This is a genomic window from Kitasatospora paranensis (assembly GCF_039544005.1).
Taxonomy (GTDB): domain Bacteria; phylum Actinomycetota; class Actinomycetes; order Streptomycetales; family Streptomycetaceae; genus Kitasatospora; species Kitasatospora paranensis.
In genome coordinates this window covers 7,170,188-7,281,250 of record NZ_BAABKV010000001.1, presented here as the reverse complement: position 1 = coordinate 7,281,250, position 111,063 = coordinate 7,170,188, and the positions used below count along the sequence as shown (strand labels likewise).

Here is a 111,063-nt window from a genome sequence, read left to right as displayed (position 1 = left end):
TCCTCGGACAGTCCGTGAGCCGGGCCCAGTGGGTCGCCGCGAAGCTCGTCGCCGCCGCTCTGCCCGCGGCGCTGGGTTCCGCCGCCCTGATGGCGCTGTACCGCTGGATGTGGCAGCCCTCGGCGAACTTCGTGTCGGGCGTCGCCTGGTCCAGCCGGCAGTTCGCGGTCGCCGGTGGGCCGCTGCTGATCGCCACCATCCTGCTGGCCGTGGCGGTCGGCGCCCTCGTCGGCGGCCTCACCCGGCGGGTGGTCCCGGCGATGGCGGCGACCGGCGGCGCGGTGCTGGCGCTCCAGTACGTGCTGGCCACCGTCCGCCCGTACCTGTGGCCGTGGCGTACCGAGGTGGTCTCCCGCTCGGAACTCCCCAACGACGTCTGGGGGTTCGGGCAGGGCTTCCTCACCGGCGACGGGCGGCGACTGCCGTACGACTACTGCTCCGGGGCGAGCGACGTGACGGCGTGCACGCAGGACGCCGGGGTGACCCGCGAGTTCACCGACCTCCACCGGATGGCCGACTACTGGCCGCTGCAGGGTGTCGAGTCCGGCATCTGTCTGGCTCTGGCGGCCGCACTGGCCGGGTTCCTGCTGTGGCGGGCCCGCCGCGGCGCCTGAGGACGACCGGCCGAGCCCCCGGTGGATCCGCGCCCGGCACTGACACCCGCCGGGGCGGCTCCCCCGGCGGGTGTCAGTCCGTGACGACCTCCAGGAACGGCTGGAACGAGCCCGCCTGACGGCTGCTCAGGACGACGGCGAGCCCCTTCGCCGGCTGCCACAGCGCCAGTGCGAAGCCCGGCGTCCCGGCGGCGGCTGCCGCAGCCACGGCCGAGGTGACGTCGAGCCCCGTCCAGTCGGCCCGGGCGGTCGCCTGGCCGGTGCCGAGGGCGGCCCCGAGGGCCGGGCGGTTCGCCCAGGTGACGGCGGTCTCCGTCCAGGTGCCGTCCACGGCACAGGCCTGGAGCGAGGTCTGGACGCCGCCGCTGTCGGCGACCGCGCCGTGCACCCACAGGACGGCGCGGCGGACGGCCGGCAGGGCGCTCGGGTCGAAGCCCAGCAGGGCGATCCGGGCGTAGCCGGTCGCGTCGTTCTTCACGGTGAGGGTGGTGTCCGAGCCGTAGTTGGTGCCGGCGTAGCTGCCGTCCCGGACGTAGCTGTCGGCGGTGGGCGCCAGGGCCCGTGCGGTGCCCGGCGACACCGGGTGGGCGGCGTCGGCCGTCAGCGTCGCGCGCAGGCTCGCGCCCTGGGTGCCGCCGGTCTCGGCGAGCAGGGTGACGGCACCGGAGACCCCCAGCACGGTGAGGCCGGGGTCGGACTGCGCCGAGGCGCAGCCCGTCCGGGCGATGGTGACCCGCACGGTGGCGGCCGTCCTGGACGGGTCGGCGACGCAGACGGTCAGTGTGCCGGACTGCTCGCGCAGCAGGACGGAACACGGCCCGTCCACGGTGATCGGGCCGGCCGTCCCGGCGGCGAAGAAGTTGGCGGCGGTCGTCCCGGAGGCGCTGTCCGTGACCGCCTGCACGGTGGCGGTGTTGGCGAGCACGACGGCCCGCGGGGCGGCGGCGCGGGCGGCGGCGGTCGCGGCGTCGGCGCCGGGCATCAGCAGGTACTCGTAGGACGCCCCTCCGGGGTCGGTGCCGTGGTCGAGCCAGAGCGTCAGGTAGCGGCGGGTGATCGCCGCGGTGTCCCCGCCCGCATTGATGTCGGACCAGGCCCCGGTGCGCGCCTCCCGCAGGGCGTGCACCTGCGCCCCGGCGGGCACCACGCAGGCGCCGAAGCCGGCGAGGGCGAACGCCCGTGCCCCGCTGAACTGCTGGGTCCAGCCGAGGGTGGAGGGCTGCACGGTGCCGTCGACGGTGAGGGCGTGGGTGCCGGTGGCGCCGAGGTTGCGGTTGTCGAGCACGGTCTCCACGGGCACGCCGTCGGTGCAGGTGATGCCGGCGCCGAGGCAGAGCACGGAGTCGTCGAGGAAGAACCAGGACTTGCGGCCGGTGAGGGTCGAGGTCAGGCCGCGCAGGTCCTGGCCGACGGCGGCGATGCTGCCGTCGGTGGCGCCTCCGGCCCAGACGGCGTCCGGGCGGGCGGCGCCCCAGGTGCCGCCGGCGCCGTCGGCGAGCCGCTTGGTCGAGACCGTCGTGCCGGGCAGCCGGTACGGGTCGACGGTGGGCCAGAAGGCGTCCGAGTACTGGCCGTTGCCGAATCCGGCGCCCCACCAGTACGTCATGCCGTTGTTGGTGTGCCAGCCGCGGACGTTCTCGCCGTTGCCGTTCTCGTAGAAGGTGGTGCGGGCCGAGCACATGCTCACCGAGGCGGCCCAGCCGGCGCGGCGGTGCACCGCGCGGTCCATGGCAAAGATCCGGTGGCCGGCGGGCTCGGCGGTCGCGGTGACCGCGGTGTCGGCCAGCAGGGCCTGGGCCCTGGCGAGTTCGGGCACCGCGACGGTGCGGTCCGCGAGGTAGGGGCTGTAGAGGTCGCGCTGCAGCCAGCCCTTGGCGGCGGCCCGCCAGGCGGCCGCCTGCGCGGCCGGCGCGACGCCGGAATTCGCGAGCCGGAGGATGTCCCCGATCACGGCGTGCCCGCGCCGGTGGTCGTCGCCCTGGAGCTTCAGCGGGTCGGCGAGCTGGACGCCGCGGCTGATCGCCCGGCCGCTGACGCCGTCCATCACCAGGCCGTTGTAGAGGAACGGGGCCCAGGCGGTGGCCACCGAGTCGAAGAGGTTCTGCGCGGCAGCGGGGTCGACCGCCCAGGCCGAGTCGGCCAGCAGCCAGAGCATCCGGCTCAGTCCGTCGAGCAGCACCGCGCCGTAGCTGCCGGTGTAGGGCAGGTAGCTGTGCTGGACGAACGACCCGTCGGCGTACAGGCCGTCGCCGTAGCGGACATAGGGGAAGACCGGGCCGAGGGCGGCCGATGCGGTGGTGATCTTGGCACTGTCCCGGCCGACCACGCCGCGCAGGCCGATCACCCGGCACAGGTCGACCCGGTTGGCCCCGGTGCTGGTGCCGGTGTAGGACGCCACGGCGGAGTCCGGCACGAAGTGGTCCACGGCGGCGCAGCAGGTCGCGAGCAGGGCGGCGTCGAGCTGTCCGGCCATCAGCACGCAGACGTCGAGCAGCGCCTCCGGGGCGCCGATCTGCCAGTCCCACCAGTTGCCGTAGCCGGTGGTGGCCGGGGTGTAGGCGTGCGTGGTCAGGTGGTCGAGGCCGGTCGCGACGGCGGCGGCAAGACCGGTGTCGCCGGTGAGGGAGGTACCGGGCTGGGCGTACGCGAGGGCCATGGTGCGCAGCCGGGTGAGGCTGCCGGTGACGTTGGCCGAGACGCTGCCGAGGGGGAGGTCCGGCCAGAGCGAGGCGGCGGCCGGGGTCATCGCGGCTCGGTACCCGGCGGCCTGGTCGGCGGTGGTGGCGAGGGCGGTGACGAAGGGTTCGGCGGCCGGGTCGTAGCCGGTGCCGACGAGGAGTTGGCGCCACCGGTCGGCCAGGGTGGCGTACGGGTCCGCGGCCGCGTGGGCCCCGCGGCCGCGGCCGTCCAGTCGGTACCGGTCGCGAGGGCGGTCGCCGCGGCGGCGAGCAGCAGGCGCCGGCGGGTGAGCGGCCGGGCCGCGATCCGGGCGGGGCGAGGGTGGGGGACGTCGTTCATGGGACCTCCGAGCGCCGGTACCGGAGCCTGTCTCTCCGGAGCGATCGAAAGGTATGGACGATCGGATGATCGAGTCAATAATTGGAACACTTCTGATCGATATTCGATCATTCGACCTGATCCGATCGTCGACCCGGTGCCCTATCCTGCGGCCATGATCGACACCACCACGCGGATCCGGATCGCCCGCCCCTCCCGGGATCTCGCCGCCGCCGAGCGCTTCTACGTCCGGGGCCTCGGCCTGGACGTCCTGTGGCGCACCACCGAGCGCGTGCCCGGCGAACACGACCTGCTGATGGTGGGCCCGCCCGGCGGGACCTGGCACTTCGAGCTCACACACGACCCGGAGCGGCCGCTCGAACCGACCCCGACCGTGGACGACCTGTTCGTGGTCTACCTCGGCGCCCCCGCCGACGACGCCCTGATCGCCCGGCTGGTGGAGACCGGGGGCACCCGCGTCCCGGCCCACAACCCCTACTGGGACGAGCACGGTACGACCGTCGCCGACCCGGACGGCTACCGGCTGGTGCTCTGCTCGCGGACCTGGACGGCCTGATCCGCGTCCGGGGCCGCGCGGTGCCTACCATGGTCCGGTGGCGGCGGCACCCGGCCGGCCGCCCCCGCAGACAGGAGCAGGACCGGATGCCCACGGCACAGCCCCCGCACCCGCTGGACAACCCGGTGCGGGCCGCCCTGACCGGTCCGCACGCCCACTTCGCGGAACGCCGCGGCCGGCTGCTGCGCTACCCCGCGGACGTGACCACCTTCCTCGGCCTGCCGGACGATCCCGGCGCCGAGGACTGGGCCGACGTGGCGGCCCTCCTCGGCCCCGGCGCGGACGTCCTCACCGCCGCCCTCACCGCCCCGCACCCCGCGCACTGGCCGGTCACCTTCGACGTCGACGGGGTCCAGCTGGTCGGCGAGGACGTGACCGCGGCCGCCGATCCGGAGGCGGTGCGGCTGGGGCCCGCCGACGTGCCCGAGATGCTCGACCTCGTCCGGCGGACCAGGCCCGGCCCGTTCTTCGCCCGCACCGTCGAGCTCGGCACCTACCTCGGGATCCGGCGCGGCGGCACCCTGGTAGCGATGGCCGGCGAGCGCTTCCACCCGCCCGGCTTCACCGAGATCAGCGCCGTCTGCACCGATGACGCCCACCGCGGCCAGGGCCTCGCCGGCCGGCTCGTCCGCGCGGTCGCCGTCGGCATCCGGGAGCGCGGCGAGACGCCGTTCCTGCACGCGGCCGCCGACAACACCGGTGCGATCCGGCTGTACGAGTCCCTCGGATTCCGCCACCGCCGCGCCGTCAGCTTCCGGGGCAGCCGGATCCCCGAGCAGGTACCGGCCGGCTGCCCCTGACCCTCACTCGGGCCCGCCCCCGACCCGCGCCCGGGTCGGCGGGTCAGCCCGCCGCCGCGGCCTCACGGGCGCCGGTCCGTTCGGCCCAGCGGACCGCGAACGGGACCGCCGACCCCACCGCCACGAACACACCGCCCGCCGCCAGCCAGCCGAGCTCGCCCCCGCTCAGGCAGAGCAGGCCCAGCAGGGACGGCGCCACCACGCCGGCCAGACCACTGCCGAGCCGGAAGACACCCGAGTACTGGCCCTGGGCATGGGCCGGGGCCAGCCGGTAGCGCAGCTCGAACGAGCCTGCGGCCTGCCAGAGTTCACCGAGCGTGTGGACGGCGGTCGCGGACAGCAGCAGCGCCGCGGCGGCCCATCCCGGCATCCCGCCGCTCACCCCGGCCAGGGCCATCGCGGCCAGGAAGGCCCACCCGGAACGGCGCCAGACCACGGCCGCAGCGGCACCCGTGTCGACGCCCCGGCCCGCCCGGACCTGGAACGCCACCACCAGGGCCGTGTTCAGCAGGACGGTCGCCCCGACGAGCCACCGCGGCGCGTGGGTGTGGCCGACGATCCACAGCGGCATCACGAAGACCAGCACCGTGCCCTGCATCGACATGACACCGTCGAGCGCCGTGACCAGCAGATAGGGGCCGTCCTTCAGCGCCGTCCACCGGCCCGTCCCCGACGGCACCGCCACCGGCGCGAGCCGCGGCAGCCGCCGGACGACCGCCGCGGCCGCCAGGAAGCTGAGCGCGTTGCCCAGCACCAGGCACAGGTAGGCCGCACGGCTGTCCAGTTGGACGACCAGCGCGGCGAACACGGCGCCGCTCGCCGCGGCCAGGTTGACCGTCGCCCGCAGATGCGCCCGGAAGCGCGCCGGGCGCGGCCCCGCGAAGCCGCGGACCAGCGGCCCGCGCGCCGCCTGGCTCGCCGAACCGGCCAGCTGCATCAGCGAGACCGCCACCACGAACAGCCAGAACGAGCGCACGAGGACCAGCGTCGCCATCACGGCGCCCTGCACGGTGAGCGTCGCCAGGTAGACCTCGCGCGGCCCCCTGCGGTCGGCGAGGTGTCCGACCGGGATCCCGGAGAGCAGCCCCACCAGACCGCCGACACCCATCCCGAGGCCCACCTGTGCCACCGACAACCCGACCGACCGGGTGTAGAACAGCCCCGCGCTCACCATGAAGACGCCACTGCCCGTCATGTTGACGAAGCTCGCGACCGCCAATGTCCGCCGCGGGCCGCGTTCGAGCAGGACCCCCGCCCGACCAACCACTCCTCGGCGCGCCGCGAGCCGCCACCGGCCCTGTGCGTCTCCCTCTGTTCCGTCACCGTCACCGTCGAACCAGCACCTCTCACCGAACAGGGGAAGGACGCCCGCACCCGGAACGGCGGGAGCACCGCCGTCGGCGGGCGCGGACGCCGCAGTATGGCGCGGTGACCACGGTGACCGACAGTCACGGCAGGTGCCGGAAGAATCACACCCTGGAGCGGAACTCCGGTGCGCCCCCTGGCCGTTGGAACTGGTGTCGGGCAGCGCGCAGCGCGGGCACCGGTGGACGGGCGGGCGCCGGATCCCGCTGCCACCGCCCCGACCGCGAACCGGCCCTCGCCGCAGCCGTGTTCGGCCGTCGCGATGGCGAGCCGCCGGCCGTTCGGTCCGGCCGGTGGGCGTCTGCCGCGTGCCGGATCGCGTCGGGACCACCGCATTGAGCTGCGCGTCAATCGGCTGCCGATCCGGTGGCGATCGGCCGGGCCCACTCTGACATCAGGACGCCGCTCCCCCGAGCAACCGCGACGGACTCCTCCGCCCCTCCCAGGGGCTCCCCACGACCGTCGCAAGGAGAGCAGCGATGCAGGCGTTCCTGCCGAGCACCACCGCACGGGGCATCAGCCCGTGAACATCCACGGATGGGACACCGTGACAGCCGTGTCCGTCGCCGCGGTGAACCGCGCCCTGGCGGCCGACCGACCGGGCCTCGTCGCGGAGTTCACGGCGACGGGGACCGCGCTCGGGGGCTCCTACGCGATGCGGGGCACCTTCGGGGACTGGCAGGTGGTCGGCGGCGGTTCGGGCGACCTGCTGCGGATCTCGGTGCCCATCACCGCCGGCACCGTCCGGACGAACGGCGGGACGGCGATCGACCTGGCCGGGACCAGGGCCGTGCTGGAGGTCTCCCTGGACCTGCTGCCGGCCGCCGACGGCACCGTCCAGAACCTGGTCTTCGCCCTCCACGGGGCGGCGCGGCCCGGCGACACGCCGAAGCCGGGGGTGGTCACCCCGATCCGGCTGACGGCGCCCGCCGCCGTGACGGCACACCTGGGCGAACTCGGCGCCGATTCGGTCCTGGCCGGCGTCGCCCAGGCGCTGGCCGCCGACGCGGCCTCGGTCTCCCACGTCCTCGCCTCGGTGAACCTCGTCCCCCCGGGAGCCGGCGGCTGGCCGAGCCCGACCCACAGCACCTACGCCTACCAGGAACTCCCCGACGGCGCCGGGTACCTGTCGGTCCTCAGCACGACCGGCGGACGCGACGCGACCGGGCTGCCCGCCGTGGTGGACCCCGAACTGTTCGCCGCGGGCGGGGACACCGCCTTCGCGATCAGCCAGGACCTCTTCCTCGTCCACGTCCTCACCCCGGTGCTGCCGCGGCTGTTCGACGGCGCCGACGCGACGTGCTTCGACTGGGACCCGGCGACCCACGAGGTCACCGCGGCACGCACGTTCGCGATCGCGCCGGTCAGGAGCGGGGCCCTCGACTACGTCCCGCTGGTCGAGTCGGTCTCCGTCACCGTGAGCGGCGGGCTGATCGACCTCACCGCCCGCGGCACCTGCGACCTCGGCGCGCGGATCTCCATGGACTTCCGGTTCAGCAGTCGCCACCCGGTGACCGCCCGTCCGGGCTCCGAGGAGATCGGCTTCGCCGCCGATCCGAACCCGCTGTCCGAACACGCGGCCCACATCCCGTGGTGGGCCTGGCTGATCTCGCCGATCGGCGCGGGCGTCGCGGCTGCCGCGGCCTCGGCGGTCGCCGACGGCATCGCCGACCAACTCGGCAGCCGGTTTGGGACGGTGGGACTGCACGCGCTGCCGCCGCTGCCCGTCCGATCGCCGGGCATGCGGGCGGTCACCGTCACCTCCGTCAGGCTCGACAGCGCCCTGATGATCAGCGGCACCGCGGCCTGACCCGCCCTCCGGACCCGCACCTCGCCCACGCGCGCACGCACCTCGGCGCGCCCTCGCACGCACGTCCCCGGCCGGGCGCCGGAGCGCACGCCACGCGTCCGTCTCCGCACCGGCTGCGCCCACCCGCACGTACCCGTCGTACCCGCAACGTTCCCGTCCACCTCGTGCCGGCCAGGAGGCCACCATGAGCACCGTCCACGAGCTCTTCCCGCATCTGACCGAGGACCAGGTCGTCCGTCTCGCCGTCGAACTCGCCGAGCCCGGCGGGACCGCGGGGACGGTCCGCCCGCACTCCGCGCCGGGCGCCCTCGGCCACGACGCCCACCGCGCCCAGCCCACGCACCGCACCCACTCCACCCACCGCTCCCACCCGACCCACCGCGCGGGTTCCGTGGGTGACCCGGGCCAGGTGTACAGCACCAACGGCTGGGACACCGTCTACGTCGTCCCGCTGCCGCAGGTGAACGCGGCGATCGCCGCCGCCGGCTCGTCGCCCGCGGCATGGCAGAGCTCGATCCCGGCCACCGACTTCGGCCCGGCGATCGAGTCCACCGGCGCCTTCGGCACCTGGTCCCTGACCAGCGGCGGGTCCGGCTCCATCATCCGGATGAGGGTCCCGTTCACGGCGGACGTCACGATCGAGAACACGCCCCCGCACGAGATCAAAGTCGGCGGCGGCGTCGCCCACATCGAGGTGAAGCTGCACTACATCCCGCAGCCGCCGAGCGACGGCGCCCTCCCGCACCAGTTGAAGGTCCGCACGGTCGGCGGCCCGGACGACCCGGCCGTCACCGTGACCGACGTGAGCTACACCTCCCCCGCGTCCGAGGTCGGGCTCACCACCGCGCTGAAGACCCTGCTGCAGTCGTGGTTCAACGCCCACCTCGACGAGTTCGCGCATGTCTTCGCGACGGTGAACCTGAGCGACAAGGAGGACACGGCGGACGCCTTCGCCTGGCTGAAGCCGACCACGACCAGCTACGCCTACATCGACGGCACCACCCTCCAGGACTGCCTGCTCGGCGTGCTGTGCATGACCGAGCACCGGCCCGCGACGAAGGCCACCCAGCAGTTGGCACCGGGAGCCGTACCCGCGGGGGCGCAGGCGAGCTTCAACCTGTCGGTGGAGCGCTTCCTGACAAAGATGGCGCTGCCCGCCCTCCCGGTGGCGTTCGCGAAGGCCACCGCGGGCACCTTCGTCCTGGACGACAACAACGCCGAGATCTCGGCGAAGCAGCCGTTCGACCTGGACCCGGTGCGCATCGCGGGCCTGAACTACACCCCGCAGGTCGAGCGCCTCCAGATCACCGTGGAGGGCGACCGGATCAAGACCTACATGCTCGTGCGCACCCACATCTCGCCCGGCATCGACGCCTACTACGAGATGTGGCGCTACAACACCGTCGCCCTGGCCACCAAGGACGACGGCACGCAGTCGCTCACCTGGCTCGACGCGAAGCGCTCCGGTGACCAGGAGCCCAACCACTGGGTCGAGGTGGCCACCTGGGTGACCGTCACGGAGGCGATCGCGGCGATCATCGTCGCCGTGATCGGCGCGGCGGCCGCCGCGTCGGCCGAGGCGGTCGAGGGGACGATCCAGGTCATCCTCCTGGCGTCCCTGGTGGCGGGTATCGCGGCAGCGGTGGCGGTCATCATGGCGGAGACGCCGAAGTGGATCGCCGGGACAGTGCCGGACGCCATCCCCGCCATCGACCCGCTGGTCACCGGCGCGACCGAGCCGATCCGGTGGACCGACTCGACCGCCTTCAAGATCACCGCGGCCGGCATCAACGGCGGCCTCCAGCTGGGTGGTACGCCCTTCGCCGGCTGACCCCGGGCCCGGCCGCGAGTCGCCGGTGCCGCACCCTCTCCAGGGGTGTGACACCGGCACCGGGGCACGGCCTCAGTGGAGGTGGTCGACGAGTCCGGCGGGCTTCAGCCCTGCCGCGTCGGCGGCCGCCAGGGCACGCCGCAGGTCGTCGGCGAGGGTGTCGGTGAAGTGCATGATCACCACGTCGCCCGGCTGGAGCAGGCCGCCGTGGTAGATGTTCGCCGCGCCGAAGCTGAAGTCCGCGGTGGCGGTCACCACGGTGCGGATCCCGCAGTTCGCGGCGGCCTGCAGGGTGTCGGCGTCGTCACTGAAGTAGGGCGGCCGGAAGACGGTCGGCGCGGTGCCGTAGAGCCGCTGCTCGGTGTCCCGGGCGCTGCAGATCTCGGCCTGCTGCTCGGCGGCGGACAGCGTGGTCAGGTCGCGGTGCGAGACGGTGTGGTCCTGGATCGAGGAGCCGGGGACGGCGGTGACCTGCCGGAAGTAGTCCGGGTCCGTCCCGGCCGGCATCGGCAGCGGGAAGGCGGTGATCGGCAGTCGGTGGTCCGCGACGAACCGGGCCGCGGCCGGGTCCTCGTCCAGCCGTCGTCGATGGTGAAGAACACCACCTTGTCGTCGGTCGGCACGTTCCAGGTCGCCCGGGCCGGGTCGACGGGCGGCCCGTCGAGGGTGACGTCGTCCGCGGCGAACCCGCCCTGGCCGTACCAGCCGTGCAGGTAGAGGTGGACCGAGGTGACGTCGGCGCCGGTCGTGAAGCTGGTCGTCAACAGGTGCCAACTGCCGCCGGTGGAGGCCGTCCAGGCGGGCGGAACGTCGTGGCCGGTGCCGGTGGCGCCGAGGAAGACGTATGAGCCGCGCACCCAGGCGGAGAGCGTGTAGGTGGTGGCCGGACGGACGGACAGGGTCTGCCCGCACTCACCGGTACTGGAATCCCCCGCCGGGGTCACCGCCAGGGCGGAGCCGCCGCTGTGGGCCGCGGTGGTGACGGTGGCCTCGCCCGCGCCGCAGTTCCATCCCGGGATCGAGCCCCAGTCGGCCAGCGGCAGGGTGGGGATCTCGAACCCCGGGTTGGTGGCGAGGTTCACGGCGGGCGGCGCGTCCGCGTGGGCGGACGCGACCACCGGGCCCAGCAGGCCGATGGCGGTGCTCGCGGCAACGGCCGCGAATCTGCGCAGCATTGAGGACACGAAGGTGCTCCTGGGTGTGGGGGTGACCGACGTGAGGGTGCAGACGTGCCCTGGGACGTGCTGGTGGGGGCGGTGCTGTCCCGGCTTGCCGCACGCAGGCCGAGGCACACAATGGACTGGACCAGACTGCCCGTCAAGGGAATCCCCGGTGAACGACGGCACATCTGATGCATCGTCACCTTGGCGCTGGGCGGCCGACTGCCACGGCCACGCCACGGCCTGTCGGGGCCGCGCGGTACCGTGGGGCGCATGACCGAGACGGAGAGCAGGATCCGGCCGCAGCAGTTCCACGGGACCGCGGGCCTGGCGGACTGGCGGGTGCTGGGCGAGGGCGCGTGCGCGTACTTCCGCACCGGGTCGCTGGCGGTCGGCGCCCGGTTCGCGCAGGCCGTCGCCGAACTGCCGGAGGCGGGGAGCGGCCACCCGGACATCGATCTGCGGCAGGACGGCGTGACCGTCCGCCTGATCACGGTCACGGACGACTTCTACGGACTGAGCACGCGGACGGTCCGGCTGGCCCGGGAGATCTCGGCGGTGGCGCGGTCGCTGGGCGTGCCCGCCGACCCGTCGGCCGTGCAGACCGTCCAGGTCACCGTCGACGTGCTCGACGGCGCGGCGGTGGTGCCGTTCTGGCGCGCCCTGCTCGGCTACCGGGACCGGGCGAACAGCCCGGAGGACCTGATCGACCCGCAGCGCCGCGGGGCGCCGTTCTACTTTCAGCAGATGGACACGCCGCGCCCGCAGCGCAACCGGGTGCACGTGGACGTCTGGGTGCCGTACGACCGGGCCGAGGAGCGGATCGCGGCGGCGATCGCCGCCGGGGGCCGCCTGGTGAGCGACGCGTACGCGCCGTCGCACTGGGTACTGGCCGATCCCGAGGGCAACGAGGCCTGCGTCGGCGTGGCGGGCCCGCCGGCGTCGGAGCCGGATCACGCGTGACGGGCACGCCGGGCCCGGACACGGCACCGGCGGATGCCCGCTGCGGGGCGTCCGCCGGTGCCGTGGCGGCTACTTCAGGTACGGGCCGTCGGTGCCGATCTTGCCCGGCGCGGGGTTGCCGGGCAGATCGAGGACGTAGACCCGGAGGTTGCCCTTGCCGGGGGCGGCGATCGCGAGGGTGCCGTTGGTGACGACCTTGACGTCACCGGTGACGGCGTCCTTGTAGGTGCCGTTCGGGATGCCGGTGAAGGTCGCACCGTCGGTGACGGAGACCAGCGCGAAGCTGTCCACCCCCGTGGCGGCGTCGGTGTAGCGGCGCTTGAAGCTCATCCCGCCGCCCTGGACGCCGTCGGTGGAGTACTGGCCCATCTGCAGCGCCGGGATCGCCCGGCGGATCTGGTTGAGCCGCTGGACCTGCTTGACCAGCGGCTGCTGCAGCGTGGTGGCGACCGCACCGCTCGCGCCGGAGACAACGGAGAAGTCGGACGCGGTCACCGTGCCGTCGATCTTGTCGCCGTAGTACGCACGGCCGGTGGTCGCCAGCGGGCAGGTCGGCCCGCAGTCGATCGTCTTGCCGGCCTGGAACTCGATCTCCGAGCCGTAGTACAGGGTCGGGATGCCGCGGAACGTCCACATCAGCGCCATGTTCTCGGCCCAGGCGTCGGTGCCGCCGGTGTAGCGCACCGAGGACTTGTTCGGACCGTAGTCGTGGCTGTCGACGTACACCACGTTGTAGGTGGCGTCATTGGTGGAGTCGTCGGAGTCCTTGCCGTTGTTGAACGCGTTGTGCGCATCACCGAAGTTCATGTGCATGCGCATGTCGATGATGTTCATGCCGGAGAACATCGAGTGGTCCGGCGCGTGGTACGTGTTGCCGTTCAGGAAGGCGTTGGTGGACGTCGGCTGGTTCCCGGTGCCCAGCTGCTCCTCGTAGTTGTACTGGTCGAGGGCGGCCTGGGTGTCGTCCGCGGTGTACTCCTTGCGCTCCTTCCAGGTGTAGAACTGCGCGGAGTGGTTGACCGAGCCGCGGTTCCACTTGTCGTTGACGAACGCCGCGACCTCGCCCAACACGAAGAAGTTCTGGCCCTTCGCCGGCCCCCAGTCCTGCGCGACCCGCTGCTGGATCGCGGGCAGGAAGCGGCGGTTCCAGGTGACCCGGGGGATGTGCACGGCGGTGTCGACGCGGAAGCCGTCCACCCCCATGTCGATGTACTTGTTGTAGGCGCCGATCAGGTAGTTCTGCACCTCGGGGTTCTCGGTGTTGAAGTCCGCCAGGTCGTCCGCCAGCCAGCAGGAGCGCGAGTCCTCGCCCTCCCAGTTCCCGATCCAGCACTGGTGGTAGTACTTGGCCGGGAACATCCCCGATGTCGGGGACGGCCACTGGCAGTTGTAGATGGTGTAGCCCTCGGGGCTCTTGCTGCCGGTCGGCGTGCCCCAGCCGACGCAGGTGGAGTCGGCCGGCTTCGCGGTCGACCAGAGGTCGCCGTTGTAGTACGACTTGCCGCTCTTCGGGTCGACCGTCAGGCCGTCGTACTCGAAGCCGTCGTTCTTCTCGTCGTAGTACCAGGACCACTGCGAGTCCCGGACGCCGTAGACGGTCGGCACGTACAGGCCCTTGGCCCCCAGCGCGAGCTGTGGTTGTAGACCACGTCCTGGTAGATCTTGATGTTCTTGGCGTGCGCGGCGTTGATCAGGTCCTGGTACGAGGCGCCGGCCGACTCGAGCCGCGGATCGACCTTGTAGAAGTCCCAGCCGTGGTAGCCGTGGTAGTCGTAGTCGGAGCGGTTCAGCACCACCGGGGTGATCCAGATCGCCGAGAACCCGAGGCCCTTGATGTAGTCGAGCTTCTGGACGAGACCCTTGAAGTCACCGCGGAACATCGGGTCGTTGTTGGCCGCGTTCCCGGACTTCACGTCCTGGCTGCCGCCCCGGTTGTTCGAGCTGTCACCGTCGTAGAACCGCGCCGTCAGCACGAAGTAGATCGGGTCCTTGCGCGGGTCCGTCCCCAGGATCTGCCCCTGGGTGGCCGGCGGCGGCGCGCTGCCGGTCGTGGCGGTGGCGGCCGCGGAGGCCGCCGAGACGTTCCCGGCCGCGTCCAGCGCCTTCACCGTGTAGGTGTAGGCGGTGTTGGGCTCCAGGCCCGCGTCGGAGTAGACCGTCGAGCCGAGGTTGTAGACCATCGAGCCCTTGGTGCCGCCGCTGCGCGAGACCTGGTACCCCGTCACACCCGTGTCGTCGGTGGACGGGTTCCAGGTGAGCACGATCGAGGTGTCGGTGGCCGAGGCCGCGACGCCGCCGGGCACGCTGGGCGCCGTGGTGTCCGGCACGACCGCCGCGCAGGGGTCGGCGGCGTTCGCCGTCACCTTGCCGTTCTGCACGGTGCTGGTGCCCGCCGCCACCACGTAGTTGGCGCCGTTGTTGTTGTCCCAGGTGCCGTTGCCGTTGTTGAAGGTGGCCGCCATCGTCGAGGCCGTCCCCAGCGACACGGTCTTCTTGAACCAGCCCGGACAGGCCGCGTCCATCCCGATGCCGGGGACGGCCGTCCACGCCGCCCCCGCAGGCGCGTAGTGCAGGTTGACGATGCTCCAGTTCACCACCGCGGTCGAGTAGAAGACCGTCGCGCTGTTGCCGCTCGCCGTCGGCGAGGCGCTTGCGCTCGGCGTCACCGACGCGGAGGCCGAGGCGGAGGCGGACGGCGAGGCCGACGGGGTGGGCGAGGCCGAGGCGGAAGGGGAGGGCGACGGGCTCGCGGTGGCCCCGGCGCAGGGGTCGGCACTGCCGATCACACCGTCCTTGACGGTGACCGTCCCCGTCCCCAGCGCGTAGTTCTTCCCGCCGTTGTTGTCCCAGGTGCCGGTGCCGTTGTTGAAGGTGGCCTGGAGGCCGGCGGCGGTGCCCAGGTCGACGGTCTTCTTCACCCAGTCGGTGCAGGCGGCCTCCATCGCGACACCCGGCACCGTCGTCCAGCTGCCGCCGTCGGGCGCGTAATGCAGGTCGTAGGCCGACCAGTTGCGGGTCTTGGTGTAGTAGTAGACGGTCGCCGTGGTGCTGCTCGGCGTCGGGGTCGGGCTCGGTGACGACGTCCCGGTGCCGTTGTCGGTGCCGCAGGGGTCGCTGTGGGCGATCACGCCGTCCTTGACGACGACCGTGCCGGTGCCGAGGTCGTAGTTCTTCCCGCCGTTGTTGTCCCAGGTGCCGGTGCCGTTGTTGAAGGTGGCCTGGAGGCCGGCGGCGGTGCCCAGGTCGACGGTCTTCTTCACCCAGTCGGTGCAGGCGGCCTCCATCGCGACACCCGGCACCGTCGTCCAGCTGCCGCCGTCGGGCGCGTAATGCAGGTTGTACGACGACCAGTTGCGGGTCTTGGTGTAGTAGAACACCGTCGCGGTATTGCTGGTGGTGGCGGTGGTGGCGGCCGAGGCCGTGACGCCGCCCAGGTTGGCGGTCGACAGCAGTGTGGTGACCAGTCCGGCCACGGAGGCGAGGACGACGGCTGTGGGCCGTCGTCGGCGACGTGATAGCGGTGTCAAAGGGACCCCTCGGATCGGTGCCGCAGGCAGGGGGAGCCCGGCTCCACCGTGCCCGGACACCGGGGCAGCGTGGGGCGAGGAGCACGGGATCGGCCGGAACGGCGAGGACGGAGACGTGTGGGCAGGAGGGCCTGAGGCCGCGCTCCCTGCCCCGCAGCTCCCGAGCCGGCCTGTGGACCGGCTGCCCGGACGGGCGGCTGCGAACGCGGTCCCCACCGTGACCGCCACCCCTTGCGCAAGTCACTGCAAGAAGCATCACGAGATTACTGAGCCCCGCTCCCCCGTGTAAAGAGTGCGTTACCGGGTGGATACCCGACGCCTCGCGATCGGGCGACCACGGGCCACTCCCGCCGAATCGTGCATGCCGGCCCGCCACCGGAGTCCGGTTCGAAACTTTTTGCAGAAACTTTCAGATATCCCGGCCGAAGTCTTGACGTACCGATCCGATCCCGGGCATCGTCCTCAGCGGCCGACACCATCCCAGCCGGCCACCCGCCCGCGGCCCCCTCCGCGGGCTCGCTCGGGCACCCCACCGCCCGAACGCGCACCACCCGCTGCTCCCCCACCCCACCCTCGCACCTGCAGTGAACTCCCCACCGGGCCGGCCCTGTTCACTCCCCCACCCATCCATCCCCGTCCTCGTCCGCGCTCCGGGCGCAGGACCGGACGGCGCCCGCCGGGCGCCCCGCACCACGCCCCCGCCACCCCAAGGAGTCACCATGCGCCGTGGCATCGCCCCCTCGCCCTCGCCGCCGCGCTCACCGTCCTGCTGAGCGCCTGCGGGTCGGCCGTCGGCGGCACCACCGGTTCCGCCGCGAACGCCACCGGGCCGGTCACCATCACCTGGTGGGACACGTCCGACGCCGTCAACGAGTCACCGGCCTTCAAGGTCCTGGTCGCCGACTTCGAGAAGGCCAATCCGGATGTCAAGGTCAGCTATGTGAGCACGCCCTTCGACGGCGCGCGGGACCGCTTCCAGGCCGCCTCGGACGGCAAGGGCGCCCCCGACGTGCTGCGGGCCGACGTCGGCTGGACGGCCGGCTTCGCCAAGGCGGGCTACCTCGCCCCGCTCGACGGCACCCCCGCCGCGGCCGACAGCGCCAAGTTCCAGCCCCAGCTGATCGAGCAGGCCACCTACCACGGCCGGCTGTACGGCATGCCGCAGGTGACCGACACCCTGGCACTGATGTACAACAAGGAGCTGTTCGCCAAGGCCGGCATCACCAAGGCCCCCGCCACCTGGGACGACCTGCGGACGGACGCCGCCCGGATCAAGCAGCGCACGGGGGTGGACGGCTTCGCCTTCCACCCCCAGGACTACTACGCCATGCCGTTCCTGTACGGCGAGGGCACCGACCTGGTCGACGTCGCGGACAAGCGGATCACCGTCAACTCGGCGGCTGCGGTCCGGGCCGTCGACACCATCAAGGACCTGGTGTCCTCCCCCGGCGTCATGGAGATCGACACCAGCGACAAGGGCTACGCCAACGTCATGACGGCCTTCAACGGCGGGCAGGTGGCTGCGATCATCCAGGGGCCGTGGGAGAACGCCAACGTCTTCCAGGGATCGGCGTTCCAGGCCAACGGCAACCTCGGCATCGCGCCCGTCCCGGCGGGCGGCGCCGGCCGGCCCGGAGCCCCGCTCGGCGGTCACAACCTCGTCGCCTCCGCCCGCAGCGACGCCGCGCACCTGGCCGCCGCGGAGCGCTTCATCGCCTTCATGACCTCCGCCAACTCGCAGACCTTCACGGCGGTCAAGAACGCCACGCTGCCCACCCGTGCGGACGCCTACACCGCGGACGTGACGTCCAACCTCGGCATCGCCGGCTACCAGAAGGTGCTCCCCGCCGGGCGTCCCCGCCCGGCACTCGCGGAGTACAGCCTGCTGTACGGTCCGTTCGGCACCGAGCTCATCAAGATCCTCAGCGGCCAGGAGTCCACCCGGCAGGGCCTGGACAAGGCAGCCGCCGAGGCCCGCAAGCTCCTCCCGGACTACGCCGCCCAGTGACCGGGTGGCGCGGCGGGCCGGCGGCGGTGTGGACGCGGCGGGCCGGCGGCGGTGTGGACGCGGCGGGCGGGCCGCGGTTAGGGTCCGGGCCATGTCAGCCGTCGATCCGGCCCGTCGCGCCCCCGCACCGCACCCCGCCGACGCGCACCGCGAGGAACCACCCCTCGCGGTGCGCGTCGAGCGGGACGGCCCGGTGTTCACCGTGGTGCTGAGCCGCCCGGCGGCCCGCAACGCGGTGGACGGGCCGACCGCAGCCCTGCTGGCCGACGCCTTCCGGGAGTTCGACGCCGACCCGGACGCCGCCGTCGCGGTGCTCTGGGGCGAGGGCGGCACGTTCTGCGCCGGTGCCGACCTCAAGGCGGTCGGGACGGAGCGCGGCAACCGGGTGGCCGCCGATGGGGACGGGCCGATGGGCCCCACCCGGCTGCGGCTCGGCAAACCGGTCATTGCGGCCGTCGCCGGTCACGCCGTGGCCGGGGGTCTGGAACTCGCGCTCTGGTGCGACCTGCGGGTGGCCGAACAGGACGCCGTGTTCGGGGTGTTCTGCCGCCGCTGGGGCGTCCCGCTGATCGACGGCGGCACCGTCCGGCTGCCCCGCCTGATCGGTGAGAGCCGGGCGATGGACCTGATCCTGACGGGCCGCCCCGTGCCGGCCGAGGAGGCGTACGCGATCGGCCTCGTCAACCGGCTGGTGCCGCCCGGCGAGGCGCGCCGGGCGGCGGAGCAACTGGCCCGGGAGATCGCCGCTTTCCCCCAGCTGTGCCTGCGGCACGACCGGCTGTCGGCCCGCGAGCAGCACGGACTGTCCGAGCCGGCGGCGCTGGCCGCGGAGTACCTGCACGGCGTCGTGCCGCTGACGGCCGGTGAGACCGCGGCCGGTGCCGCCAGGTTCGCGGCGGGGGCGGGGCGGCACGGCTCCTTCGGCGGCCCGGGGCCCGCCGCCGGCTGAGCGCGGCCGGCGGCGGACCCGGACGGGTCAGAACGCCTCGACCCAGTACGGCTCGACGGTCATCCAGCCGTTGCCGCGGGCACCGTCACGACGCCCGGAGTCGCCGCGCGCCAGGGTGTACCAGGACTCCACGTAGTCCGGGTCGTCCGTCCACCAGGAGGTGGGCATCGCCGCGAGGATCGCGTTCACCAGCGGGATGTACGCGCCCTGGTCGGTGATCGTGAGCAGGGCGGCCGCCAAGGCCTGCGCGAGTGCCAGGTAGTTGGTGTCGCCGTCGTCCTCCATGAGCACCGCGTCGGCCAGGTTGTACTTGTAGTTCGACCAGTTGACCAGGATCTGGTTGGGGCGGTAGACGGTGCCGTCGTAGTCGAGGTACGGCATGTCGACGGTGTCGACCCGGGCCTTGCCGTCCTGGCCGAAGCCGGTCACCAGGGCGAACATCTCGGCGGCGCCCTTGAACCAGGGCTCCTCGTCGTCGTTCACCTCGATCCCGGTGATCTTCGTGGCCCACCAGCCGCCCGCAGCCGTGGCGGCCGGGGCGGCGGACGCGGGCCGCGCCGCGGGGGCGAGCGTGCGCCGGAGCAGCTCGCTGCCGCGGGCCAGCGCCCTGCTGACGTCGATGTCGACCAGGTAGACGGGCTGTTCTGGCACCCGGGTGGCGTCGAGGGTGTGGGCGGCGCCGTGGCTGTCGTACGCGACGAGGGTGGCGGCCCGGTCGCTCGCGGGTGCGGCGGCGACCCAGGGGGCGGCGCCGGCGTCGAGCCGGGCGCGCATCGCCGGGGCGCCGAGCCGTACGCGCAGCAGGGAGCCGGTGGCGGTGTCGAGGCCCTTGGCGGCGAGGATCCGGGCGTCGGCGGCGGCGACCTCGGCGGCGAGCCGCCGCCCGGCGGCATCGGGCCGCTGCGCCGTGAGCGCGGCGAGGTCGAGGTCGTCGCCGGTGCGGGCGGCGGCTGCCAGCCGGTCGCGCCAGGCGGCGTCGCCGAGCGAGGCCGCGAGGGCGCGGGCGGTGCCGTCCTCGGCGGCGCGGACGGCCGTTCCGGCCGGCCGGGCGGTCTCGGCGGTGGCGGGTCGGGCGGCCGCGGACGGGGCCGCGACCCCGAGCAGGACGGCCAGGACGGCGCCGACGGCGGCGCCTCGCAGGGTCGTGGGCATGGTCGGCTGGTCCTCCGGTGCAGGGGGCGACGGCCGCGACCGCGGGGCAGCGGTCGCGGCCGTCCGAGGGGCCTTGCGCGGGACGGGCCGGACCAGCGAAGCAACAGCGCCGTGTGCGCGTCAAGAAGGCGGGCGAATATTCCGACGGATCGTCAGGTCGGCTTAACCGCAGCGTCGTTCACGACCGGGAGCGGTTCACCACGGCGACTGTCGGGGTCCAGGGTTGCCCACCGCCCGCGGGCCGCCACCAGGTGCGGCCCCTCCCGCCAGGCCGACGGCACCCGGATCAGCGCGGCGCGCACCGCCCGCGCCTCCAGGGTCGCGACGTGGTCGGTGAGCCGCCAGCCCGGCAGTCCGTACATCCGGCGCGCCCACGCGGGCAGCATCGCCACCGCCAGGCCGACCAGCCCGCCCCAGGCCGGCATGGCCGGGGCCGCCAGCAGCGCCCGGCCGCGCAGCGGGGGCAGGAAGGCGAACCGGACCGCCTCCCGGGCCGCCGGGGTGACCAGCAGATCCGGCCGCACCCGGGCGTTGTAGGCGTCGAGTTCGCGGACGGAGGCGGGTACGGGGACGTCGTCCGGGACACCGACCAGCCGTGCCACGGCGACCTGCTCGCGCAGATAGGCGTCGGCCGCCGCCTCGTCGATCCCGAGTCCGGCGCGCCGTGCCACGTCCAGGAACGAGCCGACCTCGCTGCAGTGCACCCAGAGCAGCAGCTCCGGGTCGTCCGCCCGGTAGGACCGACCGGTCACCGGATCCGTGCCGCGGACGTGCTCGTGCACCCGCCGCACGCGCTCGACCGCCTCCCGGACCTCCGCGCCGTCGCCGTAGGTGACCGCGCCGATGAAGAACGCCGTCCGGTACAGGCGGCCCCACGGGTCCTCGCGGAACGCCGAGTGCCGTGCGACGCCGGCCATCGCCAGCGGGTGCAGGGCCTGGAGCATCAGTGCCCGCAGGCCGCCCAGCAGCATCGACGGATCCGCATGGACCCGCCAGGAGACCGAGTCGGGGCCGAAGAGCCCCTCGGCCGGGATCCGGAGGTCATCCGCCGCTCCGTCGCCGCCCATCCACCGCCTCCGATCGGTCGGGGCCGGTCGGCCCCGCGGGGGCGGACCGACCGTGCCTCCGGCGGGTCGCCGTCCGCCGGGCCTCGGGCCTCACCGCCCGGCGGCGAGCACCTCGGGCAGCCGGACGGCGACCCGGTCGGCGAGCCGTTCGAACTCGGTGCGCAGCAACGGTGCGACGAGCCGGGCGAGGCCCTTGAACTCCAGCGTCGCACGGTAGTCGACGACCGTGGAGTCCCCGGCCGCACCGAACACGAGATCGTCGGTGGCGGTCACCGTGCGGTTCGTGCCGACGAACACCAGCCGGGCCGCCTCCCGCCGGTCGAGGCGGTAGTCGAGTTCGGTCGTCCGGCCGCGGAAGCGCGAGACGTTGCGCCAGCGCGCCCCGACGGCCACCGGCCCGTCGTCGACCCGGGCGCAGCTCACCGTGCCCGGGTCCCAGCTCTCGGTGTTGCCGAAGTCGGCGAGGTAGGCGACCACCTCGTCGAGCGGCCGTTCCACCGTGATGGTCCTGTGCACCGCGACCATGGCACCGTCCTCTCCCGCGGCCCCTCGGCGGGGCGCTCTCCGGGCGTGCCCGTGCGGCCCGCCGTCACCGGTGCTTCGGAGCCGTGGCGGCGCCGGATCGGTCCGGGTGTCCGGCGGGAGGGAGGCGCGGCGCGTGCGCGGCGGCGGTCTGCGCCGAAACCTCCGGGGCGATCACGGACCGTGCAGGTGTACGGGCGCTCCGTGCGGGCAGCCGGGAGTCGGGGCGGCCGCCTGTCGCCCCGGTGGTCCGGGGCCGTTCCGGCCGGGGCCGCCACCGCCGTGCCGAGGGAGCCACCGTCATGAACCGTCCCGTGCCGCCGCACCTGTCGGCCGCGGAGCTGACCGCCGAGGCCGCCGAGCTGATCCGGGCCGCCGGGCTCGGCACCCGGGAGGGCGGCCGTCCCGGCCTGCTGCACCCGGCCGACGCCGCCGAGGCGGTCGGCGCGCTGGCCGGCCTGGCCGGCCACCTTCCCGAGCTGCTGGACCAGCTCGCCACGTTCCTGAGCAGTGAGCAGGCGGCCGGGCGGATCGGCCCGGCCTCGGGCGGGACGGAGTTCGATGCCATCCGGGCCGCCCGGGACGCCCGGGAGCAGCTGTACGAGGCCGGCCGGACGGCGGCGCTGCTGGCGGCCTCCGTCTCGGCGGCGGCGGCCGTGCTGGCACCGCTCGGCGCGGTCGGGACGCCCGTCGGCCCGGCGGCCTCCCCGCACGCGTGACCGCGACGGCGGCCCGCCCCCGCACGGTCCGGGGGCGGGCCGCCGGAGGTCAGCGCGCCGGGACGATCTGCCAGCGCTGGTTGGGGTGGATGAACTCGCCGCAGTCCCGGACGAAGACCGCGTCCCCGTCGGTGTCCAGACAGTTCAGCGTCTGCTTGTTCTGCAGGGTCACCACCGGACCGGCCTTGTTCTTCTCCCACCAGTGCTGGAAGTCGCCGCTGTTGCAGGCGTGCGAGTACGCCCAGGTGCCGTCGTTGTCGACGCACTGCCCGGAGGCCACGCCCTTGTAGACGACCGACCCGTCGCCGAGCACCTCGCGGGTGAAGAGCTGGTGCAGTTCGTCGCCGTCGCACGTCCGCAGGCGGTAGTTGTGGCCGCCACCGGGGGTGTCGAAGATGCACAGGCCGAACGAGGCGCTGCGGAACTGCACCAGCTGGAACGGCGCGGGGGCGGGGCCGGGCTCGGCCAGGGCCGGGGCCGCGCCGGCCAGCGGGAGGGCGAGGGCCGCGCAGAGGGCCGGCAGCAGGGATCGGACGGAAGGCGATGCGCGCACGCGCGTGATCCTTTCGGGGACGGGGCGGGGACGACCGGGGGCGCACAGCAGGATCCCGGGCCGGTCTGCGGCGAGCGTAAGGGCCGATCAGCCGATCATCGGTGAGGCCTTGCGGCGCAGGTCCGGCGCACCGGCGCACGTCACCCGACCGGCGCACGTCACCCCACCGACGCAGGGCAGCCGGACGATGCGGCACAGGCGGACGCCCCGGGGACCCAACCGCACCGCCGGCCGCTCCGAACCCCGGGTGGGGAGCCGACCGCTCGGCCTGCCCGGACACGCCGGGCCCCGACCCGAGGAGTGACGATGAAGGACACGAGCCGCCCGGTCGAGTCGGTGTGGGACTACCCGCGCCCGCCGCGCGTCGAGGCGGCGGACGGCCGGCGGGTGACGGTCCGGTTCGGCGGCCGCACCGTCGCGGAGAGCACCGAGTCCCTGCGGGTCCTGGAGACCAGCCATCCGCCGGTGTACTACCTGCCTCCCACCGCCGTCGCCCCGGGCCTGCTCGTCCCGTCCCGCCACCGCACCTGGTGCGAGTGGAAGGGCCACGCGGTCCACTGGGACCTGGTCGTCGACGGTGTGCGCAGCGCCGACGCCGCCTGGAGCTACCCGGAGCCGTCCCCGGGCTTCGAGCCGATCCGCGGCCACCTGGCCTTCTACCCGTCCCGCGTGGAGCGCTGCACCGTGGACGGCGAGGTGGTGGAGGCGCAGCCGGGCGACTTCTACGGCGGCTGGATCACCCCGGAGATCCGCGGCCCCTTCAAGGGCGGGCCCGGCACGGCTGGCTGGTGAGCGCACGGGGCCGGCCGCCGCCACCGCGGTTCAGCCCGCGAGTGCGGAGGCGAGCAGGCCCCGCGCCAGGCCGTCCCGGCCGCCGTCGGCGTACCAGGCTCGCTGTCGCCGGGCGCCGTTGCCGTCGGCTTCGAACCGCTTCAGCCCGTCCCGGACGTCGGGCCCGTCGCCGGCGGCCGCCAGGCCCGGTTCGGCGAACTCCAGCAGCGCGGCCACCGCGTCCGCCGCGGTACGGGAGGTGCCGTCGGAGGGGAGGATGAGCGGACCGGCCAGACCGGTGCGGGCGGCGTGCCAGGTGGCCGCGCGGAGCAGTTCGCCCGGCGGGTCCTCGCGGGGAAGGCCCTGCCGCTCGGCGAGCACCGCGGCCGTGACCAGGGCCCGGACCAGCCCGGCCACGCACCGGGCGTCGGCGACGGTGAGCTGCACGTCCGCCGCCCGCACCTCGACGGTCGGGTAGCTGTCGGACAGCCGGGCCTGCCAGTAGAGCTGCCCGCCGTCCGTGATCGCGCCGGCCCGCAGCAGGGCGTCCACCCTGGCGCGGTGGTCGGCGGCGTCCCGGAAGGCGGGCGGGGGCCCGCCGACCGCCCAGCGGTCGAAGGTGACCGTCCGCCAGCTGGCGAAGCGGCTGTCCTCGCCCTGCCAGATCGGGGAGTTCGCGGCCACCGCCACCAGCACCGGCAGCCACGGCCGGATCCGGTTCAGGGCCGCCACCCGCTCCTCCTCGTCGGGCACGCCGACGTGCACGTGCATGCCGTTCAGCATCAAGTCCCCGACGAGCAGCGGCGCCTGCCGGTGCGCGGCCCGGTAGCGCTCCTTGCGGGTCACCGGAACGGGCTCCCCGGCGCCGAACGGCGCCGCGCCGACCGGCAGGATCCGGCAGCCGTGCTGCGCGGCGGCCCCTGCAGGGCGGCCCGCATCCGGGCCAGGTGCCGGGAGACCGCGTCGAGGTCCTCGCAGACCGGCGTGGCGACCTCGACCTGCACCTGGAGCAGTTCGTGCTGCGCCTCGCTCGGGCGCAGCGCGGGCCTCAGGTCGGCGGCGGCCAGCACCGCCTCGGCACGCGGGACGGGCTCGCAGGTCGACGGATCGACCAGCAGGTACTCTTCCTCGACTCCCAGCGTCAGCATGCCGCCCCGGCTACCCGTCCTGGACGTGCCCAACCGTGCCCGCCGGCGGCGCCCCGCGCCGGGGCCGTGGGGAGGCCGCGCGGTCAGTCCGAGGCCGGGCGGACGGCGGTCTCGCGGTAGAAGGACTCGATGCTGCGCACCGCCCGGGTGAAGTCGTCGAGGTTCACCGGCTTGGTCACGTAAGCGTTGGCGTGCCGGCGGTAGGCGGAGGAGACGTCGTCCGGGGCGGCCGACGTGGTCAGGACCACGACCGGGATGGTCTTGAGGTCCTCGTCGTTCTTCAGGACGGACAGCAGTTCCGTCCCGCTCATCCGCGGCATGTTGAGGTCGAGCACGATGAGGTCGGGGCGGATCTCGTCCTGCGAGCGGAGGTGGTCGAGGGCGGCGATGCCGTCCGGGACCTGGCTGATCGAGCGGACGGCGCCGCCGTCGAGCAGCGCGTCCTCGATCAGCATCGCGTCGGCCGCGTCGTCCTCCACGAGCAGGACGCGGTAGGGGCCGGCGGGAACGGATGTGGTCATGTCACTACTCCGGGTTTCGGGGGCTGCGGGCACGGAACTGCCGCTTGGTGCGGGGCCACACCGTCCGGGTGGTGCCGCCGGGACGTTCACAGGTGAGAACGGGATCGATCGGGGTACCCGGCATACTCGCAACCTTATTGATCCGCTGCCGGGCACGACAAGCGGCCCCCGCCACACGCTAACGTGGCGTCCGCCGTGCACACCGGCGTTAGGCGACCTCCCGCCACGCCAGGGGCGGAAGACGACGGAAGGCACACAGCGTGGCACAGTCCCCGGCGGCAGGCGCCGCCGCGCCCGACGGCGCCCGGCCCCGTCCCGCCCCACCGGGCCGACGGGCCCCGTGGACGACCCGGCGGTGGCTGCGGGTCGGGGTCGCCGGCGCCCTCGCCGTGCTGACCTCGCTCAGCGTGCTCGGCTGGGCCGTCCTCGTCCACGCCGGCACGGTCAACAACCGCCTGGTCGACCGGACGTCCCCCGCGCTGATCGCGGCCGGGCGCATGGAGACCGCCCTGGTCGACCAGGAGTCCGGTGTCCGCGGCTACGGGCTCACCGGGCGCACCGAGTTCCTGGAGCCGTACACCCGCGGACTCGCGCTCCAGCAGGAGAGCGAGTCCGAGCTGTCCGGCCTGCTGACCGGTGACGACCCGTCGGCGGCGGACCTCGCCACGCTGACCGCGGCCGCCGACTCCTGGCAGCGGACGGCCGCGCGGCCCGTGGCCGCCGCCCCGGCGGGCGCACCGGTCGCCGAGGCGGAACGGAACGCCACCGACGCCAAACGCTCCTTCGACGCCGTCCGGGCCGCCTCCACCCGCCTCCAGGACGGACTGCGGCACGAGCGGGCGGTCGACCGGGCCGCCCTGGAGACCGTCCGGGTGCAGCGCAACGTGGTCTTCGGCTGCATCATGGCCGTGATCGTGGCGCTCGCCGCCCTGATCTTCGAGGCGCTGCGGCGCGGGGTGACCACGCCGCTCGGCCGACTCGCCGAGGACACCGACGCGGTGGCCGGCGGCGTCTTCGACCGGCAGATCGGCGAGAGCGGGCCGGCGGACCTGCGCAGCCTGGCCGCCAGCGTGGAGGCCATGCGCCGGCGCCTGGTCGACGAGGTGGCCTCCGCCGACCACGCGCGGGCGCTGCTCGCCGACCAGACGGCCGACCTCCAGCGGTCCAACGCGGAGCTGGAACAGTTCGCCTACGTGGCCTCCCATGACCTCCAGGAGCCGCTGCGCAAGGTCGCCAGCTTCTGCCAGCTGCTGGAGCGCCGCTACGCCGAGCAGCTCGACGACCGGGCCCGGCAGTACATCGCCTTCGCGGTGGACGGCGCGAACCGGATGCAGACGCTGATCAACGACCTGCTGGAGTTCTCCCGGGTCGGGCGCGTCCACAGCGGACAGGCGCCGGTCGACCTGGAGGCGCTGCTGCGCGCCACCGAGGACGGCCTCGGCGTCCAGATCGAGGAGACCGGTGCGACGGTCACCCACGACCCGCTGCCGACCGTCGAGGGCGACGCCACCCAGCTCGGCATCCTGCTGCAGAACCTGGTCAGCAACGCGGTGAAGTTCCACTCCCCGACCGGCCGGCACAGGTCCACCTGTCCGCCGAGCGCTCCGCGGCGGGCTGGACGTTCGCCGTCGCGGACAACGGCATCGGGATCGCCCCCGAGTTCGCGGACAAGGTGTTCGTCATCTTCCAGCGACTGCACACCCGCGACGCCTACCCGGGCAACGGGATCGGGCTGGCGATGTGCAAGAAGATCGTCGAGTTCCACGGCGGCACGATCGGCATCGACCGCGCCCACTCCCCCGGGACCCGCCTGGTGTTCACGCTGCCCGCCACCGAGGAAGCCGGTCCGGACGCGCCGGCTGCCGTGCCGGCCGCACGGGCGGAGTCCGCCGGGCAGGGCGGCGAGCACGGTGCCGGGCCGCAGGAGGCCCTGCGATGACCCGGACCGACCCGGCGCCGCCGCTCCCGCGGCCCCGGCCCACCTCCGCACCGCCGGTGCCCGCCCCGGTGGACGAGCACTACCGCATCCTGCTCATCGAGGACGATCCCGGCGACGCGCTGCTCGTCGAGGAGATGCTCACCGACACCGACCTGCGGTACACGCTCCGGCACCGGACGACCATGGCGCAGGCGCTCGCCCACCTGGCACGGGAGGCGGCCGACTGCGTCCTGCTGGACCTCCACCTCACCGACGCCTCCGGCGTGGAGGGCGTCGACTCGGTGCTGCGCGCCGCGCCCGACACCGCCGTCATCGTCCTGACCGGGCTGGTGGACGCGGGCGCCGGCTCCCGTGCGGTGGCCACCGGCGCCCAGGACTACCTCGTCAAGGGCCTGGTCGACGCCCAGCTGCTGCAGCGCGCCGTCCGGTACGCCGTGCACCGCAAGGAGGCCGGCCGGGCCGCCGCCGAGCTGCGGGAGAACCAGATCCGCGCCCAGGAGAACGCCCGCCTGGAACGCGGCCTGCTGCCGGCACCACTGCTCACCTCCGCCGACGTCACCGTCGCCAGCCGCTACCTTCCCGGGCGCGAACGCGCCCTGCTGGGCGGCGACTTCCTCGACGTCGTGCAGACCTCGGACGGCTGCCTGCACGCCCTCATCGGCGACGTCAGCGGGCACGGCCCGGACGAGGCCGCACTCGGCGTCTGCCTGCGCATCACCTGGCGCGCCCTGACCCTGGCCGGGCACCGCGACACCGAGCTGCTCGCCCTGCTGGAACAGGTGCTGGTCGCCGAACGCACCCGGCCGGACGTCTTCGCCACCTGTGCCACGCTCACCCTCTCCCCGGACCGCGGGCGGGCCGTCGTCCACCTCGCGGGCCACCACGCCCCGCTGCTGCGGAGCGAACAGGGGTGGCGCGACGCGGACGCCCCGAACGGCATCGCGCTGGGCATGCTGCCCGGGCACGGCGGCTGGGAGGCGGCCGAGTTCCGGCTGCCGCCGAGCGGCGCCCTGCTGCTGTTCACCGACGGCCTGATCGAGGGCCACGTCGGGGACGGCCCCGACCGGCTCGGCACCGAGGGGCTGGTCGCGCTCGTCCGCGACGCCGGCCCGCTGGCGCCCGACCGCCTGCTGGACCACCTGGTCACCACCGCCGACGCGCTCAACCGCGGCCGGCACTCCGACGACCTGGCGATCCTGCACCTCGCCTGGGGGACCTGACCGCCCCGGGCGGCAGGCGGCAGGTGTGCCGTCGGCGAACGCGGCAAGCAGACAGGAGAGGGCCGCGAACACGAGAGGGAAGGTGCGGGCGATGACGACGGAGCACAGGACGGCACGGCGGACGGTGGCCGTGCCGATGGCGGAGCCGGCCCCGCGGGCGGCCCGCGAACTCGTCCGGCGGACCCTCCACGAGGTGCTGCGGGACGACGGCCGCGGCATGCCGGCCGCGGTCGTGGACGACGCCGAGCTCGCCGTCTCCGAGCTGGTCACCAACGCCGTCCGGCACGGCGGCCCGCCGATCGCCCTGCGGCTGGTGGTGACCGACGACCGGGTGAGCATCGAGGTGCGCGACGGCGGGAACGGGCACCCGGTGCTGCGCCGGCCGGACGCCGACGCGGTGTCCGGCCGCGGGCTCGCCCTCGTCCGGGCGGTGGCCGAGGAGTGGGGGTGCGGCAGGACGGTGCGGGCAAGGTCGTGCACGCCACGCTGCTGCTGCGCCGGGCTCCGGCGGCCGCCTGACCGCACGACCACCGGGTCGCGGAGCGGTCAGGAGTCGGCGATCCGCAGCAGTGCCTCGACGGTGTCGGGCCAGTGGACGTGCCGGTGCTCCGTCCCGGGCCGCACCGCGTCGGCGGTGGCACTCAGGAAGGAGCGGAGATCGGCCGTCCCGACCAGCGCCAGCGCGACCCCCAGCGGGTGGTGGAACTCCAGCTCGGTGAGGCGCTCGTCGAACGGGAACAGCCGGAAGTCCCCCTCGCCCGCCGGGCCCCGGACACCGGCCCACAGCAGCTCCCGGGAGACCCGCCAGCTGACCTCACCGCCTTCGGCGACCTCCGGGCCGACCGCAGCGGGTGCCGACAACTCGGCGGCCGCGGTGGGAAAGTCGAGCACGACCGCGTACGGGTCCTCGGAGTCGTAGCGCAGCACGAGCGGCACCACGCTCGGCACGGGAACGGGTATGCATGCGGCGCCGGCCTGCGCGATCCTCACGTTCGACTCCCCAGGGACGTCCGAAGCGGTCGGCGGCCGTCTGCCCCCGATCTCCCGGTCCATGCCGAGCTCCGGATCCGTGCCGGCGGTACGCGCGTGGTCGCCCCCTGACCGGGCGGCCCCGCGTCCGGTCAGCCGACGTCCGCGGGCCGGGCGATCTCGGCCCAGACGGCCTTGCCGCCGTCGGTCGGCTCCACGCCCCACTGCGAGCTGAGCCGGCCGACGATGTGCAGGCCGTGGCCGCCCGGCCGCGACGACTGGTGCGGGCTGCGCGGCTGCGGCGCGCCCTGGCCCGCGTCGAACACCTCGACCCGTACGGCGGTCTGCTTCAGCGTCACCACGAGCTCGATCGGCCCCCGGCGTGCAGGCACGCGTTGGAGACCAGCTCGGAGACGATCAACCGGACGTCCTCGTCCAGCAGCTCGTCGTCGGCCAGCCCCCAGTCGCGCAGCGCCTTGGCGGTGAACTCCCGGCCGAGACCGACCTGCCCGGCGGGGCCGAAGCGGTAGCGGCGCCGCTGCCCCACGACGGGCCCGTCGGCGGTCTGCGAACTGCTGCTCATGTCCTCACCCTGGTGGAAATCCGGCACGTCCCTGGAATGCCCTGCCCGGGGGCCTCCTGTCCCAGGGCGGCCCGGCGTGGTGCTCATCCGGCTGCACACGCCTCCTCCACCGAGTCGAAGACCCGGAAGACCGCCCCGGCCCCGGTCAGTTCGAACAGCCTGCTCAACTGCGGCCGGGGCTCGGCCAGCACGAGCGGCACCCCGGCCCCTTCGGCGTCCAGCCGAAGCCGCAGCAGCAGGTTGAGGCCGGAGGAGTCGCAGAAGCCGACCCCGGAGAGGTCGACGCAGAGCAGACCCGGCGCGGAGGCCACGATCTCCCTCAGCGGCCCCTCGACCCCGGCCAGTCCGTCCAGGTCGAGGTCGCCCGCCAGGGAGCAGACCAGCGCCCCGTCCGGGCCGGGGGCGGTACGCACCGCCCCCTCGACCTCGGAGGTGCGAACCGCTTCCGGACCAGTGCCCGGCTCACCGCTGCCCATCGTCTCCCAGTCCTCCACAAGCTGCCGCCGGCATGCTGCCGACCGGCCCCGTTCCTCAGGTGCACCCGGCCCGCCGACTTCGATCGGCCGACCAGGGGCACGGTACCCGGTGGCGGGCTTCTTCTCACCCCCATCAGGCCGACGAAACCTCCCGGATCCACCGGTGTCACCGCCGCGAACGGGGGTAGACGCGCCGCACTGTGGCCGCGGGACCGCGGCCGCACCGTTCGGGAGGGAGCACGACGATGGCGCACGGAGCACGTCCGGAACCGGCCCGCGGCGGGGGTGCCCGATGACCTTCCCCGCCGACATGGCCCGCCGACCCTCCGGCCGCGAACTCGTGGACCGGCTCGGTTTCGCCCTCCGGCACGGCGTCTGGCTCGCCGTCGCCCGGGTGCCCGGGCCGGACCGCCCGTCGCCCCTTCCCGCCTGCCGCCCGAAGGAGACGTCATGACGAAGAACATCGCACGGCTGCCCGGGCCCGCCGGGTCCACCCGGCAGTGGCAGCGCCGGGCCGCCTGCCGGGAGACCGACGGCGACCTGTTCTACCACCCGGCCGGCGAGCGCGGTGCCGACCACGACGCCCGGGACTCCCGCGCCAAGCGGGTCTGTGCCCGCTGCCCCGTCCGCGAGCACTGCCTGGCCTTCTCGCTGCGCACCCGGGAGACCTACGGGGTCTGGGGCGGCCTCACCGAGGAGGAGCGGCACGCGCTGCTCAGCCGGGCCCGCCGCCGTTCCGGGCACCGCACCCCGGCCTGACCGTGCGGGTGTGCAGCGGGGCCGGGTTCCCCGGCCCCGCTGCACACCCGCACGTCCTCAGATCAGCGGGCGGTAGTACGCGCCGAGCGTCCGCACGTAGTCCGGCGACAGCACCGCCGTCAGGTGGACGTACTCCGGCGCGGCCTTGATCTCGTCCTTCGTCCGGCCGACGTGGACGGTCCGCGCCTCGTGGTCGATCCCGGTCACCGTGCCCGCCGGCAGCAGCACCTGGTGACCGAAGATCCACGGACCGGTGTCCACCACCAGGTGGGCACCGTCGGTGTCGGCCGAGTGCCGGTCGACCTTGCCGATCCGGCCGTCCGCCGCCTCCACCGCGTACCCGGTGAGGTCCGCGCCGACCGTCCAGCCGGTCTCCGGGCGGTGGTTCCACAGCTCGTCCTTCATCGTCGTCTCCGTTCGTGCGTCGGGTGTCGTGCCGCAGGCCCTGCCGTGCGTCGTCCGCGTCGTGGCGACGGGTCAGATGCCCTCGTGGTAGCGGCGTTCCTCGACCACGACGTCGTCCACCGGGCGGCCGCCGAGCACCCGCCGGCGGCCCAGCACGCTGGCGTACACGACGACGCCGAGCAGGCCGGCCGCCATCAGGACGATGCCGACCACGGTCAGGTCGACGCCGGAGAAGTGCCAGTTCACGCCGAAGGTGAGAATCGCGCCGATGGCGAAGAGGATGATGCAGCCGCCGATGCCCATGATGGGTCCCTCCGTGGGGGTGGGTCACGGCCCCCGGCGGGGCCCGCGGCGCGTCTACCCGCTGCCCGCACCCGTATCCGTGCCGGTTCCCGGTCCGCTGACGGGACGTCGACGGCAGCGGGCCGCGGTCGGGCCTGCGACCGGGCCCGGGACCGGGCTCGCGGTCAGGCGGCCGTCCGGTCGAGGGTCACCCGCGGCAGGGCCTCCGGGTGCGCCTCGCGCAGGAAGCCGATCAGCCGCTCGCGCATCCAGCAGCGCAGTTCGAAGGCGTCGGAGGCGCTGCGCGCCGTCATCAACGCCCGGACCACGATGGTGCTCGGGGTGGTGTCCACCACCTGGAGCGCGCTGCCCCGGCCGTCCCACCACTCGCTCTCCTTCAGCAGCCGGCCGAACTCCGCCCGCAGGTCGTCCATGGGCGTGCGGTGGTCGAGGTGCAGCACGGCGGTGCCGGTGATGGCGGGATCGCGGCGGGACCAGTTCTCGAAGGGCTTGCCGACGAAGTAGGACACCGGCATCACGATGCGCCGCTGGTCCCAGGTCGTGATCACCACGTAGGTGAGGGTGATCTCCTCGACGGTGCCCCAGTCCCCGGCGACCACGACCTCGTCGCCGAGCCGGACCATGTCGCCGAAGGCCAGCTGGATCCCGGCGAACAGGTTGGCCAGGGTGCTCTGGGCGGCGACGCCGACCACCAGGCCGAGGATCCCGGCCGAGGCCAGCAGGCTGGCGCCGACCGAGCGGACGGCCGGGAAGGTCATCAGTGCCGCCGCCAGGGCCACCACCGCGATGCCCGCGCTGGCCAGCCGGCGCAGCATGCCGGTCTGGGTCCGCACCCGGCGGATCCGTGCCGGGTCGCGGCGCTCGGTGGCGTAGCGGGCCAGCGAGGTGTCGATCAGCAGGGCGACCACGCGGGCCAGCAGCCAGCTGCCGGAGGCCAGCGCGAACAGCACCAGGCCGTGCCGGACGGGGCCGCGGACCGGGTCCGGCAGCCCTGCGCCCGGCTCGGCGGCGAGCATCAGGAGGGCGCCGAAGGTGAGCAGCACCGGCACCCGGCACGGCCGCAGCAGGCCGCGCAGCGGGCTGGTGGCCATCCGCGGGGCGAGGCGGCGGGAGAGGCGCAGGGCAGTGCGGTCCAGGACGAGGGCCGTGAGGACGACCGCCGCGGCGACGGCGACGGGCCGCAGGGCGCTCCACAGGGACATGGTTCTCCTTCCGTGCAGCGGCCCGGGTCCCGGCGGCCGGTCGGCGCGCCGGGGCCCGGGCCGCGGGGGTCGGTCAGGACGCGAGGAGGCGGTCCAGGACGCTGCGGTAGTCGCGCAGGGCGAGCCGGAGCTCCTCGGTGCCGGTCGGGTGGCCGGCCGGGCCGTCCTGGCCCGCGCGCAGGCCCTCCCGGCGGCGCCGGACGGCCTCGGCGACCAGGTCCGCGGCCCGGGCGACGAGTGCGTCGGCCTGCTCGACCGCGCCGGCCGGGTCGTCGACGAAGCCCGCCTGGACGGAGCTCCACTCGGCGGACAGCACCTCGACCCGCTGCGGTTCCAGCCAGCTGCCCAAGGCGCCGTCCGGACGGTCGGGCTGCCCGGCGCGGTCACGGTCACGGTCGGCACGGTCACGGTCGCGCTCGCGGGCGGTGCGGTCGAGGTCGGCGGGCTCGGACCCGGGGTCGGCGGGCTCGGGGCGGGGGTCGGCGGGCTCGGGGCGGGCGGGGGCCGCGGTGCGGGGCGAGGAGGCGTCCGGCTGGCGCGGGACGGTCGTGCGCAGCGGGCCCGCCGGGGTCTTCTCCGGTCCGGCGGACGGCGCGGGCGAGGCGTCGACGAAGCGGCCGCGGGCCGGCTCGGCGGATCGGCGGTCGGGGTTCTGGGGGCGGTCGGCGGTCATCTCTCTCCCTCGGGTGGCAGTGCTGGTCGTGGGGTTCGGTCGGGCCGTCAGCCGTGCCCGGGGACCGGGGTGCGGGCGACGCCGTCGGCAGGACGCTGCGCGGCGGGCGCGGGGCTCGTGCCGGCGGACGCGCGGCCCTTGCCGGCCGGTCCGGGGCGGCCGGGGTCGCGGTCGAGGACGGCGCGGGTGAGGGTGCGGACGGCCAGCAGGGCGGTGCGCAGGTCCTCCGTCCCGGCGGTCGCCGTGCGGGCCTGGTCCAGGGTGGAGTGGGCGCCGCGGTAGGCCGTCAGGAGGTCCGCGTGGTCGACGGAGAGCGCCTGGATCCTGCCCTGCTGCGGGTAGCCCGCCCGGTCCAGCACGGACTGGAGCAGCCGCTCGGTGTCGGCGGCGGCCCGCAGCGGGTCGTCGACGAACAGGACCTGCAGACGGCGGAGTTCGTCCTCCGCCTCGGCCCGGTCGGGCTGCGGCAGGCGCTTCAGGTCCAGTCCGCGGTGCAGGGCGACCCGCTCGCCGAGTTCGCGTTCGGCGGCGGCGGTGTCGCCCTTGTGGCCGCGGACGGCGCGGTCGTACTCGGGGCCGAAGCGGCTGCGCAGGCGGCGTGTTCTGAGCCGGCGCAGGACGAGCGGGGTCACCGCCAGGGCGGCGGCCACCAGGACCACGAGGACGATGGCCACGGTTGTCATGCCGTTCTCCTTCCGGGAGTGGTGCGCGGGCTGCGCCGGACAGGGCGTCATGCCCCGCGCGGCGCCGGTTCGTCGGCCGCCTTGCCGCTGTGGCGCCGCGCAAACACCCCGGCATGGATCCCGTGCGCGGGGGCAGGCGACGGGCACCCGAAACGCCGTACGCCCCGGAGGGACGCAGCATGGTGGACATCATCGAGTGGCACACGACCGCACGCTTCGGGCCGCCGCATCCGCGGACCGTGCGGGTGGTCCTGCGCTACCGCACGGACGACCCGTATGCGGTCGAGCTGTGCTTCCCCGGGCCGGCCCGGCTGACGGCCACCCTGGTCGTGGAGGACGGCGGCGCGGTCGAGGACGGCCCGCAGTGGACGGTGGGCCGGGACCTGCTGCGGGAGGGCCGGTTCGGCGAGGCCGGGATCGGGGACCTGCGGGTGCGGCCGGACGGTGTCGGCGGCGTCCGGCTGGCGTTCCGGTCCGCCGGGGGCGAGGCCAGCGTCCGGCTGGACGAGCGGGATCTGACCGCCTTCCTGGAGGGCAGCTACCAGCTCGTCCCGATGGGCACCGAGTCGGCTGCCGTCGACTGGCCGCGGACGGCGGAGGAGTTCCTCGGGCGGGCGTACTGAGCGCCCGCCGGGCCCGCCCGCGTCCCCCGGCGGGGACACGCGCCGGTCCCCCGGCGGTCGGGGCCGCCGGGGGACCGGGGTGTGCGGGTGGTGCCGGCGGGCCGCAGGACCCGCCGGCGGTCGATCAGGCGGCGTCGCCGAGCAGCCCCGCGCGCAGACCGGCCAGGATGCGGGCCAGCAGCCGCGAGACGTGCATCTGGGAGACGCCGAGTTCGGCGCCGATCTCCGCCTGCGTCATCTCCTCGACGAAGCGCATGTGCAGGATCCGGCGGTCCCGTTCGCCGAGCGCGGCGACCATCGGCTTGAGGGTCTGCAGGTTGTCGACCTTCTCGAGACCGGGGTCGTGCCGGCCGAGCCGCTGGAGCAGGGAGCCGTCGCCGCCCTCGCCCTCCTCGCGCAGGTCGAGGGAGCCGGCGGTGTGCGCGTTGCCGGCCACCATGCCCTCGACGACCTCTTCCTCGGTGATGCCGAGGTGGGCGGCGAGCTCGGCGACGGTCGCCGGGCGGCCGAGGGTCTGCTCCAGGTGGTCGCGGCCCTTGGCGATCGCGAGCCGCAGCTCCTGCAGCCGCCGGGGCACGTGCACGGCCCAGGTGGTGTCGCGGAAGAAGCGCTTGATCTCGCCGACCACGGTCGGGATCGCGAAGGTCACGAACTCCAGTCCGCGGGTCGGGTCGAACCGGTCGATCGCCTTGATCAGGCCGATGGTGCCGACCTGGACGATGTCCTCCATCGGCTCGCCGCTCTGCCGGAACCGGCGGGCGACGTAGCGCACCAGGGAGACGTTCAGTTCGATCAGGGTGCCGCGGACGTACGAGTACTCGGCGGAGCCCTCCTCCAGGGTCCGGAGGCGCTCCAGCAGGCTCGCCGAGAGTGCCTTGGCGTCCGCAGGGGCAACCGCGGACGGGTCGTCGATCACCGGCCCGTCCAGTACGGGGGCGGGCTGCTGCTCGGCCCCGGCGCACCGGCCGGCTGCCGGCGGAACAGTCCCGATCGTCGACACTTCACTCATCACTGCCATGGCCGTCCCTTCCGTGGGTTCGTCGGCGGCTCGCATGCCCGGGCATGCGCGCCTCAGACACCCGGGCGCCGATCGGCACGGAAGGAGTCCGACTCCTTCACATCTCCTCCATGACCGTCACCCCCGTCCGCCTCCCGGCGGGCCGCGTCCAGCGCCAGACCGAGCAGCAGGGCGACGTTGGAGAGCCAGAGCCACACCAGGCTGACCGCAACGCCCGCGAGCGCCCCGTACATGCGGTCGAACGACCCCACCGCGCGGACGAACCAGCCGAACCCGGCGGACGCCGCCAGCCAGGACAGCACCGCCAGGACACTGCCCGCCGACACGAACCGCCGCCCGCCGCGCGGGGCGTCCGGCGCCACCCGGTAGAGCGCGGCGACCGCGAACACGGCGACCACGGCGAGCACGGGCCAGCGAGCGACCTGCCAGACGGCCTGCACGGCCCGGCCGAGACCGAGCGCGTCGCCCAGGGCGGCCGTCGTCGGCCCGCTCACCACGACCGCCAGCGCCGCGCAGCCCAGCAGGACCGCAGGGGCCAGGGTCAGCCCCAACCGCAGCGTCAGGACCTTCCACCACGGCCGGCCCTCGGTCACGCCGAGCACCGCGTTCGCGGTGCGGACGAACGCGCCGACGTACCCGGAGGCGGACCAGAGCGCGGTGAGCAGCCCGGCCACCGCCAGCCAGCCGAGGCCGCCGTGGCCCTCCGACTGGCGGGCGGCCGTCCGCAGCAGGTCCCCGACCGCGCCCGGGGCGATCCGATCGAGCACGCCCGGCAGCCGGTCCGTCGAGGACGCCGCGCCGGGCACGGCCAGGAGCACGGCCAGCAGCACCGCCGTCGCCGGGAAGGCGGCCAGCACCCCGTAGTACGTCAGTGCGGCCGCCCGGTCGGTGAGTTCGCCGTCCCACAGGCCGACGGCCACCCGGCGCACGGCCGCCCACCGGCGCGCGGCCGCGCCGTACCGCCGCGGGGCGCCGTCCGCGGGCAGGGCGGGCGGCGGGCCGGCCGGGCCGGTTTCACTCAGTGGTCCCATGCCGGACGTGTGTCCGGGGCGGCGCGTTCCACGCCCGGGGCGGGGTCCGTTCCGCAATCGTCACCCATCCGGGCGGCCGACGGCGCCGAACGGGGGTGTGAGCAACCCGACGACCTCCACCGCGAGGCCCCCCGCAGCGCGACGCCCGACCGGGCGCCTCGCCCGCACCGCCGGGGCAGCCCTGATCGGCCTGGCGGCCGCTGCGGTGGCGGTCGGAGCCGGCGAACTCGTCGCCGCGTTCAGCGGCCCCGACGGCGCGCCGGTGGTGGCGGTCGGCTCCGCCGCGATCGACCTGACGCCGACTCCGCTCAAGGAGTACGCCGTCCGCACCTTCGGCACCCGCGACAAGGAGGTGCTGCTCGGCGGCATCTACCTGACGGTGGCCGCCCTCGCGGCCCTCGGCGGGCTGCTCGCGGTGCGCCGACCCGCCGTCGGGGCCGCCGTGTTCGCGGCGTTCGGCGGGGTCGGGACCTGGGCCGCCCTGTCCCGGCCCAGTGCGGCCACCGCGGACGCGGCACCGTCCGTGGTGGCCGGCCTGGCCGCCGCCGCCACGGTGTACCTGCTCGCCCGCGCCTGGCGCCGGGCGACCGCGGGGCCCGGCCCGGAGGAGGACGGAACAGCGGGGCCGAGCCGGCGCGCGGTGCTGGCCGCCGCGGGCGGCACCGTGGCGGTGGCCGCGCTCGGCACCACCGGCGGGCGGGCGCTGTCCGACCGCCGCTACGACGTGGCGAAGGCCCGGGCCGCCGTCCGACTGCCCGCCCCCGCCGTCCGGGCGGCCCCGCTCCCGGCCGCGGCCCACCCGCGAGTACCCGGCCTGTCCCCCTTCGCCACACCGACCGGTGACTTCTACCGGGTGGACACCGCGCTGACGCTGCCCCGGATCGACCCGCGCCGCTGGTCGCTGCGGGTGCACGGGCTGGTCGACCACCCGCTGCTGATCGGCTTCGACGAGCTGCTCGCGATGCCGCTGGAGGAGCTGGACTCCACGCTGACCTGCGTCTCCAACGAGGTGGGCGGGCGGTACGCGTCCACCACCCGCTGGCTCGGCGCCTCGCTGCCGGCCCTGCTGCGGCGGGCCGGGGTGCAGCGCGGCGCCGACCAACTGGTGGGCCGTTCCAAGGACGGGATGACCATCGGCACGCCGCTGGAGTCCGTCCTGGACGGCCGGCGCGCACTGCTGGCGGTGGCCATGGACGGCGAGGCGCTGCCGATCCCGCACGGGTTCCCGTGCCGGACGGTGGTGCCCGGCTTCTACGGCTACACCTCCGCCACCAAGTGGCTGGTCGACCTGGAGGTCACCACCTTCGCCGCCTTCGACCCGTACTGGGTCAAGCGCGGCTGGGACCGGACGGGCACCGTCCGGACGGCCTCCCGGATCGAGGTCCCGGCCCCGTTCGCCCGAGTACCCGCCGGGGACGTCACGGTCGCCGGCACCGCCTGGGCCACCCACCGCGGGATCGCCGCCGTGGAGGTCCGGGTGGACGGCGGCGGCTGGGAGGAGTGCCTCCTCGCCGCCGACGCCGGCCCCGACCTGTGGCGCCAGTGGAGCCACACCTGGACGGGCGCGAAGCCCGGCACCCACCGCATCGAGGTGCGCGCCACCGACACCACCGGCGCCGTCCAGACCGAGGCCCGGGCCGCCCCCTTCCCGGCCGGAGCCACGGGCTGGCACAGCACCGTGGTGACGGTCACCTGACCCCCGTACCGACGACCGGCCCCACAGGGCCGACCCGACCCGACCCGACACCACGCCCGACCCGACACCACGCCCGACCCGCGGCGGTCCGGACGGCGGCACCGCCGTGCCCGGAACACCCCGCACCGACCGGCCCACCGGCCGCTCGCCGAATCCCGAGGAGTACCCGATGTTCCGCACCACCACCCGCCGTTCCTCCCTCGTCGCGCTGGCCTGCGCCGGTGCGCTCGCCGCCGGCCTGACCGCGTGCAGCAGCGGATCCGGGTCGACGTCGGCCGCCTCGCCCGCCGCGACCACGTCCGCCGCCGCGTCGCCGTCCGCGGCGACCGGGTCGGCCGTGGCCGACCAGCCGTTCGGCGCGGCCTGCGCCGCGGTACCGAAGGACGGCGCCGGCTCCTTCACCGGGATGGCCCAGGACCCGGTCGCCACGGCCGCGTCGCACAACCCGCTGCTGTCCACCCTGGTCACCGCCGTCCAGCAGGCCGGCCTCGTCGACACCCTCAACTCGGCCCAGAACATCACCGTGTTCGCACCGACCAACGACGCCTTCGCGAAGATCCCGAAGGCCGACCTGGACGCCCTGCTCGCCGACAAGGCCAAGCTCACCAAGGTGCTCACCTACCACGTCGTGCCGCAGCCGCTGGCCCCGGCCGCGCTGGCCGGCAGTCACAAGACCCTGGAGGGCAGCGAGGTGAAGGTCACCGGCTCCGGCGAGAACTTCACCGTCAACGACAACTCCAAGGTGCTGTGCGGCAACGTGAAGACTGCCAACGCTACGGTGTACATCGTCGACACCGTGCTGATGCCGACCTCCTGACACCGGGTCGGACGCCACCGGCGGGCCCGCCGCCCCCGCGAAGCGGAGCGGCGGGCCCGCGTGGCGTCCTCGGACGGCCGGGCCGAGCCGCTTGACTGGCCGGGGAGCGGTGCCGTCCGGGTGACCGGGCGTCCGGCCGGCCCCGGAAACCGACGGACCTGACGAGGAGACGGTATGGCGCCCGGCACAGCAGCGGTGGACGTGATCGTGGCGGGCGCGGGGGCCGCCGGGCTGGCCTGCGCGCAGGACCTGTACGCGGCCGGGCTGCGGGTCCTGGTGGTCGAGGCCTCGGACGCCGTCGGCGGCCGGATGCGCACCGACGCCCTCCGCGGGTTCCGGCTCGACCGCGGCTTCCAGGTCTTCAACACCGCCTATCCGCAGGTGCGCCGCCGGCTGGCCCTGAAGGACCTGCGGCTGCACCCGTTCACCCCCGGTTTCGTGCTGTCCGGCGCCCGCGGCCGGTACCGGTTCGCCGACCCGACCCGTCGGCCCGACCAGGCCGCGGACCTGCTGCCGGGCCGCCTCGCGCCGCTGCGCGACGTCCTCGCGCTGGGGCTGCTCGGCGCCCGCGACATGGTGCTGCCGGCGGCGCTGCTGCGGTGCGGCCCGGACGTCCCCACCGAGCGTGCGCTCCGTCGCGTGCTGTCGGCCCGCACGGTGGACGAGGTGATGCGGCCGTTCCTCGCCGGAGTGTTCCTGGAGAACGGCCTGGAGACCTCCAGCCGGTACTTCCACCTGGTGTGGCGCAGCATGCTGCGCGGCACGCTCTGCCTGCCCGAGCAGGGCATCGGCGCGGTGCCGCGGGCACTGGCGGCGGCGCTGCCGCCGGGCACCGTCCGGCTGGAGGCGCCGGTCGCGGCGCTGACGGCCGACGGGGTGGTCCTGGGCGACGGCACCGAACTGGCGGCGCGGACGGTGGTGGTGGCCACCGAGGCGGCCGCGGCGGCCAGGCTGCTGCCGGGTCTGGCGGTGCCTCCCGCCCGCTCCGTCACGACGCTGTACCACGCGGCGCCGGTGAGCCCGCTGGCCGAGCCGACGCTGGTGGTCGACTCCGACGGGGTGGTGCTCAACTCGGTGGTGCTGTCCGAGGTGGTGCCGGGCTGCGCGGGCGACGGGCGGGCGCTGGTGTCGACGTCGGTGCTCGGCACGGCCGCGGACGAGCCGACGGTGCGGGCGCGGCTGGCCGAGCTGTACGAGGCGGACACCTCCGGTTGGGAGCACCTGGCCGACTACCCGATCGCGGCGGCGCTGCCCGCCATGCCGGCGCCGCACCCGCTGTCGCGGAGCACCCGGTTCGGGCCCGGCCGCTACGTCTGCGGGGACCACCGGGCGACCGGCTCGGTGCAGGGGGCGCTGGGCTCCGGTGCCCGGGCCGCCCGCGAGGTACTGGCCGACCTCGGGCTGCGCTGACGCCCCCGCCGGGCCGCGGTCACGGCTGGCTGCGGTCGTCCCGGGCCGCGGTCACGGCGGGCCGCGGTCGTCCCGGGCCGCGGTCACGGCGGGCCGCGGTCGTCCCGGGCTGCGGTCACGGCGGGTCCTGGCCGCGGTCGCGTTCCTGGGCCAGCAGCTCCGGCAGCCCGCTCAGCCGGTCGAGCCCGGCGGCCGCGCGGGCGGTGCGGGGGTTGGCGGCGAGCAGGCCGCGGTGGCGGTGGACGAACGCCCAGTAGCCGGCGGTGAACGGGCAGGCGTGCGCGCCGAGCCGGTCCCCGGCCGGTAGCGGCAGGGCCCGCAGAAGTCGCTCATCCGGTGCAGGTAGGCGCCGCCCGCCGCGTACGGCTTGGTGGTCATCCGGCCGCCGTCGGCGTACTGGGACATGCCGACCACGTTGGGCAGCATCACCCAGTCGTAGCCGTCGACGAAGCACCGGTGGAACCAGTCGGTGACGGCCCGCGGGTCCCAGCCGTGCTGCAGCGCCCAGTTGCCGAGCACCATCAGCCGCGGGATGTGGTGCACCCAGCCGGTGTCGCGGACCTCTGCGAGGGTGCGGGACAGGCACCGGGCGTCGACCGCCTCGGCGTCCAGGTCGGCGAACCAGTCGGGCAGCGGGGTGCGGTGGCCCAGCGCGTCCGCCGTGCGGTACTCCTCGCCGAGGTACCAGTAGAGCTGCCAGACGTACTCGCGCCAGCCCGCCACCTGGCGGACGAAGCCCTCGACGCTGTTCAGCGGCGCCGCGCCCGCGCGGTACGCCAGTTCGGCGCGGCGCACGCACTCCTCGGGGTCGAGGAGGCCGAGGTTCAGCGGGACGGACAGCAGGCTGTGCGCCATCCACGGGTCGTCGTGCAGCATGGCGTCCTCCCACCGGCCGAAGTGCGGCAGCCGGGCGGTGACGAAGTGCTCCAGGGCCTCCAGGGCCTCGGCCCGGGTGGCCGCGAAGCGCCGCGGGCCGTCGCGGCCCACGAAGGACACCTCGCCGGCCCGCTCCCAGCGGTCCAGGTCGGCCCGGACCTCCTCGTCGATCGCGTCCTCCTCGGGCCACCGGGGCGGCTCGACCGGCAGGGTGCCGGCGCCGCGCGGCGGCGGTTCCCGGTTGTCGTGGTCCAGGTTCCAGCGGCCGCCGGCCGGCTCCCCGGCACCGTCCAGCAGCAGGCCGTGGGCGCGCCGGACCCGGCGGTAGAAGTCCTCCATGAGCAGACGTCGCTCACCCCGTCCGTCGGCCCAGCGGCGGAAGTCGGCGAAGTCCACCAGGAACCCGCGCGGCCCGAGGACCTCCGTCTGCGGCAGCCGCTCGACGAGGCCGAGCGCGGCCCGCGAGGTGGGGTGGTGAACGGTCGTGCGGCGGCGGCCGACGGCCTGCCGCAGGCCCTCCCGGTAGGTGTCGGCCCGCACGTGGCGGGCCCGGTCGCCGAGTTCGGCCGCACGGTGCCGCAGGGCCGACAGGACGAGATGGGCCTTGGCGCGGTGGAAGCGGCGGCGCCGGAACACGGACCGGGCCTCGATCAGGACGATCTCGGCGTGCTCGGCCGGTCCGTGCTCCGACGGGTCGGTGAAGTGCGGTCCCAGCTGGTCGGCGAAGACCCAGTGCGGGCGGGGCGACGTCACGAGGCGCGGCCACCGATCGCCGTGCGCGGCGGCCGAGCGGCGGGGGCCGCGTCCGGGTGCCGGCTGCGCCAGTACGGGTTGTCGAGCGGCAGCTTGCCGGACACCCGGCCGTACATGCCGAAGGTGGCGATGACGAAGCCCATGACGAAGCTGAAGACCACGTTGGGGATCCGGAAGGCGAGGAGGTTGGCGCCCGAGTCCAGCAGCGCCAGGTTGACGAAGCCGCTGAGGACGAACAGCGCACCGACCACGATGTTGACGGTCGAGGCGGTGTTGCCGCCGATCGCCGCACCGGCGATCAGCACCAGGGCGACGACGATAGAGACGAGGCTGAGCAGGCCGTTGCTGGAGAGGCCGGCGACCTGTTCACCGTGGGTGGAGAAGAAGTCCAGGCCGTCGGCGAGGCCGAGGCAGCCGAAGACCAGCAGGGCCGCGCCGCAGAGGCCGGCGCCGATCCGGTAGACCCGGGCCAGCCGGTGGTCGACGGGGAGCTCATCGCGGAGATCCATGGTGCTGCTCCGATCCGGAGGGGCTCGTCGCCCCGGTACCGCCATCGTGGGCCGCCCGCGGGCGGCCCACGTGTTGCAGCGTTCGCGCACCGCTTCGGCTCAGTCCAGGCCGCGGGCGTGGCGCAGCCGGGCGGAGGTGTCCTGCGGGTCGACGATGGGTGCCGGGTAGCCGGCCGGGGGCTCGGGCAGCTTCCAGGGGCGGTGCACGGCCCGGCCGGGCACATCGGCGAGCTCCGGCACCCAGCGGCGCACGTAGGTGCCGTCCGGGTCGAAGCGGTCGGCCTGGACGGTCGGGTTGAGCACCCGGTTGGGGCGGGTGTCGGTGCCGGTGCCGGCCACCCACTGCCAGTTCAGCTGGTTGTTGGCGAGGTCGCCGTCGACCAGCAGGGACAGGAAGTGCCGGGCGCCGATCCGCCAGTCCTGGTAGAGCGTCTTGGTGAGGAAGCAGGCCGTCAGCAGCCGGGCCCGGTTGTGCATCCAGCCCTCGTGGGCGAGCTGGCGCATGCCCGCGTCGACGATCGGGAAGCCGGTGCGGCCCTGCCGCCAGGCCTCGGTCTCGGCCTCGTCGTGGCGCCACCGGTCGCCCTTGCCCCGGTAGTTCTGCCAGGCGGCGGACGGCCGCGCGGCGAGCACCTGGTGGTGGAAGTCCCGCCAGACCAGCTGCCGGACGAACGCCTCGGCGCCCTCGCCGCCGCGCCCGGAGGCGAGGTGGACGAGCTCCGCGGCCGAGAGGCAGCCGAAGTGCAGGTACGGCGAGAGGTGGGAGGTGCCGTCGGCGGCGAGGTCGTCGTGCAGGTCGGCGTAGCCGTCCACGTCCCAGTCGCGCCAGAGCCGACGGGCGGCGCCCTCGCCGCCCTCGGGCAGCCCGGGCGAGTCGGGCCGCACCCGCGGGATCGGCTCGCTGCGCGGGCCGTCCGGGGTGCGCAGGGCGCGCGGCGCGGCGTGCGGGACGCGCCGCGCGGTCTGCTGCCAGGCACGGAAGTACGGGGTGAAGACCGCGTAGTGGTCCTTGCCGGCGGGGGTGACGGCGCCGGGAGCAGCGGCCGTCAGCGAGGCGTCGTGCACGTGCAGCCGGTCGCCGAACTCCTTGCGCAGCTCGCTCTCGCGGCGGTGGGCGAAGGCGCTGACCCCGGCGGCGACGTGCACCGAGACGGCGTCGACCTCGCGGGCTAGTCGGGCGGTCTCCTCGGCGGCGCGGCCGCGGCGCAGCACCAGCCGGCCGCCGATCCGGCGCAGCGAGGCGTCGAGGTCGGCGAGGCAGTCGCCGAGGAAGGCCTGCCGGTTGGCGGCGGCGAAGCCCGCGGCGGCGATGTCGGGGTCGAGGACGAACAGCGGCACCACCTCGTCGGCGGCGGCGTGGGCGGCGTGCAGCACGGGGTTGTCGTGCAGCCGGAGGTCCTGGCTGAGCAGGGCGACGGAGACGGTCATCGGGAGGGCCCAGGGGTCGGTGGATGCGGACGGTTGCGGGGTGGCAGCGGGAGGAAGCCGCTGGTCCGGGCGGTGTACTCGGCCCAGCCCGGCTTGCTGGCACCCATCTGGCGCTCCAGCATCGGCTTGCCGCTGCCGAAGGCCAACAGATACGTCATCAGGACGGGGCTGAGGACGAAGGCCCAGCCGATCGGCGTGTCGGCGGAGAGCAGGAACAGGCCCCACCAGACGCAGGCGTCGCCGAAGTAGTTGGGGTGGCGGGTGTAGCGCCACAGCCCGCGGTCCATCACCCGGCCGCGGTTGGCCGGGTCGGCCTTGAAGCGGCTCAGCTGGCGGTCGCCGACGGCCTCGAAGAACAGGCCGACGGCCCACAGGGCGGTGCCCGCCCAGGCGAGCGGGCCGAGCGGGTCGGGCAGGTACTGCGCGACCTGCACGGGCAGGGAGACGAACCAGACGAGGCCCGCCTGGAGCAGGTAGACCATCCGCAGGGCGTACCAGGTGCGGCGCGGGCCGGCGGGGGCGCGCGAGAGCATCTTCGCGTAGCGCGGGTCCTCGTCCGTGCCCCGCGAGCGGTGCCCGATGTGGGCGGACAGCCGCAGGCCCCAGACGGTGACCAGGACGGTGGCCAGCAGCCGCCGCCCGTCGTCGCCGTGCCCGGCGGACAGGCCGTAGCCGGTGAGGGCGACGGCGGTGAAGCCGATCCCCCAGGCGACGTCGACGCCGCGGTGCCGGCCCGTCCGCACGCCCACGGCGAAGGCGGCCAGCATGACGAGGAGCGAGGCACCGAGCGTGGCCGCCAGGTTGACCGCGAACGCGCTGCCGTTCACGGCGCCTCCGCGTACCACTCGGCCGGGGTGGCCGGTGCGCCGGAGGCTCCGGCCGTGGTGGGGCGGACGGCGAGGATCTGGTCGACGCCCATCCGGCGCTCGGCGAACGCGAGGGAGCTGCCGGCCATGTAGAGCCGCCAGAGCCGCACGGTCGGCTCGCCGACCAGGTCGGTGAAGTCGGCGAGGTGCTCCTCCAGCCGGTCGTGCCAGGCGTCGATCGTCCGGGCGTAGTGCTCTCGCATCGCCTCGACGTTGCGCACCTCCAGGCCGGCGTCCTCCAGCATCGCGACGGTGGCGCCGACCGGCCGCATCGACATGTCCGGGGCGATGTAGGTCTCGATGAAGGCGCCGCCGCCGGGAGCGTTCGCGCCGCGGGACATCTGCTGGACGAGCAGCCGCCCCTCGGGGCGGAGCAGTCCGTGCAGGCGGGCGGCGAACTCCGGGTACCGGCCGTCGCCGACGTGTTCGCCCATCTCGACGCAGCTGATCGCGTCGTACGGGCCGTCGGCGAGTTCGCGGTAGTCCTGGAGCCGGATCCCGACCCGGTCGGTGAGGCCCGCCTCGGCCACCGCGGCCGTGGCGTGGGCGTGCTGACGGGCGGAGAGGGTGACACCGGTGACCCGGGCACCGTACTCCCGGGCGGCGTGCAGGGCGAGGGCTCCCCAGCCGCAGCCGACGTCGAGCAGCCTGCTGCCGGGCTCCAGGCCGAGCTTGCGGCAGATCAGGTCGAACTTGGCCGTCTGCGCGGCGGCCAGTGTGTCCGCCTTGGGCGTCCAGTAGGCGCAGGAGTAGGCCGTCGCGGGGCCGAGCAGCAGGGCGTAGAACTCGTTGGAGAGGTCGTAGTGGTGGCTGATGACGGCGCGGTCCCGGGAGCGGCTGTGCAGCGCGCCGCCGACCCGGGCCCGCCCGGCCGGCGGGACGGGGCGCGGACCGAGGACGCCGAGCCGCGCGGCGGCGGCGAGCAGGCCGGGCCAGTCGGCGAGGCGGGGGCGGAGGGGGCCGCGGCCGGCGAGGGCGGCGCGGACGCTGCTCAGGCCGCCGGCGAGGTCGCCCTCCACGTCGAGGTCGCCGGTGATGTAGGCGTCGGCGAGGCCGAGTTCGCCGGGCTGCCAGAGCAGCCGGCGCAGCGCCCGGCGGTTGCGCAGCACGACCACGGGCGCGTCGGCCGGGCCCGCGGTGGAGCCGTCCCAGGCGCGCAGCCGGAACGGCAGCGGGCCGTCGAGGAGGCCGGTGAGCAGGGGTTCGAGCTGGGCGGCGGCGGTCATCGGGTCTCCCCTCGCGGGTCAGGAGCAGCTGCTGGACGTCGAGGTAGCCGGTGCGGAAGCCGGCCTCGGAGTAGGCGAGGTAGAGCTCCCACATGCGGCGGAAGACCCGGTCGAAGCCGAGCGCGGAGACCTGTTCGGCCCGGTCGGTGAAACGCTCCCGCCACAGCCGGAGGGTCTCGGCGTAGTGCGGGCCGTAGCCGTGGGCCTCGGCCAGGCGCAGGGTGGTGTGCTTCTCGGCGGTCTGCCGGATGGCGGCGACGGAGGGGATGAGTCCGCCCGGGAAGATGTACTTGAGGATCCAGGTGTAGGTCTCGCTGCTGGCGAGCATCCGGTCGTGCGGCATGGTGATGGCCTGCAGGGCGACCTTGCCGCCGGGGGCCAGCACGCGGTCCAGGGTGGCGAAGTAGTCGGGCCAGAAGGGGCGGCCGACGGCCTCGATCATCTCGACGCTGACCACGGCGTCGTACTCGCCGTCGGCGGCGCGGTAGTCGCACAGCCGCACCTCGGCGCGGTCGCTCTGTCCGGCGTCGGCGATCCGGCGGCGGGCGAGGGCGAGCTGCTCCTCGGAGAGGGTGAGGCTGACGACGCGGGCGCCGCGGGCGGCGGCGCGCAGGGCGAGTTCGCCCCAGCCGGTGCCGATCTCCAGGACGCGGCTGCCGGGACCGACGGCGGCGAGGTCGAGCAGCCGGTCGATCTTCCGGTGCTGGGCCTCGGGGAGGGTGTCCCAGGCCGCCTCGGGCCGGCCGTCCGCACCGGTCGGGAAGACCGCCGAGGAGTAGGTCATGGTCGGGTCGAGGAAGAGCGCGAACAGCTCGTTCGACAGGTCGTAGTGGCGGCGGATGTTCTGCTGGGCGTTGTCGGCGGTGGAGAGTTCGGCGTCCGGCGGGCGCTGCACGTAGAGGCGGCGCAGCCACTGCGCGCCGGTGGGGACGAGGGTCTCGGGGGCGGTGGCGAGCGCGGTCAGCAGGGCGACGAGGTCGGGGGCGTCCCAGTCGCCGGCCTGGTAGGACTCGCCGAAGCCGATCAGGCCGCTCGCGCCGACCCGGTGCAGGAAGGCCTCGGGGCGGTGCAGGCGCAGCACGGGTGCGCCGGCGGGTGCGCTCACCAGGGCCCGGCCGCCGGGGAGTTCGACGCGCAGGCCGCGCCGGCGGGCGACCCGGCGGAGCAGGCGTCCGGCGACGGCGGCGCGCAGCGGGACGTTCGGGACGCGGGCGACGTCGGGCCACCGGCAGGCGTCGACGGCGTGCAGCGGGAGGGTCTCGGTGGCGGTGCGGGTCACGGGGCGGGGACCTCTTCTCGGGTGATCCGGTCGGGACGGGGGTGCACGGGCAGGCCGCGCAGCAGCAGCCGGATGCCCTGGTATCGGATGTGCAGCGGGACGGCGTAGGTGGCGAACGGGTGGCGCAGGGCCGCCCGGAGGAGGGCGCGGACGGAGGCGGGGCGGCGCTCGCCGTGCACGGTCGCGGTGAAGGCGGGACGCCCCTCGCGGTCGAGCCGGACGGTGAGCCGGAGGTCCGCGCCGGGTTCGGGCAGCGTCATCCGGTAGCCGCCGTCGACGGGGAAGAACGGCGAGACGTAGAACTCCTTGGGCGTCCGGGCACGGCCGGTGTCGTCCGGGTGGAGCAGGTAGCGGTGGTGGCCGCCGTAGGTGTTGTGCACCTCGGCCACCGTGCAGACGGGCCGGCCGGCGGTGTCGTGGCACCAGTAGACGGTGAGCGGGTTGAACACGTGGCCGAGCGACCGGGCCTGGGCGAGCATCAGGACGCGGCCGCCGGCCAGGTCGACACCCTGGCCGGCGAGGTAGGCATCGAGGTTCTGCCGGAGGGTCAGCCGCGGGTCGCCGGGGTGGTCGGCGGCGCGGAAGCGGGCGAGCGGTCGCAGCACGGCGGGCAGCCGCGGCAGCCGGTCGAGGTCGACCAGCCACAGGTAGGTGCGGTGCCCGAAGGAGTGCCGCAGCGGGGTCGTCCGGGCGTGACCGATCCGGCACTCGTACAGGGCGGCGCCCCAGGGGCCGGGCAGGGCGGCGGTCATGGCGCGACCGCGCCCAGCAGGGCGCCGGCTGCCCGGACGCCGGAGCGGCAGCCGTCCTCGTGGAAGCCCCAGCCGTGGTAGGCGCCGGCGAAGGCGGTGCGGCCGGTGGAGAGCCCGGGCAGCCGGCGCTGGGCGGCGACGCTCTCGCCGGTGTACACGGGGTGCTCGTAGACGGTGCGGGAGACGACCTGCTCGGCGGGGACGGGGTGGTGGCGGTCCTCGTTGAGGGTGACCAGGTAGTCCTCGGCGGTGTCGAGACCGAGCAGCCGGTTGAGGTGGTAGCTGACCTGGACGGCGTCGGCGCGGCCGGTGCAGTCCGGCATCCGGTAGTTCCAGGAGGCACGGGCGCGGGTGGCGCGCGGCAGCCGGGAGGCGTCGCGGTGCAGCACGGTCGGGTTGCGGGAGTAGCGGAACGCGCCGAGGACGGCGCGCTCGTCGTCGGTGGGGTCGGCCAGCAGGCGCAGCGCCTGGTCCGCGTGGGTGGCCACCACCACGGCGTCGGCATCCGTCCGCCTGCCGTCCGCGGTGGTGACCGTCACGCCGTCCGGGTGCCGGTGGACGGCCCGGACGGGGGCGGCGCGGTGGACGGTGTCGAGCCGTGCGGCGATCCGCTCGACGTACGTGCGCGAGCCGCCGACCACCGTGCGCCAGGTGGGTGAGCCGGTGATGCCGAGCATTCCGTGGTTCTCCAGGAACGCGAACAGGTACCGGGCGGGGTAGTCGCCGGCCAGGTCGGGGGCGCAGGACCAGACCGCGGCGACGACGGGGTGCATGAAGTGGTGGACGAAGTAGCGGGAGAAGCCGCCACGGGCGAGGAACTCGGCGAGCGAGGGGTCGCCGGCGCCCGGGTCGGCGAGCAGCCGCCGGGCCCGGCGGTGGAAGCGCGGCACCTCGGCGAGCATCCGCAGGTAGCGGCCGCGCACGGCGGCGGACGGCTGGGCGAGCAGGCCGGCCGGGCCGCGGGCGCCCGCGTACTCCAGGCCGCAGCCGTCGCACCGCACGGACATGCTCATGTCGCTGTCGCGGGTCTCCACCCCGAGCTCGCGGAAGAGCTTGATCAGGTGCGGGTAGGTGCGCTCGTTGTGGACCAGGAAGCCGGTGTCCAGCGGGATCGTCCGGCCGTCCGCGCCGGTGGCCTCCTGGGTGTGCGCATGGCCGCCGAGCCGGTCGTCCGCCTCGAAAAGCTCGATCCGCGCCCCGGCCCGCCGGAGCTCGTACGCGGCGGTCAGACCCGCCACGCCGGCGCCGACGACGGCCACCGTCCGGGGTGTCCGGCCGCCCGACCGGGCGGGCTCGGGCACGGCGGTGGAGACGGTTGCGGGCATGGTCACGACGGGCCCCTCCGATCGACCGGGCCTGCGCTGGCGCGCGGGCCGGGTGTCCTGCATGTCACCCCGCATTCGGGGCGGTTGCAGAAGCGGATTGCTCCGTTCGGAAGAATTTCGCCACCCGTTCCGGCGACCGCGGCGGGCTGCCGCGGTCGCCGGAACGGGTCGCCGACGGGCGCCGTCAGGTGAACGGCAGCAGCAGCACCGGGTTGCCGCTCGGGTGCTGGGAACCGCCCTGCGGCTCGACGGTGACGCCGATTCCGGCCGCGCCGTCGATGGCGCCCTTCAGCACCAGGGAGCCGTCGGTGGCGGGCAGCAGCCCCGCCGGGCGCATCGTCCCGGCATCGTTGAACCAGAGCTGGTACACCTTGCCCTCGGGCAGCGGCGGCAGCCCGGCCGCGAGGAAACCCGCCTCGCCGCGGCTCTGCGACCAGACCACGGTGCCCACGCCGGAGCCGTCGGTGCCGGTCGCCGTCCGGGCGTCGGGGGCCGTCAGCAGTGCGCCGAGGCGGGCCTGCTGGTCGGCCATCCGGGACGCCTGGGCGCGGGCCCGGTCGGCCTGGTCGTGCTGCTGCACGGCGATTCCGCCGAAGCCGGCGGCCACCGCGACGGAGGCGGCCAGCGCGAACTTCGGCCACTGCCGGGCGAGGCGCCGGTGCCGGCGGCCGGAGCGCCCGGCGGCCGCGTGCTCGCCGGCCGGGGCGAGTTGACGGACGGTCGGCAGACCGGCCATCACCCGGGCCTTCAGGTCGGGCGGCGGGAGCAGCGCCTCCGCCGACCCGAGCCTCGCCAGGGTGGCGGTGAACTCGGCCACCTCGGCCGCGCACGCCCCGCACTGGGCCAGGTGGCGTTCGAAGTCGGTGCGCTCGGCCCCGTCCAGGGCGTGCGCCGCGTAGGCGCCGGTGAGCGTGTGCAGGTCGGCCCCGATGGTCATGACCCCACCCCCAGGCAGTCGCGCAGCCGGATCAGGCCGTCCCGCATCCGGGTCTTGACGGTACCGAGCGGCGTGCCGAGCATGTCGGCCACCTCGCGGTAGGAGTATCCGCGGTAGTACGCCAGGGTGACCGACTCCCGCTGGATCTCGGTGAGCATCCTGAGGCAGCGCCTCACCTGCTCGCGTTCGAGGCGGCCCTCGACCTGCTCGGCCACCTCGTCGTACACCGGGGTGTGCGCCTGCGCCGCGGCCCGCCGGTCGCGGTCCGCGGCCGCCTGCGCCGAGCGGACCCGGTCGACGGCGCGGCGGTGCGCCATGGTCAGCACCCAGGCCATCACCTCGCCGCGCTCGGGCTGGTAGCGGGACGCGGTGCGCCACACCTCCAGCATGACCTCCTGCGCGACCTCCTCGGACTGGGCCGGGTCGCGCAGCACCCGGCGGACCAGCCCGAGGACGGGGCCGGCCACCGCGTCGTACAGCCGGGAGAACGCGTCCTGGTCGCCGAAGGAGACCTTGGCGATCAACTCCTTCAGGTCCGGTCCCCGCCGCTGCGGGCCGGACAGGTGCACCACCGTGTTCATCCCGCCGCCTCCCGGCAGCAGGCGGCAGGGGCCACCGGTCGTACGGGTCGGGCGCTGGGCCCGCCCGTCGGGCGGTTGGCGGACATACGGGACCTCCAGGTACCACGGGTCTGCGCCGCCCGGCAGGTGTTGGGGCGACCACGGCATCAGGCGTTCGAAGCCGCGGGGGCGGCGGATTGGTCCCGGCTGCGGAAATCGGCCGGCCCCGGCGCGCCGAGCCTTCCACATCGGGCGAACCGGACCAATCCGGGCCGGTCGCGGCTCCGAAGCACCGGCGAGCGCACCACGAGGAGGTCCGCCGTATGCCGGCCGCCCACCGCCCGCCGAGACTCTTCGACGTCCGGGAGATCTACGCCGAGCCCGCCGCCGCGGCATCGCCGCGCGGCCGGCAGGTGCTGGCCCGCTTCCCCGACGCCCGGGTGGTCGAGGTGCCCTCGCACTGGCGGATCCCGCACCTGCACGGCAACGCGGGCAACGTCGAGCGGTGGGCGCGGATCAAGAGCGAGGTCGTCGTCCTCGGCGAGAAGAAGTCCTCGCGGCGCGCCCCAACGGCCGCTCCGCCGACTTCATCGCCCCCAGCTCGGCCAACGGCTGCGCGCTGGCCTGCGCCTACTGCTACGTGCCGCGGCGCAAGGGCTACGCCAACCCGATCACCGTCTTCACCAACATCGACCGGATCGTCGCCTACCTGGCCGGCCACGTCCGCCGCCAGGGCCGCAAGCGCGAGCCCGACCAGTGCGACCCGACGGCCTGGGTGTACGACATCGGCGAGAACAACGACTGCTCGGTGGACGCCCTGATCTGCGACAACACGGCCGACCTCGTACGCGCCTTCCGGCACTGGCCGACCGCCAAGGCCTCCTTCGCCACCAAGTGGGTCAACCGCGACCTGCTCGCCCTCGACCCGCGCGGCCGCACCCGGATCCGCTTCTCCCTGATGCCGCCCGCCGACGCCCGGCTGCTGGACGTGCGCACCAGCCCCGTCCCGGAACGGGTCGCCGCCGCGGGCGACTTTTGGCCGCCGGGTACGAGGTCCACTTCAACCTCTCCCCCGTCGTGCTGCGCGAGGGCTGGCAGGCGGACTGGGCGGACCTGCTGCGCCGGATGGACGACCTGCTGCCGGCCGCCGTGAAGGCACAGGCCGCGGCGGAGATCATCATGCTGACCCACAACCAGGAGCTGCATCAGGTCAATCTCGGCTGGCACCCGCGGGCCGAGGACCTGTTGTGGCGCCCCGGTCTGCAGGAGGCCAAGCGCTCCGGGAACGGCGCCTGGAACGTCCGCTACCGGGCCGGTCTCAAGGCCGGCGCGCTCGCCGAACTCCGCGGCCTGATCGCGGCGCACGCCCCCTGGCTGCGGGTGCGCTATGCCTTCTGACCCGACCGCCCCGCCCGCCGACCCCCGGGAGACCCGATGTCCCAGCCGACCGCACCCCCGCTGCGCTGCCTGGTCACCGGCGCGACCGGCTACATCGGCGGCCGCCTGGTGCCCGAACTGCTGCGGGCCGGGCACACCGTCCGCTGCCTGGTCCGCGAACCCGGACGGCTGCGCGACCATCCGTGGCGGGCCGAGGTGGAGACCGCGACCGGCGACGTCACCCGGCCCGCGACCCTCGCGGGCGCCTTCGACGGCATCGACGTGGCGTACTACCTCGTGCACTCGCTCGGCACCGGCGCCGGCTTCGAACGGACCGACCGGGACGCCGCCCGGGCGTTCGGCGCCGCCGCCGCGCAGGCGGGCGTCGGCCGGATCGTGTATCTCGGCGGCCTGACCCCCGCCGCCGTACCGCCCGCGGAACTCTCCGCCCACCTGCGCTCCCGGGCCGAGGTCGGCCGGGTCCTGCGGGCGGGCGGCGTGCCAACCGCGGAGCTGCGGGCCGCCGTCATCCTCGGCTCGGGCTCGGCCTCCTTCGAGATGCTCCGCTACCTCACCGAGCGGCTGCCCGTCATGGTCACCCCGAACTGGGTCGACACCCGGATCCAGCCGATCGCCGTCCGCGACGTGCTCCGATACCTGGTCGGCGCGGCCCTGCTGCCGCCCGACGTCGACCGGAGCCTCGACATCGGCGGACCCGACGTGCTGACCTACCGGGAGATGATGACGCGGTACGCCGCGGTGGCGGGCCTGCCCCGCCGGGTGATCGTGCCCGTACCCGTCCTCACCCCGCGGCTGTCCAGCCACTGGGTGGGCCTGGTCACGCCCGTCCCCAACGCCATCGCCCGCCCGTTGGTGGAGTCGCTGCGGCACGAGGTGGTCTGCGGGGAGAACGACATCGCCCGGTACGTGCCGGACCCGCCCGGCGGCCTGATCGGCTTCGACGACGCCGTCCGGCTCGCGCTGCGGAGGATCCGGGACGCCGACGTCGCCACCCGCTGGTCCTCCGCCAGCCTGGCCGGCGCGCCCAGCGACCCGCTGCCCACCGACCCCGACTGGGCGGGCGGCAGCCTGTACGAGGACGTCAAGGAGAGCAGGGTGGACGTCCCGCCGGACGCCGTGTGGCGGGTCGTCGAGGGGATCGGCGGCGACAACGGCTGGTACTCCTTGCCGCTCGCCTGGGCGGTGCGCGGCTGGATGGACCGCTTCGTGGGCGGCGTCGGGCTGCGCCGGGGCCGCCGCGACCCGGACCGGCTGCGGGTCGGCGACTCGCTGGACTTCTGGCGGGTCGAGGAGATCCGGCCGGGGCGGCTGCTCAGACTCCGGGCCGAGATGCGGCTGCCGGGGCTGGCCTGGCTCGAACTGACCGTCACCCCGGACGGCGCCACCGGCACCCGCTACCGCCAGCGGGCGCTGTTCCACCCGCACGGTCTGGCCGGGCATGCCTACTGGTGGGCGGTGGCCCCGTTCCACGGGGTGGTGTTCGGCGGCATGGCCCGCAACATCACCGAGCGGGCCCGCGCGGAGGCGGCGGGCGCCGCGGCCGCCGGCTGACGGCCGGGCCCTCCCCACGTCTCAGGGGAGGCCAGGCCCGCCAGCAGGTCCAGGGCCTGGCCGAGACTGCGCGGGCGCAGGGTGCCCGCCGTGCGCGGCAGACCGGCCCAGCCCGGACCGGCCAGCACGACGGCCGGCCGGGACCGCGCCCCGCGCACACCCCAGCCCGTCGTCGCGGCCTGCAGCACCAGCCGCCGGTCCGCCGTGGCCCGGGACTGCGCCCACAGCAGCACCGCCGACGGGCCCGTACGGCCGACGGCGGCCAATAGCGCGTCGGCCGGCACCGCCGGGCCGAACATCCGGTACGGCAGCTCCCGGCTGGAGAGTCCGGCGGCCGCCGCGTCCAGCGGCAGCGAGTGCTGCTCGCCCGGCATCCCGGCCAGCAGCACCGGCAGGGCGGGCCCGGCGGCCGCCCCGGGGCTGCGCGCGACACTCCGCAGCGCCGTGGACACGTGCCAGGACAGCAGGTGCTCGACCTCCACGTACTTCTCGCCCTCGGCGGCCCACTTGCGGCCGACCGCGCGCAGCGCGGGCACCATCACCTCCTCCCAGGAGGTGACCACCCCGAGCTCCGCGACGGCACGCTCCAGGGTGCGCTCCACCGCGGGCGCGTCCAGCCGGACGGCCGCCCGGGCCAGGCCGCGGCACTCCGGACGGACGGGACCCATCGGCAGCAGGTTCGGTCCGCCGGGCGCCCCACCGGGCGGTGCCGGGGCCGTGGACGGCCCGGCCCCGTCGGGGGGCGGGGTGTCGGGGGCGGGGCGGCCGATCCCTGCCGGGCCGCCGCCTGCGCCGTCCGCGCGGCCTCGCCGGGCGGCACGCCGCGCGCCGTGAGGTCGCACATCGCCTCCAGCACGGCGACGTCCTCCGGCGCCCAGCGGCGGTGCCGGCCGGCCCGGTGCTCCGCGGGTCCGATGCCGTAGCGGCGCTCCCACGAGCGGACGGTGGTGGGCGACACCCCGAGCCGGCGGGCGACCCCGCCGGTGGACAGGCCCGCCGCCGCCGGACCGGAGTCGGCCGGGTCGGGCGCCGTGCGGGTCACCACGCGAGGATCCGGCCGACCATGAAACCGACCGTGCACAGCACCAGGACGGCGATGACCAGCATCGGCGCCCAGCCCGGCCAGGCGGTGTGGAGTTCGACGGCCTCCGGCGTCGAGATGCCGTGCCCGGTGGAGGATTCGCACTCCGGCGTCTCGGTGGGCGCGGACCGGCCGACGACCCGCAGGGCGGGACCGGCGGCGGGGGCTGCGGCGGGGTGGGATGCGACGGACATGGCGACCTCCGGTGCGACGGATCTGCCCGGTCTCCCCCACTCTGCCGCCGGGGACGTGCCGACCGCACGTTGCACCGCTTGTGCATCGGCTCCGCGGCCGGCCCGCCGGACGTCCCCCGGCCGGTCAGCCCGCACCGGGTCCGGCGAAGCCGACGTCGGCCGCGCGCTCCCGCGAGACCCGGTCGAGCAGCAGCAGCGAGGCGGCCTCGGGCACCGCACCGCGGCCGTCGACGGCGAGCGCGGCGAGCAGTCGGCCGAGCCCTCGGCGGTGCCCGGCGAACACCCGGCCGGAGGCCCACCGCTGCCGGGACTCCTGACCGGTCAGGGCCACGTCCGCACCGACGTCCAGCAGCACCAGGTGCAGGGTGCGGCCACGGCGGGCGGCGCCGCGCGCCAGCCACCGGCGCAGCCACGGCCGGCTGCCGCAGTCGTGGACGAGCAGCGGCCCGCCGGCCCGGACGGCGGCCCGCAGCCGGGCCAGGTGGCGCAGCCGCGCCCAGGGCCGGTAGGCGGCGTACGGCAGCCAGCCGGGCATCACGGCCTCGCAGTCGAGGTGCGTCACCCGCGGGTCGACCACCCGGGCCCGGTCGGACCAGCGGCCGAGCAGCGTGCTCTTGCCGCTGCCGGGCAGGCCGGAGACGACCACCACTGCGTCCGCGGGGTAGTGCACGGACAGCGCCGGTCCGGGCCGCCCGCGCAGGTCGACCAGGCCGGCGGGGTGCAGCGGGGTGGTCGGCAGCAGAGGGATGGTGTCCGGCGGCGCGGTCGAGGCCGGTGGGGCGGTGCGGCGTTCGTCCGCCGCGCGCGGTCCTGGCATGTCGGGCCCTCCCCTCGGTGCGCGCCGCGGGCCCTCCGGTACGGGCTGCGCGGCCTGCGGGAACCGCAGACCGGGCCCGTGTGCGGGCCCGGCGTGCGGGACGATAGCAAGACCCGCCCGGAGGGCCGGTCCCAGGGCGTTCGCCGTGGTCACCGCCACCCCCTGCGCACGCGGCCGGGTGTCAGCGGCCGGGCCGTGCGGGCGGCCCGGATCGCCGCGAGCCGGCGGAAGGTCGCGGCGGTGCCCAGCGCTGCGGCGGTGGCGACGCCGGCCGCGGGCACGACGGCCGCCCGCCCGCCGGCCGCGGCCCAGAGCACGCCGGCGGCGGCCGCCGCGGTGAGGACGCCGACCGCGGCGACGAGGACGCCGGGCCGCCAGGCCAATGCGCGCAGCGGGCCGTGCCGGTGCCGCAACCGGCGGTCCAGGCCCGGGTCCTGCCGCCGCAGGCGGCGCTCGATGTCGTCGAGGATCAGCCGCTCCGGCTCGGGGAGGAGTGCGCCCATGGCGGCCCGGCCTCCTTCCGTCCGTTCGTGTCCGTCGGTGCGGGCGTCGGCGACTGCGGGGCGCTGCCGGCGGACGTCTCCAGCGTGCCCCGCCGGCCGGATCCGGCGCGGTGCATCGTTCGTGCACCGGGTCACCGGTCGGCGCCGCAGCGGGCGGCGGACGCGCCGGCGGGCGGTGCGCGCCGTGCCGTGCCGTGCCGTGCCGTGTCGTGTCGTGCCGTCGGGGAGGTGATGCCCGTTCAGGACGGCGGCGAAGCCGCGCGCACCCACGGGTGATTGACGGATCGTCCGTGCCCCGAAGCCGTTGCGGACAAGCGCTGCTGACGGACCGCCGGGCGGCGGCGCGTCTCGCAGTGAGGACGGCGTACGGGATTTCACGGCCGCCTGGTACAAAGGGGCCGCTCCACGCCGGAACCCCGGCCGCCCCACCGGCCGAACCGTCCCCCGTGATCGGAGACCACCGTGTCCGCCCTGACCGTCGACGCCCGTCCGGACACCGCGGCGCCACCGCGCCGGCTGCTGAGAGCCGTGCTGCTGATGGCGGGCAGCTGCCTGCCGATCCTGGGTGCCGTCCTGATCGCCCCGGTCCTCCCCCGGATGCAGGACCACTTCGCCCACAGCGCGGGGGCCGAGGCGCTGGTGCCGGTCGCGCTGACGGTGCCCGCGCTCGCGCTCGGCCTGCTGGCCCCGTTCGCCGGGGTGCTGATCGACCGGCTCGGACGGCGCCGTCTGCTGGTCGGCGCGACCGTCGCGTACGCCGTGGTCGGCACCGCGCCGCTGTGGCTGGACTCGCTGCCGGCGATCGTCGCCAGCCGGGCACTGGTCGGCGTGACCGAGGCCGTCATCATGACCTCCTGCACGACCCTGATCGGCGACTACTGGACGGGCCGGGCCCGCGACCGCTTCCTGGCCCTGCAGACGGTCTGCGCGGCCCTGTCCGCGACCGCGTTCTTCGTGGTCGGCGGGGCGGTCGGCTCGGCCGGCTGGCGGGCCCCGTTCTGGGCGTACGCGGTGAGCCTGCTGCTGGCACCGATGATGGCCGTGGTCCTGAGGGCGCCGAAGGAGACCGCGACCGGGCAGGACCCGGCCGGCGGTGCGGCGCCCGGTTCCGGGGCCGGGGCTGCGGAGCGGCGCCCGTTCCCGTTCCGGCGGCTGGCCGGGACGTGCACGCTGACCTTCTTCGGTGCGGTGGTCTTCTACACCGTCCCGGTCGAGATGTCCTTCCTGCTGGACGACCTGGGGATCAGCGCCCCGGCCGTGATCGGCCTCGCGACGGCGGTCGCGAGTGCGGCCACCGTCGCGGGCGCAGCCGGCTTCGCCCGGTTCGCGGACGGCGCGCAGCGCTACCTGCCGTACGTGCTGGCGCTGTGCGCGGCCGGGTTCGGGGTGATGGCGGTGGCGACCGCCGCCCCGGTGCTGATCGCCGGGGCGGTGGTCAACTGCCTGGGCACCGGCGTGCTGCTGCCGACCCTGCTCACCCGGGCGATGGCCCTGCTGGGTCACGAGGACCGCGGGCGGGGCACCGGGTTGTGGAACGCCGCGTTCTTCCTGGGCGAGTTCGTCTGCCCGCTGGTGCTGCTCGGGGTGTCCGCCGCGGTCGGCGGTCTGGCGGGGGCGGTCGGGGTGCTGGCCGTGGCGACAGCCGCGGTGGCCGCCGGCCTCCACCTCGGCGCCCGCCGGAGCTCGCCGGCCACGGCCGGCTGACCGGGCCGGCCGCGGGCCCGGCCGGGCGGCTCAGACGCGGCCCAGGAAGCCGGGGTCGGGAAGGCCGAACTGTGCGCAGAACTCCGCGGTGATGCCCAGCAGTTCGGCCATCCGGGCGGGCCTGCGGGTGGTCCCGGCGAGATCGGCGCGCGCCTCCTTGGACCACAGGAACGGGTACACGGTGATGCCCTGGTCGGGGCTCAGTGCGGCCGTCTCCTGCTGCCATCCCGGCCAGCGCAGCCCCTGGTAGAAGCTGTCCACCGCACCGGAGAGCAGCCAGCCGAGCCACGCCCCGTGGCCCATCTCCAGCGCCTCCCACTCCAGGGTGTCGGGCGCCAGGTAGCGGACCTGTCCGGGCGCACCGGGGCGGCCAAGCGCCGCCGGGTCGGGCCCGTTGAGGGCGAAGACGCCGCCGAGCACGTCGTGGCCGAGCACCAGGGCGTCGTCGGGCCGCCAGGCGGGGTCGACCTCCGTGGGGAAACCGTTCACCTCGGCCAGGCCCGGCAGGCCCGCGCCGCCCGCCCCGCCGTAGACCCGCAGCCAGCCGCCGCCGAACCGCAGACCGCCGCAGTTCAGCGCCATCGCCCCGAGGTACGACCGTGCGGTGACCTGGAGTTGGAGCAGGCAGGCGGCGCCCTGCGCCGGATCGCCCGTCAGCACCTCGGGCGCCGCGGGGCTGCCGGCACACTCCCGGAGCAGGAGCGGCCAGGCGGGGTCGGGTACGTCGGTCAGTTCGGGGAGGGTGCGCACCGGCCCATCCTGGCATGCGGCGGCCACCCGGGACGCGTGCCCGGGGCGGCCGCCGACCGGGTGTCAGCGCGTGGCGCCGACGACGGTGTTGCCGGTGATCGAACCGCCCGCGCCGTCCACGGTGACCAGGTGGCGGACGCCGTCCGTACCGACCACGACGGCCTGCCAGGCCGAGCCGCCGCCCTGCTCGGCGACCACGGACAGCGACTCCACCCGGCCGCCGGGCACCGCGCCCGCGGCCTTCTCCACGGCCTGCTGGGCCGCCACCGCGGGCAGCGGGGCCGGAGCGAGGGCGGCACGCCCGCTGCGGTCGGGGCCGACAGCCGCGTCACCTATGGGCCCGTCGAACCTGCCGTAGCGCCCGGCCCCGGCCTTGCCACCGTGCCCGCCGTCGGCCCTGGCACCGTGCCTGCCCTCGCCGTCGCCCTTGGCGATCCGCTTGCCACCGGGGGCCGCACCGTCGGGGCCGTCGAGCACCCGATCCGCCATCATGTGGCCGTGGCCCTCCTCGCGGTGGTGCACCGCGGCCGCAGCGGCCCCGCCGAGCACCACCACGACGGCGCCGGCGGCCACCCAGCGCACGCCGCGGCGGCGCACCCAGCGGCCGGCCTTCACCCGGCGGCCCGCAGGCCCTCCGGTCTGCTCCGCCGCGTCCACGCTCGGTCCGTCGAACGGCCCCACAGGCTCGGACATCGCCGCACTCCTCTCCCGGTCCGGGCACCCGCCCGGCCTCTCGGGGCCAGAGCCTCGCGTACGACGGCTGAAGCCTCGCTGAAGCCCTCCGGCAGCCCGGCGGCGGCGCCGGCGGACGAGGCGAACCGGGCGTCAGAGCGGCGGGGCGGTCGACTCGCGGGGCAGCAGCACGGGCGCGGGCGCCGGCCTGGACCCGGTGTCGCCGCCCGAGAGCACATCGAACAGCCGCCGCGCGACCTCCGCCCCGAAGGCGAAGACGTCGTGGCCCATCGCGGACAGCCTCGGCCTGGTCAGCAGGCACAACTGCGAGTCGTCCCAAGCGAGCAGGGAGAGCCGGCCCGGCACCTGGACACCCATCTCGGCGGCGACCGACAGCCCGGCGACCGCCATCAGGTCGTTGTCGTAGACGATGGCGGTGGGACGCCGGCCCGAGGTGAGCAGCGACCGGGTGGCCCGGGCACCGCCCTCGCCGGAGAAGTCCGCCGGCACGGTCACCGCGTCCTCCAGCCCCAGCTCGCGCGCAGCCTCCTCGAACGCGCGGCTGCGGATGGCACTGTGGCCGAGTTCGGCGGGGCCGCCGACCCGGGCGATCCGGCGGTGGCCGAGCGCCGCGAGGTAGCGGACGGCCTCGTGGACGGCCTGTCCGTCGTCCGTCCAGACCGCGGTGAACGGGCCGGCCAGCGCGGGGTCGCCGACCGCCACCGCGGGCAGTCCGATCGCGGCCAGCGCGGGGATCCGCGGATCGTCGACCTGGAGGTCGACCAGGATCGACCCGTCCACCTGCCGGCCCTGCCACCACTCGCGCTGGACGGCCACCTCCTCCTGGACGCTGTCGACCAGGCGGAGCAGCAGCGAGCAGCGGTGCTGCACCAGCACGCTCTCGACGCCCGCGATGAACTCCATGTAGAACGGCTCGCGTCCGAGCATCGGCGCCGGCCGGGCCAGCACCAGGCCGACGGTGCCCACCTGCCGGCCGGAGAGCGAGCGGGCGGCCGTGCTCGGGGTCCAGCCGAGTTCGCGGGCGACGGCGAGGATGCGCTCCCTGGTGTCGGCGGAGACGCCCGGTCGGTCGTTCAGGGCCAGCGACACCGCCGCGGTGGAGACCCCGGCCCGGGCGGCGACGTCGCGGATGGTCACCCGTCCGCCGGCCCCGCGGCGCCCTCCGCCCGGCCCGTTGCGGGTCTCGCCCACCGGGGCACCCCTCTCGCCTCGCGGTCCGCTCCGCAGGCCCGCTGCCGTGCGAAGATCGGCCCTCAATCTAGGCGCTGGGCACGGTGGTGTCCACGAAGCCTCCCGCTGCCCGCCGCGGCCGCTGCCTCGCAGGTGGCAGGCCCGGCCCGGGGTGGCCGGGCCGCCTGCGGTGCGATGTCCGATTCCCGCCGGACGGGCCGGGGCCCGATGCCGCACAGTGGGGTCGTACCGCAGAACGACGAGTGTGGGAGATCCGACCGTGACCGTGTACACCACCATCGACAGCCCGGTGGGCGACCTGCTCCTGGTCGGCGAGGAGTCCGCGACCGCAGCGGGCGGGACGGCACTGGCCTCGGTGTCGATGACCGGCCAGCGCCGGGCGCCCGCCGTCCGAGCCGATTGGCAGCGGGCACCCGAGGCGTTCGTGGAGCCCGTCCGACAACTGCACGCCTACTTCGCCGGCGAGCTGCGCACGTTCGACCTCGAACACACCGCCGCGGGAACGGAGTTCCAGCGCACGGTGTGGCGCGCCCTGGAGGCCGTCCCGTACGGCACCACCACCAGTTACGGCGCGCTGGCGGAGCGGGCCGGGATCCCGCGGGCGGCCGTGCGGGCCCTCGGGACGGCGATCGGGGCCAACCCGCTGCTGGTCGTCCGCGCCTGCCACCGGGTGATCGGCGCGGACGGTTCGCTGACCGGCTACGCGGGCGGCCTCGACCGCAAGGAGTACCTGCTCGGCCACGAGGCAGCCGTCCGCGCCGCCACGCCGTGACCGCCGCGGCCGCCGTGGAGGGCGGCCGCACCGCGTCCGGCGCCCGCGTCAGCGGTCGACCGACAGGCTGTGGCACGTCCAGCTCAGCCGGCCGGGGCCGTCCGCGGGCGGCCTCGGGTGGTACGTGCCGTCGGAGACCGAGAGGTTGACGATCAGGTAGGCGTGCCACCCGGCGCCGACGCCCCGGTGGTCGGAGTACACCGGGACCCCGTTGGCGTACCAGTCCACCGAGCGGCGGCCGAAGACCGTGCGGAGGTCGACGGTGGCGCCGGGCGATATGCCAGCGGCGCCGCCGTGCCAGTAGCGGTATCCGCCGTGGACGTGGTTGGAGACCTCCAGCAGATCCGGGTTGTCGGGGTGGTACTCGAAGACGTCCACCTCGTTGCCGCCGTCGCGCCACGTCCAGATCGCGGGCCAGGCGCCCAGCGCGGTCGGCAGGGTGACCCGGGCGGACAGGGTGTCGCCGGTCACCACCTGGAAGGCGTCCGGGCTGCCCTCGGTGGTCAGCAGGTTGGTGTCCCACAGGTCGCTGCCGGGCCTGCGGGTGGCGGCGAGGACGCCGTCGGGGCAGTACGCCCCGCTCAGGTAGTCGAGTTTGTGGTCGCTGCGGTTGGTCGGCCCCATCCGCGGATAGGCGCTGCTGCGCCCCGCGATCCACTGCCGGCCGGACCCGAAGTCCGCACTGAAGACCGTTGCCATCGCCGCCTCCCGAAGGGTTGTTGACACACGCGCGCCAATCACTGAACGTGATGTACCCGATACGGATCGTCATATGCGAACCGGAGCCTCCGGATCCGCAATTCTTCGCGCGGCCCCTGCTTCCACAGCGTGCGTAGACACTGTCTACGCCGTGCTGGTAGACAGGGCCCGTGAACGACGAGGGCTCCCTCAGGGAGCGGTTGATCGATGCCGGGGTGGACCTGGTGACGGCCGAGGGCACGGCCTCGCTGGGGCTGCGCGAGATCGCCCGCAGGGCCGGGGTGTCGCACGGTGCACCGCGCCGCCACTTCCCCACCCACCACAGCCTGCTCGCCGCCATCGCCCGGCGCGGCTTCGCCGACCTGGGGGCCAGGTTCACCGCGGCGACCGGCGCACCGGCGCCGGCCCGCGACCGCCTGCAGGCCCTCGCCCGGGTGTACGTGGGCTACGCGCTGGAGCAGCGCGGCATGTTCGAGCTGATGTACCGGCACGACCTGCTCGACAGCGGCCCGCACCCCTCGGCCGGACCCAGGCTGCGGGACTCGACCGTCCCGCTCTTCGAGCGCATCGTCGCCCTGGTCGCCGAGTGCACGGCCGCACGGCACGACGGGCAGGCCGCCGGGGCACCCGCCGTGACCGCCGCGGCGCTCTGGGCGAACCTGCACGGCGTGGCCCAGCTGTGGACCTGGGGCAGCCTGCAACTCGTCCTCGGCGCACCGGAGTCGGCCGGGGATCCCGGACACGGCCCGACCACCGGCCCGCTCGACACCCTGGTGACCGCCGTTCTGGACGCCCACCTCGGCCCGGTGGCCCCGTGACGGCGATCCCGCGCCGGCACCGGGAGGGCCTGGCCCTGGCGGCCAGTGCGGGCGGCGCGATGGTCGTCGCCCTGGACGGCACCGTACTGCTGGTGGCCCAGCCCGCTCTGCGACGTGACCTCGGCGCCGGCCTGGCGGAGGTGCAGTGGACGAGCACCGGCTACCTGCTCGCGGTGGCCGCCCTGCTGGTGATCGCCGGACGCCTCGGCGACCGCCACGGCCACCGGCGGCTACTGGTCGCCGGCGTCCTCGGATTCGGCGCCGCCTCGGCCGGCATCGCGCTCGCCCCGGACGTCGGCCGGGTGATCGCACTGCGCGTCGTCCAGGGCCTGTTCGGCGCCCTGCTGCAGCCGGCCACTCTCGCGCTGCTGCGCCTGGCCCACCCGGCGGACCGGCTGGCCGGCGCCGTCGCCGTCCGCACCGGCGCGATCGCGGTGGCCGCCGGCTCCGGACCGGTCCTCGGCGGCCTGCTGGTCGCGCACCTGGGCTGGCGTTCGGTGTTCTGGATCAACGTCCCGGCCGCGGCGGTGATCGCCGTGCTCGCCCTCGCCGTCCGGCTCCCGGAACCGACGCGCAGGCCGGACCGGCGGCTCGACCTGGCCGGCGCGGCCCTGCTCGCCGCCTCCTCGGCACTGCTGGTGCACACCCTGGCCGGGGTGCCCGCCCACGGCTGGACGTCCGTCCCGACCCTCCGGGGGCTGGGCGCCGTCGCGGCCCTCACCGCGGGGCTGGTCGCCCACGAACGCCGCACCCCGGACGCGTTCGTACCACGGGCCGTCGCCCGGTCGCGTGCGGTGGCGGCCTCGATGGCACTCCTCCTGGCGCTGGGCGCCGGACTGTTCGGGACCCTGTTCACCGCCACGTTCCTGCTCCAGGACTCGCTCGGGCTCGGCCCCTGGCCGCCGGGCTGCGCGTCCTGCCGCTCACCGCCCTCATGGTGGTCGGCGCCCCGGCCGCCGGAGCGGCGCTGCGCCGGTACGGACCGCGCCGCACCGCGCTCACCGGCACCGGACTGGTGGTGCTGGGCATCCTCGGGCTGTCGCAGGCCGCCGCGGACGGCCCATGGGCGCCGACCGGCGCCGCCTTCGCCCTGCTGGGCGCCGGGTTCGCCGCGGTGATGGTCACCGCCACCGGGACGGTCGTCGGGGACGCCCCGCCGGAGTACGCCGGCGTGGTCGGGGGCCTCAAGCAGACGGCCGTGAACATCGGGCCCCTGCTCGGCATCGCCGTCGCCACGGGCACCGGCGGCCCGTCCGGCGCCGCCGCACCCGGCGCCCAGTCCGGGGCCGGAGCGGGAGGGACGCTGCTGGCGCTGGCCGGGGTAGCCGCCCTCGGGCTGGTGCCCGCCGGACTGCTGCCCGACCGGCCGCTGAGGCGGCAGGAGCCGGCCGGGGCCCCTGTGACCGCCGCCGACTGACCGGCCGGCCGGCCGGCCGCGGCAGGGCGCCCGTCCGGGCCGGGGCCAGGGCCGGGACCGGGACCGGAACCCGACGGCCGGTGCGCGGCCTCAGGACTCGGTGTCCGCCAGCAGGTGTTCGAGGACGGGGAGGGCGTCCTGGAGCACCGCCTGCTCGCCCGGGGTGAGCGCGGCCACCCGGCCCGCCAGCAGCTCGGAGCGCTCCTGGCGGATGGTGGCGAGCAACCGGTGCCCGGGCGGGGCCAGTTCGACCAGTGAGGAGCGGCCGTCGCTCGGGTCCGGCAGGCGGGTGACCAGCCCGGCGACGACGAGCGGTCCGACCGTCCGGGTCATCGAGGGCGCGGCCACCCGCTCCAGCGCGGCCAACTCGCCGAGCCGGAGCGGGCCGTGCTGCTCGATCCGGGCCAGCGCCGACTGCTGCGCGAAGGTGAGGTCCTGCCCGGCGGATGCCTGGGCCAACTGCCGGTGCAGCCTGGCGATCACCAGGCGCAGCCGGGCCACGGCCGCCGGATCGGGCACGGCCGGATCCGACACCCCGGCGATGTCCGCAGGCGCCCGGCCGGCCGGATCCGGGGCGGTCATGCGGTGCCCTGACCGGCCCCGGTGCCCGCACCGGCCGCCACGTCACCGCGGTCGCCGGTGTCCGTCCCGGCCTCGTCCGCGCGGCCCTTGCGGCCGCGGAGCAGCGAAGCGGCGGCCGCCACCAGGGACATCACGATGGCGAGGGAGAACACCACCATCAGACCGTCGTGGAACGGCCCGGAGATCAGGTGCGGGAAGAACTCGCGGCCGGTCAGGGTCTGCGCGTTGCCGGCCGGCAGGCCGGACAGCACGTGCGGGCCGAGCAGCTCACGGATCGGGTTGTAGCCCAGGAAGGCGGCGAAGAGCGTCCCCACCGGGGGAGTTGCGCGATCGCGTGGGCGTCCGCAACGGGCACGCCCTGCGCGGTGAGGCCGCTGTCGAGGGCCTGCGGCAGCGAGCCCGCGAGACCGGCGACCATGAGGGAGAAGAAGACGCCGATGGAGAGCACCATGCCGGCGTTCTGGAAGGTGGCGCGCATGCCGGAGGCGGCTCCCCGGTCGGCGGCCGGCACGCTGGACATCACCAGCGCGGTGTTCGGCGCCGCGAAGAGGCCGCCGCCCAGTCCGTTGAGGAAGACCAGCAGGGCGAAGGCCGGGTAGCCGAAGTCGGTGGGCAGCGCGAGCAGTCCGGCGAACGAGGCGGCCATCACCACCAGGCCGCCCGCCGCGAAGAGCCGGGCGCCGAAGCGGTCGGAGAGGTGCCCGGCGATCGGCCCGGCGGCGAGGAAGCCCACCGTGAGCGGGACGAGGTAGATGCCCGCCCAGAGCGGGGTGTCCGCGTAGTCGTAGCCGTGCAGCGGCAGCCAGATGCCCTGCAGCCAGACGATCAGCATGAACTGCAGGCCACCGCGGGCGATCGACCCGAGCAGGGTGGCCGCGTTGCCGCCGGCGAAGACCGGGTCCCGGAAGAGCCGCAGCGGGAACATCGGTTCGGCGACCTTCGTCTCCACGACGCAGAACACGCCGAGCACCGCGGTACCGCCGATCAGACCGGCCAGCACCCACGGGTTGGTCCAGCCCATGGTGTGGCCGCCGTAGGGCTGGATGCCGTACGTGATCGCGGCGAGCAGGGCGGTCAGGCCGACGGCGAACGTGACGTTGCCCCACCAGTCGATCCGGCCGGGTCGGCGCACGCCGGTCTCGTGCAGCGAGCGGTAGGCCCACACCGTGCCGATGATGCCGATCGGCACGTTGACCCAGAAGATCGACCGCCAGTTCCACTCGGCGAGCAGGCCGCCGAGCACCAGGCCGACGAACGAACCGGCGATCGCCGCCACCATGTTGACCCCGAGGGCCATGCCGCGCTGCCGGGCCGGGAACGCGTCGGTGATGATCGCCGCGGAGTTGGCCATCAGCATCGCACCGCCGATCGCCTGCACCACCCGCCAGCCGATCAGCCAGAGCGCACCGCCGCCGCCCTGCATCGGGTCGAGCGAGAGCACCACCGAGGTGACCGTGAAGATCAGGAAGCCGGCGTTGTAGATCCGCACGCGGCCCCAGATGTCGCCGAGCCGGCCGAGGGTCACCACCAGGACGGCGGTCACCAGCATGTAGCCCATGAGCATCCACAGCAGGTAGCTCACGTTGCCCGGCTGGAGCGGGTCGAGGTGGATGCCGTTGAAGATGGCCGGCAGGGAGATCAGCACGATCGAGGAGTTGATCGTGGCGATCAGCATGCCGAGGGTGGTGTTGGAGAGCGCCACCCACTTGTAGTGCGGGTGCTCGGCCCCTATCCGGCCCCGCCGGGCGCCGCCCGGGCCACCCTCCTGTGCGGACTCCTGCTTCCCTGCGGTCATCGCCCGTCCCTCCCCGGTCGCGCGCCGTCAACCACGATAGTTAGCTGACATCAACTAAATTAGCGCGCCCCGGGACACCGCGCCAGGGCCGGCCCGCGCGACCCCGGGACACCCGCCCGGGCACCTCCGCCACAACCCTCCGGAGGCTTCCGCCACGCCCGGCCGGAGGCTTCCGACACGCCCGCTTCCCCCGCGCCCCGGGCAGGCGTACGGTGGCGACACGGCACTGTGCGCATACGTGCCACCCGCTCGCCCGCTCCCCGAACGTCCAGCGCCGAACCGCACCGCGGAGGCCGTCGATGGCCGACCCCAAGGCGTTCCTGACCACGCCGCGGCTGCTCCGCGCCCGGCGCGCCGCCCGGGCCCGGGTGCGGGACTGGCAGGAGGTCTACCAGCCCGGGGCGCTGCTCCCGATCATCGGCGGCCAAGCGGCGCGCTGCATGGACTGCGGGCTCCCGTTCTGCCACCAGGCGTGCCCGCTCGGGAACCTCGTCCCGGAGTGGAACCGGCTGGTCGCCGACGACGACTGGCGGGACGCCGCCGACCGGCTGCACGCCACCGACAACTTCCCCGAGTTCACCGGCCGGGTCTGCCCCGCCCCCTGCGAGAGCGCCTGCGTGCTGGGTATCGACGCGGAGCCGGTGACCATCCGCAACGTCGAACTGGCCGTCGTCGACCGGGCCTGGGAGCAGGGCTGGGAAGTACCCTGCCCGCCCGACCGCCGGAGCGGCCGGACGGTCGCCGTGGTCGGCTCCGGTCCCGCCGGGCTGGCCGCCGCCCAGCAACTCACCCGGGCCGGGCACCACGTCACGGTGTACGAGCGCGCCGACCGCCCGGGCGGCCTGCTGCGGTACGGCATCCCGGACTTCCGCCTGGAGAAGCACCGGGTGGACCGCCGGATCCAGCAACTGCGTGCCGAGGGGACGGAGTTCCGTACCGGCGTCACGGTCGGCGAGGACCTGTCGGCCGCGGAGCTGCGGGCCGGCCACGACGCGGTGGTGATCGCGGTCGGCGCCACCGCGTGGCGGGAACTGCCAGTACCGGGGCGGGGATCGACCGGGATCCACCAGGCCATGGAGTACCTGCCGCTGGCCAACCGGGTGGCCGCCGGGGACCTGGCGGCCTCGCCGGTCAGCGCCCTCGACCGCCGGGTGGTGGTGATCGGCGGCGGCGACACCGCGGCCGACTGCGTGGGCACCGCCGTCCGCCAGCAGGCCGCCGGTGTCCGGCAGCTCGACATCAACCCGCGGCCGCCGGACGGCCGCCCGGGCGCGCAGCCGTGGCCCGTGCACCCCAAGGTGCACCACGAGACCACCTCGCACGAGGAGGCCTGCGCCTGCCGGCAGCCGGCGGACGGCGACGGGCCGGACATCCGGTGCTACGCCTCGGCGACCGTCCGCTTCGACACGGACGCCCGGGGCCGGGTCTCCGCCGTGCGGATCGCCGACGCGGCGCCGGGCACCCGCGCCCCACTGCCCGGCACCGAGCACACCCTGGAGGCCGACCTCGTCCTGCTCGCCCTCGGCTTCTCCGGCCCGGAGCCCGGTACCGCCCTGGTGCGCCAGCTCGGCCTCGACCTGGACGGGCACGGGAACCTCGCCCGGGACGACGGCTTCGCGGCCGGCCCCGACGGGGTCTTCGTCGCCGGTGACGCCGGGCGCGGCCAGTCGCTGGTGGTCTGGGCCATCGCCGAGGGCCGTGCCGCGGCAGCCGCGGTGCACCGGTACCTGACCGGACGGGACGAACTGCCCTCGCCGATCACTCCCGGCGCACGCCCGATCACGGCGGAGGACACCCCGGCCGCGGTCCGGCCCCCGGGCCCGCGGTAGGCCGACGGCCGGACGGCGGACGAGGCGCGGGGCGCCGGAGTCGGCCCACGAACCGTCCACGGACACCCGCCGTTCGTGCCATGATCATCCGCTGTTCGCAAGGCTCCCGGCGCCGACCGGTGAATTCCCGCCGCCACCCCCGGCACAATGCGGGGAATTCCGGACACCGCATTCCGGCCTTTGTGCGGAAAAGGCGGAGAGGCCAACCGTCGCGGACACGACAGGAAAGGTCGGCCGTCGGCCCGGGCGGGCCGCCCACGGGCCGCGCCACCTGCGCCGCAGCCCTGCAACAGCCGGACGCCGGCCGCACTCCGGCCACCGCGGGCCCGCCCCGACCGGGCGCGCGCCGCCCTGCGGACGGCGCGAGCCAACCGATCACTCGTGATGGTTGTGTGATTGTCGGGATGCCAGCTTGTTACTGAGGCACCATTCCCTCTAATCTCCGGAGCAGCCCGACAGCACGGGCGCCCGAAACGCGGCACGCCGAACCCTGCCCACCGCGTCACCGGGTCACCGACCAGACCCTGGGCAGGGACGGGGGACCCACACGTACCACGCCGTCCTCCACGGCTAGGGGTGAAGCCGCCTCGCGCGGCCGGGCCACCTCCCGGTCCGAACCCGACAGCTCACCTCGCAGGCGTGCGGAGAGGGAACTCGATGGGTTTCATCGGCTCCGGCCGCCACCGCCGCCCCACCCAGACCGAGCGCGCCGTCGCTGCGGCGGGCGTGGCAGGCGTGGGAATCGCCCTGCCACTGCTCACCGCCACCGGCGCCCACGCCGTCGCGCCCACCACCTGGGACGCGGTCGCCCAGTGCGCCAGCGCCGGCAACTGGTCCAAGGACACCGGCAACGGGGCCTACGGCGGCCTCCAGATCGACCTTCGCTCCTGGGTCGCCTACGGTGGCGACGCGTACGCCGCCGAGCCCGACCACGCCACCAAGGAGCAGCAGATCGCGGTCGCCGAGCGCATCCTCGCCGACCGCGGCGCCTCCGTCTGGGGCAGCTGCGCCACTGGCGCCGGGCTGACCGGCGAGGGCCGGGCCACCGCCCAGCCGAGCGCGCCCGCCACCACGACGCCGAGCGCACCGGCGACCACCGGCACGCCGTCGGCACCGGTCACCACCACGCCGGACGTCCCGACGCAGCGCGGCAGCGCCGCCCCCGTCTTCCCCGGCATGCAGGGCCTGGACGCCGCCACCGGCGTGTACTGGTACCAGGCGAACGGCACCTGGTACTGGACGACCAGCCAGCAGGTCTACGAGCAGAACACCGGCACGGCCTCCCCGGCGCCCACCACCGGCACCCCCGCACCGGGCAGCGCCACGCCCGCTCCGACCACGACGACCACCCCGGCGCCGGGCACGCCCGCCCCGGGCACCACGACGGACACCCCGGGCACCGGCACCGGCACCACCACCACCGCTCCCGGCACCGGCACCGGCACCGGCACGACGGGCACCACGCCGGGTGCACCCATCGGGGACCCGACGGCCGCCACCGGCACGCCGACCACCACGGACGGCACGGCCCTGCCGGCCCCGGCCACCGCCCCGGACACCACCTCCTACACCGTCGCCCCCGGAGACACCCTCTCCGGGATCTCCGACACCCACAAGCTCGGCGGCTGGAAGCACCTCTACGACCAGAACCAGAGCACCGTCGGCGACAACCCCGACCTGATCCACCCGGGCCAGGTCCTCGACATCCAGTAGCAGTCAGCGCTGCAGCACCGCGGCACCGACGACGCGGCGGCCCCGGCTCCGGCACCATCCGGACCGGGGCCGCGGCGCGTGCTCCCCGGCCCGCACGGACGCCCGAGCAGGGCCGAGCAGGGCCGAGAAAATCGGCAGCCGGGCGCGGCGCCCTCCGGCATACTGCGCCGATGAGTGCCGACACCTCCTTCGCGCCGCACGAGCGGGCCCTGCGGCACGTCGCGTCGCTGTCCCGCGGCGGCCCGCTCGACCCGGCCCTGTCGATCACCCTGAACTTCCACCCGGACCGCACCGCCGACGGCCGCCCGATCCTGGAGCGGCTGGCCGACGACGGCGTCTACCACTCCCAGTTCGTCACCGGGACCAGCAACGGCGGCCTCACTGCCCACCCGGGCGGCGACCGGTGGCGCTGGGAGAACCGGATCTTCGGCGGCGCCTACGACAACGCCGCCGCCCACCAACGGCCGGTCTACGGCGCCCTCGACTTCCGCCGCTCCCCGTTCGGGGCCGCACCCCGGTTCGGGTCCGCACACCTCCGACTGCGTCCGGAGGCACTCGCCCGGACGACCCTCTGCTACCCGGACAGCGCCGCCGAGCCTGCCGACTTCGGTGTGGCCGACCGCTGTTCGCTCGTCGCACTGGCCGAGGCCGACGACCGGGACACCCTCGACGACTACGTCGAGGCCCAGGTCCACGGCCCCGTGCGGCTCGCGGGCGACGTCGAGGCGCTGGTCCTCGATCCCGGGCACCGGGGCACGGCCGTCGAAACGGCGGCCGGCCGGCTTCCGTTCCCGGTCGAGTGGCACCCCGGGTTCCGGCTCACCGTGGACCACCTGCGGCGCCATCCCGACTACCGCGGGCCGGAGTTCGTCGCGCTCGGCGCCCGGATCGCCCAGGACGGCCTGCTGGACCCGCGGATCCTCGGCGACGCCGCCAACACCGGACGGCACGACCCGCAGGCGCTCAAGCGGGTGTGGCACTGTCTGGCCCGCTTCGGCCGACCGAGCCGGTCGGCGCCGCCGTGCTGCCCGCCCGACTGACGCCCGTGCCCGGACGCCCGCGGCATGCCCCTGCGCGCACACCATCCGCCTGATGGTCCGTCAGTTGGCGCAAGGGTGGCGGAAGCCGCGAAACCCGGGCGGCCGATCAGGCCGAGGAGGTCGAGAAGGCCCCGAAGGCTGCGCAAAGCCTTGACGGGTGCGGCAGTGGCGGAATAGAACTGCCTCGCAGATATGGGAGCGCTCCCATGTGTGATTCCACCCCGACGGCGCTCCCCTCGTACCGTTCCGGCGCCACCCCACCCTAGGAGCCGCACGTGTCCCGCCCCCGCCCCAGCCGTCGTATCGCGGCCGTGAGCGCCGTGCTCGCCACCGCCGCGGTCTGCTGCCTCCCCGCGACCGCCGACGCGTCCACCCGGACGACCGCGGGTGCCGACCGGGCTCCGGCCCCCGGCAGCAGCTTCTACGTCGACCTCGACAGCAAGGCCGTGCACCAGGCCGCCACCGACCTCCGCGCCGGCGACTACGGCGACGCCCTGGCGATGGCCCGGATGGCCTCGTACCCGGTCGCCCAGTGGTTCAACGGCACGGCGACACCCGGCGAGACCACCACTGCGATGGCCCGGCTGCAGAGCCGCGCCGCTCTCCAACGGCAGGTCCCGGTCGCGGTCGCGTACAACGTCCCCGGCCGCGACTGCTCGCAGTACTCCGCCGGCGGCGCCTCCAACGCCACCGAGTACGCGGCCTGGGTCGACGCCCTCGCCCAGGGCATCGGCGACCACCGCACGGTGGTCGTCCTGGAGCCCGACGGGCTGGCCCTCAGCCCCGCATTCTGCGGCGGCACCGCCCAGCAGCAGACCGACCGGCTGGCCGAGATCAACGGCGCCGTCGACCGGCTGGTGGCCCAGCCCAACGCCGCCGTCTACCTCGACGCCGGCCACAGCGCCTGGCAGAACACCGGCACCATGGCCCGGCTCCTGGTCGACGGAGGCGTGAACCGGGCCCAGGGCTTCTTCCTCAACGTCTCCAACTACCAGAAGGACGCCGACCTGGTGCGCTACGGCACCCAGGTGGCCAAGTGCACCTGGTACCTGACCAACACCGCCGGCGCCTCCCCCGACGACTGCGCCAACCAGTACTGGCCGCAGGCGGATGCGGACGCCTGGTACGCCGCCCACGTGCCCGCCGACGCCAAGCTGCCGCACTTCGTCATCGACAGCAGCCGCAACGGCCAGGGACCGTGGACTCCGACCGCCGACTACCCGGACGCCCAGACCTGGTGCAACCCGCCCGGCCGCGGCCTCGGCACCCGGCCCACCGCGGACACGCACACCGCGCTGCTCGACGCCTTCCTGTGGGTCAAGGTACCGGGCGAGTCCGACGGCAGCTGCACCCGCGGCACCACCGGCGGCACCGATCCCGAGTACGGAGCGGCCGACCCCGCCGCCGGCGCCTGGTGGGCCGACCAGGCGCACTCGCTGGCCGCCCACGCCTCGCCCGCCCTGCGCTTCAACCTCCCGGTGAACGACGGACACTGACACCACGCCGTCGCTCCTGCCCGGCTCCCCCACCCACCACTCCCCCTGGCCGGTCCGGGCCCACCCGCCGGACCGGCCCCGGGCGCCGCACGGGCTGCTCCCGTGCGGCGCCCGCCCGCCTGCGGCTCCGCGGCGGCCCGGCGCTGCCGCCCACCGGGCGCAATGCAGTTGACGGACCGCGACCGGCAGCGCTTTCCTGCTGCCATGACCGAACTCCGCTTCACCCGCGTGGACGCCGACGCGCCGGACGGCGATGCCCTGCTCGCGGACTGGCGGCACGTCCACAACACGATCATCCCGACCGACCCGCTGTCGGCCGACGACGTGCGGGCCCGCAGCCGCCGCAACCGGCTCGACGTGGCCCACCTCGGCGATACCCTGGTGGGCTGCTCCACGGTGCGGCCGCCGGACGACGAGACGCCCGCCGCCACCGTGATCGCCCGCATCCTGCCCGCCCACCGACGGCAGGGCCTCGGCCGCGCGCTGTACGAGCACGCCCTGGCTCAGGCCGCACACCTCACCGCCGACGGGATCGAGACGATCGTCCTGGCCTCCAACCACGACGGACTGGAGTTCGCCCGGGCCCGCGGATTCGTCGAGGTCGCCAGCGACCTGCTGCCCGGCGACACCGTGCCCTACCTCACCCTCGCCCTGCGCTGACCTGCACGAAGCGCTGCGGTCCGTACGCCGGCGACGGCCGACGGGGATCACCCGCGCCCCGTCGGCGCCGGGACGAGTGGATCACCGTTCAGGGACCGGGAATCCCGGGGGCGTGCCGCCCGGTCGTCCTGGTGCGACGCGAGGTCCGGGTGCTTCCGGCCCTGGGCTCATCCCATCCGCGGTACTGCCCGAGCTGCCCGACGACACCCGGGGTGTCCGACCCGGCGTGCGCCCACGGCCATGGAGCGGAGCTCCCGCTACACGGCATCGGAGGGGTCGGCCACGGCGAAGGTCGGGGCCAGGGCGGCGTTCAGCCGGGCCGCCAGGTCGCCCGCGGTGGCCCGCAGCCCGCCGTGCTCGGTGTCGAAGGAGCGCCAGTCGACGGCGGCGGCCGCCTCGTCGACCATGGCCGCCGTGACTTCATGCGAGGCGTAGTAGGGATCGCTGTCGACGAGGACGTCCCTGAGCAGCTCGCGTCCCAGGGTGCAGTTCTCGGCGAGCACCACGGCGTCGAAGAGGTCCTTGGCCTGCGGATACATGTCCGTCACCAGCCACAGCAGCTTCCAGGCCAGCGAAAGCTCCGGCGTGACCGCGGGAAGCGTGACACCCGTGCCGGTGCCCGAGAGCGGGTCGAGCCGGACGGGCTCGGCCGGCACCGGCAGGTACTCACCGAACACGAAGTCCAGCTGGACAACGCCGCCCGGCGTCCCCTCGGCCTCCCACGGCAGCACCAACCGCCGTCCCGGGACGCGCTCGTACGTCCAGATGTCCTCGCTCACCGCGTCCCGGGCGGCGAACCGCACGGCGCCGGTGGACGCCGCCTCGGCCCCGTCGGCGACCGCGTCCAGCAGGGCAGCCGTCCTGCTGCCGTGCGGGTCGCAGTCGCCGGGGACGACGAAGTCGAGGTCTCCGGGCTCGCGCGCGGCCGCGCCGTACCAGGTGCGGAGCAGGACGCTGCCGCGGAGCACCGGCGCATCCGCCCGGCCGTTGCCGGCGACGGCGGCCAGCACCACGTCCAGGGCCGCCCGCCGCGCCGCGCGCCAGGCCTCGTCCGCGGCCGGATCGGGGAACCGCGGGTCACTGGGGCGAAAGGCTTCGGCGAACTGCTTGAGGGCGGGGTCGAAGAGCCTCTGCTGCACGGCACCGCCGCCGCGGACCGGGCGGAACGTGGCCGGAAGGCCGCTCCCTCGGTTGTCCCCGCCGTCCCGCATGGCCGCCTCCGCCCGGTGCCGTCCGCCGTCCCGTGCGGGGATCATCGCAGAGGCGCCGCCGCCCGGGAAAGCGGGTGCCCGGGCGGCGGCGGGTTGGGCCGGGTGCACGGCGGGCCCTGGGCGCCGCCGTGCACCGCGGGTCAGGAGGTGGCGGTGCAGCTGGGGGTGGCACCCGCCGCGGCACCGGACACCGTCCGGGTGGCCTGGACACCGAAGCTGGTCGAACCCGCGGGCGCGAGCGCCCCGTTGTACGACAGGTTGGTGGCGCTGATGTTCTGTCCGGTCTGGACGACCGTGGCGCTCCAACTGCTGGTGACGGTCAGGCCGGACGGCCACGTCCAGGCGACCTGCCAGCCGGTGGTCGGCCGGGTGCCGGTGTTGGTGACGGTGACCGTGGCCGTCAGGCCGCTGCCCCAGTCGTTCAGGCTCACCGTCGCGGTGCAGCCGGAACTGCCCCCGGCGGACGCGGTGGTGGCGGTCACCGACGCCGAGACGGCGGAGACGTTGCCGGCCGCGTCGCGGGCCCGCACCGAGTAGCTGTACGCGGTGGCGGCCGTCAGCCCGCTGTCGGTGTAGGTGGTGCCGGTGGCCGTGCCGACCTTGGTGGTGCCGCGGTAGACGTCGTACCCGGTGACGCCGACGTTGTCGGTGGCCGCCGTCCAGGACAGCGAGACACCGGTCGAGGTCGTGCCGGTCACGGCGAGGCCGGTCGGGGCCGTCGGCGCCTGGGTGTCGCCGCCACCACCACCGGTCGTGCCACCGAACCCGGGTGCCTTGATGCTCGCCAGGTAGGCGTCCTTGACGGTGTTGACCGTCGTCCAGTCGTCGTTCAGGATGCCGCCGGTGTCACCGGAGTTGGGGTTCCACGACCAGAAGGTCCACTGGAACGAGTCGGCACCGTACTGCGCGGTGGGCCGCAGGTACTGGACGAGCGCCTTCAGCCACGTCTGGTCCACGGTGGCCTGCAGGGTGGTGCCGAACTCGCCGACCCAGACGGGCGCGATGTTCTGGTTGAAGAGGTAGCCCCAGTTCTTGTCCCAGATGCCGGGCATGTTGGCGGGGAAGGACGGGTCGGAGAACCAGGTCTGCTGGGCCACGCTCGTCGCGTAGTCGTGCGCGGAGTACACCACCCGGTTGGGCACGCTCAGTTGGACGGGGTACTGGCCGGCGCCCTGGAGGTTGCCGCCCCACCAGTAGGAGCTGCCGTTGAAGGTCTGGATCCCCTCGACGAAGATCAGCAGCTTGGAGTTGGCCGAGAGCACCGCCTCGCCGCCGCGCTGGGCGGCCAGCCGCCAGTCGACGGAGGTGTCGCCGCAACCCCAACAGGCCGGGTCGTGCGGCTCGTTGTGCAGGTCGATGCCGACCACGGCGGAGTTGCCCGCATAGCGGGCGGCGATCGTCTTCAGGTCGGCGAGCCAGGTGCTCTCCGGCACGGAGGCGGTGTACCAGAGCGCCGACTGACCGCCGGAGTCCGGACGGTGCCGGTCGAGGATGACCTTGAGGCCGACCGTCCCGGCGTAGTTGACGATCTTGTCCATGACGCCGAGCGAGTCCAGGCCCACCAGGTCGGCGTTCATGCCGCCGGACGTGTTGATGCTGGCCGGGGCGGTGCCCTTGAAGATGTCGTCGCTGTACGGCAGCCGGATGGTGTTGTAGCCGAGCGACTTCATCTGGTCGATCATGCTCTTGTAGTCGCGGCTCCACAGGCCGTGGGCCACGTAGTTGCCGGTCTCGAAGCCGAACCAGTTGATGCCCGCGATCCGGACGGGCTGGCCGGCCTCGTCCAGGATCTGGCGCCCGCTGGTGTGCCAGTAGCCGGTACCGGCCGCAGCCGTCGCGGCAGCCGCAGCCGGTGCGGGGGTGGCGGCGTGCGCCGCCTGCAGGCCCAAGGGCGCGGCAACGATCGCCGCCGCCGCGGCGAAGGCCGCAGCGCTTCGGCCGAGCCGGCGCACGAGGCGTCGTTGCAGGCGGAGCCGGGCGGGGAGATGTGGCCGGAGGTGCAGCCGAAGGCGCATGGTCTCGTCCTCTCTGGAAGCAGTCCGACGGGCCGCGCCCGGGCATGCGGACGCGGGTGCCGGACGGGTGGGGGCGTTCCGGGTCGTGCGTGGTACGAGAGCTGGTATGCGAACCGCGAAGCCGCGCCCCGCACGGCCGGCCCGGCCGCCGTTCCCTGCGGCGGACCGCGGCCAGCTGGGCGGGAGCGCTCCCACGTCGCCATGCCGTTCCCCTCCCGCAGGGGGCGGGCATGGCGGCGGGATCGCCCATCATCAAGCCAGAGAGCGAACGGCACGTCAATATGCCCGACAGACTTCATGTCGTGAAGTCTGCGGGCCAGTTGAGGCCGGAATCGGCCATCCGGCGAGGCCGGAGCGGATGAACAGTGAACGGTCGAAGCTGTTCGGGGCCCCCGAATCCGGCACCTCTTCGACACGCACAGCGTGCTTCGCACGCGTCAGATGGGAGCGCTCCCAGATATGGAGGGCTCCGGCCCGGCTGCCGGCAGCCCCGATACCCACCCCGCGTGCGGGCCACCCCCGGCGGCGTGAATCATGGTGACATCATGCACATCGGACGGCGCTGGACGAGGCGGTCGGCGGTGGCCCCCGGAATCGTGAAACCGGACACCGCAGGGCCCGCGCGAACCCCTGTCCGGCGACCGCGGACGGCGCCCGGCCTCCTGCCGTCCCTGCTCGACGACAGCGACGCCGGCGGCGCCGTACTGGGCGGGGACCTACGGGTGCGCGAGGCCAACCACGCCTTCGCCCGGATGGCCGGACAGCAGACGCCCGAGGGCGTGGTCGGCCTGGCATCCGAGGACCTCCCACCGCTGGCCGCCGCCGAGATCCAGGAGCTCCTGCGGTCGGTACTCGCCGACGGCCGCACCCGCCGGTTCCACGTCCGCACCGGACCACCGGGCCCGGCCGGGGCGACGGGTCGGACCGGGGATGCCGGGAACACCGGGGCGACCGGGACCTGCCACCGGCTGACGGAGCGCGGACGGGCGCTGGGGCTCGGCGTCGTCCTGGTGGCGGACGCGCCCGCCGACATGCTTACTGGCGCGGCCGCGACCGGGGCGGCAGCCGGAACGGCGACCGACCCGGCCGCGGACCTCCGGCATGCCCGGCGCCGGATCACCCTGCTGGACGCGGCGACCGCCGAGGTCGGGACCACCCTCGACATGGACACCACCTGCGCGGAACTCGCCCGGTTCGCCGTCCCGCGGCTGTCCGAACTCGCCACCGTCGACGTCCTGCCGATCACCGAGCCGGGATCGGGAGCAGCCGGACCGTCGGCATCCGGGCTGTCCGCGGCCGGGCGTCTCCACCGGGCCGGGCTCGCCCGCGTTCCGGCGCTCGGCGGCCCGACGGCCGCGCTCGCCAACCCGGGCGAGCCCGTGCGGCACCGGGCGGGTTCGGCCGCGGCGAGAAGTCTTGCCGAGCGCCGGCCCGTGCCGGCCGACCTCGGTGCCGCGGCAGCGGACTCCTCCCCGTGGAGTCCGCGCGGGGGACGGACGGCCGCGCCGGCGACGGCGGCCCCGGCCGCGAGCGGGGCCGGCCCGGACGTCCCGACGCCGAGGGCGAGGTCTGCCTCCGGGCCGGGCTCCGCGCCGTGCTCGCCGTTCCGCTGGTGGCCCGGGACAAACCGATCGGCGTGCTGACACTCATGCGGACGGCAGGCACCCCCGAGTTCTCGGCGGGCGACATCGAGCTGGCGCAGGACCTCGCCCGCAGGGCCGCCGTGGCCATCGACAACGCCCGCCACTACGCGCGTTCCCAGGGCATCACCCTGGAGCTCCAGCGGGCCCTGCTCGCCGAGCCGGGCAACCCGCACCCCAACCTGGACCTGGCCTCCCGCTACCTGCCCTCCGGCACCAGCTCGGTGGTCGGCGGCGACTGGTTCGAGGCCGTGCGCCTGCCGTTCGGCCGCACGCTGCTGGTGATCGGGGATGTGATGGGCCACGGCGTGGAGGCTGCCGTCGACATGAGCGACTACCGGTCGATGCTCCGCTACGTGGCCGGCGCCGACCTGCCCCCGCATCGCATCCTCCGGCAGCTGGATGCGCTCATCTCGGAGAACGAGTCGGCCCGGCCGGCCACCTGCCTGCTGGCCCTGGCCGACCCCGCCCGCAACCGGTGCACCTACGCGAGTGCGGGGCACCTGCCCCCGGCACTGATCGCCCCCGGACGGCCGACCGAACTCGTCCGGATCCCGACCGGCCCGCCGCTCGGGACCGGTGTCGGCGGCTACGAACCGGCCGTCGGCACGCTCAACCCCGACGAGGTCGTACTGCTGTACACCGACGGTCTGGTGGAGCGGCGCGGGGAGGACATCGACGACTCGCTCGCCCGGCTCGCCGGGCTCCACCTGCCCGTGGCGGGCAGCCTGGACGGACTGCTCGACGCGGTGCTGCACGAACTGGCCCCGCGAGCCGCCGAGGACGACATCGCCGTCCTCGCCGCCCGGGTCCGCCCCCGCTGACCGGGCAAGGTCGTTGCTCTTCGGGAGGCCATGGGCGAACTCCGCGTCCCGGTCCCGGACGGCGAAACGGCTGAACGGTGCCTGCTCCACCATCTGGCAGCCCGGCTGACCGCTGGAGACATCACCCCCAAGGACGTGGCCGCCACCCTCTGGTCCGGCGTCGCGGACACCGGAACCGACCGGGCCGACCGCCGGTCCGGTCGTCGCCGCAATCGGCCCGCGCCGGCGGGTGGTCTTCAATGGAGCTGTGAAGCCCTCGCCCGGTGGGTTGTTTGCCTCGACAGTTCCGTACTACGCGAGGTTCCGGCCCGCGTACGATCCCCGCCTGTTCGCCCTGCTCGGCCGGCGCTTTTCGTTGGACGGCTCCCAGCGCGTGCTGGACCTGGGGGCGGGCAGCGGGGCTCTCGCACTGCCGCTGGCTCCCCTCCTGCGCACGGTGATCGCCGTCGATCCGGAGCCTGCCATGCTCGCCGAGGGCCGCCGGCTCGCCGCCAGGGCAGGGGTGAGCGATATCGACTGGCGACTCGGAAGCTCCGACACGCTTCTCGCGATGGACGTGGGACCGGTGCTGCTGACGGTGATGGGAGCCTCGTTCCACTGGACGGACCGGGAACGGCTGCTGCGCGACCTGGACACCCTGATCGAGCCCGGGGGTGCGGTGGTACTGGCGACCTGCGGAGCCCGGCACGACGACCTCGAACCGCCGCCCTGGCTGCGTGCGGTCGAGGAGGTCCGCCTACGGCATCTGGATCCGGAACGCCTGCAGGGATCCGGGCCGGCCGGGTACCCCGACGTGCGTCACCAGGAGGTCCTGCTCCGCTCGCCGTTCTCCCGGATCGAGGAGGTCCGCTGGGACCGGACGGTCAGCCGCAGCGTGGACGAGGTCGTCGGCCTTCAGCTCTCCTACAGCTTCACCAGCCCGGCCGCACTCGGCCCCGACCGGGCGGCCTTCGAGCATGACCTCCGACAGACCCTGAACACCTTCGCTCCCAACGGCGGTCCGTTTGACGAGCGTGTCCGCACCGAGGCTGTCATCGCCGGCCGTGCTACAGCCTCACACCGTGATCCATCTCAGCGCTAGCGGCTGCCCGAGTACTGCTCGCCGGTAGCAGGCGAGGCAGTCATCCCATTGACCGTTCGAGGGCCGGGGCCGGACAGACCGTCCGAGTGGGGCCGACGAAGACCATCCACGCCGGACCCTACGGGGACGGGCGATTTCGCGTCACTGCACCTTCTGCACGTGAGGGTGGTCCCAGGAAGTCTCGCAGGTGTACAGCTGAAGGCTGTAGCCGCGGCTGATGTAGAGCTTTGTGGACCAGGCGGGGGTGATGTCGTCCGGGAGTTCGGCGTCGAATTCCTCGATCGGCCGCCAGCTGGGCGCCTCGCCGTCCCAGTCATAGCTGTCAATGGTCAGCAGGGGACGGACGTCTGAACCGCACTCGGCGCACACGATGGAAACCGGTCCGATCACCTCCCAATGGACGTGCCCGCCGACCTTGCAGCCCGGAGCAACGCTGAGTTCACCGTGGTAGTCCACCCCGTGCCGGCTCTCCCAGGCATCGATCCGCTCCCTCAGGTCGCGCGGTAGCTCGAAGGAGTTGGGGTACTCCGTGACGGTCTCGGGGTGCAGCACGCACGGGTCCGGCAGAAGATTGCCGGGGCTGCCGATCACCGAGGGCTGCGGGGCGGCTGCGAGCGGGTCACGGATATCGGCAGCCGTGCGCCAGCGCAGCACGATCCGGGGCGCATAGCCCTCGGCGTGATCGGTGAAAGGGCACCAGAGAAACTGGAAGAGGTCGGCGCCGTCCGGCCGCGGGAGCAGGGGGACGTCCGCGGCGTAGAGCTGAGCCACCGGCAGCATCGGGAGCGGGCCGTTCTGGGCAATCTCTTCCTCGTACGGGATACGCCTGAGGATGGCGCTCACATCCTCGCCTCGCCGTGCTCTCCGGGCGTAAAGCCCTCTCCGCAGCCGGACATTGTCCGGCGTTGTGCCGCGGTGGGTGGGACCGGCATGGTCCGGGCACACGGGCCACGGCTCTTCGGACGGCCACAGCAGCGGGCCACCGATCGAACTGTCCGCTGCTGTGGGACTGCCCGCGCGAGGGTGCAGCCGCACAGCGGTGCGGGCCAACGGCGCGAGCTCCGGGAAATGCGCGCCGACATCGACCGGACGCGGAGGAGTGGTGCGAACCATACCCGCGAGGCTACGCCCTGACGTTGACGTCACAGCCCTTGATATTTCGGCCCGCACGCACCGGATGATCCGGCCACCGGCGTCAGCTCTCGCCGCCATGTGGTGGTGCACACGCTCTCCAGCCGCGCGTCGATCCCGAAAGACAGCACGTCTTCCTGGGCTTTCACGGGAGCGCGGCCAGAGCCGCTTTCGCAGATCCCCGACCAGCAGAACCCGCGGCCTGCGATGACCAGGTCGTCGAGGCCGACTGAGCGGGCCGGCGGCAGCGCGAGGCCGATCTCGGCGTCCAGCAGTGCGCGGGTGCCGACCTCGGCCAGGACGACGGCGCGGACCTCCCGACGGGTCGAGCAGGGCCAAAGCAACGGAATTGCCGCCGACCGGCCCCGGACCCACGGAGCCGCGCAGACGTGCGGACCGGGCGCGCGCCGGGCTGAGCGCCGGGGAACGGCATCGGGACGCCGTTCCGGCGCTTCCGGTGCCACGATGGAAGGCCGGCCGCGGGGTCGGGCCGGGCCGGAGGGACGGAGGGCTGCCATGAGCCGCGAGTACCACTTCCACCGGGAGCACGACGGGCACTCGGTCACGGTGACCGTACGGCTCGGGGTTGTTCGCGAGCTGGAGATGCTGGTGAACGGCAAGGAGGTCGCGCGGGAGCGGGAGCACGGGCACCGGGCGGACGTCCGCCTGCTGTCGGCGGCGCTGCCGACGGAACCGCCGAAGCCGGTCAGCGCCCGGGTCGAGCTGCCCGGCCGGGCGCACGGTGAGCCGGCCTGCTTCCTGGAGGTGGACGGCCGCAGCACGCCGATGCCGCTGCGTACGCCGACGTGACGCGACCCGACCCCCGGGTGGAGGCCCGTGGCGGGTCCGGGAATGGCGGCCGAACGGGTGACCGGTCAGCACGGCCCGGCGTCGCCGCGCAGCGGAGTGGGCCGGGGAGGCCGACCCTGGGCTGACCGGGGGACACGTACCCGGCCGTCGGCGGACCGCCCGTCCCGGGCGGGTGGGCGGAGGTGGGCCGGGTGTGCTGGAGTGCCGGGGCGGACGCGGTCGCGGGCGCGGTGGTCGGCGGACTGGGCGTCGCCTGCCTGCTCCAGGTGCGGGATCCGCGGCGGCTTCCGCTGGCGGCGCTGCCGTTGCTGCTCGGGCTGCACCAGCTGGTCGAGGCGGCTGTCTGGCTCGGTACGGACGGGCGGATCGGTCCGGGAGCGGCCCAGACGGCCCGGACGGTGTGGGCCCTGATGGCGCTGCCGTTGCTCCCGGTGCTGGTGCCCTTCGGCGTCTGGTGCGCGACCGGGCCCGGGGCCCGCCGCAGGCGGATCGGCCCGCTCCTGGTGCTCGGCTGCGCGGTGGCCGTGCCGCTGGTGGTCGCCGTGCTGCGGCACCCGGTGACGGTGCAGGTCAGGGGCCACACGCTGGCGTACGCCGTGGGGCTCCGGTGGGCTCCCCTCTGGGTCGCCGGCTATCTGGTGGCGACCGTCGGTGCGCTGCTGCTGAGCGGTGACCGGGCGCTGCGGACCCTGGGCGTGCTGGTCGGTGCGGGGGCCGCGGCCTGCGCGGTGGTGTGGCGGCTGGCGTTCGCCTCGACCTGGTGCGCCCTGGCCGCCCTGGCAGCCGTACTGCTCCTGGGCTGGGCCGGCGGGCCGGGGCCGGCCGGCCCGGCCGAGGCGCGTCAGGGTGCGGGCTCCCCGGGCCCTGACGGCGCCACCGGTCGCCCATTCGAACGAACGACCGGCGTTCGGGAGCACGACAGCTGACGGCCTATCATCTCCCCATGGCCGATCCGATCCGCATCGTCACCCGATCCTCCCCGATGGCTCTCGCCCAGGTCGAGAGGGTCCGCGCCGAACTCGCGGCGCTGCACCCCGGAATCGGGACGGAGGTCCTGCCGGTGACCACGTCGGGCGACCGCTGGCTCGGCGACCTGGCCGCGCTCGGCGGCAAGGGGGCCTTCACCAAGGAGGTCGACGCGGCGCTGATCGCCGGTGCGGCGGATCTCGCCGTGCACTGCCTGAAGGACGTCCCGGCCGACCGGCCGCTGCCGGCCGGCACGGTGTTCGCCGCCTATCTGGAGCGCGACGACATCCGGGACGCGCTGGTGCACCCGGGCGGTCTGACGCTGGACGAGCTGCCGCCCGGCACCCGGATCGGCACCTCGTCGGTGCGCCGGATCGCCCAGCTCGCGGCCTCCCACCCGCATCTGACCTGTGTCCCGATCCGCGGCAACGCGAACAGCCGGCTGGCGAAGCTGGACGCGGGCGAGGCGGACGCGCTGCTGCTGGCCGTGTCCGGCCTGGAGCGGATCGGCCTGGCCGACCGGATCACCGAGGTGCTCGACGTCGCGGCGATGTGTCCGCCGATCGGCGCCGGCATCCTCGTCCTGCAGTGCCGCGAGGACGACGCGGCGACCATCGAGGCCGTGGCCGGCCTCGGGCACCGCGACACCTGGCGGGAGGCGGCCGCCGAGCGGATGTTCCTGCACGTGCTGCAGGGGCACTGCAACGCCCCCATCGCCGGGTACGCCCGGGCCGAGGCGGACGGACGGCTGTCGATGCGGGGCCGGGTCTTCTCACCGGACGGCAAGCGGATGCTGGACGCCCACGAGTGGGCCGGCGCGCTGAGCCCGGAGGACCTCGGCACCTCGACCGCGCTGGCGCTGAAGCGGCAGGGCGCGCAGGAGCTGATCGAGGGCATCGCGCACTGACGCGCCCGGCCCGGGGCGGAATCGTTGACACCCGTTCGCCCGGCTCCTAGCGTGAGCGGGTCGCCGATTACCCGTGAGTAGGGATCACCCATGGCCGCGCCGCGCCCGTACGACCTCGTGCTCTTCGGGGCCACCGGCTTCACCGGGGGCCTGACCGCCGAGTACCTGGCCCGTGCCGTCCCGCCCGGCTGCCGGTGGGCGCTGGCCGGGCGGGACGCCGCCCGGCTGGCGGCCGTCCGGGACGGGCTCACCGCGATCGACCCGGGCTGCGCCGATCTCCCGCTGCTCGTCGCGGACGCCGCGGACGCGGACGCGCTGCGCGAGGTGGCCGCCTCCGCGCGGGTGGTGATCTCCACCGTGGGGCCCTACATCCGCCACGGCGAGCCGCTGGTTGCGGCCTGCGCCGAGGCCGGCACCGACTACGTGGACCTCACCGGCGAGCCCGAGTTCGTCGACCGGATGTACCTGCGGCACCATGCCGCGGCGGTCGCGTCCGGCGCCCGGCTGGTGCACGCCTGCGGGTTCGACTCCGTGCCGCACGACCTCGGGGTGCTGTTCACCGTGGAGGAGCTGCTCCGGCGCACCGGACGGCCCGCGGGGCGGGTGTCGGTCGAGGGCTTCGTCCGGGCCGGCGGCACGATCTCCGGCGGGACGTTCGCCTCGGCGCTGACCGCGTTCTCGCGTCCGCGGGCGATGGCCCGGGCGGCCCGGGAGCGGCGGGCCGCCGAACCGCGCCCGGCCGGGCGGCGGACGGTGGCGGCCCCCGGGCTGCCGGGCTGGTCCCGGACGGCGCACGCCTGGCGGGTGCCGCTGCCGACCATCGACCCGCAGGTGGTCGCCCGGTCAGCGGCCGCCCTCGAACGGTACGGGCCGGACTTCACCTACCGGCACTTCGCGGCCGTGAAGCGGCTGCCGATCGCCCTCGCCGGGGTGGCGGCCGCCGCCGCGCTGGCGGTGGCCGCCCAACTGCCCGTCGCCCGGAAGGCGCTGGCCGGGCTGCGACCCGCGGGACAGGGGCCGGCCGCGGAGCAGCGGGCGCGGTCCTGGTTCACCGTCAGGTTCGTGGCGACCGGCGCCGACGGCCGGGTGTGCACGGAGGTGTCGGGCGGTGACCCGGGCTACACGGAGACGTCGGTGATGCTCGCCGAGTCGGCGCTCTGCCTGGCCTTCGACGACCTGCCCGCGACGGCCGGGCAGGTCACCACGGCCGCGGCCATGGGCCCGGCGCTGATCGAGCGCCTGGTGGCGGCGGGCATCCGCTTCACCGTCCTCGCCGGGCCGCCCTCCGCCGCGCCCGGGCCCCGGCGGACCGCCGGGTCGAAGACCGAGAGGTAGGGAGCCGGGGAGCAGCGAGCCGGGCAGCGAGCAGGCGCAGGGATGCCCGGCTCCGAGGGGCCGGTCCGGGCGCGCCCCGCTCGGCCGGCCGGGTACGGACTGCGCCGCCGGGGGCTGCCCGCCCCTCCGCATACCCGCTGGTAGGGGGCCCGGGGCTGCCCGGCCGCGGTGCGGAGTGCAAGGATGGGCGATCCGCCCCCGGTGGCGTACCTCGGTCGACCAGGCCGCCTGCCCATCCTGCGGCGGCCTCCGGTAACGGGACCAGGTCCGCGTCGCGTAACCCTGCGGCCTCGGCGGCGTGAGTGCCCTGGCGTGAGTGCCCTTCGTGCGCCCTCCGCCAGCCCCTCCTCCTTCCCTCCCTCAGGAAGATCCCTCACCATGCACGACATCCCCATGTCCGCACGCGCTCTGGCGGCCGTCAGTGCGGGCGGTCTGCTGATCTCCGGCTGTGCCGGCTCCGCCACCGGGGCGGCCGACGGCTCGACGGCGCTGCGCGACCGTGTACCGCCCGCCGTCCGCAAGGCCGGTGTGCTGCGGATCGGCTCGTACCTCAACTACCCACCGGTCGACTTCCGGGACGCCGACGGGGCGCCGGCCGGGCTGGACCCAGACATCGCGAACGCGGTCGGCAGACTGCTCGGCCTCAAGGTCGAGTTCGTGGACATGCCGTTCGACAAGCTGATCCCGGCCGTCCAGGCCCGGTCGGTCGACCTGGCGATGTCGGCGGTGATCGACACCGTGCCGCGCCAGAACGGCCTCGACGACAACGGCCGGCAGACGGGCCCGGGCGTGGACTTCGTCGACTACTTCATCACCAGCAGTTCGCTGGTGGTCAAGGCCGGCAACCCGGCCGGGATCACGACGCTGGACAGTCTCTGCGGGCACTCGGTGGCCGTGCAGACCGGCACCGTCCAGGCGGAGATCGCCACCCGGCAGGTCGGCGCCTGCAGCCGGTCGAACGACAGGCTGGACGTCCACCTGCTCGGCACCGACCAGCAGGCGCTGGCCGAGGTGGCGAACGGCGCCGCGGTGGCCGATCTCAACGACTACCCGGTCGCGCAGTACAACACCTCGGCGGAGCGCGGCGGCAAGTTCCAGCTCACCGGCGGCAGCCTGCAGTCGAGCCCGTACGCGATCGCCGTGAACAAGCAGGACGGCGGGCTGCGGGACGCCCTGGCGAAGGCCGTCGACCAGCTGATCCGCAACGGCGAGTACGACCGGATCCTCGACACCTGGGGGCTGCACACCGGCGCCGTCTCCAGCGCGGTGGTCAACGGCGGACGGTGACGCCGCCCGGGGCGGGGGCCCGACAGGCCGCCCCCGCCCCGGGCGCGTCCCCGTGCGGCCGACGCGCAGCCGCCCGGCCGGGTCAGCCCCGGACGCGGGCGACGTACTTGCCCTCGCCGCGGCCCTCGGCGAGCAGCTGGTGCACGGCGGGCACCTCCGCGAGCGAGCCGGCCTCGGCGGGCGCGGCCTCCAGCCGGCCCTCGGCGATCAGACCGAGGACCCGGCGCAGCCCGGCCGCGGCCCGCTGCGGCGCGGTGGCCCACAGGCCGCTGACGCTGAAGCCGCCGATGGCGACGTTGCCGCCCATCAGCCGGCCGAACGACGGCAGCGGGGCCTGCTCGGCGCCGCCCGCGTTGCCGAACAGCACGATCCGTCCGCCGGGCGCCGTGACGGCCAGGTCGGTCTCCAGCATCGTGGTGCCCAGCGGGTCGAGCACGATGTCCGCCCCTGCGCCGCCGGTGGCCGCCCGCACCGCCCCGGCCAGGTCCCCGCCCCGCGCCACCGCCAGGTCGTACCCGCTCTTGAGCGCCGAGGCGACCTTCTCGGGGCGGCCCACGGTGCCGACCCGCAGGCCGCCGCCGAGCGCCGGGACGAGCTGGGCGACGGCGCTTCCCACGCCGCCGCTGGCCGAGTGCACCAGCACGGTGTCGCCGGGCCGGAACCGGGCGGCGTCCGTGAGCAGCAGCAGCGCGGTCGTGAGCATGAGCGGGGCCGCCGCCGCGACGGCCGACGGCACCGCGTCCGGCACCGGCACGGTGCGCTCGGCCCGCGCGACGGCCACCTCCGCCAGGCCGCCGCTCCCGGTGTAGGCGGCCACCCGCTGCCCCACCGTCAGGCCGTCGACGCCGGGGCCGACCTCCCGGACGGTCCCCGACACCTCGGCGCCCGGTGCGTGCGGCCAGCCACCGCTGTACCCGGTGTCGCCGCGGCGGACCATCACATCGACGAAGTTGATCCCGGCGTACGCGACGTCGATGGTCACCTCGCCCGGGCCCGGCCGGGGTTCGGCGATCTCGCGGATCTCGGTGCCGTCCACTCCCTGCGACGGCCCGGTCATCATCAACGTGCGCATGGTGCCTCCCGATTCGACGTTCGATGTTCGTCGTACGACGAAAGTAGTACCATGAACGTACGATGGATGTCGAAGGAGAAGGTCGGAGATGCCGAGATCGCAGCGCAGGGCGCTCGCCCACCCGGAGCCGGAGGAGTTCCAGGTGCTGGACATCCTGCACGCGCTCTCCGACCCGACCCGGATGACGATCGTCCGCACCCTGCGCGGTGCGCCCGAACGCGCCTGCGGCACCTTCCCGGTGGAGGTCGCGCCGTCCACGCTCACCCACCACTTCCGGGTGCTGCGCGAGGCCGGGGTCATCCGCCAGCGGGAGGACGGCAACCGCCGGTGGACGATGCTGCGCGACGAGGACCTCGAAGGGCGCTACCCCGGCCTGCTCGACTCGATCGTGACGGCCTACGAGAGCGGTCCGGCCGCGGCCGGATGACGGGCGGCCGCACGACACGTACCTGACGCACCGTCAGGAGTCCTCCGCGCGGGTGGCGGTGCGGACCAGGCCCGCGGCGGTGAGCAGCCACCCGGCCACGGCCACCCAGAGCAGGACCTCGCCGACCGTGCGCAGCCCGGCGACGTGCGCGGCCGTGGCGGTGGAGAGCGCGGCGACGGCGCTCATGCCGAGCGGGAAGACGGTGGACCAGCGCCGGACGTCGTAGCGCGGTCGCGGCCGGACGAGCTCCGCGGCGAGCAGCAGCGCATAGGCACCGAGGTCGACGGCCAGCAGGACGAGCGTGGTCGTCCGCAGCGCGTTGTGCACGCCCGGCGACCACAGCGCGGAGGCGACCAGCTTCGAGCCGGCCAGCGCCGAGATGGCGAGCGCACCGGCGGCGATCCACTGGTCGCCGGCGCCCAGCCACACCTGGCGCGGGTCGAAGCGGGCCAGCGCCTCCAGGTAGAGCAGCAGACCGAGGCAGAACAGCACCAGGGCGGCCCGGCCGAGCCAGTCGCCGCAACCGGCGAGCGCGAGGGTGCCGGCGAGGACGGCAAGCCCCTGGGTGGCCACGCAGACCAGGAACGCCGCGCCGGGCATGGGCCGCTTCCAGTGCCGCATGACGGCGTACAGGAGCACCGGCCACAGGACGGCCGATAGGGCCAGCAGGACGCCGGCGGTGGCGTGCCAACCGAGCAGCGAGAGCCGGGTCCCGAGCACGCAGGTCGCGGCGACCGCGGTGAGCGCCGGCGGGGTGCGGGCCAGCGTCGTCCAGCCGCCGCGGTCGCGGACCAGCCGGACGGCGAAGTCGGCCGCGAGGACAAGCCAGACGGCGCCGGCGAGGACCAGTGCGACCACCGACGCGGCGGAGTGGCCGAGCAGTTCCAGGCCGACGGAGATGATGCCGGTGGCCATCACGACGGCGCCGGCCGCCGGCGGGAGTCCGGCCCACCAGCGGGCCGACACGGGGTTCATGATCCCCATGGTGGCAGAAGCGCGCCACGCGGCACGGTTGTCGGCCCCGGGCGCGCCCGGGGCCGTCCCACCGTCGCCCGGCGGTCGCCAGGCAGGCGCCGGGCAGGCGCACGGACGTCGCCGGGCAGGCACGCGGCGACGGGGCGACCCCTCGGCGCGCCTCCCACCCGCTCGGGCGAAAGGTCCGTTTGATGGTGGTTCATGGTGGATGATCGTCAGCGCCCCGGACGGGCAGATCCGGCCGACCCCGCGGACCGGGCCGGCCACCGGGGCACCGCCGCGGAACCGGCGGCCCTGCTGCTTGCGAGCGGACGGTTCTTCCGGCGCGCCGAGACCCCCGCCGACCTGCACAGCGTGCGCCTCACCGGCGGCCGCGCGGGAGACACCTTCTACCGGGACCGCTGGAGCCACGACAAGGTCGTCACCTCCACCCATGGCGTCAACTGCACCGGCTCCTGCCGGTGGAAGGTGTACGTCAAGGACGGCATCATCACCTGGGAGACCCAGGCGACGGACTACCCCTCGGTGGGCCCCGACCGCCCCGAGTACGAGCCGCGCGGCTGCCCGCGCGGCGCCGCCTTCTCCTGGTACACCTACTCACCGACCCGGGTCCGCTACCCGTACGTGCGCGGCGTCCTGCTGGAGATGTACCGGGAGGCCCGGGATCGGCTCGGCGACCCGGTGCTGGCCTGGGCCGACATCCAGGCCGACCCGCAGCGCCGCCGCCGCTACCAGCAGGCACGCGGCAAGGGCGGTCTGGTCCGCGCGGGCTGGGAGGAGGCGGTCGAGATCGTCGCCGCCGCCCACGTGCACACCATCAAGGCGCACGGCCCCGACCGGGTCGCGGGCTTCTCGCCGATCCCGGCGATGTCGATGGTCTCGCACGCCGCGGGCGCCCGATTCATGTCGCTGATCGGCGCGCCCATGCTGTCGTTCTACGACTGGTACGCGGATCTGCCGGTCGCCTCACCGCAGGTGTTCGGCGACCAGACGGACGTCCCGGAGTCCGGGGACTGGTGGGACGCGGCCTACCTGATCATGTGGGGCTCCAACGTGCCGGTGACCCGCACGCCGGACGCGCACTGGATGGCGGAGGCCCGGTACCGCGGGCAGAAGGTCGTGGTGGTCGCACCGGACTACGCGGACAACGCCAAGTTCGCCGACGAGTGGCTGCACCCGCATCCCGGCACGGACGGCGCGCTCGCCGTGGCGATGGGCCACGTGATCCTCCGCGAGTGCTTCGTGGAACGCGAGGTGCCGTTCTTCGCCGACTACGTCCGGCGCTTCACCGACCTGCCGTTCCTGGTGACGCTGGCGGAGAAGGACGGCGCCCGGGTGCCGCACAAGTTCCTGCGCGCCGCCGACCTCGGGGACGACGGCGAGGGCGCCGACTGGAAGACGGTGGTGCTGGACGCGGCGACCGGCGCGCCCGCCGTCCCGGGCGGCTCGATCGGCTTCCGCTGGACGGAGTCCGGCAAGGGGCGGTGGAACCTCGACCTGGGCGACCTCGACCCCGTCCTCTCGCTGCACGGCGACGCCGCGGCGGTGCCCGTGGAGGTCCTGCTGCCGCGGTTCGACACCGAGGGCGGCCCGCACGGGCAGGGCCGCGGCGACGTGGTGCGCCGCGGGGTGCCCGCCCGCCGGCTCGGCGGGCCGGACGGGCCGCTCGTCACCACCGTCTTCGACCTGCTGCTGGCCCAGTACGGGGTCGGCCGGGAGGGCCTGCCCGGCCACTGGCCCGCCTCGTACGAGGACCCGGAGAACCCGGGCACCCCCGGCTGGCAGGAGGTGCACACCTCGGTGCCGGCCGCGGCCTGCGTACGGATCGCCCGGGAGTTCGCGCGGACGGCCGAGCAGTCCGAGGGCCGCTGCATGATCCTCATGGGGGCCGGGACCAACCACTGGTTCCACTCGGAGACGATCTACCGGGCGTTCCTCGCCCTGCTCCAGCTCACCGGCTGCCAGGGCCGCAACGGCGGCGGCTGGGCGCACTACGTCGGCCAGGAGAAGTGCCGTCCGTCCACCGGCTGGGCGACGCTGGCCAGTGCCTCCGACTGGTCGCGGCCGCCGCGCCAGATGATCGGCACGGGTTTCTTCTTCCTGCACTCCGACCAGTGGCGCTACGACCGGTTCGCCGCCGACGTGCTGGCCTCGCCGCTCGGCGAGGGCCGCTTCGCGGGCATGACCGGCGCCGACTGCCTGGCGCAGGCGGCCCGTTCGGGATGGATGCCGTCCTACCCGACCTTCGACCGCAACCCGCTGGACCTCGCCGACGCCGAGGACCCGGTCGCCGCCGCGGTGGAGGGACTGCGGGCCGGGACACTGAAGTTCGCCTGCGAGGACCCGGACGCCCCGCAGAACTGGCCGCGGGTGCTGACCCTGTGGCGGGCCAACCTGCTGGGCTCCTCCGCCAAGGGCGCCGAGTACTTCACCCGGCACCTGCTCGGCACCCACTCCTCGCTGCGCGCCGAGGAGGCCCCCGAACACCTGCGGCCGCGCGACGTGACCTGGCACGAGCAGGCCCCCGAGGGCAAGTTGGACCTGCTGCTGTCGCTGGACTTCCGGATGACCTCCTCGACCCTGCTCTCCGACGTGACCCTGCCGGCGGCCACCTGGTACGAGAAGCACGACCTGTCGACCACCGACATGCACCCCTTCGTGCACGCCTTCACCCCCGCCGTCGACCCGCCCTGGCAGGCCCGCACCGATTTCGACGCCTTCCACGCCATCGCGCAGCGGCTGAGCGAACTCGCCCACGGGCACCTGGACACCCGCCGGGACCTGGTGGCCACCCCGCTGCAGCACGACACCCCGGGCGAGGTCGCCCAGCCGGGCGGAGTGGCGGCGGACTGGCGCCGCGGCGAGTGCGAGCCCGTCCCCGGCCGGACGATGCCCAACCTGACGGTCGTCGAACGCGACTACACCGCGATCGGCGCCAAGATGGCCGCGCTCGGGCCGCTGGCCGAACGGCTGGGCCTGCCCGCCAAGGGCCTGACGCTGCACCCCGACGAGGAGATCGAGACCCTGCGGGCCCTCAACGGCACCGCCCGCGGCGGACCCGCGGACGGCCGCCCGCTGCTCGACACCGCCGTCAAGGCCGCCGACACCATCCTCGCGCTGTCGGGAACGACCAACGGGCGGCTGGCCGTTCAGGGCTTCCGGGCCCTGGAGGAGCGCACCGGGACCCTGCTCGCACAGCTCGCGACCGAGCACGAGGGCAAGCGGGTCCGCTACGCCGACACCCAGGCCGAGCCCGTACCGGTGATCACCTCGCCCGAGTGGTCGGGCAGCGAGTCCGGCGGCCGCCGCTACACGGCGTTCACCCAGAACACCGAGCACCTCAAGCCCTGGCACACCCTCACCGGCCGCCAGCAGTTCTTCCTCGACCACGACTGGATCCACGAACTCGGCGAGGCGCTGCCGGTGTTCCGGCCCCCGCTCGACATGCACCGGCTGTTCGGCGAACCGGCCCTCGGACCAGACGGGCAGCGGGAGGTGACCGTCCGCTACCTCACCCCGCACAACAAGTGGTCGATCCACTCCGAGTACCAGGACAACCTCTTCATGCTCGCGCTCTCCCGCGGCGGACAGCTGATCTGGATGTCGCCGCAGGACGCCGACGCCATCGGGGTCCGCGACAACGAGTGGGTGGAGGCGGTCAACCGCAACGGCGTGGTGGTGGCCCGCGCCGTGGTCTCGCACCGGATGCCACGCGGGACGGTCTACATGCACCACGCCCAGGAGCGCACGGTGGCCGTCCCCCTGACGGAGACCACCGGCCGGCGCGGCGGGATCCACAACTCGCTCACCCGGCTGATCCTCAAACCCACCCACCTGATCGGCGGCTACGCCCAGCTGAGCTGGGCGTTCAACTACCTCGGCCCGACCGGCAACCAGCGCGACGAGGTCACCGTGATCCGCCGCCGTTCCCAGGAGGTGCAGTACTCGTGAGGGTCATGGCGCAGCTGGCGATGGTCATGAACCTCGACAAGTGCATCGGCTGCCACACCTGTTCGGTCACCTGCAAGCAGACCTGGACGAACCGCAGCGGTACCGAGTACGTGTGGTTCAACAACGTCGAGACCCGGCCCGGTCAGGGCTACCCGCGGCGCTGGGAGGACCAGGACCGGTGGCGCGGCGGCTGGGGCCTGGACCGCCGCGGGCGCCTCAATCTCCGCTCGGGGGCCGGATCCAGCGGCTGGCGCGGATCTTCGCCAATCCGGTGCTGCCCGGGATCAAGGACTACTACGAGCCCTGGAGCTACGACTACCGCACGCTGGTCAACGCCCCGCTGGGCGAGGACTTCCCGGTGGCGTCGCCGCGCTCGCTGCTCACCGGCGAGCCGATGACCATCGAGTGGAGCGCCAACTGGGACGACAACCTCGGCGGCGCGACCGAACACGGCGACGCCGACCCGATGGTGGCCCGGACCCGGGAGAAGGCCGCCGAGAAGGTGCGGTTCGCCTTCGAGCAGACCTTCATGTTCTACCTGCCGCGGATCTGCGAGCACTGCCTCAACCCGGCGTGCGTCGCCGCCTGCCCGTCCGGCGCGATGTACAAGCGGGAGGAGGACGGCATCGTCCTGGTCGACCAGGACCACTGCCGGGGCTGGCGCCAGTGCGTCAGCGGGTGCCCCTACAAGAAGGTCTACTTCAACCACCGCACCGGCAAGGCCGAGAAGTGCACCTTCTGCTACCCGCGGATCGAGGTCGGACTGCCGACCGTCTGCTCGGAGACCTGCGTCGGGCGGCTGCGCTACCTCGGTGTCCTGCTGTACGACGCCGACGCGGTCACCGCCGCCGCCTCCGTCGAGGACGACACCGCCCTGTACGAGGCCCAGTTGGGCGTCTTCCTGGATCCGGAGGACCCGGCGGTGCGGCGGGCGGCCGAACGCGACGGCGTCCCGTACGCCTGGGTGGAGGCGGCGCGGCGCTCACCCGTGCGGGCCCTCGTCTCCACCTACCGGCTGGCGCTGCCGCTGCATCCCGAGTACCGCACCCTGCCGATGGTCTGGTACATCCCGCCGCTCTCCCCGGTGGTGGAGGCGCTGACCGAGACCGGCTTCGACGGCGAGGACGCCGGGAACCTCTTCGGCGCCATCGACACCCTGCGCATCCCGCTGGAGTACCTCGCGGAGCTGTTCACCGCGGGCGACACCGGGCCTGTCCGGGCCTCGCTGGAGCGGCTGGCCGCGATGCGCGCGCACATGCGCCGGCTCAACCTGAACGAGCCGCCGGATCCGGCGATCGGCGCCGCGGTCGGCCTCACCGGCGACGAACTGGAGGCCATGCACCGGTTGCTGGCCGTCGCCAAGTACGAGGACCGCTACGTGATCCCGACCGCCGCCGCCGGTGACGCACGGCGGCTGGAGGAGGCCGCACTGCCCGACGGCTGCAGCCTCGACCACGACGGCGGCCCCGGCATGGGCGGTTCGGGCCCGTTCGGCGAGAACTCGGGGCGCAAGGCGCTCCCGATGGTGTCGCTGGAGAGCTTCCACCTGCTGCGCCGGCGGCAGACCGCGGACAAGGAGGAGGAGACGTGAGCGGCACCGACCGCGACCGCGCCGTCCTGTACCAGGCGGCCGCGCACTGCCTGGTCTACCCGGACGCGGAGTTCCTCGCGCGGCTGCCCCTGGTGCGGGCGGCGGTGGACGGCCTGGCCGGCCGGGCCGCCGGCCTGCTGCGGCCCTTCCTGGCGTACGCCGCCGCCACGCCGCCCGCCGACCTCGCCGCCCACTACGTGCAGGTCTTCGACTTCCGCAACCGGCACTGCCTCCACCTGAGCTGGTGGCGGGACGGCGACACCCGCCGCCGGGGCAGCTCGCTGGTGCGGTTCAAGGAGGCCTACCGGGCGCACGGCCTGGAGTTCGACGGCCGGGAGCTGCCCGACTTCCTGCCCGCCGTGCTGGAGTTCGGCGCGGCGACCGGCTGCACCGACCTGCTGACGGAGCACCGCGCCGGACTGGAGCTGCTGCGGCTCGCCCTCGCCGAGGCCGACACCCCCTACGCCGGGGTGCCGGCGGCGGTCTGCGCGACGCTGCCCGGGCCCTCGCCGCGCGACCGCGCCGAGGCCCGGGCGCTGGCCCGCGGCGGCCCGCCGCGCGAGGAGGTCGGCATGGAGCCGTACGGCCGGCCGGGCCTCCTCCCGGTGCTGAACGGAGAAGCCTGATGCAGACGTTCCTGTGGGGCGCGCTCCCCTACGTCGCCTTCGTCCTGCTGGTGGGCGGGCTGGTCTGGCGGCACCGCTACGACAACTTCGGGTGGACCACCCGCTCGTCCGAGGTCCTGGAGTCGCGGCTGCTGAACATCGCCTCGCCGGTCTTCCACTACGGCATCCTGTTCGTGCTGGCGGGCCACCTCCTGGGCCTGTTCGTGCCCGCGTCGTGGACGGACGCGCTGGGAGTCAGTGAGCACGCCTACCACCTGCTGTCCCTGATCGGCGGCACCGCCGCCGGGCTGCTCGCCGTGGCCGGCCTGGCGACGCTGGTGTACCGCAGGCGCACCAACATGCCGGTCTTCCGCGCCACCACCCGCAACGACAAGCTGATGTACGTGTTCCTGGTCGGCTCGATCTTCCTCGGGATGTGGGCCAAGCTCACCAACTCGACGTTCAGCCACGGCTACGACTACCGCAGCACGATCGCGCCGTGGGCCCGTAGCCTGTTCACGCTGCACCCGGACGTGGCGCTGATGGCGGGTGTCCCGACGTCCTTCCAGGTGCACGCGGTGGTCGGCATGCTGCTGATCGCCCTGGTGCCCTACTCCCGCCTGGTGCACATGTTCAGCGCTCCCGTGCAGTACCTGTTCCGCCCGTACATCGTCTACCGCCGCAGGGACCCGCGGCAGTTGGGCGAGCGGCCGCCGCGGCGCGGGTGGGAGGGCATCGACGGGTAGCGACGGACAGCGCCCGCCGCACGCTCCCGGACCATGACGACCAGCCGAGAAGGTGGACCGATGACCGACCTGCACGACGTTCTGCACGCCAGGGTCCGCGACGGCTCCGTCCCCGGCGCCGTCGGCCTGGTGGCCCGGGGTGACCGGGTCGAGGTGCGGGCCGTCGGCTCGGCCGACGCCGCGGGCAGCACCCCGATGGCCCGGGACTCGATCTTCCGGATCGCGTCGATCGGCAAGCCGATCACCTCGGCGGCGGTGATGATGCTGGTCGACGAGGGCCGGATCGCGCTGGACGACCCGGTCGCGCCGTGGCTGCCCGAGCTGGAGGCGCCCGTGGTCGTCGGCTCGCCGGCCGGCCCCGTCGACGACACCGTCCCGGCGGCGCGTCCGATCACCGTCGCCGACCTGCTCACCTTCCGTGCCGGGTACGGCTTCCCCGCCGACTTCTCGCTGCCCGCCGTCGGTCTGCTCTTCAGCGAGCTGCGGCAGGGGCCGCCGCAGCCCCAGCTGGTGGTCCCGCCGGACGAGTGGATGATGGCCCTGTCCGGCATCCCGCTGCTGCACCAGCCCGGCGACGCCTGGCTCTACAACACCTGCTCGGACATCCAGGGTGTGCTGATCGCCCGCGTCACCGGGCGCCCGCTGCCCGAGTTCCTCGCCGAGCGGCTGTTCGAGCCGCTCGGGATGGTGGACACCGGGTTCGCCGTGCCGGCGGCCGCGCTCCCCCGGTTCACCTCCTTCTACCGGGCCGCTCCCGCGGGCGGGCTCGACCTGGTGGACGGACCCGACGGGCAGTGGAGCTCCCCGCCGCCGTTCCCGTCCGGGGCGGGCGGGCTGGTCTCCACCGCCGACGACTGGCTCGCCTTCGGCCGGATGCTGCTCGCGGAGGGCGAGTCCGGCGGTCGGCGGCTGCTCTCCCCCACCGCCGTCCGGCAGATGACGACCGACCACCTGACGGCATCGCAGCGCGCCGCGGGCGAGCTGTTCCTGGAGGGCCAGGGCTGGGGTTTCGGCGGTTCGGTCGACGTCGAGGCCGTCGAGCCGTGGAACGTCCCCGGACGCTACGGCTGGGTGGGCGGCACCGGCACGGCGGCGCACATCGTCCCGTCCACCGGCACGGTCACCGTGCTGCTCACCCAGGTGGAGCTGGCCGGACCGACCCCGCCGGCCCCGATGCGCGACTTCTGGCGGTACGCGGCCGACCGGTGAGCGCACCGGCCGGCACCGCGCGGGTTCACGAGGAGCGGCGCGCGCGCCACAGCCGGGCCAGCCCGATGGCGGCCGCCACCGCGATCAGGGCGGCCAGCGCGTGATCGGACGTCCCGCCCGAACCGCTGTGCTGCGCCGTACCGCCGGCCGCGGCGGGCGGTGCGCCCGAGGGCGCCGCGGAGCCGCCCGCACCGCTCGGCGCGGGCGACGCCTCGCTCAGGGCGAGCCGCCAGACGTCGCTGTCCGAGCCCTCGCTGCCGAACAGCACCGCCGCACCGTCCGCCGTGAACGTCACCGACTCGCCCTGTCGTTGGAAGGGCACGTCGAGCGGGCGCAGCCGCTGCGGTGCGCCGTCCCGCCAGGCGTACAGGTCGGCGGAGAAGTAGCCGCGCAGGACGAGCCGGTTGCCGTCCGGGGAGAACGCACCGTCGGTCACCCAGGGCACCTCGGCGATCCGCCGGAAGGTGTTCACCCCGGACGCGGACAGGTGCTCCGGCCCCTGGTAGAGCCCGCCGCCGGACTGCCGCTTGCTCGCGATGTAGGCGCGCCCGGTGACCGGGTGGATCATCAGCGCCTCGGCGTTGCGGGGGCCGTCCTCGTAGCGCACCCGGTAGCGGACGGCGTCCACCGACTGGTCGTGCAGGTCGGCCGGTTCGGTGAAGCGGTAGAGCCAGACCTCGGGCCAGGTGCCGTCCAGGTTGTCGCCGATGTCGGCCAGGTACAGCTGACCGTCCGGGCCGAGCGAGATCGCCTCGGCGTCCCGGGGCTTGACGCCGCGCAGGGTGACGGTGGCGAGGGTGCGGCCCCGGCTGTCGACCGCGTACACGTACGGGCCGTCGTCGCTGTCGTTGTGCGTCCAGTAGACGCCGGGGTGGGCCAGGCTGGCCGCCAGGCCGCTGGATTCGGTGATCCGCTTGTCCGGGATGGTGAAGAGGCGCTCCGGCCGCTCGACGGCGGCCGCGGGCAGCGCCGCCGGGCCGAGCAGGACGAGCAGGGCCGCACCCGCCGCGATGGCGCGCGGCGCCTGCCGAACCCGTCCCGTCCGCCCCCGGCGGTCGCCCGCATCTCCATCCCGCGATCATCGCACGGCGGTGGCACCCCCGGGACGGGGTCGTCCGGGGCCGGGACGCGCGCGGTGAGGCCGCCCGGGAGCGCGGCGGCGTCCGGTGGGCGGCCGCCCACCACGGTGACCGCGGCCGCCCCCGCGCGGCAGCCCGCCCGGGCCGCCTCCACCGGGTCGGCCCCGGCCAGCCGCGCCGCCAGCAGCGCGCCGGTGAAGGCGTCCCCGGCGCCGGTGGAGTCCACCGCCGCCGCGGGCTCGGCCGGCACCCGGGCCAGGACGCGTCCGCCGGCCGCGACCAGGGCGCCCGCGGCGCCCAGGGTCACCACCGTCTCGCCGTACCGGGCGCTGAGCAGCTCCGCGGCCGCGACCGGGTCCTCCGTGCCGGCCAGCAGCCGGGCCTCGTCGCGGTTGGGGAGCAGAAGGCCGACGCCCTCCAGTGCGGCGCGCACGGCGTCCACGCCGGCCCGGGCGAGGAAGCCCGCGGAGGCCGGATCCGCGCTGACCGCGACGCCCCGGGCCCGGGCGGCGGCGACCGCCACCGCGACCAGCCGCCGGCCCGTCCCGCCGAACAGGTGGTAGCCCGACAGGTGCAGCCGGGCCGCCCCGTCGAGCAGGGCGTCCGCCCAGTCCGGCGGCCCGAGCCGGACGGCGGCCCCGCCGTCGGTGACCAGGGTCCGCTCCGCCGCGGCGTCCACCAGGCTGATCACCACGGCGGTCGGGGCCGCCGCGTCGACCACCAGGTGCGGCGCCACCCCGGCGGCGCACAGCGCGCCTCGGTGCCAGTCGGCGGAGTCGGCGCCGGCCCGCGCCAGCAGCCGGGCCTCCGCACCCGCCGCGGCGGCCCACACCGCCACGTTGGCCCCGGCTCCGCCCGGCCGGACGGCGATCCGCGCCGCGGTGTCGGTGTCCGGCGAGAGCGGGCCCTCGTGCAGCGCGACGACGTCGGTGACCACCTCGCCGACGACGAGCAGCGCGCCCATCTCAGCCCCGCCCGCGCTGCGGGCCGGCCGCCCAGCGCCCGGCGATCTCGGCGGCGAGCCGGACGTTGCCGCGCACGGCCGCCAGGTTGGCCTCCAGCGAGGCGCCGGCGGTGTGCTCGGTCAGGTGGGCCAGCAGGAAGGGCGTGATCGCCTGCCCGCGGACCCCGGCCCGGTCGGCGGCGGCCAGCGCCTCCGCCAGCACCCGGTCGTGCAGGGCGGGGTCGAGCTGCTCCCGCGCCGGGACGGGGTTGGCCACCACGAGCGCCGAGCGGATCCCGCCGAGGGCGTCCTGGGCGCGCATCACGGCCGCGATCTCGGCGGGGTCCTGGACCGTCCAGCCGACCGGCTGCCCGGACCCGGTGAGGTAGAAGCCGGGGAACTGCGCGGTGCGGTAGCCGAGGACGGCGACCCCGAGGGTCTCCAGGCGCTCCAGGGTCGCCGGGACGTCGAGGATCGACTTCACCCCGGCGCAGACCACAGTGATCCGGGTACGGGCCAGCAACGCGAGGTCTGCGGACTCGTCCTGGCTCGCGGCCCAGTCGCGGTGGACACCGCCGAGACCCCCGGTGGCGAACACCCGGATGCCCGCCCGGGCGGCCAGGAAGGCCGTACCGGAGACCGTGGTCGCCCCGCTGGCCCCGGTGGCGAGCGCGGGAGCGAGCTCGCGGAAGCCGAACTTGCGCAGCGAGTCGTCCTCGGCGATCCGCTCCAGCCCGTCCTTGTCGAGGCCGATGTGCGGTTGGCCGTCCAGGACGGCGACGGTGGCCGGGACGGCTCCGCCGGCGCGGACGAGATCCTCCAGTTCCCGGGCGACCCGGAGGTTGCGGGGCCTGGGCAGGCCGTGCGCGATGATCGTCGATTCGAGGGCGACCACGGGAGCTCCGGCGGCGAGGGCGTCGGCGACCTCGGCGGAGAACCGCAGCACACCCGGGGCGGGGGTGGCGGGGGTGACAGGACTGGCGGAGGGTTCGGTCATGCCGGGTTCCTGCCCACCGCGGCGGCCCGCCATGACTGCCGGCGCCCGCGGCCGGGAATCCGCGGGCGCCGCGGACCACCGGGCGGAGGGGCGGGCGCACGGCCCGGCGGCTCCTGGCACCGGATGGCACCGCGTGGCGCCGGACGGCGCCACCTGGTGCCAATCGGTGCCACCCGGCGCCGAGTCAGGCTGACCAGCGACGCGAGTCCACGCATGATGCCAGCCCAACACAGCCTGCCGCCTTCGCATGTCCGCAGGTCAGAGCCTGCTTCACCGAATCCACCCCCGCCGTCTCACCCCGCACGCTTGCGCGTGGTGCCACAGTGGTGCCACGATAGGGCCATGGACCTCACCCCCTATGTCGACACCCTTCGCCGCGAACTTGCGGTGGCTGCCGCCGCCGGAGGGGAGGACGCCCGCGAACTGGCCGAGCGGCTCACCGCCCCTCTGGAGTCGGCGAGCCGCCTGACCATGCTCAACGTGCTCTCCGCCGCGATGGACGAGATCACCCGCGAGCTCGCCCCTGGCTCGGTCGACGTACGACTGCGCGGGCTGGACCCGGAGTTCGTGGTGACGCCGGCGCCCACCGACGGCGGCCCCACCGACGCGGTCGCCGCGCCCGTCGAACCGCTCCAGGCGCCGGCGCCCGCCGACGGCGACGAGAGCGGCACCGCCCGTATCAATCTGCGCCTGCCGGCCCACCTCAAGGCACGCGCCGAGGAGGCCGCGGCCCGCGAGGGCCTGTCGGTGAACGCATGGCTGGTGCGGGCCGTGTCGGCCGCGGCCGACGGCGGCACGCGGCCTCGCCCGGCCGAGAGGACCCGCACCATCGGACAGAGCTTCACGGGCTGGGTGCGCTGACCGCACCCGGCCCACCCGCGCCGACCCACCCCACCCGCACCGCGTCCCACCAGCGGGGACGCCCCCACGACCCATGAGGACGGTACAGCCATGCCTTCTTTCGACACCCCCGAACCGATTTCGGCCACCACCCGCGTGGACGCCGGCTCCATCCGGTTCACCGCGGGCGACCGCCCCGACACGGTCGTCGAGGTCCGACCCCGCGACCCGAAGCGGGACAAGGACGTGCGGGCGGCCGAGCAGACCGAGGTCACGTACGCGGGCGGCGTGCTGACCGTCCGGACGAAGCAGCGCCACCTCGTCGGGCCCGGCGGCGTCGTCGACGTCACGGTGGACCTGCCCACGGGCTCGCGCATCGACGTGACCGGCGCCTGGGCCCAGGTGCTCGGCGAGGGCCGGCTCGGCGAAGTCCGGGTCAAGACCTCGTCCGGTGACGTCCGGCTCGACACCACCGGCGCGCTCCACCTGACCGCCGCCCACGGCTCGATCACCGTCGACCGGATCGAGGGGACGGCCGAGATCACCACCAGCTCCGGCAGCCTGCGCGTCGGCACGGTCGACGGTTCCGCCGTCCTGAAGAACTCGCACGGCGCCACGACCGTGGGCACCGCCCTCGGCGACCTGCGGGTGAGCGGCGCCAACGGCGACATCGGCATCACCCGCGCCGAGAGCTCGGTCGTCGCCACCACCGCCCACGGCACCCTGCGCGTCGCCGAGGTCGCCCGCGGCACCGTCCAGCTGGAGACCTCCTACGGCGCCATCGAGGTCGGCGTCCGCGAGGGCACCGCCGCCTGGCTCGACGTCAGCTCGGAGCGCGGGCAGGTGCGCAACACGCTCGCCGATGCCGAGCCGCCGAAGGAGACCGAGGACACCGTCCAGGTCCGCGCCCGGACCCGCTACGGCAACATCGACATCCGCCGCGCCCGGGCCTGAGCAGACGGCCCCGGCCGCCCGCCCGCACCCCCGTCGCCCCGCACCCCTCCACCCCGCACCCCTCCACCCCAGCCTCCGAACGGGAGAGCCCCATGCCGCCATCTGTCATGCCTGCGCCAAGAAAGCACGATCCGCAGCCGCCCGCGGCCGTCACCGCCGTGGGACTGCGCAAGTCGTACGGCGACAGGACGGTGCTCGACGGCATCGACCTGCGCATCGCGGCCGGGTCCGTGTTCGCACTGCTCGGGCCGAACGGCGCCGGCAAGACCACCACGGTGCAGATCCTCTCCACGCTCGTCGCCGCCGACGGCGGCCGGGCCCAGGTCGCGGGCCACGACATCTCCACGTCACCGGACGGGGTGCGCGCCGCGATCGGCGTCACCGGGCAGTTCGCCGCGCTCGACGACCTGCTCACCGCCGAGGAGAACCTGCTCCTCATGGCCGACCTGCTGCGCCTCGGCAAGCGCGAAGGACGCTCCCGGGCAAAAGAGTTGCTCCGGCGATTCGACATCGCGGACGTCGCGCGGCAACGGGCCGCGACCTTCTCCGGCGGCATGCGGCGCCGGCTCGACCTCGCCATGACGCTGGTCGGCGACCCCGAAGTGATCTTCCTGGACGAGCCGACGACCGGGCTCGATCCGCGCAGCCGCCGCACCATGTGGGAGACGGTGCGCTCGCTGGTCGCCGGCGGCACCACGGTCTTCCTCACCACCCAGTACCTGGAGGAGGCCGACCAGCTGGCCGACCGGATCGCCGTGCTCGACGGCGGCCGGATCGTCGCCGAGGGCACCGCCGACGAGCTCAAGGCGCAGATCCCCGGCCGTCACGTACGGCTGCGCTTCACCGACTCCGCCGCACACGGACGAGCGGCGGCCGCCCTCCCCGACGCGACCCGGGACGACGAGAACCTCGCCCTGCGCGTCCCGGGCGACGGCGGACTCGACACGCTGCGCGGCCTGCTCGACCGGCTCGACGCCGCCGGCATCGGGGCCGCCGACCTCTCCGTGCACACCCCCGACCTCGACGACGTGTTCCTCGCCCTGACCGGACACGCCACCACGGGACACGCCGCCACCGGAACCGACGACACCCCACCGCCCGTCAAGGAGACCCAGCGATGAGCACACTCGCCCACGCCGCGCACGACTCGGCGACCATGCTGCGGCGCAACCTCAGGCACGCGCTGCGCTACCCGGCCGTGTCGCTGGGCAGCGCCCTGACCCCGATCCTGATGCTGCTGCTCTTCGTGTACGCCTTCGGGGGCTCGATCGGCGCCGGAATGGGCGGCGGCCGGGACGCGTACCTGGAGTACCTGACGCCCGGCATCATCGTCATGGGAGTGGCGGCCGGGGCGATGTCGACCTCGATCGCGGTCTGCTCGGACATGACCGGGGGCATCATCAACCGCTTCCGCACCATGAACATCACCCGTTCGTCGTTCATGACCGGCCATGTCGTCGGCAGCGTCGTCCAGACGATGACGGGCATCGTCCTCGTCGTCGCGGTCGCGCTCGCCGTCGGGTTCCGGTCGGACGCGAGCCCGCTCGAATGGCTCGCCGCGGCAGGCCTCCTCACCGCCATCGCGTTCGCGGTGACCTGGCTGTCGGCGGCACTCGGCCTGATCTCCAAAACCGTCGAGTCCGCGAGCAACAAGCCGCTGCTGGTCCAGTTCCTGCCGTTCCTCGGCTCGGCGTTCGTACCGGCCGACTCGATGTCGCCGGGCCTGCGCTGGTTCGCCGAGCACCAGCCGTTCACCCCGATGACCGAGACGCTGCGCGGCCTGCTCTCCGGCTCGGCGATCGGCGACAACGGGTGGATCTCGCTCGCCTGGTGCGCCGGCATCGCCGTGGTCGGCTACGTCTGGTCGCGGTCGCTCTTCAACAGCACGACCAGGCGCTGACCCTCCACCGGCCCCACCGGCCCGCCGCTCGCACATTAGTTCGATTCAGGGGTACCCTGAGCGGCATGCTCCACCTCCAGGATTCGCTGTTCGACACCGCCGAGGACGTCGGCGTCGGCCCGCTCGGCGGCCTGCGCCGCACGGCGCTCGGCGACGGTGCGTGGATCGACGTGCTGCCGGGCTGGCTGCACGGCGCAGGACCGCTGTTCGAGGCCCTCGCCGCCGAGGTCCCCTGGCGCGAGGAACGGCGCACCATGTACGAGCGGGTGGTCGACGTGCCCCGGCTGCTGGCGTTCTACGGCGAGGCGGACACCCTGCCGCACCCGGCCCTGGCCGCGGCCCGCACCGCGCTGAGCTCCCACTACGGCCCCGAACTCGGCGAGCCGTTCAGCACCGCCGGGCTCTGCTACTACCGGGACGGGCACGACAGCGTGGCCTGGCACGGCGACCGGCTCGGCCGGGGCGGTCTGCAGGACACCATGGTGGCGATCGTGTCGGTGGGCGAACCGCGGCCGCTGCTGCTCCGCCCGCGCGGCGGCGGCAGCCCCACGGTGCGCCGGCTGCTGGGCCACGGCGACCTGCTGGTGATGGGCGGCAGCTGCCAGCGGACCTGGGAGCACGCCGTCCCGAAGACCGGCCGCCCGGTCGGCCCGCGGATCAGCATCCAGTACCGGCCCCGCGGGGTGCGCTGAACCTCCGGGCGACCCCGCGGCGGGTACGCGCGGGGCCGCAGCCGGTACGGTCGGTCCCCACCATCCGCCCGCCCCGCCCTCGTGGAGTCCCCGTGCAGTTGCCGTTCTTCGTCTACGGGACGCTCCGCCCCGGGGGCCGCAACCACGACCGGCACCTGGCCGGCCGGTGCCTGCGGGTACGCCGCGCCGTCCTGGCGGACGCCGCCCTGCACCGCGGCCCCGGCTACCCGTACGCCCTGCCGGACGCCGGCGCGTCGGTGGTGGGCGAGCTGGCCACCGTCCATCCGGGCCTCTACGACCGGGTGCTCGCCGACCTGGACCGGCTGGAGGACTGCACACCGGACGGCGACGGCGAATACGTCCGGGTCCGGCTGGCGGTGCGCACGGAGGACGGCGCCGAGACCGACGCGTGGGTCTACCTGGCCGGGCCGCGGATCGCGGCGGCGTTGAGCGCCGCGCCCGCACCGATCCCCTCGGGCGACTGGTCGAACCGCTGAGGGGTGCGGCGCGGGGACGGGGAGGCACGGAAGGGAGGGCGGCGCACTCCGGTGCGCGCCGTGGGCACGCACGGCCCCGGACGCGTCGACTCCCGGCGTCCGGGGCGTTCTCCGTGGCATCGGCCGTCGCCGTCTGCCCTCCGTCGCGTTCCGGCCCGCCGGGGGCCTGGCCAGAGCCTGGATCAGGGTCACTCGAACGGCCGTCGGACGTCTCCGTCGGCGGTGCGGCTCCGCCCGGTATTCCGGTGTAATGACCAGTTTCCTCCATATTTGGCCCAGGTCAAGGGCTGCGAGAAGCCGCTCATATCCTTGGAACATCCTGGGCGAATGGTCAAGGGGTGGTAAATTCTGGTCACGTTGACGCCGAGTCGGCGGCGCGCCCGGTTGCGGCGCCACGGCCCCGCAACGGCGCGGGATCGGCGACCGAGAGGGGCGGCGTGCCGGACGACCACGGTGCCGGGGGCACCGCCATCGGCGCGACCCCGGCGGACACCCGCAGACGGCGGATCGACGCGGTGCTGCGCCGCTCCCCGCTCCAGCCGGCCTTCCGCGCCCTGGCCGCGGGCAGACTCGCCGTCCTCGCCTACCACGGCGTCGAGGACGCCCGCTCCTTCGCGGCCCAGATGGACCGCCTGGTGCGGACGGCGCGGCCGGTGTCCCTCGCCCGGGTCGAGCAGGCCGTCCGCGAGCAGCGCCCGCTGCCCCCGCGCAGCGTGCTGGTGACGTTCGACGACGGCGATCCGAGCCTGCTGGCCGCCGGCCTGCCGGTGCTCGCCCGGCACCGCATACCGGCCGTCGCCTACGTGATCGCCGGGCTGATCGGCGGCGACCGGCCGTTCTGGTGGGCGGAGGCGGCCTTCCTCGCCGGGCACGGCGGAACGGCGGACGGCCTGCCGACGGGCACGGGCCCCACCACCGTCGTCCGCCGCCTCAAGCAAGTGCCCGACCGCCAACGGCTCGACCTGCTCCAGCAGTTGCGGGACACCGCGACACGCCAGGCACCGCGGCGCCCCCACCTGACCGCGGCCTGCCTGGCCGAACTGCGCACCGGCGGCGTCGAGATCGGGAACCACACCGACAGCCACCCGTGCCTGGACCGCTGCGACCCCGCGAGCGCACGGGCCGAGGTCGAACAGGCCCACCACCGGCTCACCCGGCTGCTGGGCCGGGCCCCGACGTCCTTCGCCTACCCGAACGGCAATCACGACCCGCGGGTCGAACCGCTGCTGGCCCGGCTCGGGTACCGCACCGGCTTCCTGTTCGACCACCGGCACGACCGGCGGCTCCCCCGGCACCCCCTGCGGATCAGCCGACTGCGGGTGAACTCCGACACCGGCCGGGACAGGTTCGACACCGTCCTGTCGGGGCTGCACCCGGCCGTGCACCGCCTGCGCGGCGGCAGTTGACGCCCTGAGACGGGCCCGAGGGGAGGCACGATGACGGCAGACCAGGCACACCAGGCAGATCAGGCACACCAGGCGGGCCGGACGGACACGCCCGGACCGGCCGGCGGGGAGCCGGAGATCCACCGCTCCCCCGACTCCGTCACCGCGGAACTCGCCGACGGCTGGCGCGGCCTGGTCGCCGACGACCCGCACGGCTCGTGGTTCGCCACGCCGGAGTGGGTGCTCTCCTGGTGGGAGACGCTCGGCGCGGACGCGGGCACGGGCGAGATCGCCGTCTGGCGGCGCACCGACGGGCAGGTGGCGGCCGTCGTGCCGCTGCTGCGCACCCGGCTGCGGCTGCACCCGCGGGTGCCGTTCGGCGCCGCCTGCCTCACCCTGCTGGGCAGCGGGCCCGGCGCCGCCGACCACTGCGGGCCCGCGGTGGCGCCGGACCACCGGCCGGCCGTCCGCACCTGGCTGGCGGCCACGGCCCGCCGTACGACGCTGTGGCTGCCCGACCTCGATCCCGGCGCCGCCGCGCTGGTGCCGGCGCGGGCCCGCGCGGTCGGGCGGACGCCCTGCCCGCGCGCCGACCTGACCGGCGGCAGCGACGCCCTCGGGTCGCGGCAGTTCCGCTCCACGGTGCGCCGCTACCGGCGCAAGCTGGACGCGGCCGGGGTGGCCTTCCGCTGGGTACCTCCGGCGGAGGCCGGCCCCGACCTGCTGGACGATGTCCTGGCCCTGCACCGGCTGCGCCGCGCCGCACTGGGCCGGCCCACCACGTTCGACAGCGGGCGCCGCCCGCTCCACGTCCGGCTGATGGAGCGTTCCGCCCGCACCACGGCGCCCGGCGGGCAGGGCCCCGCCTTCCTGGTCGCCGAGCACGGGGGCCGGGTGGTGGGCGGCCTGTACGGCTTCCGCTGGGGTGCGGGCTTCGCCTACTACCAGATCGGCTGGGACCCGTCCTTCGCGCCGCTCCGGCTGGGCACCGTGGTGATCGCCGAGGCCGTCCGCGCCTGCGCCGACCAGGGCCTGCACACCTTCGACTTCCTGCGCGGCACCGAGCCCTACAAGTACCGCTTCGGCGCGGTCGACCGCGCCGACGTCTCCTGGCTGCTGCCGCACGGCCGGGCGGGGCCCTGATCGCCGCGAAGCACCGGCTCAAGCAGCGCGCCGCACGGGCGGCTTCGGATGAGGTCCGGTCCCGGCCGGACCGGTCCGACGGCCGCCGGCGGTGACCGCCGTCCGCCGAGCGGACCTCGGCCCTTGACAGGCACGGGATTCGGGCAGCAAGGTCTGGGAGCGCTCCCATCACGGCCGATGCGCCACCCACCCGATCTGTCAGCGAACGAGGCTCCCATGCCAGGCACCAGACGCAACGCTCCACCCTCTCCCGCCGTGGCCGGTTCGGGCACCACGGCCGCGGGCCCCGCCCGACGCCGCGGACGGCCCGTCAGGACGGCTGCCGCGCTCGGCGGCGCACTCCTCGCCCTCACCGCGTGCAGCAGTACCGCACCCCCGCCGCAGGCCTCGGCGGTCGCCGAGAGCATCACCCTGAACGTCGGCACCTTCGGCACCTTCGGGTACCGGGAGGCCGGTCTGTTCGCCGAGTACATGGCCAAGCACCCCGAGATCGTCATCAACGAGCAGGCCACCCAGGACGGCAAGGTCTACTGGAACGACCTCTCCGGCAAGCTTCGTGACGGCGGCACGGTCGCGGACATCCAGGCCGTGGAGGTCGGCTACATCGCCGAGGCCACCGGCCCGCTCGCGGACAGGTTCACCGATCTGCGGACGGCGGACGGCGTCGATCCGGCCACCTGGCTGCCGTGGAAGTCCGCCCAGGCGACCACCCCCGCCGGCGCCCTGCTCGGGCTCGGCACCGACACCGGGCCGATGGCGGTCTGCTACCGCAAGGATCTCTTCCGCAAGGCCGGACTGCCCACGGACCGCGATGCCGTGGGCCGACTGTGGGCGGGCGACTGGTCGAAGTTCGTCGACGTCGGCCGCCGCTACAAGGCGGCCGCGCCGGCGAAGACCACGTTCACCGACTCGGCCGGGGGCCTGTTCAACGCCGTCCTGTCCGGCGAGCCCCGGCAGTTCTCCACCGCCGACGGGACGCTGGACTACCAGGACAGCCCCGGCGTGAAGAAGGCCTGGGACATCGCGGCGTCCGCCGCCCGCGGCGGACTGACCGACGGGCTCCAGCAGTTCACCGCCGACTGGGACGACGCGCTCTACCTGAGCAGCTTCGCCACCGTCCTCTGCCCGTCCTGGATGACCGGCGTGATCAGCCAGTACGCCGGGGACCGCGGCGAGGGGCTGTGGGACATCGCGGCCGCCCCGGTGGCCGGGAACTGGGGAGGCGCCTTCCTCACCGTGCCGAAGGCCGCCCGCCACCCCAAGGAGGCCGCCGCCCTGGCCGCCTGGCTCACCGCGCCGGAACAGCAGGCGAAGGTGTTCACCAAGACCGGCAACCTGCCGTCGGCCGACGCCGCACTGCGGCTCCCGGTGGTGCAGGACGCCACCAACGCGTACTTCAACAACGCACCGACCGGCCGGATCTACGCCGCCGCCGCCCGGACGATCCGGCCCGCCCCGATCGGGCGGCTGGACGGCGTGGTGAAGGCGGTCTTCACCGACACCGCGCTGCTGGACGTCGAACGCAACGGCACCGACCCCAAGAAGGCCTGGAACGCCGCCGTGCGGCAGATCTCCGAGCAGACCGGGGGCTGACGGCTCCCGCGACAGCGCTCGTGGGAGCGCTCCCGCGACACCCGCGGGGGTGGCCCTCCCCGAACGGCGACCCCGGCCCACCCCCGCTCCGCCCGCATCCGGCCCACAGGTCGGCGGCGACGGCGTCCGGGGCAGCATCCCGCGGCGCGTCCGCGTCGTTGGTACCGGTATGAACACCTGCCATCCGCCCACACCCGGCGGCTCTCCCGCCACGGCCTTCCCCCAGCAGACCCAGAGCTGGGCCTCCAGCGCCGCGGCCCAGGCCAGCGACGTCCTCAGCGGCCTGCGGACCGTCGACGTACCCGTAGCGGCCCTCCAGGCCGCGCTGCTGATCATGACCGAGCTCGTGGCCAGACCCCACGAGACGCTCGAGATGCGGGATGCCGCGCGCGAAATCTGCGGACTCTTCGCCGGGCTCACGGACTGACCGTCCGCCCGGGCCCCGGCCGGGCCGGCCCCAGCGGGGCCGGCCCGGCCGCACGCATCGGGCCCCGCCGCCGCCTCAGTCGGTGGACGCCAGGACGATCGCGCCCAGCGCGGTCAGCAGGTGGGGGCGGTCGGCAGGGGCCACCGGCCCCAGGAAGAGCGCGTCGACGACCTCGGCGTGCACGACCGCAGCCCGGCGGAAGGCGTCGGCCCCGTCGGCGGTCGCCGAGACCAGGGTGATCCGCCGGTCGGCCGGCGAGGGTGCGCGGCGGACCAGCCCGGCCTGTTCCATCCGGTCGATCAGCCGGGTGGTGCCGCCACTGGTGAGGGTGAGGCCGTCGGCCAGCTCCCGCTGGGCCACCCCGTCCCCGCCCTCCCGGCAGAGCATGATCAGCACTTCGAACATGGTGTGGCTCAGCCCGCAGCGGGCCCGCAGCTCGGCGTCCATCCGGCGGTCGAGGCGGGCCGCAGCGCGCAGCAGCAGGCCGAAGTCGGCGATGGTCGGGCCGGCGGCAAGGGCGGCGAGGGCCGCGGCGTCGGCCGGGCCGTCGCCGCCGACCGGGCGCGGCCGCCTCTCGGGTGCCGTCGGTGCGGTCTCCATGCCACGGAGTCTACTGAGCGGTGCAGGGCGGCACCCGGGGCAACACCGGCCTCGGGGATCAATGGAACCGTGGTTGTCGGTGAGAATGATCATGGTCTCGGCGGCCGATACACGGGAGGGATCTTCCGCGCAGGGGTTCGATTGACGGCTGACCG

Annotated in this window: 97 protein-coding genes, 12 pseudogenes and 1 riboswitch (1 of these 110 running past the window's edge); of the genes and pseudogenes, 54 read left to right on the top strand and 55 right to left on the bottom strand. The window is 74.9% G+C overall.

Features of this window, described 5'->3' with window-relative positions; genetic code table 11:
• Positions 1 to 614, top strand: partial view of an ABC transporter permease subunit gene (locus ABEB13_RS34660; protein ID WP_345709929.1) — the 3' portion only. It extends 412 nt beyond the left edge of the window; 614 of the gene's 1,026 nt are visible here — the last part of the coding sequence; its start codon lies off the left edge, out of view; its stop codon occupies positions 612 to 614.
• Between the two features lie 73 nt (positions 615 to 687).
• Here the strand turns inward: ABEB13_RS34660 and ABEB13_RS34655 are convergent, their stop codons facing one another.
• Positions 688 to 3,474, bottom strand: a complete 2,787-nt coding sequence (locus ABEB13_RS34655) for a polysaccharide lyase family 8 super-sandwich domain-containing protein (protein ID WP_345709928.1) — start codon at positions 3,472 to 3,474, stop codon at positions 688 to 690.
• Positions 3,357 to 3,632, bottom strand: coding sequence for a hypothetical protein (locus tag ABEB13_RS34650; protein WP_345710022.1), 276 nt, complete (start codon positions 3,630 to 3,632; stop codon positions 3,357 to 3,359). The genes ABEB13_RS34655 and ABEB13_RS34650 overlap by 118 nt, the downstream gene beginning before the upstream one ends.
• A 154-nt stretch (positions 3,633 to 3,786) precedes the next feature.
• On the opposite strand from ABEB13_RS34650, the gene ABEB13_RS34645 reads away from it, so the two are divergent.
• A complete protein-coding gene (locus ABEB13_RS34645; protein WP_345708644.1) occupies positions 3,787 to 4,188 on the top strand; it encodes a VOC family protein in 402 nt (133 codons plus the stop codon).
• An 86-nt stretch (positions 4,189 to 4,274) separates the two neighbouring features.
• Positions 4,275 to 4,988: a GNAT family N-acetyltransferase gene (locus tag ABEB13_RS34640; RefSeq protein WP_345708643.1), complete on the top strand. Its 714-nt coding sequence runs from the start codon at positions 4,275 to 4,277 to the stop codon at positions 4,986 to 4,988.
• Between the two features lie 43 nt (positions 4,989 to 5,031).
• Here ABEB13_RS34640 and ABEB13_RS34635 read toward each other — a convergent pair whose 3' ends face one another.
• Complete coding sequence (locus ABEB13_RS34635; RefSeq protein ID WP_345708642.1) at positions 5,032 to 6,255, bottom strand: MFS transporter; 1,224 nt, start codon at positions 6,253 to 6,255, stop codon at positions 5,032 to 5,034.
• 360 nt (positions 6,256 to 6,615) lie between these two features.
• On the opposite strand from ABEB13_RS34635, the gene ABEB13_RS34630 reads away from it, so the two are divergent.
• Positions 6,616 to 8,163, top strand: a complete 1,548-nt coding sequence (locus tag ABEB13_RS34630; RefSeq protein WP_345708641.1) for a TULIP family P47-like protein — start codon at positions 6,616 to 6,618, stop codon at positions 8,161 to 8,163.
• A 184-nt stretch (positions 8,164 to 8,347) separates the two neighbouring features.
• A complete protein-coding gene (locus ABEB13_RS34625; RefSeq protein ID WP_345708640.1) occupies positions 8,348 to 9,994 on the top strand; it encodes a TULIP family P47-like protein in 1,647 nt (548 codons plus the stop codon).
• 72 nt (positions 9,995 to 10,066) lie between these two features.
• Here ABEB13_RS34625 and ABEB13_RS34620 read toward each other — a convergent pair whose 3' ends face one another.
• A complete protein-coding gene (locus ABEB13_RS34620) occupies positions 10,067 to 10,501 on the bottom strand; it encodes a polysaccharide deacetylase family protein (protein WP_345708639.1) in 435 nt (144 codons plus the stop codon).
• The gene (locus ABEB13_RS34615; RefSeq protein WP_345709927.1) at positions 10,408 to 11,169 is read right to left on the bottom strand and encodes a carbohydrate binding domain-containing protein; all 762 of its coding nucleotides are present in this window, start codon (positions 11,167 to 11,169) and stop codon (positions 10,408 to 10,410) included. The genes ABEB13_RS34620 and ABEB13_RS34615 overlap by 94 nt, the downstream gene beginning before the upstream one ends.
• A 258-nt stretch (positions 11,170 to 11,427) precedes the next feature.
• Here ABEB13_RS34615 and ABEB13_RS34610 point away from each other — a divergent pair, with 258 nt between their 5' ends.
• The gene (locus tag ABEB13_RS34610) at positions 11,428 to 12,117 is read left to right on the top strand and encodes a VOC family protein (RefSeq protein ID WP_345708638.1); all 690 of its coding nucleotides are present in this window, start codon (positions 11,428 to 11,430) and stop codon (positions 12,115 to 12,117) included.
• A gap of 69 nt (positions 12,118 to 12,186) precedes the next feature.
• On the opposite strand, the pseudogene ABEB13_RS34605 reads toward ABEB13_RS34610, so the two are convergent.
• Positions 12,187 to 15,644: pseudogene (locus tag ABEB13_RS34605) on the bottom strand (carbohydrate binding domain-containing protein).
• A 719-nt stretch (positions 15,645 to 16,363) separates the two neighbouring features.
• On the opposite strand from ABEB13_RS34605, the pseudogene ABEB13_RS34600 reads away from it, so the two are divergent.
• Together ABEB13_RS34600 and ABEB13_RS34595 are read left to right on the top strand one after the other, a co-directional pair.
• Positions 16,364 to 17,652, top strand: a pseudogene (locus ABEB13_RS34600) (extracellular solute-binding protein).
• Between the two features lie 91 nt (positions 17,653 to 17,743).
• Positions 17,744 to 18,601: a crotonase/enoyl-CoA hydratase family protein gene (locus ABEB13_RS34595; protein WP_345708636.1), complete on the top strand. Its 858-nt coding sequence runs from the start codon at positions 17,744 to 17,746 to the stop codon at positions 18,599 to 18,601.
• Positions 18,602 to 18,628: 27 nt separating this feature from the next.
• Here ABEB13_RS34595 and ABEB13_RS34590 read toward each other — a convergent pair whose 3' ends face one another.
• From ABEB13_RS34590 to ABEB13_RS34580, 3 genes are all read right to left on the bottom strand, one after another.
• Positions 18,629 to 19,753, bottom strand: coding sequence for a DUF3103 family protein (locus ABEB13_RS34590; RefSeq protein WP_345708635.1), 1,125 nt, complete (start codon positions 19,751 to 19,753; stop codon positions 18,629 to 18,631).
• A gap of 152 nt (positions 19,754 to 19,905) precedes the next feature.
• Positions 19,906 to 20,820 carry an oxygenase MpaB family protein gene (locus ABEB13_RS34585; RefSeq protein ID WP_345708634.1) on the bottom strand — a complete coding sequence of 305 codons (915 nt, stop codon included), beginning with the start codon at positions 20,818 to 20,820 and terminating at the stop codon, positions 19,906 to 19,908.
• 90 nt (positions 20,821 to 20,910) lie between these two features.
• Positions 20,911 to 21,345 (bottom strand): SRPBCC family protein, encoded by a 435-nt coding sequence (locus ABEB13_RS34580; protein ID WP_345708633.1) that lies wholly within the window; start codon positions 21,343 to 21,345, stop codon positions 20,911 to 20,913.
• A 299-nt stretch (positions 21,346 to 21,644) separates the two neighbouring features.
• Here ABEB13_RS34580 and ABEB13_RS34575 point away from each other — a divergent pair, with 299 nt between their 5' ends.
• Entirely contained in the window at positions 21,645 to 22,061 is a 417-nt protein-coding gene (locus ABEB13_RS34575) for a hypothetical protein (protein ID WP_345708632.1), read from the top strand.
• 49 nt (positions 22,062 to 22,110) lie between these two features.
• On the opposite strand, the gene ABEB13_RS34570 is transcribed toward ABEB13_RS34575, so the two are convergent.
• A complete protein-coding gene (locus ABEB13_RS34570) occupies positions 22,111 to 22,614 on the bottom strand; it encodes an RICIN domain-containing protein (protein WP_100887204.1) in 504 nt (167 codons plus the stop codon).
• Between the two features lie 306 nt (positions 22,615 to 22,920).
• Between ABEB13_RS34570 and ABEB13_RS34565 the strand changes: the two genes are divergently transcribed.
• Entirely contained in the window at positions 22,921 to 23,406 is a 486-nt protein-coding gene (locus ABEB13_RS34565; protein WP_345708631.1) for a DUF427 domain-containing protein, read from the top strand.
• A gap of 30 nt (positions 23,407 to 23,436) precedes the next feature.
• Here the strand turns inward: ABEB13_RS34565 and ABEB13_RS34560 are convergent, their stop codons facing one another.
• From ABEB13_RS34560 to ABEB13_RS34550, 3 genes are all read right to left on the bottom strand, one after another.
• A complete protein-coding gene (locus ABEB13_RS34560; RefSeq protein ID WP_345709926.1) occupies positions 23,437 to 24,276 on the bottom strand; it encodes a carboxylate-amine ligase in 840 nt (279 codons plus the stop codon).
• Entirely contained in the window at positions 24,228 to 24,533 is a 306-nt protein-coding gene (locus tag ABEB13_RS34555) for a glutamate-cysteine ligase family protein (RefSeq protein ID WP_345708630.1), read from the bottom strand. Before ABEB13_RS34555 ends, ABEB13_RS34560 begins: the two co-directional genes overlap by 49 nt.
• 83 nt (positions 24,534 to 24,616) lie before the next feature.
• Positions 24,617 to 25,054, bottom strand: a complete 438-nt coding sequence (locus tag ABEB13_RS34550) for a response regulator (RefSeq protein WP_345708629.1) — start codon at positions 25,052 to 25,054, stop codon at positions 24,617 to 24,619.
• 359 nt (positions 25,055 to 25,413) lie between these two features.
• On the opposite strand from ABEB13_RS34550, the pseudogene ABEB13_RS40870 reads away from it, so the two are divergent.
• From ABEB13_RS40870 to ABEB13_RS40865, 3 genes and pseudogenes are all read left to right on the top strand, one after another.
• A pseudogene (locus ABEB13_RS40870) lies at positions 25,414 to 26,993 on the top strand (sensor histidine kinase).
• On the top strand, positions 26,990 to 28,213 hold the full coding sequence (locus tag ABEB13_RS34535; RefSeq protein ID WP_345708628.1) for a PP2C family protein-serine/threonine phosphatase: 1,224 nt from the start codon (positions 26,990 to 26,992) through the stop codon (positions 28,211 to 28,213). The pseudogene ABEB13_RS40870 and the gene ABEB13_RS34535 overlap by 4 nt, the downstream one beginning before the upstream one ends.
• A 91-nt stretch (positions 28,214 to 28,304) precedes the next feature.
• Positions 28,305 to 28,673 (top strand): annotated as a pseudogene (locus ABEB13_RS40865) (ATP-binding protein); the annotation flags it as partial.
• An 86-nt stretch (positions 28,674 to 28,759) separates the two neighbouring features.
• Here the strand turns inward: ABEB13_RS40865 and ABEB13_RS34530 are convergent.
• The 4 genes from ABEB13_RS34530 to ABEB13_RS34515 form a co-directional block, all read right to left on the bottom strand.
• Positions 28,760 to 29,203 (bottom strand): SsgA family sporulation/cell division regulator, encoded by a 444-nt coding sequence (locus tag ABEB13_RS34530; protein WP_345708627.1) that lies wholly within the window; start codon positions 29,201 to 29,203, stop codon positions 28,760 to 28,762.
• A 131-nt stretch (positions 29,204 to 29,334) separates the two neighbouring features.
• Positions 29,335 to 29,541, bottom strand: coding sequence for an ATP-binding protein (locus ABEB13_RS34525; protein WP_345708626.1), 207 nt, complete (start codon positions 29,539 to 29,541; stop codon positions 29,335 to 29,337).
• Positions 29,538 to 29,765, bottom strand: a complete 228-nt coding sequence (locus ABEB13_RS34520) for an ATP-binding protein (RefSeq protein WP_345708625.1) — start codon at positions 29,763 to 29,765, stop codon at positions 29,538 to 29,540. Before ABEB13_RS34520 ends, ABEB13_RS34525 begins: the two co-directional genes overlap by 4 nt.
• Positions 29,766 to 29,848: 83 nt before the next feature.
• Positions 29,849 to 30,178: an STAS domain-containing protein gene (locus tag ABEB13_RS34515; protein WP_345708624.1), complete on the bottom strand. Its 330-nt coding sequence runs from the start codon at positions 30,176 to 30,178 to the stop codon at positions 29,849 to 29,851.
• 355 nt (positions 30,179 to 30,533) lie between these two features.
• Between ABEB13_RS34515 and ABEB13_RS34510 the strand changes: the two genes are divergently transcribed.
• Positions 30,534 to 30,695, top strand: coding sequence for a hypothetical protein (locus tag ABEB13_RS34510; protein WP_345708623.1), 162 nt, complete (start codon positions 30,534 to 30,536; stop codon positions 30,693 to 30,695).
• On the top strand, positions 30,692 to 31,000 hold the full coding sequence (locus ABEB13_RS34505; RefSeq protein ID WP_345708622.1) for a WhiB family transcriptional regulator: 309 nt from the start codon (positions 30,692 to 30,694) through the stop codon (positions 30,998 to 31,000). The genes ABEB13_RS34510 and ABEB13_RS34505 overlap by 4 nt, the downstream gene beginning before the upstream one ends.
• A gap of 57 nt (positions 31,001 to 31,057) precedes the next feature.
• Here the strand turns inward: ABEB13_RS34505 and ABEB13_RS34500 are convergent, their stop codons facing one another.
• The 5 genes from ABEB13_RS34500 to ABEB13_RS34480 all read right to left on the bottom strand — a co-directional run bounded on the left by ABEB13_RS34500 (position 31,058) and on the right by ABEB13_RS34480 (position 34,266).
• Complete coding sequence (locus ABEB13_RS34500) at positions 31,058 to 31,405, bottom strand: PRC-barrel domain containing protein (protein WP_345708621.1); 348 nt, start codon at positions 31,403 to 31,405, stop codon at positions 31,058 to 31,060.
• 72 nt (positions 31,406 to 31,477) lie between these two features.
• Positions 31,478 to 31,708 (bottom strand): DUF6458 family protein, encoded by a 231-nt coding sequence (locus ABEB13_RS34495; RefSeq protein ID WP_345708620.1) that lies wholly within the window; start codon positions 31,706 to 31,708, stop codon positions 31,478 to 31,480.
• Positions 31,709 to 31,872: 164 nt separating this feature from the next.
• Complete coding sequence (locus ABEB13_RS34490) at positions 31,873 to 32,910, bottom strand: mechanosensitive ion channel family protein (protein WP_345708619.1); 1,038 nt, start codon at positions 32,908 to 32,910, stop codon at positions 31,873 to 31,875.
• Between the two features lie 73 nt (positions 32,911 to 32,983).
• Positions 32,984 to 33,583, bottom strand: a complete 600-nt coding sequence (locus tag ABEB13_RS34485) for a hypothetical protein (protein ID WP_345708618.1) — start codon at positions 33,581 to 33,583, stop codon at positions 32,984 to 32,986.
• 47 nt (positions 33,584 to 33,630) lie between these two features.
• On the bottom strand, positions 33,631 to 34,266 hold the full coding sequence (locus ABEB13_RS34480; protein WP_345708617.1) for a hypothetical protein: 636 nt from the start codon (positions 34,264 to 34,266) through the stop codon (positions 33,631 to 33,633).
• 179 nt (positions 34,267 to 34,445) lie between these two features.
• Between ABEB13_RS34480 and ABEB13_RS34475 the strand changes: the two genes are divergently transcribed.
• Positions 34,446 to 34,889: an SsgA family sporulation/cell division regulator gene (locus tag ABEB13_RS34475; RefSeq protein WP_345708616.1), complete on the top strand. Its 444-nt coding sequence runs from the start codon at positions 34,446 to 34,448 to the stop codon at positions 34,887 to 34,889.
• Between the two features lie 124 nt (positions 34,890 to 35,013).
• Here the strand turns inward: ABEB13_RS34475 and ABEB13_RS34470 are convergent, their stop codons facing one another.
• Both ABEB13_RS34470 and ABEB13_RS34465 read right to left on the bottom strand, forming a co-directional pair.
• Complete coding sequence (locus tag ABEB13_RS34470; protein WP_345708615.1) at positions 35,014 to 35,898, bottom strand: RNA polymerase sigma factor SigF; 885 nt, start codon at positions 35,896 to 35,898, stop codon at positions 35,014 to 35,016.
• Between the two features lie 62 nt (positions 35,899 to 35,960).
• Positions 35,961 to 36,938, bottom strand: coding sequence for a YihY/virulence factor BrkB family protein (locus ABEB13_RS34465; protein ID WP_345708614.1), 978 nt, complete (start codon positions 36,936 to 36,938; stop codon positions 35,961 to 35,963).
• Positions 36,939 to 37,035: 97 nt separating this feature from the next.
• On the opposite strand from ABEB13_RS34465, the gene ABEB13_RS34460 reads away from it, so the two are divergent.
• From ABEB13_RS34460 to ABEB13_RS34450, 3 genes are all read left to right on the top strand, one after another.
• Positions 37,036 to 38,634: a molybdopterin-dependent oxidoreductase gene (locus ABEB13_RS34460; protein ID WP_345708613.1), complete on the top strand. Its 1,599-nt coding sequence runs from the start codon at positions 37,036 to 37,038 to the stop codon at positions 38,632 to 38,634.
• Positions 38,635 to 38,803: 169 nt separating this feature from the next.
• On the top strand, positions 38,804 to 39,451 hold the full coding sequence (locus ABEB13_RS34455; protein WP_345708612.1) for a fasciclin domain-containing protein: 648 nt from the start codon (positions 38,804 to 38,806) through the stop codon (positions 39,449 to 39,451).
• A gap of 174 nt (positions 39,452 to 39,625) precedes the next feature.
• Complete coding sequence (locus tag ABEB13_RS34450; protein WP_345708611.1) at positions 39,626 to 40,861, top strand: FAD-dependent oxidoreductase; 1,236 nt, start codon at positions 39,626 to 39,628, stop codon at positions 40,859 to 40,861.
• A gap of 115 nt (positions 40,862 to 40,976) precedes the next feature.
• Here ABEB13_RS34450 and ABEB13_RS34445 read toward each other — a convergent pair.
• The 10 genes and pseudogenes from ABEB13_RS34445 to ABEB13_RS34400 all read right to left on the bottom strand — a co-directional run bounded on the left by ABEB13_RS34445 (position 40,977) and on the right by ABEB13_RS34400 (position 51,393).
• A pseudogene (locus tag ABEB13_RS34445) lies at positions 40,977 to 42,490 on the bottom strand (cryptochrome/photolyase family protein).
• Positions 42,487 to 42,999 (bottom strand): DUF4383 domain-containing protein, encoded by a 513-nt coding sequence (locus ABEB13_RS34440; RefSeq protein WP_345708610.1) that lies wholly within the window; start codon positions 42,997 to 42,999, stop codon positions 42,487 to 42,489. Before ABEB13_RS34440 ends, ABEB13_RS34445 begins: the two are co-directional and overlap by 4 nt.
• Before the next feature lie 99 nt (positions 43,000 to 43,098).
• A complete protein-coding gene (locus ABEB13_RS34435; RefSeq protein ID WP_345708609.1) occupies positions 43,099 to 44,427 on the bottom strand; it encodes a cryptochrome/photolyase family protein in 1,329 nt (442 codons plus the stop codon).
• Positions 44,424 to 45,254, bottom strand: coding sequence for a DUF1295 domain-containing protein (locus ABEB13_RS34430; protein ID WP_345709924.1), 831 nt, complete (start codon positions 45,252 to 45,254; stop codon positions 44,424 to 44,426). The genes ABEB13_RS34435 and ABEB13_RS34430 overlap by 4 nt, the downstream gene beginning before the upstream one ends.
• Positions 45,251 to 46,519: a class I SAM-dependent methyltransferase gene (locus ABEB13_RS34425; RefSeq protein WP_345708608.1), complete on the bottom strand. Its 1,269-nt coding sequence runs from the start codon at positions 46,517 to 46,519 to the stop codon at positions 45,251 to 45,253. Before ABEB13_RS34425 ends, ABEB13_RS34430 begins: the two co-directional genes overlap by 4 nt.
• 85 nt (positions 46,520 to 46,604) lie before the next feature.
• Positions 46,605 to 47,414: pseudogene (locus ABEB13_RS40860) on the bottom strand (class I SAM-dependent methyltransferase); the annotation flags it as partial.
• Between the two features lie 380 nt (positions 47,415 to 47,794).
• Positions 47,795 to 48,550: a DUF1365 domain-containing protein gene (locus ABEB13_RS34415; RefSeq protein ID WP_345708607.1), complete on the bottom strand. Its 756-nt coding sequence runs from the start codon at positions 48,548 to 48,550 to the stop codon at positions 47,795 to 47,797.
• Entirely contained in the window at positions 48,547 to 49,875 is a 1,329-nt protein-coding gene (locus ABEB13_RS34410; RefSeq protein WP_345709923.1) for an NAD(P)/FAD-dependent oxidoreductase, read from the bottom strand. The genes ABEB13_RS34415 and ABEB13_RS34410 overlap by 4 nt, the downstream gene beginning before the upstream one ends.
• 184 nt (positions 49,876 to 50,059) lie before the next feature.
• Positions 50,060 to 50,812, bottom strand: a complete 753-nt coding sequence (locus tag ABEB13_RS34405) for an anti-sigma factor (protein WP_345708606.1) — start codon at positions 50,810 to 50,812, stop codon at positions 50,060 to 50,062.
• Complete coding sequence (locus tag ABEB13_RS34400; protein ID WP_345708605.1) at positions 50,809 to 51,393, bottom strand: sigma-70 family RNA polymerase sigma factor; 585 nt, start codon at positions 51,391 to 51,393, stop codon at positions 50,809 to 50,811. The genes ABEB13_RS34405 and ABEB13_RS34400 overlap by 4 nt, the downstream gene beginning before the upstream one ends.
• A 302-nt stretch (positions 51,394 to 51,695) precedes the next feature.
• Between ABEB13_RS34400 and ABEB13_RS34395 the strand changes: the two are divergent.
• Together ABEB13_RS34395 and ABEB13_RS34390 are read left to right on the top strand one after the other, a co-directional pair.
• Positions 51,696 to 52,770: pseudogene (locus ABEB13_RS34395) on the top strand (spore photoproduct lyase family protein).
• A gap of 36 nt (positions 52,771 to 52,806) precedes the next feature.
• Positions 52,807 to 54,321: an SDR family oxidoreductase gene (locus ABEB13_RS34390; protein WP_345708604.1), complete on the top strand. Its 1,515-nt coding sequence runs from the start codon at positions 52,807 to 52,809 to the stop codon at positions 54,319 to 54,321.
• Here ABEB13_RS34390 and ABEB13_RS34385 read toward each other — a convergent pair.
• The 5 genes and pseudogenes from ABEB13_RS34385 to ABEB13_RS34365 form a co-directional block, all read right to left on the bottom strand.
• The gene (locus tag ABEB13_RS34385) at positions 54,213 to 54,989 is read right to left on the bottom strand and encodes a B12-binding domain-containing protein (RefSeq protein WP_345708603.1); all 777 of its coding nucleotides are present in this window, start codon (positions 54,987 to 54,989) and stop codon (positions 54,213 to 54,215) included. The genes ABEB13_RS34390 and ABEB13_RS34385 overlap by 109 nt on opposite strands.
• A gap of 179 nt (positions 54,990 to 55,168) precedes the next feature.
• Positions 55,169 to 55,279: pseudogene (locus ABEB13_RS34380) on the bottom strand (MerR family transcriptional regulator); the annotation flags it as partial.
• A gap of 80 nt (positions 55,280 to 55,359) precedes the next feature.
• Complete coding sequence (locus ABEB13_RS34375; protein ID WP_345708602.1) at positions 55,360 to 55,596, bottom strand: DUF6480 family protein; 237 nt, start codon at positions 55,594 to 55,596, stop codon at positions 55,360 to 55,362.
• Positions 55,597 to 55,720: 124 nt separating this feature from the next.
• On the bottom strand, positions 55,721 to 56,413 hold the full coding sequence (locus tag ABEB13_RS34370; protein ID WP_345708601.1) for an AAA family ATPase: 693 nt from the start codon (positions 56,411 to 56,413) through the stop codon (positions 55,721 to 55,723).
• A gap of 149 nt (positions 56,414 to 56,562) precedes the next feature.
• Positions 56,563 to 56,916, bottom strand: coding sequence for a DUF3040 domain-containing protein (locus tag ABEB13_RS34365; RefSeq protein ID WP_345708600.1), 354 nt, complete (start codon positions 56,914 to 56,916; stop codon positions 56,563 to 56,565).
• Between the two features lie 537 nt (positions 56,917 to 57,453).
• Between ABEB13_RS34365 and ABEB13_RS34360 the strand changes: the two genes are divergently transcribed.
• Positions 57,454 to 58,620, top strand: a complete 1,167-nt coding sequence (locus tag ABEB13_RS34360; protein ID WP_345709922.1) for an MFS transporter — start codon at positions 57,454 to 57,456, stop codon at positions 58,618 to 58,620.
• Between the two features lie 30 nt (positions 58,621 to 58,650).
• On the opposite strand, the gene ABEB13_RS34355 is transcribed toward ABEB13_RS34360, so the two are convergent.
• The 3 genes from ABEB13_RS34355 to ABEB13_RS34345 form a co-directional block, all read right to left on the bottom strand.
• The gene (locus tag ABEB13_RS34355) at positions 58,651 to 59,370 is read right to left on the bottom strand and encodes a DUF2625 family protein (RefSeq protein WP_345708599.1); all 720 of its coding nucleotides are present in this window, start codon (positions 59,368 to 59,370) and stop codon (positions 58,651 to 58,653) included.
• Positions 59,371 to 59,433: 63 nt separating this feature from the next.
• Entirely contained in the window at positions 59,434 to 60,063 is a 630-nt protein-coding gene (locus ABEB13_RS34350; RefSeq protein ID WP_345708598.1) for a hypothetical protein, read from the bottom strand.
• A 132-nt stretch (positions 60,064 to 60,195) separates the two neighbouring features.
• Entirely contained in the window at positions 60,196 to 61,200 is a 1,005-nt protein-coding gene (locus tag ABEB13_RS34345; protein WP_345708597.1) for a LacI family DNA-binding transcriptional regulator, read from the bottom strand.
• 313 nt (positions 61,201 to 61,513) lie between these two features.
• Here ABEB13_RS34345 and ABEB13_RS34340 point away from each other — a divergent pair, with 313 nt between their 5' ends.
• Positions 61,514 to 62,026: a methylated-DNA--[protein]-cysteine S-methyltransferase gene (locus ABEB13_RS34340; protein ID WP_345708596.1), complete on the top strand. Its 513-nt coding sequence runs from the start codon at positions 61,514 to 61,516 to the stop codon at positions 62,024 to 62,026.
• A 48-nt stretch (positions 62,027 to 62,074) separates the two neighbouring features.
• Here ABEB13_RS34340 and ABEB13_RS34335 read toward each other — a convergent pair whose 3' ends face one another.
• The gene (locus tag ABEB13_RS34335; RefSeq protein WP_345708595.1) at positions 62,075 to 62,725 is read right to left on the bottom strand and encodes a LamG domain-containing protein; all 651 of its coding nucleotides are present in this window, start codon (positions 62,723 to 62,725) and stop codon (positions 62,075 to 62,077) included.
• Positions 62,726 to 62,895: 170 nt separating this feature from the next.
• Between ABEB13_RS34335 and ABEB13_RS34330 the strand changes: the two genes are divergently transcribed.
• Both ABEB13_RS34330 and ABEB13_RS34325 read left to right on the top strand, forming a co-directional pair.
• The gene (locus ABEB13_RS34330; RefSeq protein WP_345708594.1) at positions 62,896 to 63,543 is read left to right on the top strand and encodes a TetR/AcrR family transcriptional regulator; all 648 of its coding nucleotides are present in this window, start codon (positions 62,896 to 62,898) and stop codon (positions 63,541 to 63,543) included.
• A gap of 59 nt (positions 63,544 to 63,602) precedes the next feature.
• Positions 63,603 to 64,960, top strand: a pseudogene (locus ABEB13_RS34325) (MFS transporter).
• Between the two features lie 90 nt (positions 64,961 to 65,050).
• On the opposite strand, the gene ABEB13_RS34320 reads toward ABEB13_RS34325, so the two are convergent.
• Together ABEB13_RS34320 and ABEB13_RS34315 are read right to left on the bottom strand one after the other, a co-directional pair.
• Complete coding sequence (locus ABEB13_RS34320; RefSeq protein ID WP_345708593.1) at positions 65,051 to 65,542, bottom strand: MarR family winged helix-turn-helix transcriptional regulator; 492 nt, start codon at positions 65,540 to 65,542, stop codon at positions 65,051 to 65,053.
• Positions 65,539 to 67,217 (bottom strand): annotated as a pseudogene (locus ABEB13_RS34315) (MFS transporter). Before ABEB13_RS34315 ends, ABEB13_RS34320 begins: the two are co-directional and overlap by 4 nt.
• 419 nt (positions 67,218 to 67,636) lie before the next feature.
• Here ABEB13_RS34315 and ABEB13_RS34310 point away from each other — a divergent pair.
• The 5 genes from ABEB13_RS34310 to ABEB13_RS34290 all read left to right on the top strand — a co-directional run bounded on the left by ABEB13_RS34310 (position 67,637) and on the right by ABEB13_RS34290 (position 74,075).
• The gene (locus ABEB13_RS34310) at positions 67,637 to 69,166 is read left to right on the top strand and encodes a glutamate synthase subunit beta (protein WP_345708592.1); all 1,530 of its coding nucleotides are present in this window, start codon (positions 67,637 to 67,639) and stop codon (positions 69,164 to 69,166) included.
• A gap of 504 nt (positions 69,167 to 69,670) precedes the next feature.
• Positions 69,671 to 69,822: riboswitch (cyclic di-AMP (ydaO/yuaA leader) on the top strand.
• 1 nt (position 69,823) lies between these two features.
• Positions 69,824 to 70,879 (top strand): transglycosylase family protein, encoded by a 1,056-nt coding sequence (locus ABEB13_RS34305; protein ID WP_345708591.1) that lies wholly within the window; start codon positions 69,824 to 69,826, stop codon positions 70,877 to 70,879.
• A 170-nt stretch (positions 70,880 to 71,049) separates the two neighbouring features.
• The gene (locus ABEB13_RS34300; protein WP_345708590.1) at positions 71,050 to 71,919 is read left to right on the top strand and encodes a DUF3626 domain-containing protein; all 870 of its coding nucleotides are present in this window, start codon (positions 71,050 to 71,052) and stop codon (positions 71,917 to 71,919) included.
• Between the two features lie 275 nt (positions 71,920 to 72,194).
• Entirely contained in the window at positions 72,195 to 73,415 is a 1,221-nt protein-coding gene (locus ABEB13_RS34295) for a glycoside hydrolase family 6 protein (protein ID WP_345708589.1), read from the top strand.
• A gap of 204 nt (positions 73,416 to 73,619) precedes the next feature.
• Positions 73,620 to 74,075 (top strand): GNAT family N-acetyltransferase, encoded by a 456-nt coding sequence (locus tag ABEB13_RS34290; protein WP_345708588.1) that lies wholly within the window; start codon positions 73,620 to 73,622, stop codon positions 74,073 to 74,075.
• Between the two features lie 257 nt (positions 74,076 to 74,332).
• On the opposite strand, the gene ABEB13_RS34285 is transcribed toward ABEB13_RS34290, so the two are convergent.
• Together ABEB13_RS34285 and ABEB13_RS34280 are read right to left on the bottom strand one after the other, a co-directional pair.
• Positions 74,333 to 75,214, bottom strand: coding sequence for a nucleotidyl transferase AbiEii/AbiGii toxin family protein (locus tag ABEB13_RS34285; protein ID WP_345708587.1), 882 nt, complete (start codon positions 75,212 to 75,214; stop codon positions 74,333 to 74,335).
• Positions 75,215 to 75,426: 212 nt separating this feature from the next.
• Positions 75,427 to 77,301, bottom strand: coding sequence for a cellulase family glycosylhydrolase (locus ABEB13_RS34280; RefSeq protein WP_345708586.1), 1,875 nt, complete (start codon positions 77,299 to 77,301; stop codon positions 75,427 to 75,429).
• Positions 77,302 to 77,846: 545 nt separating this feature from the next.
• Between ABEB13_RS34280 and ABEB13_RS34275 the strand changes: the two genes are divergently transcribed.
• From ABEB13_RS34275 to ABEB13_RS34265, 3 genes are all read left to right on the top strand, one after another.
• Positions 77,847 to 78,944, top strand: a complete 1,098-nt coding sequence (locus ABEB13_RS34275) for a PAS domain-containing protein (RefSeq protein WP_345708585.1) — start codon at positions 77,847 to 77,849, stop codon at positions 78,942 to 78,944.
• Positions 78,896 to 79,765: a PP2C family protein-serine/threonine phosphatase gene (locus ABEB13_RS34270; protein WP_345708584.1), complete on the top strand. Its 870-nt coding sequence runs from the start codon at positions 78,896 to 78,898 to the stop codon at positions 79,763 to 79,765. Before ABEB13_RS34275 ends, ABEB13_RS34270 begins: the two co-directional genes overlap by 49 nt.
• Before the next feature lie 247 nt (positions 79,766 to 80,012).
• Positions 80,013 to 80,846: a class I SAM-dependent methyltransferase gene (locus ABEB13_RS34265; protein WP_345708583.1), complete on the top strand. Its 834-nt coding sequence runs from the start codon at positions 80,013 to 80,015 to the stop codon at positions 80,844 to 80,846.
• Positions 80,847 to 80,987: 141 nt separating this feature from the next.
• Here the strand turns inward: ABEB13_RS34265 and ABEB13_RS34260 are convergent, their stop codons facing one another.
• The gene (locus tag ABEB13_RS34260; protein ID WP_345708582.1) at positions 80,988 to 81,689 is read right to left on the bottom strand and encodes a hypothetical protein; all 702 of its coding nucleotides are present in this window, start codon (positions 81,687 to 81,689) and stop codon (positions 80,988 to 80,990) included.
• A gap of 299 nt (positions 81,690 to 81,988) precedes the next feature.
• A complete protein-coding gene (locus tag ABEB13_RS34255) occupies positions 81,989 to 82,441 on the bottom strand; it encodes a hypothetical protein (RefSeq protein ID WP_345708581.1) in 453 nt (150 codons plus the stop codon).
• A 52-nt stretch (positions 82,442 to 82,493) separates the two neighbouring features.
• On the opposite strand from ABEB13_RS34255, the gene ABEB13_RS34250 reads away from it, so the two are divergent.
• From ABEB13_RS34250 to ABEB13_RS34230, 5 genes are all read left to right on the top strand, one after another.
• Positions 82,494 to 82,787, top strand: a complete 294-nt coding sequence (locus ABEB13_RS34250; protein ID WP_345708580.1) for a hypothetical protein — start codon at positions 82,494 to 82,496, stop codon at positions 82,785 to 82,787.
• Positions 82,788 to 82,978: 191 nt separating this feature from the next.
• A complete protein-coding gene (locus ABEB13_RS34245) occupies positions 82,979 to 83,713 on the top strand; it encodes a DUF6629 family protein (protein WP_345708579.1) in 735 nt (244 codons plus the stop codon).
• Between the two features lie 17 nt (positions 83,714 to 83,730).
• The gene (hemC, locus tag ABEB13_RS34240; protein WP_345708578.1) at positions 83,731 to 84,660 is read left to right on the top strand and encodes a hydroxymethylbilane synthase; all 930 of its coding nucleotides are present in this window, start codon (positions 83,731 to 83,733) and stop codon (positions 84,658 to 84,660) included.
• 90 nt (positions 84,661 to 84,750) lie between these two features.
• Positions 84,751 to 85,995: a saccharopine dehydrogenase family protein gene (locus ABEB13_RS34235; RefSeq protein WP_345708577.1), complete on the top strand. Its 1,245-nt coding sequence runs from the start codon at positions 84,751 to 84,753 to the stop codon at positions 85,993 to 85,995.
• A gap of 393 nt (positions 85,996 to 86,388) precedes the next feature.
• Positions 86,389 to 87,282: an ABC transporter substrate-binding protein gene (locus ABEB13_RS34230; protein ID WP_345708576.1), complete on the top strand. Its 894-nt coding sequence runs from the start codon at positions 86,389 to 86,391 to the stop codon at positions 87,280 to 87,282.
• A gap of 82 nt (positions 87,283 to 87,364) precedes the next feature.
• Here ABEB13_RS34230 and ABEB13_RS34225 read toward each other — a convergent pair whose 3' ends face one another.
• Complete coding sequence (locus tag ABEB13_RS34225) at positions 87,365 to 88,354, bottom strand: quinone oxidoreductase family protein (protein WP_345708575.1); 990 nt, start codon at positions 88,352 to 88,354, stop codon at positions 87,365 to 87,367.
• Between the two features lie 88 nt (positions 88,355 to 88,442).
• Between ABEB13_RS34225 and ABEB13_RS34220 the strand changes: the two genes are divergently transcribed.
• Positions 88,443 to 88,781: an ArsR/SmtB family transcription factor gene (locus ABEB13_RS34220; protein WP_345708574.1), complete on the top strand. Its 339-nt coding sequence runs from the start codon at positions 88,443 to 88,445 to the stop codon at positions 88,779 to 88,781.
• A gap of 33 nt (positions 88,782 to 88,814) precedes the next feature.
• On the opposite strand, the gene ABEB13_RS34215 is transcribed toward ABEB13_RS34220, so the two are convergent.
• Positions 88,815 to 89,765, bottom strand: a complete 951-nt coding sequence (locus ABEB13_RS34215; protein WP_345708573.1) for a tellurite resistance/C4-dicarboxylate transporter family protein — start codon at positions 89,763 to 89,765, stop codon at positions 88,815 to 88,817.
• Positions 89,766 to 89,957: 192 nt separating this feature from the next.
• Here ABEB13_RS34215 and ABEB13_RS34210 point away from each other — a divergent pair, with 192 nt between their 5' ends.
• The 5 genes and pseudogenes from ABEB13_RS34210 (at position 89,958) to ABEB13_RS34190 (ending at position 97,858) form a co-directional block, all read left to right on the top strand.
• The gene (locus tag ABEB13_RS34210; RefSeq protein WP_345708572.1) at positions 89,958 to 93,707 is read left to right on the top strand and encodes a nitrate reductase subunit alpha; all 3,750 of its coding nucleotides are present in this window, start codon (positions 89,958 to 89,960) and stop codon (positions 93,705 to 93,707) included.
• Positions 93,704 to 95,298, top strand: a pseudogene (gene narH, locus ABEB13_RS34205) (nitrate reductase subunit beta). Before ABEB13_RS34210 ends, narH begins: the two are co-directional and overlap by 4 nt.
• Complete coding sequence (gene narJ / locus ABEB13_RS34200) at positions 95,295 to 95,924, top strand: nitrate reductase molybdenum cofactor assembly chaperone (RefSeq protein ID WP_345708571.1); 630 nt, start codon at positions 95,295 to 95,297, stop codon at positions 95,922 to 95,924. The pseudogene narH and the gene narJ overlap by 4 nt, the downstream one beginning before the upstream one ends.
• A complete protein-coding gene (gene narI, locus ABEB13_RS34195) occupies positions 95,924 to 96,649 on the top strand; it encodes a respiratory nitrate reductase subunit gamma (protein ID WP_345708570.1) in 726 nt (241 codons plus the stop codon). Before narJ ends, narI begins: the two co-directional genes overlap by 1 nt.
• A gap of 60 nt (positions 96,650 to 96,709) precedes the next feature.
• Positions 96,710 to 97,858 (top strand): serine hydrolase domain-containing protein, encoded by a 1,149-nt coding sequence (locus ABEB13_RS34190; RefSeq protein ID WP_380231833.1) that lies wholly within the window; start codon positions 96,710 to 96,712, stop codon positions 97,856 to 97,858.
• 25 nt (positions 97,859 to 97,883) lie between these two features.
• Here the strand turns inward: ABEB13_RS34190 and ABEB13_RS40855 are convergent, their stop codons facing one another.
• From ABEB13_RS40855 to ABEB13_RS34175, 3 genes and pseudogenes are all read right to left on the bottom strand, one after another.
• Entirely contained in the window at positions 97,884 to 98,486 is a 603-nt protein-coding gene (locus ABEB13_RS40855; protein ID WP_425559927.1) for a hypothetical protein, read from the bottom strand.
• 536 nt (positions 98,487 to 99,022) lie between these two features.
• Positions 99,023 to 99,901: pseudogene (locus ABEB13_RS34180) on the bottom strand (carbohydrate kinase family protein); the annotation flags it as partial.
• A gap of 1 nt (position 99,902) precedes the next feature.
• The gene (locus ABEB13_RS34175) at positions 99,903 to 100,877 is read right to left on the bottom strand and encodes a pseudouridine-5'-phosphate glycosidase (RefSeq protein ID WP_345708568.1); all 975 of its coding nucleotides are present in this window, start codon (positions 100,875 to 100,877) and stop codon (positions 99,903 to 99,905) included.
• A 342-nt stretch (positions 100,878 to 101,219) separates the two neighbouring features.
• Between ABEB13_RS34175 and ABEB13_RS34170 the strand changes: the two genes are divergently transcribed.
• From ABEB13_RS34170 to ABEB13_RS34125, 10 genes are all read left to right on the top strand, one after another.
• Positions 101,220 to 101,738: a toxin-antitoxin system HicB family antitoxin gene (locus ABEB13_RS34170; RefSeq protein WP_345708567.1), complete on the top strand. Its 519-nt coding sequence runs from the start codon at positions 101,220 to 101,222 to the stop codon at positions 101,736 to 101,738.
• A 90-nt stretch (positions 101,739 to 101,828) separates the two neighbouring features.
• A complete protein-coding gene (locus ABEB13_RS34165) occupies positions 101,829 to 102,671 on the top strand; it encodes a DUF4097 family beta strand repeat-containing protein (RefSeq protein ID WP_345708566.1) in 843 nt (280 codons plus the stop codon).
• Between the two features lie 107 nt (positions 102,672 to 102,778).
• On the top strand, positions 102,779 to 103,792 hold the full coding sequence (locus tag ABEB13_RS34160) for an ATP-binding cassette domain-containing protein (protein ID WP_345708565.1): 1,014 nt from the start codon (positions 102,779 to 102,781) through the stop codon (positions 103,790 to 103,792).
• Positions 103,789 to 104,571 carry an ABC transporter permease gene (locus ABEB13_RS34155; RefSeq protein ID WP_345708564.1) on the top strand — a complete coding sequence of 261 codons (783 nt, stop codon included), beginning with the start codon at positions 103,789 to 103,791 and terminating at the stop codon, positions 104,569 to 104,571. The genes ABEB13_RS34160 and ABEB13_RS34155 overlap by 4 nt, the downstream gene beginning before the upstream one ends.
• Positions 104,572 to 104,636: 65 nt before the next feature.
• Complete coding sequence (locus ABEB13_RS34150) at positions 104,637 to 105,263, top strand: alpha-ketoglutarate-dependent dioxygenase AlkB (RefSeq protein ID WP_345708563.1); 627 nt, start codon at positions 104,637 to 104,639, stop codon at positions 105,261 to 105,263.
• A 92-nt stretch (positions 105,264 to 105,355) separates the two neighbouring features.
• Positions 105,356 to 105,760: a gamma-glutamylcyclotransferase family protein gene (locus ABEB13_RS34145; RefSeq protein ID WP_345708562.1), complete on the top strand. Its 405-nt coding sequence runs from the start codon at positions 105,356 to 105,358 to the stop codon at positions 105,758 to 105,760.
• A gap of 437 nt (positions 105,761 to 106,197) precedes the next feature.
• A complete protein-coding gene (locus ABEB13_RS34140; protein ID WP_345708561.1) occupies positions 106,198 to 107,166 on the top strand; it encodes a polysaccharide deacetylase family protein in 969 nt (322 codons plus the stop codon).
• A gap of 30 nt (positions 107,167 to 107,196) precedes the next feature.
• Entirely contained in the window at positions 107,197 to 108,288 is a 1,092-nt protein-coding gene (locus tag ABEB13_RS34135) for a GNAT family N-acetyltransferase (RefSeq protein WP_345708560.1), read from the top strand.
• 216 nt (positions 108,289 to 108,504) lie between these two features.
• Positions 108,505 to 109,881 (top strand): ABC transporter substrate-binding protein, encoded by a 1,377-nt coding sequence (locus tag ABEB13_RS34130; RefSeq protein WP_345708559.1) that lies wholly within the window; start codon positions 108,505 to 108,507, stop codon positions 109,879 to 109,881.
• A 169-nt stretch (positions 109,882 to 110,050) separates the two neighbouring features.
• Positions 110,051 to 110,308, top strand: a complete 258-nt coding sequence (locus tag ABEB13_RS34125; RefSeq protein ID WP_345708558.1) for a hypothetical protein — start codon at positions 110,051 to 110,053, stop codon at positions 110,306 to 110,308.
• 75 nt (positions 110,309 to 110,383) lie between these two features.
• On the opposite strand, the gene ABEB13_RS34120 is transcribed toward ABEB13_RS34125, so the two are convergent.
• Positions 110,384 to 110,908, bottom strand: coding sequence for a MarR family winged helix-turn-helix transcriptional regulator (locus ABEB13_RS34120; protein ID WP_345708557.1), 525 nt, complete (start codon positions 110,906 to 110,908; stop codon positions 110,384 to 110,386).
• Between the last annotated feature and the right edge of the window lie 155 nt (positions 110,909 to 111,063).

Excerpts from the sequence above, each read along its gene's own strand:
- ABEB13_RS34465 (WP_345708614.1), bottom strand. The coding sequence starts at position 36,938 with ATGGGACCACTGAGTGAAACCGGCCCGGCCGGCCCGCCGCCCGCCCTG.
- ABEB13_RS34640 (WP_345708643.1), top strand. The coding sequence starts at position 4,275 with ATGCCCACGGCACAGCCCCCGCACCCGCTGGACAACCCGGTGCGGGCC.
- ABEB13_RS34220 (WP_345708574.1), top strand. The coding sequence starts at position 88,443 with ATGCCGAGATCGCAGCGCAGGGCGCTCGCCCACCCGGAGCCGGAGGAG.
- hemC (WP_345708578.1), top strand. The coding sequence starts at position 83,731 with ATGGCCGATCCGATCCGCATCGTCACCCGATCCTCCCCGATGGCTCTC.
- ABEB13_RS34125 (WP_345708558.1), top strand. The coding sequence starts at position 110,051 with ATGAACACCTGCCATCCGCCCACACCCGGCGGCTCTCCCGCCACGGCC.
- ABEB13_RS34590 (WP_345708635.1), bottom strand. The coding sequence starts at position 19,753 with ATGCCCACGACCCTGCGAGGCGCCGCCGTCGGCGCCGTCCTGGCCGTC.
- ABEB13_RS34290 (WP_345708588.1), top strand. The coding sequence starts at position 73,620 with ATGACCGAACTCCGCTTCACCCGCGTGGACGCCGACGCGCCGGACGGC.
- ABEB13_RS34585 (WP_345708634.1), bottom strand. The coding sequence starts at position 20,820 with ATGGGCGGCGACGGAGCGGCGGATGACCTCCGGATCCCGGCCGAGGGG.
- ABEB13_RS34555 (WP_345708630.1), bottom strand. The coding sequence starts at position 24,533 with ATGCTGACGCTGGGAGTCGAGGAAGAGTACCTGCTGGTCGATCCGTCG.
- ABEB13_RS34150 (WP_345708563.1), top strand. The coding sequence starts at position 104,637 with ATGCTCCACCTCCAGGATTCGCTGTTCGACACCGCCGAGGACGTCGGC.
- ABEB13_RS34400 (WP_345708605.1), bottom strand. The coding sequence starts at position 51,393 with ATGAACACGGTGGTGCACCTGTCCGGCCCGCAGCGGCGGGGACCGGAC.
- ABEB13_RS34160 (WP_345708565.1), top strand. The coding sequence starts at position 102,779 with ATGCCTGCGCCAAGAAAGCACGATCCGCAGCCGCCCGCGGCCGTCACC.
- ABEB13_RS34130 (WP_345708559.1), top strand. The coding sequence starts at position 108,505 with ATGCCAGGCACCAGACGCAACGCTCCACCCTCTCCCGCCGTGGCCGGT.
- ABEB13_RS34580 (WP_345708633.1), bottom strand. The coding sequence starts at position 21,345 with ATGGTCGCGGTGCACAGGACCATCACGGTGGAACGGCCGCTCGACGAG.
- ABEB13_RS34360 (WP_345709922.1), top strand. The coding sequence starts at position 57,454 with ATGGCGGGCAGCTGCCTGCCGATCCTGGGTGCCGTCCTGATCGCCCCG.
- ABEB13_RS34300 (WP_345708590.1), top strand. The coding sequence starts at position 71,050 with ATGAGTGCCGACACCTCCTTCGCGCCGCACGAGCGGGCCCTGCGGCAC.
- ABEB13_RS34475 (WP_345708616.1), top strand. The coding sequence starts at position 34,446 with ATGGTGGACATCATCGAGTGGCACACGACCGCACGCTTCGGGCCGCCG.
- ABEB13_RS34405 (WP_345708606.1), bottom strand. The coding sequence starts at position 50,812 with ATGACCATCGGGGCCGACCTGCACACGCTCACCGGCGCCTACGCGGCG.
- ABEB13_RS34495 (WP_345708620.1), bottom strand. The coding sequence starts at position 31,708 with ATGGGCATCGGCGGCTGCATCATCCTCTTCGCCATCGGCGCGATTCTC.
- ABEB13_RS34470 (WP_345708615.1), bottom strand. The coding sequence starts at position 35,898 with ATGAGTGAAGTGTCGACGATCGGGACTGTTCCGCCGGCAGCCGGCCGG.
- ABEB13_RS34250 (WP_345708580.1), top strand. The coding sequence starts at position 82,494 with ATGAGCCGCGAGTACCACTTCCACCGGGAGCACGACGGGCACTCGGTC.
- ABEB13_RS34135 (WP_345708560.1), top strand. The coding sequence starts at position 107,197 with ATGACGGCAGACCAGGCACACCAGGCAGATCAGGCACACCAGGCGGGC.
- ABEB13_RS34415 (WP_345708607.1), bottom strand. The coding sequence starts at position 48,550 with ATGACCGCCGCCCTGCCCGGCCCCTGGGGCGCCGCCCTGTACGAGTGC.
- ABEB13_RS34510 (WP_345708623.1), top strand. The coding sequence starts at position 30,534 with ATGACCTTCCCCGCCGACATGGCCCGCCGACCCTCCGGCCGCGAACTC.
- ABEB13_RS34455 (WP_345708612.1), top strand. The coding sequence starts at position 38,804 with ATGTTCCGCACCACCACCCGCCGTTCCTCCCTCGTCGCGCTGGCCTGC.
- ABEB13_RS34120 (WP_345708557.1), bottom strand. The coding sequence starts at position 110,908 with ATGGAGACCGCACCGACGGCACCCGAGAGGCGGCCGCGCCCGGTCGGC.
- ABEB13_RS34520 (WP_345708625.1), bottom strand. The coding sequence starts at position 29,765 with ATGAGCAGCAGTTCGCAGACCGCCGACGGGCCCGTCGTGGGGCAGCGG.
- ABEB13_RS34615 (WP_345709927.1), bottom strand. The coding sequence starts at position 11,169 with ATGCTGCGCAGATTCGCGGCCGTTGCCGCGAGCACCGCCATCGGCCTG.
- ABEB13_RS34480 (WP_345708617.1), bottom strand. The coding sequence starts at position 34,266 with ATGACAACCGTGGCCATCGTCCTCGTGGTCCTGGTGGCCGCCGCCCTG.
- ABEB13_RS34500 (WP_345708621.1), bottom strand. The coding sequence starts at position 31,405 with ATGAAGGACGAGCTGTGGAACCACCGCCCGGAGACCGGCTGGACGGTC.
- ABEB13_RS34385 (WP_345708603.1), bottom strand. The coding sequence starts at position 54,989 with ATGGGTCCCGTCCGTCCGGAGTGCCGCGGCCTGGCCCGGGCGGCCGTC.
- ABEB13_RS34625 (WP_345708640.1), top strand. The coding sequence starts at position 8,348 with ATGAGCACCGTCCACGAGCTCTTCCCGCATCTGACCGAGGACCAGGTC.
- ABEB13_RS34190 (WP_380231833.1), top strand. The coding sequence starts at position 96,710 with ATGACCGACCTGCACGACGTTCTGCACGCCAGGGTCCGCGACGGCTCC.
- ABEB13_RS34440 (WP_345708610.1), bottom strand. The coding sequence starts at position 42,999 with ATGGATCTCCGCGATGAGCTCCCCGTCGACCACCGGCTGGCCCGGGTC.
- ABEB13_RS34275 (WP_345708585.1), top strand. The coding sequence starts at position 77,847 with ATGCACATCGGACGGCGCTGGACGAGGCGGTCGGCGGTGGCCCCCGGA.
- ABEB13_RS34645 (WP_345708644.1), top strand. The coding sequence starts at position 3,787 with ATGATCGACACCACCACGCGGATCCGGATCGCCCGCCCCTCCCGGGAT.
- ABEB13_RS34235 (WP_345708577.1), top strand. The coding sequence starts at position 84,751 with ATGGCCGCGCCGCGCCCGTACGACCTCGTGCTCTTCGGGGCCACCGGC.
- ABEB13_RS34575 (WP_345708632.1), top strand. The coding sequence starts at position 21,645 with ATGAACCGTCCCGTGCCGCCGCACCTGTCGGCCGCGGAGCTGACCGCC.
- ABEB13_RS34365 (WP_345708600.1), bottom strand. The coding sequence starts at position 56,916 with ATGGGCGCACTCCTCCCCGAGCCGGAGCGGCTGATCCTCGACGACATC.
- ABEB13_RS34490 (WP_345708619.1), bottom strand. The coding sequence starts at position 32,910 with ATGTCCCTGTGGAGCGCCCTGCGGCCCGTCGCCGTCGCCGCGGCGGTC.
- ABEB13_RS34610 (WP_345708638.1), top strand. The coding sequence starts at position 11,428 with ATGACCGAGACGGAGAGCAGGATCCGGCCGCAGCAGTTCCACGGGACC.
- ABEB13_RS34550 (WP_345708629.1), bottom strand. The coding sequence starts at position 25,054 with ATGACCACATCCGTTCCCGCCGGCCCCTACCGCGTCCTGCTCGTGGAG.
- ABEB13_RS34425 (WP_345708608.1), bottom strand. The coding sequence starts at position 46,519 with ATGACCGCCGCCGCCCAGCTCGAACCCCTGCTCACCGGCCTCCTCGAC.
- ABEB13_RS34505 (WP_345708622.1), top strand. The coding sequence starts at position 30,692 with ATGACGAAGAACATCGCACGGCTGCCCGGGCCCGCCGGGTCCACCCGG.
- ABEB13_RS34310 (WP_345708592.1), top strand. The coding sequence starts at position 67,637 with ATGGCCGACCCCAAGGCGTTCCTGACCACGCCGCGGCTGCTCCGCGCC.
- ABEB13_RS34375 (WP_345708602.1), bottom strand. The coding sequence starts at position 55,596 with ATGTCCGTCGCATCCCACCCCGCCGCAGCCCCCGCCGCCGGTCCCGCC.
- ABEB13_RS34350 (WP_345708598.1), bottom strand. The coding sequence starts at position 60,063 with ATGTCCGAGCCTGTGGGGCCGTTCGACGGACCGAGCGTGGACGCGGCG.
- ABEB13_RS34435 (WP_345708609.1), bottom strand. The coding sequence starts at position 44,427 with ATGACCGTCTCCGTCGCCCTGCTCAGCCAGGACCTCCGGCTGCACGAC.
- ABEB13_RS34410 (WP_345709923.1), bottom strand. The coding sequence starts at position 49,875 with ATGCCCGCAACCGTCTCCACCGCCGTGCCCGAGCCCGCCCGGTCGGGC.
- ABEB13_RS34155 (WP_345708564.1), top strand. The coding sequence starts at position 103,789 with ATGAGCACACTCGCCCACGCCGCGCACGACTCGGCGACCATGCTGCGG.
- ABEB13_RS34210 (WP_345708572.1), top strand. The coding sequence starts at position 89,958 with ATGGTGGATGATCGTCAGCGCCCCGGACGGGCAGATCCGGCCGACCCC.
- ABEB13_RS34320 (WP_345708593.1), bottom strand. The coding sequence starts at position 65,542 with ATGACCGCCCCGGATCCGGCCGGCCGGGCGCCTGCGGACATCGCCGGG.
- ABEB13_RS34165 (WP_345708566.1), top strand. The coding sequence starts at position 101,829 with ATGCCTTCTTTCGACACCCCCGAACCGATTTCGGCCACCACCCGCGTG.
- ABEB13_RS34620 (WP_345708639.1), bottom strand. The coding sequence starts at position 10,501 with ATGCCGGCCGGGACGGACCCGGACTACTTCCGGCAGGTCACCGCCGTC.
- ABEB13_RS34175 (WP_345708568.1), bottom strand. The coding sequence starts at position 100,877 with ATGACCGAACCCTCCGCCAGTCCTGTCACCCCCGCCACCCCCGCCCCG.
- ABEB13_RS34215 (WP_345708573.1), bottom strand. The coding sequence starts at position 89,765 with ATGGGGATCATGAACCCCGTGTCGGCCCGCTGGTGGGCCGGACTCCCG.
- ABEB13_RS34305 (WP_345708591.1), top strand. The coding sequence starts at position 69,824 with ATGGGTTTCATCGGCTCCGGCCGCCACCGCCGCCCCACCCAGACCGAG.
- ABEB13_RS34280 (WP_345708586.1), bottom strand. The coding sequence starts at position 77,301 with ATGCGCCTTCGGCTGCACCTCCGGCCACATCTCCCCGCCCGGCTCCGC.
- ABEB13_RS34535 (WP_345708628.1), top strand. The coding sequence starts at position 26,990 with ATGACCCGGACCGACCCGGCGCCGCCGCTCCCGCGGCCCCGGCCCACC.
- ABEB13_RS34230 (WP_345708576.1), top strand. The coding sequence starts at position 86,389 with ATGTCCGCACGCGCTCTGGCGGCCGTCAGTGCGGGCGGTCTGCTGATC.
- ABEB13_RS34630 (WP_345708641.1), top strand. The coding sequence starts at position 6,616 with ATGGCGAGCCGCCGGCCGTTCGGTCCGGCCGGTGGGCGTCTGCCGCGT.
- ABEB13_RS34650 (WP_345710022.1), bottom strand. The coding sequence starts at position 3,632 with ATGAACGACGTCCCCCACCCTCGCCCCGCCCGGATCGCGGCCCGGCCG.
- ABEB13_RS34595 (WP_345708636.1), top strand. The coding sequence starts at position 17,744 with ATGTCAGCCGTCGATCCGGCCCGTCGCGCCCCCGCACCGCACCCCGCC.
- ABEB13_RS34485 (WP_345708618.1), bottom strand. The coding sequence starts at position 33,583 with ATGACCGCCGACCGCCCCCAGAACCCCGACCGCCGATCCGCCGAGCCG.
- ABEB13_RS34370 (WP_345708601.1), bottom strand. The coding sequence starts at position 56,413 with ATGCCAGGACCGCGCGCGGCGGACGAACGCCGCACCGCCCCACCGGCC.
- ABEB13_RS34565 (WP_345708631.1), top strand. The coding sequence starts at position 22,921 with ATGAAGGACACGAGCCGCCCGGTCGAGTCGGTGTGGGACTACCCGCGC.
- ABEB13_RS34335 (WP_345708595.1), bottom strand. The coding sequence starts at position 62,725 with ATGGCAACGGTCTTCAGTGCGGACTTCGGGTCCGGCCGGCAGTGGATC.
- narI (WP_345708570.1), top strand. The coding sequence starts at position 95,924 with ATGCAGACGTTCCTGTGGGGCGCGCTCCCCTACGTCGCCTTCGTCCTG.
- ABEB13_RS34390 (WP_345708604.1), top strand. The coding sequence starts at position 52,807 with ATGTCCCAGCCGACCGCACCCCCGCTGCGCTGCCTGGTCACCGGCGCG.
- ABEB13_RS34170 (WP_345708567.1), top strand. The coding sequence starts at position 101,220 with ATGGACCTCACCCCCTATGTCGACACCCTTCGCCGCGAACTTGCGGTG.
- ABEB13_RS34450 (WP_345708611.1), top strand. The coding sequence starts at position 39,626 with ATGGCGCCCGGCACAGCAGCGGTGGACGTGATCGTGGCGGGCGCGGGG.
- ABEB13_RS34225 (WP_345708575.1), bottom strand. The coding sequence starts at position 88,354 with ATGCGCACGTTGATGATGACCGGGCCGTCGCAGGGAGTGGACGGCACC.